We start from the raw sequence: 109928 nt of genomic DNA on the forward strand, positions 1-109928 counted from the left end.
GCCCGGCGGCGTCCTGCTGTCCGTCGCCGACATCAGCTCCCAGCGTGAACTCCAGGCGCGGCTGCGGCACTTGCAGATGCACGACCTGGTGACCCGGCTGCCCAACCGCACCCTGTTCTTCGAACGGCTGACGGCCGCGCTGGAGGTGGAGTCGTACGACGAGAGCGGCACCACCGGCCGAATCGGTCTGTGCTACCTGGACCTTGACGGTTTCAAGGCGATCAACGACACCCTCGGCCACCGGGTCGGCGACAAGCTGCTGGCCGCCGTCGCCGAGCGGCTCACGCACTGCGCCGAGGAGGCGGGACACACCAGGACGATCCCACCGCTGGTGGCCCGGCTCGGCGGTGACGAATTCGCCCTGCTCGTCGAGGACTCCACGGGCACCGAGCAACTGGCCGACCTCGCCGAGTCGGTGCTCGAATCCCTGCGGGCCCCCTTCGACATCTCCGGTCGGCGCCTGTCGGTGTCCGCCTCGATCGGCGTCGTGGAACGCCACGCGGCCGGCACCACCCCGACCGCCCTGATGCAGGCCGCCGACACGACGCTGTACTGGGCGAAGGCCGACGGCAAGGACCGCTGGACGCTCTTCGACCCCGAACGCAACGCCCACCGCATGACCCGCCAGGCCCTCGCCTCCACGCTCCGGCCGGCCATCGAGCGCGGTGAGTTCGCCCTGGAGTACCAGCCGCTGGTGAGCATGGACGACGGCCGGCTGCGCGGTGTCGAGGCGCTTGTCCGCTGGAATCATCCTCAGTTCGGCGTACTGGCGCCGAATCGGTTCATCGGACTGGCCGAGGAGGACGGTTCGATCGTGCCGCTCGGCCGCTGGATCCTGGAGACCGCCTGCCGCCAGGGGCAGTCCTGGCAGCAGGCCCACCCCGACGACCCGCCGATCTTCGTGAGCGTGAACGTGGCCGTCCGCCAGGTCTGGGACTCCGACCTGGTCGCGGACGTGGCCCGGATCCTCGACGAGACGGGACTCGCCCCGCATCTGCTCCAGTTGGAGCTGACCGAGTCGGCTGTCATGGGCTCGGCGGGACGACCGCTCCAGGACCTCCAGGCCCTCAGCGACATGGGCGTACGCATCGCGATCGACGACTTCGGCACGGGCTACTCGAACCTCGCGTACCTCAGCCGGCTGCCGGTCTCCGTCCTGAAGCTGGACGGCTCCTTCGTACGGGGCTTCCAGTACGAGAGCGACAACAGCGCGGCCGTTCCCCCGAACCCGGCCGACGAGGTCGTGGTCGAGGCGATGATCCAACTGGCCCACCGGCTGGGCCTGACGGTCACCGCGGAGTGCGTGGAGACGCTGGCGCAGGCCTCACGACTGCAGCGGATCGGCTGCGACACCGGCCAGGGGTGGCTTTACTCGCGGCCGGTGTCGCCGGATCGTATCTCCGAGTTGCTGGGCGTGCGGGTGTGACGGACCGGGTCAGGCTCCCGGCAACCCGTAGGCATCCGCGATGAGTTCGTACGAGCGCAGGCGTACGTCCATGCCGGGCGCGTTGCTCGTGATCATCAACTCGTCCGCGCCGGTGCGCTTTTGGAGGTCGTCGAGGCCGGAGCGGACCTCGTCGGGGGTGCCGTGGATGACGTTGGCGTTCCAGGAGTCGGCGAACTCGCGCTCCATCGGGGTGAATTCGTAGGCCTCGGCCTCTTCCGGCGCCGGGATGAGGCCGGGGCGGCCGGTGCGCAGGCGGACCATGCCGAGGGCGGCGGCCTCGACCTGGCGGCGGGCCTCCTTCTCCTCGTCGGTGGCGAGCGCGGAGACGCCGATGAGGGCGTACGGGCGGTCGAGTACGGCCGAGGGCCGGAAGGACTCGCGGTACAGGTCCAGGGCCGGGATGGTGTTCCGGGCCGAGAAGTGGTGCGCGAAGGCGAAGGGCAGGCCGAGGACGGCGGCGAGGCGGGCGCTGAAGCCGGAGGAGCCGAGCAGCCAGATCGGGGGGCGGTGCGGGGACTGGACGCCGCCGGGTGACGTCGCCTGGACGGGGCCGGGAACGGCGTGGATGCGGCGGTAGGGGTGGCGGTCCGGGAAGTCGTCGTCGAGGAAGCGGGTGAGCTCCGCGAGCTGCTCGGGGAAGTCGTCGGCGCCCTCGTTCAGGTGGTCCGTGCGGCGCAGGGCGGCCGCCGTGGCGCCGTCCGTGCCGGGGGCCCGGCCCAGGCCGAGGTCGATGCGTCCGGGGGCCAGGGCCTCCAGGGTTCCGAACTGCTCCGCGATGATCAGCGGGGCGTGGTTCGGCAGCATCACGCCGCCTGAGCCGAGGCGGATGCGGGTGGTGTGGGCGGCCAGGTGGGCGAGGATCACCGCGGGGGAGGACGAGGCCACGCCCGGCATGGAGTGGTGTTCGGCGACCCAGTAGCGGTGGAAGCCCCGGGCCTCCGCGAGGCGGGACAGCTCGACGCTGGTGCGGAGGGCTTCGGTGGCCGTGTGGCCGGAGCTGACCGTGACCAGGTCCAGTACGGAGAGGGGTACCGGGGCGGTGCCTTGTGCTGTGCCCCGGATCTCGTCTGCCGGGCCCCGGGTCTCGTCTGCCGCCACGCGTGCCTCCTGCGGTTGTGCCGTGCGGTGTCCGTCCGGCGTTAACAGGAGGGTGACTCCGGTTTATTCCCGGCCCCTGTCCCCCGCCCCTGTTCCCCCGCCCCCGTCCCTGGGGGCGGAACCCCCGGGGACGGTGACCGAAGAGGCGGCGCTATGCCTGGACGATCGGCTCCCTGGTGAACAGCTCGCCCAGGGCCGGGGCGTTCACGCGGCGGTCCGTGAGGCGCAGGGCCTCCCAGACCGTGACCTGGTTGGCGGTGAGCACCGGCTTGGAGAGGTGCTGCTCCAGGGCCGGGATGTGGGAGGCGGTGTGGAGGGCCGTGTCCGGGAGGAGGACCGCCTCGGCGTCCGGGTGGTCGGCCTCCTTCGCCAGGGCGAACACCTCCTTCTCGCCCCAGGTGCCGACCTCCGCAGCCGTGATGATGCCGGACCCTCGGACCGACACCACCTCCACCTCCGCGGCGCGCAGGAAGTCCGAGAAGAGACCCGCCACGTCGTCGGGGTACGTCGCGCCGATCGCCACCCGCCGCACCCCGAGCTCGCGTACCGCGTGCGCGAAGGCGAAGGACGTCGACGACGCCGGCATGCCCGCCGCGACGGCCAGGGTGCGCACCTGCTCGTGGGCGCCCTCCCAGCCGTAGACGAAGCTGCCGCTCGTGCACGCCCACACAACCGCCTCGGCGCCCGTCAGCCGCAGCGCCTCCACGCCCGCCGCGAGCCGCTCGGCCGAGCCCATCCGCAGCAGCGCGTCCACCCGGTGCGCGTCCTCGCCGATGTCGGTGTGCACCAGGTCGAGCCGGATGTCGCTGCCGATCAACTGCTCGATGCGTGGATAGTCGTCCTCGGCGGAATGGCCCGGGTAGAGGAATCCGAGTGCCGTCATGTCAGCCTTCCTGCTGCTTGCTGCTCCTATTGCTGTTCCTGCTCTGGTACATCCGGTACTTCCGGAAGTGCCGCACCGCCACGCGCCGCCGGATCGATCAGCGCCTGATACGGCCCCACCGCTCGGGTACCCAGTCGGCGCAGTGCAGCCCACATGGTCACCTGGTTGGCCGAGAGCACCGGGATGCGCAGCTCCGCCTCCAGCTGGGGGATCACGTCGTACGTCGGGAGGTTGGTGCAGCTGATGAAGAGGGCGTCGGCGGCACGGCGTACGGCCTGGCGGGCCATGTCGGCCACATCGCGGTACGGCACCTTCCAGATGTGCCGGGTCAGGCCCATGAACGCGCACCCCGTGACCACGGTCCCGGCCTCCGCCACGTACTCCTCCAGCGCCCGCGTCACCGACACGGTGTACGGCGTCACGAGCGCCACCCGCCGCACGCCGAGCTCGGACAGTGCCTCCAGGAGCGCGCCGGACGTGGTGATGGCCGGCACCGCGCCCGCCCGGGTCATCGCCTCGCACATCGCCCGCTCGCCCGCGATGCCGCCGACGAAACTGCCGGAGGTGCAGGCGTAGGCGATGACCTCGGGGGCAATCGCGTTCAGGGTGCGCACGCCCTCGTTCAGCGTCTCGTGCTCGCTGACCAGACGGGCCAGGTCGAGACTGACCTCGACCGGGACGAACGGTGTTCGGGTCAGGTGCAGCGAGACCTCGTCCGGCACCCAGCGCCAGAGTTCCCGGTCCAGCGCGAAGTCGAAGGGGGCGACGACTCCGACCCCGCGCTGGGGTCGAGGTCCGCCGAGGAAGGAGATGTCCAGGGAGCTCATTGCAGGCACCGCCCTCACTACGAGAAACAGGTGAGCAACGGACCGTACGCACGCCCGTGTTGACGAAGGTAGGTTCGGGTGCGAGCGTGGTCAAACCTCGCATGTCAGACGGCCATCCGATGCAGCAGAACTCCGAGAATCGCCCCGCAAACCCCGGAGAGACGACCCCGTATGACGGCACCCACCCCCGGTCCGACACCCGCCTCCGACCCCCGCTCCGGCACCCCGCCGACACTTCTCGTCCTCGACGCCGAGCCCCTCCCCCGCCTCGGCCGCCTCACCGGTCGCGCCCGTGTCGAGCACGCGGACGAGTCGACCCTCGCCGAGCGGCTGCCGCACGCCGACGTGCTGCTGGTCTGGGACTTCAGCTCCCACGCCGTACGGCACGCGTGGCCGGGTGAGGGACCCCGGCCGCGCTGGGTGCACACGGCCAGCGCGGGAGTGGACCATCTGATGTGCCCGGAGCTCACCGAGTCCGACACCCTGGTCACCAACGCGCGCGGAATCTTCGACCAGCCGATCGCCGAGTACGTCGCCGCGCTGGTGCTGGCGATGGCGAAGGACCTGCCCAGAACCCTGGAGCTGCAGGCCGCCCGGGAGTGGCGGCACCGGGAGGGGCAGCGGGTCGCCGGCACGCGCGCCTGCGTGGTCGGAACCGGCCCCATCGGCCGTGCGATCGCCCGCACGCTCAAGGCCCTCGACATCACGACCGCGCTGGTCGGCCGGACCCCGCGCACCGGCATCCACGGCCCCGACGACCTCGACCGGCTGATCGCCCGCGCCGACTGGGTGATCGCGGCCGCGCCGCTCACCGACCGAACGCACGGCATGTTCGACGCCCGCCGCTTCGGCGTCATGCAGCCCTCCGCCCGGTTCATCAACGTCGGGCGCGGGCAGCTGGTGGTGGAGGACGCGCTGGCCGAGGCCCTGGCCAAGCGCTGGATCGCGGGGGCCGCGCTCGACGTGTTCGAGCACGAACCCCTCACCCCCGAGAGCCCGTTGTGGCAGGTCCCGAACCTGATCGTCTCGCCGCACATGAGCGGGGACACGATCGGCTGGCGGGATGAACTCGGAGTTCAGTTCGTGGAGTTGTACGAGCGCTGGGAGGCGGGCAGACCGCTGCTGAACGTGGTCGACAAGCAGCGCGGGTACGTACCCGGACGCTGATGTCTACGGCTGGAGGGCGACGCATGACGGATCTCACCGAACTGACCGCCGTACAACTCCTCGACGGCTACCGCAAAGGAGAGTTCAGCCCCGTCGACGCCACCCGCGCGACCCTGGAGCGGGCCGAACGGATCCAGCCGGAGGTCAATGCCTTCGTGCGCCTGACCGCCGAGGAGGCCCTCGCGCAGGCCGGCGCGTCGGCGGACCGCTGGCGGCGCGGCGAACCGGCCGGGCTGCTCGACGGGGTTCCGGTCACCGTGAAGGACATCCTGCTGATGCGCGGCGGACCGACGCTGAAGGGCTCGAAAACCATCTCCGAGACGGGCAGTTGGGACGAGGACGCCCCCTCCGTGGCCCGGCTGCGCGCGCACGGCGCCGTCTTCCTCGGCAAGACGACGACCCCCGAGTTCGGCTGGAAGGGCGTCACCGACTCACCCCGGTCCGGCGTCACCCGCAACCCGTACGACCCGACCCGCACCGCGGGCGGTTCCAGCGGCGGCGCGGCGGCGGCCGTGGCGCTCGGCGCGGGGCCGCTCGCGCTGGGCACGGACGGGGGCGGCAGTGTCCGTATCCCGGCGGCGTTCTGCGGCATCTTCGGCCTGAAACCGACGTACGGCCGCGTTCCGCTGTACCCGGCGAGCGCCTTCGGCACCCTGGCGCACGTCGGCCCGATGACCCGCGACGCGGCCGACGCGGCCCTGCTCCTGGACGTCATCGGCACGCCCGACTCCCGCGACTGGTCGGCCCTGCCGTCGGCGCCGGGTTCGTTCGTGTCGGGCCTGGCCGGCGGTGTGCACGGGCTGCGCGTCGCCTACTCGCCCTCCCTCGGCGGCCAGGTGGCGGTGCGCCCGGCGGTCGCGGCGGCGGTACGGCAGGCGGTGCAGCGGCTGGCGGGGCTGGGCGCGTTCGTCGAGGAGACCGACCCCGACTTCACCGACCCGGTGGACGCCTTCCACACGCTGTGGTTCACCGGGGCCGCCCGGGTGACCCAGCATCTGGGGCCGCACCAGCGGGAGTTGCTCGACCCGGGCCTCCGGGAGGTCTGCGACACGGGCGCCCGCCTGTCCGCGCTCGACTATCTGGCCGCGGTGGACGTCCGTATGGAACTGGGCCGCCGCATGGGCCACTTCCACGACACCTACGACCTCCTCGTCACCCCGACCCTCCCGCTCACGGCCTTCGAGGCGGGCGCCGAGGTCCCGAAAGGCTCGGGGCATCGCAGGTGGACGGGCTGGACGCCGTTCACGTACCCCTTCAACCTGACCCAGCAGCCGGCGGCCACCGTCCCTGTCGGCACCGACGGGGACGGCCTGCCGATCGGCCTGCAACTCGTGGCCGCCCGGCACCGGGACGATCTGGTGCTACGGGCGGCTCACGCGCTGTACGAGACCGGTTGGGCCGGGCTCACACCCTCCGGGAACTGACCGTCGTACCGGTGTCGATCACTTCGAGGGGCGCGCCCGGGCGACGCGTCACTCGAGCCGCCGAAACCTCAGCGACTCTCCGAGCGCTCCCGCCCGCCACAGGTCGTTGCAGCCCTGGGCCAGCTCTTCCAGGCCCTCCACGATCTGGCCCCAGACGATGCCGGGCACCCAGCCCACGTCGCCGTTCAGGAGCAGGTTGTTGCGCTCGTAGAACAGGGCCAGGTCGACCACCGTCGTGCCGGGGCGGACCTCACGGTCGTAGCCGTAGGACTTGGTGCCCAGTTCCGTTCCGGCGAAGGCGAAATAGCACAGATCGCCTGGAATTGGGGTGACGGTCGGGTTTTCCAGCGGCGGCTCCGTTTCCGCGAAGGGCGGGAAGAGGGCGTAGATCTCGTTGCGGGCGTACTTGGCGTGGTAGACGTCCCCGGCCAGGGGCAGGGCGTCCCAGACGGCCGCGCAGGTGAGCGGGGCGCGATCGTCCAGGAGCTTTGCGGTGCAGTGGATGCCCCGCTTGACCAGCGACACCTCGATGAACCGTTCAGTCATGCATTCCAGGGTGCATACATCGCATGGTCTCGGGTAGCCGCGCCGCCATGGCTCCACCTATGGAACATGTCCGAACACAAGTCGAACACAGATCTGGGACCACACGCCGGTCGCTGCTCGCGGGGGTGGCGGCGCTCGGCGCGCTGGGTGCGGCGGGCTGCTCGCGTGTGGCAACGGCCTCCACCAAGGAAGGCGGCGAGCTGCTCGACCGGCTGCGCGCCGCCGGTGTCGTACGGCTCGGAATCGCGGGTGAGATTCCCTTCGGGTACATCGACAAGAACGGTGAACTCACCGGTGAGGCCCCCGAGCTGGCGAGGGTCATATTCAAGCGGCTCGGCGTGGACCGGGTGCAGCCCGTGCCCACCGAGTTCGGGTCGCTGATCCCCGGACTGAACTCCCAGCAGTTCGACGCGGTCGCCGCCGGGATGTACGTCAATCCCGAGCGCTGTGAACAGGTCATCTTCTCCGACCCCGACTATCAGATGCTCGACTCCTTCATCGTGCGCAAGGGCAACCCGAAGGGGCTGCACAACTACAAGGACGTCGTCGAGAAGAAGGCCAAGTTCGCCACCGGGACCGGCTATGCCGAGATCCAGTACGCCGTCGAGGCGGGGTACAAGGAGAGCGACATCCTCATCGTCCCGGACCAGGTCGCGGGGCTGAACGCGGTCGAGGCAGGACGCGTGGACGTCTTCGCCGGTACGGCGCTGACCACCCGTGAGGTCGTCAAGAAGTCGGCCAAGGCGGAGTCCACCAAGGCCTTCGCACCCCTCGTCGGCGGCAAACCGCACGTCGACGGCGGGGCGTTCGCGTTCCGGCAGACCGAGACCGCGCTGCGGGACGCCTTCAACGTCGAGCTGCACAAGCTGAAGAAGAGCGGCGAACTGTTCCGCATCCTCAAGCCCTTCGGCTTCACCGAGGCAGAGATGACCGACCTCACCGCGAAGGAGCTGTGCGGCGGAGGGAAGAGCGGATGACCTCGGGACTCTGGGAACTCGTACTCCAAGGAATCTGGATCACCGTCCAGCTGCTGGTGCTGAGCACACTGGTGGCAACGGCGGTCGCCTTCGGGGTCGGCATGGCCCGCACGCACCGGCTGTGGATAGTCCGCTTCCTCGCGGGCGTCTACACCGAGGTGTTCCGCGGGACCTCCGCCCTGATCATGATCTTCTGGGTGTTCTTCGTGCTGCCGGTCGCGTTCGGCTGGCAGTTGGTGCCCCTGTGGGCGGGCACGCTGGCACTCGGGCTGACCTACGGGGCGTACGGTGCCGAGATCGTGCGCGGCGCCCTCAACTCCGTCGATCCGGCACAGCGTGAGGGCGGCATCGCGCTCAGCTTCACGCCGTGGCAGCGGATGCGGCTGATCCTGCTGCCGCAGGCGGTGCCGGAGATGATCCCCTCGTTCAACAACCTGCTGGTGGAACTGCTCAAGGGCACCGCGCTGGTGTCCGTCATGGGCATGGGCGACCTGGCCTTCAGCGCCAACCTGGTGCGCCTCGCGCTCCAGGAGAGCGCGGAGATCTACACGTATGTCCTGGTGATCTACTTCGTCATCGCCTTCCTGCTCACGCGGGGCATGCGCGGACTGGAGCGCAAGCTCAAGGCCGGTGTCGGCAAGTCCGTCGGGCGCACGCCCGACCAGGAGCTGCACCGTCCTGAAACGACCGGCGTCGGCGCGGGAGGTGCTCTCTGATGACCTGGGACTGGGGCGCTGTCGCCGACTTCATGCCGCGTTTCTGGGACGGACTGCTGCTCACCCTGCAGATCCTGGCCCTCGGCTCGCTGATCTCGTTCGCGCTGGGTCTGGTGTGGGCGCTGCTGATGCGCGCACCGAGCCGCTTTGTGCGCTGGCCGGTCGGGGCGGTCACGGAGTTCATCCGCAACACCCCGCTGCTGGTGCAGCTGTTCTTCCTCTTCTACGTGCTGCCCGAGTGGGGCATCACCGCCTCGGCGCTGACCACCGGCGTCTTCGCGATCGGGCTGCACTACTCGACGTACACGATGCAGGTCTACCGGGCCGGCATCGAGGCGGTGCCCGTCGGCCAGTGGGAGGCCGCGACGGCACTGAACCTGCCGGTGACCAGGACGTGGCGGGTGGTGATCCTCCCGCAGGCGATCCGCCGGGTCGTGCCGGCACTCGGCAACTACGTCATCGCGATGCTCAAGGACACACCCATCCTGATGACGATCACGGTCATGGAGATGCTCGGCCAGGCGCGGCTGTTCGCGCAGGACACCTTCCAGTTCACCGAGCCCCTGACGGTCATCGGTGTGGCCTTCATCTTCATCGCCTACCCGGCCTCCCTTCTCGTACGAGCCCTGGAGCGACGCCTTGTCCGCTGACACCCCTCTGATGAAAGATCCCGACGCGAGCGCCAACCCGCCGGTGGACGGCAGCGAACTGATCCACTTCGACCACGTCACCAAGCGCTTCGGGTCCAACACGGTCCTCGACGGCCTCGACTTCTCGGTCGAGTCCGGCAAGCACGTCACCCTGATCGGCCCGTCCGGCTCCGGCAAGACGACGATCCTGCGGCTGCTGATGACCCTGCTCAAGCCGGACGAGGGCAGCATCACGGTGGCCGGGGACAAGCTCTTCCCGGCGCCGGAGAAGCAGGTCCGCGAGGTCCGCAAGAAGATCGGGATGGTGTTCCAGCAGTTCAACCTCTTCCCGAACATGACCGTGCTGCGGAACATCACCGAGGCTCCGGTCACCGTCCTCGGTCTGCCCAAGGACGAGGCGGAGGCGCGCGCCCGCGAGCTGCTCGACCTGGTCGGCCTCGCCGACAAGTGCGACGCCCGCCCGACCCAGCTGTCCGGCGGCCAGCAGCAGCGGGTGGCGATCGCGCGGGCACTGGCGATGCGGCCGCAGATCCTGCTGCTCGACGAGGTGACCTCCGCGCTGGACCCGGAGCTGGTCGCAGGCGTCCTCGACGTGCTGCGGGACATCGCCCGCACCACCGACATCACCATGCTCTGCGTGACCCACGAGATGAATTTCGCCCGGGACATCTCGGACCAGGTCCTGATGTTCGACTCCGGCCGGGTGATCGAGTCCGGTAGCCCGGAGAAGATCTTCAACGACCCGGAGAACGACCGCACGAGGGAGTTCCTCAGCGCTGTGCTGTGACTTCGGGACCTGCCCATGACGTGGGCATATGTCAGAGTGCTGGTACCGCAGTTGAGGGCGTCGCAATCTCGTCAACAACCGCTCACTACAAGCCTCTTGCCCGTTATCGTGAAGGAGATTGGCTGACACGAACCCGGCCCAATGAGAAGCGACGTGCGACCGCAGGGGGAACCGTGGCGCTGCAGCACGAGCCGACGACGCCGTACCACTCGGCCCAGGACGCCCTGCGCGTCCTGGAGACCGTGGCGCGGCACAGCACCGGAGTCACCGACGTCGAGCTCGCGCGGCACACGGGCATCGACCCCGAGCGCCTGCCCGGCCTCCTGCTGATGCTGCGCCGCGAGGGCTACGTCGAGCAGGTCGCCGACGGGGCGTACGTCACGGGCGAGGCCCTGGCCCGCCTCGGCGCCGCGCAGGGCCGCGAGCAGGCCCTGCGCGAGAACCTCCAGCGCACCCTCGACCGGCTGCGCGACTCCGTCGGCGCCGCCGTCTACATCAGCCGGTACGTCGACGGCGAGATCAAGATCGACCAGTACGCGGCGGGGCCGGCCACCCCCGTGGTCAACGAGTGGGTCGACTTCCGCTTCTCCGCCCACGCCACCGCGATCGGCAAGAGCCTGCTCGGACAGCTCGACCACAACGGCCGGCGCGATCACCTCTCCCGCCACAAGATGGCCCGTCTCACCTCGCGCACCATCACCAGCGACCGGGTCCTGCTCTCCCGCCTGGAGTCCCAGCCGCCGACGGTCCCCCACCTCGACCTCCAGGAGTACGCGGTGGGCACGGTGTGCGCGGCGGTCCCGATCACGGCCGGATCGTCGGTGGGCTGCCTGGCCCTGTCGCTCCCGCTCGAGCACGCCCACCGACTGCGCCAGGCGGCGGACGCGCTGAACCGGAACGCGGCGCCGGTGCTGCTCTCCCTGGCGATCTAGGCCTCGCGGGCCCGGTGATCCGGGGGCGCTCAGGGTGGTCAGAAGCACCCCCGCGGACCGGGTAGTATTTTCTCCGTCGCCAGCCGCGAGAGCACAGTGAACGCGGTCGGCGCGAGTCATGCGCCGCTAGCTCAGTTGGTTAGAGCAGCTGACTCTTAATCAGCGGGTCCGGGGTTCGAGTCCCTGGCGGCGCACCGGTGAAGGGCCTCTCGTGGGAGCGGGAGGCCCTTCGGCGTCTTCCAGTCTGCGATACGTCTGCTCTCCGGTCGGCCGCCACCACACCGGGTCGGCGCACCGTACGCCTTCCCTCCGCAGCCCCGCCCGGTGAATCTTGTTCGTGGCCGTGACCGGCATCCGCTCCACCACCCGCACGAACCGGGGCGCCATCTTGGTCCCGAGATCGGGCTGAGCGGCCAGGAAGTCCGCGAAGGCCTCCGGATCGAAGGTCCCGGCGATCGTCGCCATCACCTGGTCCCCGGTCACCGGATCGGGCACGGCGTACACGGCGACGGCCACCGCCCCCTCGTACCGCGCGAGGATGTCCTCGATCATCGCGGCGGCCAGGTTCTCGCCGTCGACGCGGATCCGGTCGTCCGTGCGGCCGGCGAAGTAGAGATAGCCGTCACGGTCCCGGTAGAAGAGATCACCGGTCCAGTACCAGCCGTCCCGCCGCCGCTCGGCCTCCGCCTCGGGATTGCGCCAGTACCCCTCGAAGGGGTTCGGCCCCCGGTTCACCAGCTCCCCTATCGCATCCTCGCCGTTCAGCAGCCGCCCGGCCGGATCGAAGACCGCGGGCGGGCACTCCTTCCGCGTCTCCGAGTCCAGTACGACGAGTCCGGGCCCCGCCCGACCCACCGACCCCCGGGGAGTCCCGGGCGCCCACGGGATCGCGGCCCCGCCCTCGGAGGAGCCGTAGCCCTCGACCAGCCGCACCCCGAATCGCCGCTCGAAAGCCACCGCGTCCTGCGCCCCCGCCTCCGTCCCGAAGCCGAGCCGCAGCGGATTGTCCCGGTCGTCGGGGTGCGGCTCGGTGGCGAGGAGGTACTGGATCGCCCGGCCGACGTAGGTGAAGTACGTCGCCCCGTACGCCCGTACGTCCGCCAGGAACCCGGACGCCGAGAACCGCCGGCGCAGCGCCACGCCGGCGCCGGCCGCGAGGGCGGGCGCCCAGTCGGCGATCACCGCGTTGCCGTGGAACATCGGCATGCAGACGTAGTGCACGTCGTCGGGCCGGACGCGGAACTGCTCGGCCAGTGAACGTCCGGCGGCGGCCAGCCGTCCCTGGCTGCAGATCGCGGCCTTGGGGGCGCCGGTCGATCCGGACGTGAAGTAGAGCAGGAGCCGGTCGTGCGGGGCGGCACGGGAGGCGTCGGGCCGCGCGTCGGCGTACGGGGCGAGCAGGGCCTCGTACTCCGCCGAGTCGGTCAGCAGCAGGCGCAGGCCGGGCAGGTCGAGGCCGGTCAGGAGGGGCAGGTGGGCCCGCTCGGTGATCAGTACCCGGCACTCCGTGTGCAGGATGTCGCGGGCGAGCTCGGCGCCGCGGCGGGTGGGGTTGATCCCGGCGACGGCGGCCCCCGCGAGCGCGGCCGCGCTCAGCCACAGGGGGTACTCGGGGGTGTTGTCGAGCAGCACCCCGATGTGCGGCTCGACTCCGGGCGGCAGCAGGTCGGCCAGCAGTGCCGCCCGGACGGCGGCCCCGGCCGCCATCTCGTGCTGCGTGAGCATCCCGCCCTCGAACCACAGCCCCGGCCGGTGGTCGCCCCACCGCGCCGCCACGAGCTCCGCGACCGTGCGTCCCGTAGTGGACTCCATGGCCGCGCACGATAGTTGATGGATCGTCAGATATGGAGCATCAGAAGGCGCCCATCGGGTCCATGCCCGAGGACATGTCCGAGTAGGAGGACATGAAACCGACGCAGAACAGCACGACCACCCCGAGGAACACGAGGATGCCGACGGTGGCCGCCGCCTGCCTGGCGTGCCCCGGCGCATGGGCCGTGGCCACCACCTGCTCGCCCTCGGCGTAGTGGACGGTGACGAGGTCGCCCTCGACCCGCGTGCCCGGCCCGCCCTCCTCCTCGAACCGGACGAGGCGGCCGTCGCGTGCGACGAACTCGTACACGTGGTGCAGGGTGGTGCGCACGGACGTGCTGCCGTGGCCGCCGCTCACGGTCGTGTACGACCGCAGACAGCGTGCCTGCGCGGTCAGTCCGCTGTTCCACGCACTGCGCATCTGCAGTGAGCGGTGGACCACCCGGTAGGCCACGAAGAAGGCCACGGCCATGACGAGGCCGGGTATGACGTAGAAGATCGCGTCCATGGTTCGTCCCCCCGAGATCGGCGCGCCGACCCCGATCGGCCGGCGTGGGAGTGATCTACCCACGCCGGCCGGGGCGCTGACTCAAGAGAACCTCAGAACGTGACGTCCGAGCAGGCGTAGAACGCGTTGCTCGTGTCGGCGATCGTCCACACCGCGAGGATGACGTGGTGGCCGCTCAGCCCGGACGGCAGCCTGCCACTGTGCGAGAGCGTGGACGGCGGCCGCTGCCCGTTGTACGGGACCGTGAAGAACGGCGTGAGGTTGAGGTCGGAGCGGGACAGGTTGTGGTTCTGGTTCCAGCCCGGCTTGGTGACGTAGTACCGGAAGTCGGTCGTGGCATGCATGGCCGTGAACTGCCAGCGGAAGGTGTAGTTCTGACCGCCGGTCACCTTGGTGGTGGGCCAGGCGCCGCCCGACGGCGTCTTCGGCGCACTGAGCTGACTGAACTGGCCCAGCCCGCCGTTGCATATCGACCCGTCGGCCGGACCGGAGCCCGGGAAGCCCTTGGGGCCCTCGACGCTCTGCGGCTCCCACTGGATGGAGCCGCAGTTGGTCACGGTGCCGTTCTGACAGAGCTTCTGACGGCTGATGGGGAGGTCGGTGTAGCCGTGGCCGGACGCGCCCCCGGCGGAGAGCACGAGGGCTCCGGCCGTGGTGAGTCCGAGTACGGCGGCGGACAGCTTGGTCTTTCTGCGCATGCTGCTGCTCCTGGGAACGTGGGGGAAGTTCGGCGAGCTTGCAGGTCTAGACCAAGTCTCAGATTATTGCTGACTGTTGAACATGTCCATACCAATCGACGAACATGTTCGACGTGCCGTCAGGTGCACGCCGTGGGAATCGCGCCGTCAGACGGCCGTCTCCCCCCGCCCCGAACAGAACGCCACCGTCAAGTCCTTGACCAGCGCCTTGCGTTCGTAGTCGTCGAGGTCCACCAGGCCCCGCATGGTCAGCGTCGTCACCGTGTCCTCCACCGAGTCGACGACCGAGGTGAGCATGGTCGCCCGGGCCTGCGCGTCCAGGGCGGCGATACGGCGGCGGTGCATGGCGGCGGCGACCTCGGGGGCGTACTCCACCCGCACCGGCCGCACCGAGAACACCTCCAGCCCGACCATGCCCGCGTCCCGCGCGACCGTCCGGGTCAACGCGTCCGCGGTCATCTCGGCGGACCCCCGCGTGGCACCCGGCATCTCCACCGGCACCCGGGCGAGCGCCGCCTCGACGCACTCGCGCAAGTAGAGCTCGTGGTCCTCCACCCCGAGCGCCGCCTTCGCAGTGTCCTTCACCCGCCACACCACCAGGACGACCACCCGCAGCGCCACCCCGTTGCCGTCCGCCGCCTGCATCGCCTCACTGCGCCAGTGCCGCAGCCGTACGTCGACCCGGCGGCGCAGCAGCAGCGGGTTGACCCACAGCAGGCCGGTGCGCCGGACCGTCCCCTGATAGCGGCCGAACAACCCGAGCACCCAGGCCCGCCCGGTACGCCCCCGCGCGAGCCCGCCCAGGCCTACGCACCCAAGAGCTCCGGCCCCCGCGTACGCCGCCCACTGCGCCGGCCCCAGCCCCGCTCCCGCGGACGCCGGCAACCGCAGCGCCTCCACCGCCAGCTGCGGCAGCACTCCGGCCCACCACGAGGTGGCCAGGCACCCGGCCGCCCCGAAGGCACCGGCGAGCACCCCCGCCGCCCCGGGCAGCACCCGCGCGGGCCGCTCCACCAGGTCGGGGTCGACCTCCGGAGCGGGACGCGGCTTCGACTGCATCGGGCGGCGCAGCCGCGGCTGCTCCCCCGTGCCCTGCCGGCGCGCCACGACCGTCGGTCTCAGCGGCACCGACACCGGGCCCGCCTCGTCGCGGAACAGCAGATGGACGGGGATCTCGGTGGTCACCTCGTTGTGGATCAACCGCGCGGGCCGGGCGGGTACGTCGGCCGGCCCCTCGAGCCCCGCGAGCCCCTCGGGTTCGGGCGTATGAGAAGTGGTCGTGGCCATGGGTGCCTCCAGCCTCCGCGCCAGATGCGTCACAACAGTGGTTGTCGGATTGCGGCGTTACGAGAAGAGCCGCCGCCAGGTCTCCGGCCCCGGAAGGCCGTCCGCCGCGCCGCCCCGCCAGCCCTGAGCACGCTGGAAGGCCTCGACGCCCCGCCGGTCCGCCTCGCCCCAGCGCGGTCCCGGCCCGTTCTTGTAGTGCTTGCCGAACCCCTTCTTCACCAGCTGTCTGCCGAGCCGGGTTACGTACTCGTTGTCGGCGCCCGGCCGGAACATCGCCCGCCCGGGATAGCCCGGCACCCCGTGCGACGCCGGCTGCGCGGGCCCGGCCGCGCCCACCGCCCCGCCCGGCACGTCCTTGCCCTTGCCCGTCACCAGCAGCAGCCACGTCCGCGGCCCCGGCAGCCCGTCCGCTTCCTGGCCCCGCCAGCCCTGCGCCTGCTGGAAGGCCTGCGTGGCCCTGCGGTCCGCGTCCGTCCAGCGCGAACGGGGACCGGAGGGGTGGTGCCGGCCGGCGCCGCGCTCGACGAGGAGGCGGCCCAGCCGGTCGACGTGCTTGTTGTTGGCCCCTGGGCCGAAATACGCCCGCCCCGGGTACGCCGTCGCGCTCCGCGGGGCTCCGGGGTTGGGGGTGGCCGGCTTGGGGGTGGCCGGCTTGGGGGTGGTGTCCGGCTCGGGGGTGGTGGGCTCAGCCATGGCCGGCTCGGTGGTGTCCTGCTTCCCGGTGGCCGGCTCGGTGGTGGTGGCCGGCTTCGCGGTCTCCTGCTTCCCGATGGCCGGCTCGGTGGTGGTAGCCGGCTTCGCGGTCTCCTGCTTCCCGATGGCCGGCTCGGTGGTGGTAGCCGGCTTCGCAGTCTCCTGCTTCCCGATGGCCGGCTCGGTGGTGGTAGCCGGCTTCGCGGTCTCCTGCTTCCCGATGGCCGGCTCGGTGGTGGTAGCCGGCTTCGCGGTCTCCTGCTTCCCGATGGCCGGCTCGGTGGTGGTGGCCGGCTTCGCGGTCTCCTGCTTCCCGGTGGCCGGTTCCGTAGCCGTCGTGGCGCTCTTGAGCCCCTTGTAGCGGTAGGGCACATAGCGGTCGGAATGGCTCGAGTAGGCGTACGGGGTGGTCTTCCGGCGGGCGTGCGGCGGTGTCGACTCGTAGGCGACGTAGTAGGTGTGGGTGTGGTCCGTCCAGCCGCCGAAAATGACGACGTGCGAGCCTTTCTCAGGGTTCGCCGGATTGTGGAACAGCAGAATGTCGCCGGGCTGCAGGTCCTTCTTGGTGATGCGTACGCCGTACTCGTGGAGGCTGCCGGTCCATTCGTTTCCGGGCAGGTTCCAGGCCATCGAGACGAAGCCCGAGCAGTCCTGCCGGTATCCGTCCGACCAGTACTTGGACATGCTGTACGGAACCTTCGCGGCGACCCATTTCTTGGCCCGCGTGATGATCTCCGCGCGGGTGGTCGCGGGCGTCTTGACCGGGCCGGCCGGTGTGACCGGCTGCCCGCCCGGGCCGTGCAGCGGGGCCCGGCCTCCTTGGGGGGTATTGGGCTCGTCACCTGCGGGAACGCCCGGACGATCGGTGACGTGGGGGGCGGCGAGGGCCGGGGCCGTATGGCCTACGGCGAGGGTCGTGGAGGCGGCTGCGGCGAGGATCAGCGCCCGGTGGGCGGCCGGGTGGCGGCCGGTCGTGGAATGTGGCAGAACGCGTCTCCAGTGAACGCATCCCGGGCAGTCGCAGTCACTCGCAGGGTCGAATTCCTCGAATACCGGAGTCCGAGTCTCCATGCGATTCCCCTCACACTCCAGGTGGATATCTCCGCGGCAGTACACCCCGCCAGTCTCACAACTGTCTTCCGGACTCGCATGTTGACGGTCCGAATGGTTTACGCCCGCCCCGGAGCCCCCCGGCCACCCCGCGCCCGGGGTCAGGACCACCCCCGCAGGTCATGTAGAGTTACGCCGTCAGCAAGCGCCGCTAGCTCAGTTGGTTAGAGCAGCTGACTCTTAATCAGCGGGTCCGGGGTTCGAGTCCCTGGCGGCGCACAGACAGTGAAGGCCCCTCGCAACTGCGGGGGGCCTTCGCACGTGGGGTTGCCCCTTCTGGGCCCTGCAGGTGCGGCTGGGGGTCCGGGGGTCATCCCCCGGGATAATGCAGCATCAGCGGGTCCGGGGTTCGAGTCCCTGGCGGCGCACGCTGACGATGGGGAGCCATGATCGCGCTTTCTGCGATCATGGCTCGCCATCGTCGTTCCTGCGCGGCTGCCCCGCGCGTCGTGGGGGCTCCGCCACCCACACCCCCTTCGGACTGGAAGCCCCTCGTGCAAGCGGGGGGCTTTTCGCGGGTTTGGCCGGATACTCTCTGGCCATGGCAGCGCGTGACCTCCAGGAGCGGATCAAGAAGCTCATCATCGACCGCCGGCTGGCCTCCGGGGCCCCGCTGCCGACGGAGCCCGAGCTGATGGCTCATCTGGGCGCCAGCCGCAACTCCGTGCGCGAGGCGCTCAAGGGGTTGCAGGCGATGGGCATCGTCGAGATCCGGCACGGCTTCGGCACCTACGTCGGCACGATGTCCCTGGCCCCGATGATCGAGGGCCTCGCCTTCCGCACGGTCGCCGGACACTACCGGGGCGAGGACACCCTGCTCCAGCTGGTGCAGCTGCGGGAGGCCGTGGAGACGGGGCTGGTGTCCCGGCTCGCGGGGCGGATCCCGGATGCCGACCTCATTGAACTGGATGCGCTCGTCGACCGTATGGAAGAGCAGGCCGCGCGCGGCGGTGACGGCATCGCCGAGACCGACCGGGCGTTTCACGCCACCCTCTACCGGGGGCTGGACAACGCGCTGCTGGGCGAGGTCATGGAGGCGTTCTGGGACGCCTTCCACCGCGTCCACACAGATCTCGGGGGTGCTCCGCAGGATCCGCTGGTCACCTGCCGGCAGCACCGGGAGATCGTGGACGCGGTGCGGTCGGGTGATGCGATACGAGCAGAGGGGGCCATACGGGAGCACTTCGGCAACATCCGTGCACGGGTATCCACGGCGGGTACACAACACCCCCACAGGTGCCACAATGAGCGCGTATGACCGGTAAACACCTCGTTTCGCATCTTGCGATCATGCGGAACGGCGTAGAACTCTGGTGATTGGTTTTTCAAGATGCTGCGGATACGCGGCAGTTGGGGGGCAAGGAGCCGGTTGCCGGTTTTCGCCGGGGAGTAGGGGCCCCGTTCATGACCGCATGCCGAGGGGGGCATGATGCAACCGGAAGGTCGCTGTTCCATGTCTAAGGTGTGGAAGACGTGGTGACTGCGGCCCACCACTGATACGTCTGTGAAGGTCGAGGGGGACCGGAGCAGTCGTCAAGGAACCGACAGACACGTGGGGTTACCCGCGTGTGGGGGGATGACTCATGACGTCGACGCCGACGGGCGCCCGGCAGAACTTCGACCCGTCTCAGACCACCCAGCTAAGGGTGCCGTCACATACCCGGACCGGCGCGTTCCGCCGGATCAAGAAGACGCTGCCGAAGTACGACTACGAGCACTACAGCCGGCTGGCCGGTCCCCTCACCCAGCCCGACCCGAACAAGCCGTACCGGGTCGAGTACCGCTCACTGATCTCGCAGGAGCCGCACCGGATCAGAGTCGCGCTGATGCTGGCGGCCGCTCCGCTGCTGTCGCTGGTCCTGCTGTTCTGGCTGCTGCAGCCCGAGCACTGGACCGAACGCGACTATCCCGCCTTCGACTTCCTGCCCGCGCTCGACATCGTGATGCTCGTCTCGATCGGTCTGATCGAGTTCTTCCGCTGCATGAACGTGCTGTCGAACGCGCACGCCACGCTGGTCGCCCGCGACCCGATCCCGGTGGTTCCCGAGACCGGCACGAGAGTGGCCTTCCTGACCTCCTTCGTGCCCGGCAAGGAGCCGCTGGAGATGGTGACGAAGACCCTGGAGGCGGCCGTCAAGCTGCGCCACCGGGGCCTTCTGCACATCTGGCTGCTCGACGAGGGCGACGACCCGGAGGTCAAGGAGGTCTGCAAGCGGCTCGGCGTGCACCACTTCTCCCGCAAGGGCGTCGCCAAGTGGAACCAGGCCAAGGGCCCGCACCGCGCCAAGACCAAGCACGGCAACTACAACGCCTGGCTCGACGCCCACGGCGACGACTACGACTTCTTCGCCTCGGTCGACACCGACCACGTGCCGCTGCCGAACTACCTGGAGCGGATGCTCGGCTTCTTCCGCGACCCGAACGTCGGCTTCGTCATCGGCCCGCAGGTGTACGGCAACTACGACAACTTCGTCACCAAGGCCGCCGAGTCGCAGCAGTTCCTCTTCCACGCCCTCATCCAGCGCGCCGGCAACCGCTACGGCGCCCCGATGTTCGTGGGTACGTCGAACGCCGTACGCATCAAGGCGCTCAAGCAGATCGGCGGTCTGTACGACTCGATCACCGAGGACATGGCGACCGGCTTCGAGATCCACCGCCACAAGAACCCGGCGACGGGCAAGAAGTGGCGCTCGGTCTACACGCCGGACGTGCTCGCCGTCGGTGAGGGCCCCAGCGCCTGGACGGACTTCTTCACCCAGCAGATGCGCTGGTCGCGAGGGACGTACGAGACGATCCTCAAGCAGTACTGGAAGGGCTGGTACTCGCTGCCGCCGAGCAAGCTCTTCAACTACACGATGATGATCATCTTCTACCCGATGTCGGCCCTGAACTGGATCCTGGCGGCGCTGAGCTGTGCGCTGTTCCTGGGCCTGGGCGCCTCGGGTGTGAACATCGACCCGACGATCTGGCTGATGCTCTACGGCAACGCCTCCGCGCTCCAGATCGGCCTGTACGTCTGGAACCGCCGCCACAACGTCTCGCCGCACGAGCCCGAGGGCTCCGGCGGTGTGGCCGGCATGGTGATGTCCGCACTGTCGGCGCCGCTGTACGCGAAGGCGCTGATCGATTCCGCGCTGCGCAAGAAGAGCAAGTTCGTGGTCACTCCCAAGGGCGATTCCGCGAGCCCCGACCGGTGGTTCGGAACCTTCCGGTACCACTGGTACTTCATCGGGATCTTCGGCGCCTCGATCACCGCCGGTTTCGTGTACGGCCACTCGCACCCGGCGATGATCATCTGGGCGACGTTCGCCATGCTGATCACCGCGACGCCGATCTTCGCCTGGCGCTACATGCTGCGGCAGGAGAAGAAGAAGCCCGCCGCGGCGGCCCCGGCGCAGCCTGTGCCGGCGCAGCCCGCGCCGTATCAGCCGGAGACGCAACCGCTGCCCGCGCAGCACGCGTCCCATGCCCCGCACGCGGCGCACGCGCCGCAGCACAAACCGAGTTGGGCCGCCTCCGGCAGCGGCACCGACCAGACCATGCAGATCGCCCTTGGTGGACTTGGGGGACGTAAGGAATGAACGACCGTGCAGGCCGCCGCCGCGCCCGTCGACTCGCGATAGGTACGGCGGTGGTGCTCGCGCTGGCCGGAATGAACGGGCCGTGGCTGTATCGCGTCGGCACCGAGAAATACCACCAGTACCAGATCAACAGACCCGAGTACAAAGCCGAGAACGGCAAGTGGGAGATCGTCGACTTCCCCGAGGAGTACCGCCAGAACACCATCCACGCGGCGCTCCTGCACACCGGCAAGGTGCTGCTGATCGCGGGCTCGGGCAACAACCAGGACAACTTCGACGCGAAGAAGTACGACACCCGGATCTGGGACCCGGTCAAGGGCACGATCAAGAAGGTGCCGACGCCGAACGACCTGTTCTGCACCGGCCACACCCAGTTGTCCAACGGCAACCTGCTGATCGCGGGCGGTACGAAGCGGTACGAGAAGCTCAAGGGTGACGTCACCAAGGCCGGCGGCCTGATGATCGTCCACAACGAGAACCCGGACGAGCCGATCACGCTGCCCGCGGGCACCAAGTTCACCGGCAAGGAGAACGGCAAGACGTTCGTCTCCAAGGACCCGGTGCTGGTGCCGCGCGCGAAGAAGGTCTTCGACAAGGCGACCGGCGAGTTCCTGCGCAACGACCCCGGTCTCGGCCGGATCTACGTCGAGGCGCAGAAGAAGGGCGCCAAGTACGAGACCGGCACCCAGGACAACTACCGCGTCCAGGGCCTGACCGGCACGGACGCGCGTAACACGTACGGCATCGCGCAGAAGCTCGCCCTGGACAAGAAGGACTTCCAGGGGATCCGGGACGCCTATGAGTTCGACCCGGTCGCCGAGAAGTACATCAAGGTCGACCCGATGCACGAGGCCCGCTGGTACCCGACGCTCACCACCCTGAGCGACGGCAAGATCCTCAGCGTCTCCGGCCTCGACGACATCGGCCAGCTGGTGCCGGGCAAGAACGAGGTGTACGACCCGAAGACCAAGAAGTGGACGTACCTGACGAAGGTGCGGCAGTTCCCGACGTACCCGGCGCTGTTTCCGCTGGAGAACGGCAAGATCTTCTACTCGGGTTCGAACGCCGGCTACGGTCCCGACGACGTGGGCCGCGACCCCGGCATCTGGGACGTCGACACCAACAAGTTCAGCAAGCTGCCCGGGCTGAGCGACCCCAAGCTGCTGGAGACCTCCGGCACGGTGCTGCTGCCGCCCGCGCAGGACGAGAAGTACATGGTGATCGGCGGCGGTGGCGTCGGTGAGTCCAAGGAGGCGAGCGAGAAGACGCGGCTGATCGACCTGCAGGCCGACAGCCCGAAGTTCGTGGACGGACCTTCGCTGGAGAAGGGCACGCGGTATCCGCAGGCCTCGGTGCTGCCGGACGACACCGTGCTGGTGTCGGGCGGCTCCGAGGACTACCGGGGCCGCGGCGACTCCAACATCCTCCAGGCGCACCTCTACCGCCCCGGGGCGAAGTCCCTCGACCGGGTCGCCGACCCGCTGGTGGGCCGGAACTACCACTCGGGGTCGATCCTGCTGCCCGACGGCCGTGTGATGTTCTTCGGCTCCGACTCGCTCTACGCCGACAAGGCCAACACCAAGCCCGGCGAGTTCGAGCAGCGGATCGAGATCTACACGCCGCCGTATCTGTACCGGGACGCGCAGCCGACGCTGTCGGGTGGTCCGCAGACCATCAAGCGGGGCGGGACGGGCACGTTCACCTCGCAGCACGCCTCGTCCATCGAGAACGTACGGCTGATGCGGCCGAGCGCCTCCACGCACGTCACGGATGTCGACCAGCGGTCGGTGAAGCTGGACTTCAAGAAGTCCGGTGACAAGGTCACGGTGACTGTGCCGACGAACCGGAACCTGGTTCCGTCGGGCTGGTACATGCTGTTCGTGACGGACGACCAGGGCACGCCGAGCAAGGCGCAGTGGGTCAAGGTCCCGTAGCGGAACCGTAATTGGGGCGCCATCCGCGACGGAGGGCGCCCCAATTTCATTCAGGAGCTACTTGCTGGCCTTCGCGAGCTTCAGGGCGTAATCCCCCCACCACTCGCCCGCCTTCGGTCCGCCCTTGCACTCGCCGTCCGACTCGCCCGGGCGCTTGACCCACACGAACGCGTCGACCAGCGGGTCGGTGGTCTTGGTCGTGGGCGTCTCCCCCAGCGCACGGCCCGGCGGGTTGCACCAGCGCTCGTCCGGGTTGCCTTCGGTGTAGGGGCCGTTGCCGTTGCGGCTGGTGTCGATCACGAACGGCTTGTTGCCCACCTTGGTGGAGAGCTCCTTGCCGTACTTGATCGAGTCCTCGGTCGTGTAGAAGTTGGAGACGTTGACGGAGAAACCGTCGGCCTGGTCGATGCCCGCCCGCTTCAGCGGCTCGAAGATCTGGTCGGGGTGTCCCCAGCCGGCGTTGCCGGCGTCGACGTAGACCTTGGTGTTCTTCAGGGACTTGAGCTTGGTGATGGCGCCCTTGAGGAGGTCGTAGCGCTCCTCGTGGAACTCGCCGGGGGTGCAGCCGTCGACCAGGTGCAGTACCGCGTCCGGCTCCAGGATCACCGTCGTGTCCCGGTCCCCGATGCCCTTGGCCACGCCGTCGATCCAGCTCCGGTAGGCGTTGCCGTCGGCGGCGCCGCCCTGCGAGTACTGGCCGCAGTCGCGGTGCGGGATGTTGTAGAGGACCAGCAGGGCCGTACGGCCCGCCTTGTCGGCGGCCTCGGTGAAGCCGCGTGCCTCTTCCTCCGGGCTCTCCGGGCCGATCCACTCGCCCGTCGGCTGCTCCGCTATCTTGCGGATCTCCTCGGCGTCCTCCTTCTTGCCGGCCTTCACATAGGCCGCCACCTGCTCGGCCGCGTTCCCGTCCGGGTTCACCCAGAACGGGTCGGTCTCCTTGGGCTGTTGAGTGATTCCGGCGCCGGCGTTGTCGTCGGGGTCGTCGCCGTCCCCGGAGGACGAACAGCCCGCCACCAGCAGTGCCGCCCCCAGCACCACCGCGGACGTCCGCGCGCGAGCCCCCCGCCAGGCCCCCCTGTTCAGGTACATCCAGCTCCCCCTCGGGTGCACTGTTCCAAGTCTCAATCCTGACATACGTGTCGTGGGGCACACGAGTTCGCCGAACCTTGTCGGGGAGCTGTTACAGCCACTGTGACGGCTGCCACGACGACTGGGGAAAAGGGCGCCAGGGGAAGGGGAGGGTGCGGTCATGCACCGGAGCACCCGGGAGATCCGGCTGGCCAAGGCGTTGGTGGAGTCGGTCGGACACGCTCGTCGACGGCTTCGAGGCCGCGCACTGCTTGTCGGGCGTCGCCGACCACTGCGTGGGGGTGCTGGGGCGCGGGGTTCATGCTGATCGACGACGGCCGCGCGGTGTCGCTGGCGGCGGGCGGCGCGGACCGCGAGGTCGCCTAGGAGCTGCTGCGGGCCCAGTACGGCGGCGGGCCCTGTCTGGACAGTTACAGCTCCGGGCGAGCGGTGCCGGTCTCGATCAGGACGGCCCGGACGGACTCCCGCCGGCCCGGGTTCACGGAGCGGACGCTCGCCCACGATACCGCCACGACGTACGCGGTCCCGCTGCGCCGCCGGACCGGCTGCTCGGCGCGCTCAACGTCTTCGGCGCCGACCGCACCGGCGGCTCCCCGTCCGAGCACGGTACGACGCTGCGGCTGGCCCGGCTCCTCGCCGACTGCGCGGCCCTGGGCCTGGAGAACAACACGACGTACGTCCAGTGCCGCACCCTCGCCGGTCAGTTGCAGCAGGCGCAGTCCAGCAGGGTGCGCATCGAACAGGCCAAGGGCATGCTCGCCGAGCGCCGGCACACTCCCGCCGATCACGCCTTCGTGGCGATGCGGCAGTACGCGCGCCGGCGCAGGCTGCCGCTGGACCGGATCGCGCAGGAGGTCATGGAACGGGTCGCGGACGGCGCCGGGCGGCGGAGGGCGCGGACGGCGAAGGACGCGCGTAGTACCCCCGCGAACTTTCTCTAGGCCCCGGCCGCCATCCGCTCTAGAGTCATTGCCGGACGACCTCAGCCCCCGGTCGGACGAGCCCCCCAACTCTGGTCACACAAAGCCTCCCGCGCCGGTCGCCGGGTTACTCCCGCAGCCCGTGCGCGCGCGGTCGAGGACCGGCCCGGTCGGCGACTTCGGGGGAGCGGTCGTCGGCCGGGCCAGGTGAACGGCCGCGCCCGTCACAGCCCCGACCCCGTGAGGTACGCCGACACGATCACGTTCGCCGTGTAGGTGCGGGTCGTTCGGTCGAAGGTGCCGCCGCAGGTGAGCAGGCGCAGTTCGGCGCGGCCCCGGTGGTGGGCGCCGTAGGCCTGGTGGGCGTCGAAGTGGTCGCGGGGGACGACGTCGACGTCGTCCACGGTGAACTCGGCGACCTTGCCGTCGTCGCGGAGCACCCGGACCGTCGCGCCCGGCTTCAGCGCGCGGAGGCGGTGGAACACGGCCGGGCGGCTCTCGGTGTCGACGTGGCCCACCATCAGCGCGGCCCCGACGGCTCCCGGCTTCACCCCCGCCGCGTACCAGCCGACGTCGCCGGCCTGGGCGTAGGGCGGTGGATCGATGGCGCCGTGGCGGTCGAGGCCCCGGGCGACCACCGGGGCCTGGATCCCGAGTCCGGGGACGTCGAGGCGTTGCGGCAGCGCGTCGCCCAAAGGACGTGCGGCGGGCGGCAGGTCCACCTGCGGCGGCCGGCCGACCGCGGCGACGTCGCCGGCCACGGGCGCGGAGATGCCGTGCTGTACGTCGGTGACCTCGCGCCCCCACAGCCACAGTCCGAGGAGCAGCACGGTCCAGGCCACGCCCATGAGAAGGCGGCCCCCGTAGCCGGGGCCTTCGTGCTCGGCCATGGTCAGCGCGGCCTGCGCTGCTCGCGGCTGCGGCGGGCGCTGCGCAGCGCCACGGCGGTCGCGGCGACGCCGGCGAGGACCAGTCCGGTCACGGTGTGCGCCGTGCCGGGACCGGCCTCACGGGCGTCCACGACGGCGAGCCGGGCGGTGCCACCGCCGCCGGCGGGGACGGGTGCCACGGGAGAGGCGGGGCCCGACGGCTCCGCCCCGTGCCGCGCGCCCTGCGGTCCGGCGACCGTGACCGCGCCCGTGCGGGACAGCTCCCCGCAGGCGATCTTTACGTCGTACGTGCCCGCCTTGAGGGTGGAGCGGATGCGGCTCTCGCCGGTGAGGGTGCCGTCGGCGCCGACGGTGAGGCGGGCGTCGGCGACGAACGCCTCGGAGACGGCCTCGGCGGCCCGCTCCGGGCATCCGCTCACTCGCAGCGCGATGTCCGCGCCCGGGCGGGGGGACGACGGGCTGACCGAGACACCCCCGTCCGCCGCGTATGCCGCCGGAGCGACGGCGGCCGCGCCCAGGGCGGCCATCGCACAGAGAGTGACCCGCAGTGATCCCATCGTGAACCTCCAGTTACCTGGAGACTCCCCCCGGGGCACCGGCCACGCATCCTCAGCGGGGCCGCACTGCTCCGTACGGGTCGTGTTGCGCCCCGTTTCCCCGTCCCCGGGTTTCAGATCCGGTCGACGAGGTCCGCGATGGAGTCCACGACCTTGGACGGCCGGTACGGGAAGTTCTCCACGTGTTCGGGCCTGGTCAGCCCGGTGAGCACCAGGAACGTCTGCATCCCGGCCTCCATGCCGGCCAGCACGTCGGTGTCCATGCGGTCGCCGATCATGGCGCTGGACTCGGAGTGCGCCCCGATGGCGTTCAGGCCGGTCCGCATCATCAGCGGGTTCGGCTTGCCCGCGAAGTACGGCTGCTTGCCGGTCGCCTTGGTGATCAGCGCGGCGACGGCGCCGGTCGCGGGCAGCGGACCCTCGGTCGACGGACCCGTCTCGTCGGGGTTGGTGCAGATGAAACGGGCGCCGGCGTTGATCAGCCGGACGGCCTTGGTCATGGCCTCGAAGGAGTAGGTGCGGGTCTCACCGAGGACGACGTAGTCCGGGTCGTGGTCGGTGAGGATGTACCCGATGTCGTGCAGCGCGGTGGTCAGGCCGGCCTCGCCGATGACGTACGCCGAGCCGCCCGGGCGCTGGACGTCGAGGAACTTGGCGGTGGCCAGCGCCGAGGTCCAGATGTTCTCGATCGGCACCTCCAGGCCCATGCGCTTCAGCCGGGCGTGCAGGTCACGCGGGGTGTACATCGAGTTGTTGGTGAGGACGAGGAAGGGCTTGCCGGACTCGCGCAGCCTCTTGATGAAGGCGTCGGCGCCGGGAATCGGAACGCCCTCGTGGATGAGCACGCCGTCCATGTCGGTGAGCCAAGAATCGATGGGCTTGCGGTCTGCCATGTTGCTGTGCTCCTGGCCTGCGTACGGGATGAGCTGGGGCGCCGGAACCACGGCGTACCGACGCCCCCAGAGTAGTCAGGAGTGGCTGATCCTGACCCCGTCGATCACCCAGTACCAGTTGTTGGACCCGGTGTAGCGGAACCGGAAGCTCACGCTGGAGGCCCCGGAGGGGACGTCGACGGAAACGGACTGCGGCTGCGAGACGACGTCGGAGTTGTAGCTCTTGACGACGGTGGGCGTGCCGCCGTTGAAGGACGCGAGGATCTGGGCCGTCTGGGAGCCCTCCTGCCGGTAGAGGGTCGTGAAGTCCAGCCGCACCCTGGTCTGCCCGGTGACGTCGTACGCCGGGGTCACCAGCGTCGAGTCGTACGTGCCGGAGAAGCTCTTGTCGGCCCACTCGTCGGAGTCGGCGACCGCGAAGACGCCGCGGGCGCGGACGTTGAGCTCACGCCACTGGTCGCGCTGCGTGCGGGACCAGAACTCGTCGGTGGCGAACGCCCAGCCGCGCCACTCGGTCATGCCGCCGGTGCCCATGGCGTTGTTGATGACGGACCAGCCGCTGGGCGGCGTGTGCGTGTAGCCGCGGACGGTCGACGGGATGCCCGTCTCGTCCGTTCGGGTGGACAGGGTGAGCGCGTCGAAGGGGTCGCCGGAGCGCTCCTGGACCGGCTTGCCGTCCAGGCCCCAGGCGGGGTCGACGGGGATGCCGAGCTGCTTGAGGACGGTCGGTACGACGTCGACGAGCCGGGTGTCGATCGGGCGGGCGCTCGCGGCGATGCCGGGGCCGGTGGCGAGGACGAACGTGCGGCGCTCCTCGATCGAGGACCCGCCGTGGCCGCCCGGGTCCGTGTGGCCGTGGTCGGTGGCGACGATGACCGTCCAGCGCTCGGTGCCATGGCTGGGCCGGGCCTTGATCGCGGCTCGCAGCCGGCCGACGAACGCGTCCTGGACCGCGATCTGGTCGAGGTAGGCCTGGCTGCCCGCGCCCTGGTTGTGGCCCACGATGTCGGACTGGCCGAAGTAGACGAACAGGACGTCCGGGTTCTGGTCGCGCAGCAGCGCCTCGGTCTCGGCGGCGATGGTGGCGTCGTGCCCGGTGTAGCCGTCGGCGTCGCCGTCGAGGACCAGCTTCGCGTCCGCGCCGGGGGTGATGGTGCCCTGGGTGTCCAGGGGCTTCCAGTCGACGGCTGCGTACGTGGACAGGGCGGGCCGGACCTGGGCGAGGCGGGCGAGGAAGCCGGGGTAGCGGGCGTAGTTCTTGCCGATGAAGGTGTTGTCCTTCACGCCGTGTTTGTCGGGCCACACGCCGGTGGCGATGGTGGACCAGCCGGGGCCGGAGGAGGTGGCGGCCATCGGCCCCGAGTACAGCAGCGAGGTGCCGTACGTGCCCTCGCTCATCATGGCCTTCAGGTGCGGGGCGTTGGCCGCGTCGATGCGGTCGTGCCGCAGGCCGTCCATGCCGATGACGAGCACCTTGTCCTTGCTGGTGCCGTTCGGGAGCGTGGGCAGGGCGTGGGCGCCGGGCGCGGTGGAGGCGCCGAGCGCCAGGGTGGCGGCGGTCGCCGTGGTGGTGGTGAGGACGGTGCGGCGGGACAGGTGTGACGTCACGTGATCCTCCTGAGCGGGTGCGAGCGGGCATGGCGACGCCCCCGGTGTGGTGCCAGGGGCGTTGCGTGGAGCGGTCCGTACGGGGTGGGTCAGCTGTCGGTGGCCGACTTCCAGGCGTCTACGTACGAGGTCAGGTTCTTGTCGATGTCGTCCCAGTCGGGCTCGAAGACCTCGACACCGTCGATGATCTCGGCGAGCGCGGTGGCGTTGGCGTCGGTGGCCTTGACGTCCTGGCGGGCGCTGAAGCCGCCGCCGATCTCGCTGACCTGCTTCTGGGCTTCCTGGCTCAGCATGAAGTCGAGGAGCTTCCTGCCGTTCTCGGTGTGGGGGGCGTCGGTGACGAGACCGGCGGCGTAGGGCAGGGCGAAGGTGGTGGGCTTGCCGCCGTCCTTCGCAGGGAACCAGATGCCGAGGTTCGGCATGGTCTTGGACTGGGCGAAGTTCATCTGGACGTCACCGTTGGCGACGAGCAGTTCACCCTTGTCGACCTTGGGCGCCAGCTTGCCGGTGGAGGCGGAGGGTCCGACGTTGTTGGACTGGAGCTTGCGCAGGTAGTCCATGGCGGCCTTCTCGCCGCCGAAGTCGTGCATGGCCTTGATGAGCACGGCCGTTCCGTCGCCGGCGACGCCCGGGGTGGAGTACTGGAGCTTGTTCTTGTACTTGCCCTCCAGCAGCTCCTCCCACGTGGTGGGCGCCTGCTTCAGCTCGTTCTTGTTGTAGATGAACCCGAAGTAGTTGTTCACGACCGAGGTCCAGGTCGCGTCGGCGGCCTTGTCGGCGGCACTGACCTGGTCGGAGCCCTTCGGGGCGTACTTCTGCAGCAGGCCCTTGCCGTCGGCCTGCTGGATGAAGGGCGGGAGCGTGACGATCACGTCGGCCTGCGGGTTGCCCTTCTCGCGGGCGGCGCGCTGCACCATCTCGCCCGAGCCGCCCTCGACGTACTCGACCTTGATGCCGGTCTGCTTCTCGAAGTCCTTGAAGATCCGGTCGTACCAGCCGTCGCCCTTCTCGCCCTTGAGGCCGTCGGCGCTGTAGACGGTGACGACCTTCTCGTCGGCGGCGGCGGAGTTGCCGCCGCAGGCGGTGAGCAGCGGGGTGGCGGCGAGCGACACCGCGAGGGCGGTCCTGATCGTGTTTCTGGGCATGACGAGGTGAACTCCTTGCACTGAAAGGGGGTTTGCCAAAGAGGCGCTGATCAGCGGTACGAGGCTCGGGTGCGGATGCGGGAGACGGCGAACAGCGCGAGCAGCGTCGCCGCCATCAGGACCACCGCCAGGGCGGAGCCGGCGAACAGGGCACCGCGGTCGGTGGCCGCGTAGATCAGGACGGGAAGCGGGGTCCAGTCGGGCGGGTAGAGCATCATCGTGGCGCTCAACTCGCCCATGGACAGGGCGAAGCAGAGGCCGGCGGCAGCGGTGAGGGACGGCAGCAGGAGGGGGAGCCTGACCCGCCACAGCACGTACGCGGGCCGGGCGCCGAGGGAGGCGGCGGCCTGTTCGTACGCCGGGTCGAGGCGGGCGAGGGCGGCGGACACGGACTGGTGGGCGAAGGCGGTGACCAGGACGGTGTGGGCGAGGATCACGATCTGGCGGGTGCCGTTGAGCAGGAGCGGCGGCTGGGAGAACGCCACCAGGATCGCGAGGCCGACGACCACCGAGGGCACCGCGACCGGCAGGACGAACAGCGCGTCCAGGACCCTGCGGTACCGCCTCTTCAGCCCGGCCGCCGCGAGGGCCGCCCAGGTCCCGGCGGCCAGGGCGAGCAGGCTCGCGGCGGCGGCCGTGACCAGGCTGGTGGTGAGGGCCTGGAGGGCCTCGCCGCGGGTGGCCGCGCTGTAGTGGCCGGTCGTGAAGCCGGAGGGCAGCACGCTGGACCAGCTGGTGGCGAAGGAGGCGCCGAGGACGACGAGGAGCGGAAGGGCGAACAGGGGCAGGAACAGGACGAGGAACAGGGCCCATACGGCCCACTTGGCCCCGCGGCTATGCACGAGCACGGCGGCTCACCACCCGGTAGAGGCCGTAGAGGCCCACGGAGATCAGGGCGTTGACGACGGCGACCACGCACGCGCCCGGGTAGTCGGACTCCAGGATCGCCTTGCTGTAGACGAGCATCGGCAGGGTCGTGACGCCTTTGGCGCCGGTGAACAGGACGATGCCGAACTCGTTGAGGCACAGGACCAGCACGAGGCTCCCGCCCGCGGCGAGGGCGGGCAGCGCCTCGGGGAGGATCACCCGGCGGATGATGCGCAGCGGGCGCGCGCCGAGCGAACCGGCCGCCTCCAGCTGGGCGGTGTCCAGCTGGGAGAAGGCCGCGAGCAAGGGTCGTACGACGAACGGCGTGAAGTACGTGATCTCGGCGAGCAGGACCCCCCAGGGCGTGGCGAGGAACTGGAAGGGGCCGTCCTGGGCGCCGGTGACGTCGGTCCACAGGCCGTTGGCCATGCCGACCGTGCCGTAGATGAACAGCAGGGCCAGCGTGATCAGGAAGGACGGGAAGGAAAGGAAGACGTCGATGAAGCGGGCCACCGCCCGTGCCCCGGGGAAGGGCACGAAGGCGATGACGAGCGCGATGACGAACCCGAGGACCAGACACCCGACGGTTGAGCCGACCGCCAGCCACACCGTGGTCCACAGCGCCTCACGGAAGGCGTCGGAGGCGAAGACGTCGGCGTACGGCTCGAGGGAGGTGCCGCCGGTGTCCGGCTGGAGGGACTGCTGGACGACGAGGGCGAGCGGGTAGAGGAAGACGAGGGCGAGGAGGGCGACGGGTGGGGCGGCCCACAGCAGCGCTCTGGACGACCGTGGCGATGTCGGCTGCGGTCCGGCGGCGCCCCTGAGGGGCGCGGGGAACTGCGCGACCAGCCACGACCGGCCCGCGGACACTCGCCGACCGATCGCGGCACTTCCCGCGGAGCGCTCAGTCATGGGTGACTCCGGCGGTCAGGAGTACCGCGTCGTCCGGGGAGAAGTGCAGGGTCACCTCGTCGCCGTGGGCGGGCGGCTCCTTGAGCTCGCGCAGGTCCGCGATGACCGGGTGGCCGTCGACCTCGACGTACAGCCGGTGGGTGGCGCCGCGCCACTGGATCTCCTTCACGGTCCCGGAGAGCCGGTTGGGCCCGTCGCCGAGGCCGACGAGGTGGGGCCGTACACAGAGCGTCGCCTTCGCGCCGGGCGTCGCGCCCGCCGTGCCGACCTCGATCTCGCCGCCCCCGAAGGCCACCCCGCCTCCCGAACCCACCGTCACCGGCAGCAGGTTGGCGTTCCCGACGAAGGAAGCGGTGAACTCGTTGGCCGGCGCCCGGTACAGCTCCCGCGGGATGCCGCAGGCCTGGAGGCGGGCGCTGTCCATCACCGCGATCCGGTCGGCGAGGGTGAGGGCCTCGACCTGGTCGTGGGTGACGTACAGGATCGTGACGTCGGGCAACTCGCGGTGCAGACGGGCCAGTTCGGCGAGCATGCCGGAGCGCAGGCGGGCGTCGAGGGCGGAGAGCGGTTCGTCGAGGAGGAGGACGCCTGGACGGATGGCGAGCGCGCGGGCGATGGCGACGCGCTGCTGCTGGCCGCCGGACAGCTCACGCGGGTAGCGGCGGGCGTAGGCCGCCATGCCGGTCATCTCCAGGGCCTCGGCGGCGCGGGTGCGGATCTCGGCCTTGGAGACCTTGGGGGCCTTCTGCGCCTTCAGTCCGAAGGCGACGTTCTCCTCGACCCGCATGTGCGGGAACAGCGCGTACTGCTGGACGACCATCCCGATGCCCCGCAGGTACGGCGGCAGGTCCGTCACGTCCCGTCCGCCGAGGAACACCCGCCCGGAGGCGGGCCGTACGAACCCGGCGACCGCCCGCAGCGCGGTGGTCTTGCCGGATCCGGAGGGCCCGAGCAGCGCCATGACCTCGCCGGGCTCGACGGTGAGGTCGAGGGAGTCGAGGACGACGTTGCCGTCGTAGGCGACGCTGACGGAGTCGAAGCGGATGCCGCTCATGTCAGCACTCCTGGCAACTCCGCGACGGAGCCGAGCACATGGGTGGCGCCGGCCGCCCGCAGCGCGTCCGCGTCGTGCGCGCCGGTCAGGACACCGGCGACCAGGCCCGCGCCCGCGCGGACGCCGCTGAGCATGTCGTAGGAGGTGTCGCCGACCACGGCGAGCTCCCGGACGTCTTCGGCGGCCGCCGTCCGCAGGAGCGCGGTGAGGACCATGTCGGGGTACGGCCGCCCCCGGCCCCCGGCGTCGGCCGGGCACAGGGTGAGGGGGACGAGGTCCTGCCAGCCGAGCGCGTCGAGGATCGCGTCCTGGGTGACCCGGGCGAAACCGGTGGTGAGGACGACGGTACGGCCGCCGGCCTGGAGCTCCTCGATGGCCTCGCGGGCGCCGCGGACTGGTGCGACGAGCCCGCCGTCGACGAGTTCGCCGTACGCCTTCTCGAAGGCCGCGTTGGCGCGCTGAGCCCGCTCCTCGTCGCCGAACAGATGGCGGAAGACGGAGATCTTGGACTCGCCCATGGTGGCGCGCACGTAGGCGAGCTTGTCGGCGTGGTCCGGGGAGCCGGGCTCGACGCCCAGTTCCGCGGCGGCCGCCGCGAAGGCCCGCTCGACGAGGCCGCCGTCGGCGACGGTCGTTCCGGCCATGTCGAGCACGACCAGCCGCGTCTGCTGATGGTTCGTCAATTTCCTCACCAACCCAGTTCGTTCGCGGTCGTCTCGGCTATCGCGGGCGAGCAGGTCATCCCGCGCCCGCCGGGCCCGGTCACCAGCCACACCCCGTCGCGCACCTGCTGCCGGTGCACGACCCGGGAGGTGTCCGTGCACTGCGCGTACACCCCGGCCCAGCGGCGCCGGATCTTCGGCAGCGGGCGGCCCAGGAGGGACTCGACGACCTCGGTGAGGTGGTCGTAGGGGTCCTCCAGGGTGTCGAAGGCGAAGGGGTGCTCGTACTCGTGGGTGTCACCGATGGTCAGCCCGCCGTCGGCGCGCTGCACCATCAGCAGCTGCATCCGGTGGGCCGCGGCGGTCTCCGCCTGCGCCTGACCGGCGTTGAGGGCGTCGAGCGCTGCGGAGGCGTACGCCGGGTAGTAGCGGAAGCTGTCCGAGTCGGCGACCGAGGTGGTCAGCGGCTCGCCCAGCGGGTCGGTCTGCATCATCTGCAGGCGGACGCGGCGCACGGGCAGGTCGGGGCCGGCCAGCTCGCGGACCAGGCCGCCGAGCCAGGCACCCGTACACAGGACGACGACGTCGCCGCTGTGCACGTCCCCGTGGTCGTCGCGGACGGCACTGCCGCCGATGACCTCGCGGACCTCCCGGCCGGGCCTGAAGGTGTAGTTCGGGGACTTCAGCAGTTCCTCGCGCAGGGCGAGCTGTGCGGTGCGCGGCTCGACGGCGGCGTCCCGTTCGCAGTACAGGGCGGCGGTGAAGTCGCCGCGCAGGGCGGGGTTCACGGCGCGCGCCTCGTCGGGCGTCAGCAGCTTGTGTCCGCGGGCGGCGGCGTCCTCGCGCGCCACGGCGGCCTCGGCGACGGCGAGCTCCAGGTCGCCGCGGACGGGGGTCAGGGAGCCGTTCGGCCGGAAGCCGAGGCCCGGCACGCGGGCTCCGATCTCCTCCCACATCTCCCGGGCCCTGAGCGCGGTCCGCAGCTCCTCGCCGCCCGCGCGTCCGCTGACCCAGATCTGTCCGAAGTTGCGCAACGACGCGCCGCGAGCCTCCGCCTCGCGCTCGATCTGTACGACCTCGTGGCCGTGCTCCACTGCTTGCCAGGCGTGCATGGTGCCCACCACGCCGGCTCCGACGACTATCACTCTCACGACGGCCACGCTCCTCGGGATCGGGTAACCGGAAGGGTCCGGCTGACAACGAGAGCGTGAACTGGCCATCACGTTTGGGCTAGACCCGTTATCTCTTCGTGACACTCGACAGCATGGCGAACAGGTCGAATTCCGGACTCTTCAGCCGCGCAGATGAGTGGTGAACGAGAACCGGTCCCCCCGGAACAGCGTCCGCACCCGCTCCAGCGCCTCCCCGTCGGTGTCCCGTGAGACCCGGTGGATCAGCAGCATCGGGAGGGCGGGCGGCGTCCCGATGAGCAGGGCCTCGCGCGGGGTCGCCAGCACGGTCTCCAGGCGCTCGTCGGCGTCGCCGAAGACGATGCCCTGTCCGTGCAGGAAGGCGTAGAAGGAGGAGTCGGGGTCGAAGTCGGCGTCCAGCCGGGGCACCCGGGCGACGGCGACGTACGTGCTCTCCAGGCCGACCCGCTCGTCGTCGGCGAGCAGGACGCGCTCCATGTGCCAGACGGGCTCGCCGCGCACGAGGCCGGTCTCGGCGGCGAGGGCGGCGGGGCACGGGAAGCGGTCGAGGGTGACGAGGCTACGGCCGGGGGTGCGGCCCTGCCGCCGTACGCCCTCGGTGTAGCTGGCGAGGGAGAGGGGCTGTTCGAGCTTGGGCCCGGCGACGACCGTACCCCGCCCCCGCCGCCGCAGCTTGCCCTCCAGCACCAGTTCGCGGATCGCCTGCCGGACGGTCTCGCGGGCGACCTCGTACTCCTCGGAGAGGTCGCGCTCGGTGGGGAGGGGGTCGCCCTCGCCGAGTTCGCCGACGAGGAGGTCGAGCCGGGCCTTCACCGCGTAGTACTTCGGGATCCGGCCGTGCTCCGGGATGCCCTGGCGCACGGGGGCGCCGGGGGCCTGGTTGTTCGGGTAGTCCACGCAGGGATCGTCGCAGACGGGGCGGGCGTCCTCAGCGGCGCCTCCGCGCGACCAGCAGCGTGATCCCGGCCAGGACGAGGGCCGCGGTGGTGGCGAAGGTGGCGCCGGGGGGTGTGAGGCCGGTGCGGGCCAGTTCGTCGGCCAGGGTGAGATGGCTGCGGGGGTTGTCGGCGCCGGGGGTCGCCGAGGGGTTCGCGGCGGCGGAGGCGGCCGGGGAGGCCGAGGACTCGCGGTCGGCCGGGTCGCTGGGGGCGGCCGTGGCGGCCGGCTCGGCCTCACCGGTCCGGCGGGCCGGGTCGGCAGGGTCGGCAGGGTCGGCGTCGATGGTGAAGCGGTAGTCGTTGGACTGGCCGACCCAGTCGCCGTCGCCCTCGTGACGCTGGACGACGGCCGCGTTGGCCGTGACCTTGTTCGGTACGGCGTCCGAGGTGACGGCGAGCCGGACCTTCACGGTGACCGTCTTGCGGGGGCCGACGGTGAAGCCGGGGAAGTCGCCGGACCCGCCGAAGGCGCCGACGAGTTCGTCCTCGTCGGTGGTCTCGAAGCGGACGGGGTGGGGGCGGGCGCTGTCCGCGCCGCCGTCCGCCCCACCCTTCGGACTGCTGCTCGGACCGCTGTCCGGGCTGCCGCTCGGGCTCCCGTAGAACTCCAGGCGGGGCTGGGACGGCTTGAGGGCCCGCTCGGCGTCGATGAGGACGACGACGGGGTGGATGCCGGTGCAGGTCCGGCCGGTCTTGTTGGTGAGGTCCAGGTACCAGGTGCCGAATCCGCCGCCGGCCACGTAGGAGTCGGGGCCGCCGTGGAGGCGGGTCGTGAGGGGGAAGGCCCGGTCGTCGGTGGCGCAGCTGGGCAGCTCGGCCGAGGACTCCGCGCGCACCGGGGGCGCCACGGCGAGGAGGGCGGCTGCTGCGAGGCAGAGGGAGGCGGGTGAGTGCAGTCGCATGAACACATGACCATGCCGGGTGGGGGCGGGTTCCCGGCGCTGCCATTCCGTACGGCTTCGCAAATCCGCTCGATCAGCGGACGCCCGCCGTGGGGACCGAGGGCACGGCCACTCGCCTCAGCGCCGCCGCTTCACCCCTCGGCCCGCCCGAACAACGGCGCCAGCAGCAACTGGGCCGCCCCCTCGGCGACCCCGCGCTCCCCGCCGGCGGCGACCCGCACCGGCACGGCGTCCTCGCCCGCGCGCCGGGCACGCTCGTCGAGAACGGCGGCGACACCGCGCACGAAGGTCTCCGGCGCGGCGGCGACGGTACGGCCGCCCAGCAGCACGAGGTCGACGTCGAGCAGCGCGACCAGGTTGCCCGCGGCCGTGCCGAGCACCCGGGCCGCCTCCGCCAGGTCACCACGCGCCACGGCGGCCAGGCACAACGCCTCGACACAGCCACGGTTGCCGCACCCGCAGGGCGGACCGTCCAGCTGAACGACCTGATGCCCGAACTCCCCCGCTCCGGTACGGGTCCCGCGGTGCACCGCTCCCCCGATGACCAGCCCGCCGCCGAGTCCTGCGCCGAAGTGGAGATAGGCGAAGGAGGCGGCGGAGGGGGTGGGGGCGGGTGAGGTGGTGACGGGAGTGGCGCCGGGCGCGGCGGCCCTGGGCGCGCTCGTGCCGGAGGCGCTCATACCGGACCCGATCGTGCCTGCCCCGGCAATGACGGGCACGGCGCCGCCGGACCTCGCCGTCGCGGGCACGGCTGTGCCGGACCCCGCCCCACCCCCGACCGCACCCCCCACGGCAAGCCCGAGCGCCGCCGCGTTGGTGTCCTTGTCGACCACGACCGGCAGCGAGAGGCGCCGGGCGAGCACGTCGCGCAGCGGGAAGCCGTTCCACTCCGGGAACCCGGTGACCCGGTGCAGCACACCGCGCCGGTGGTCGAGCGGTCCGGGCAGCGCCACGCCGACGCCGAGCACGGCACCCGGTCGGCCGCCCCCGGCCACCAGCTCCCCCACCTCCCGCACAGCGCGCTCGACGACCGTCTCCGCACCGGCCCCCAGGTCCAGCGGGGTCCGGCGCCGGGCGATCACGGCACCGGTCAGGTCGCAGAGCACGGCCGTCAGCTCGTCCCGGTCCAGATGCACGCCGACCGCATGCCCGGCTTCCGGTACCAGCCGCAGCACCGTGCGCGGCTTGCCTCCCGTCGACGCCCGGCGCCCGGCCTCCGCCACGAGCCCGTCCTCCCGCAGCCGGGCGGTGATCTTGCTGACCGCCTGCGGGGTGAGGCCGGTGCGCTCGGCGAGCTCGAGCCGGCTGATGCCCTCGGGACCGGCCGTGCGCAGCAGGTCGAGCACGAGCGCGGTGTTGTGACTGCGCAGGGCGCCCAGATTCACGCCACCAACCACGCCACCGTTCAGGCCACTGTCCACACCATGCTTCACGCACCCCATTGTCCCCGGCGCTTGCACTTTGGCAACAGCGTTGCGAAAGTGGGATTCATGAGTGCTACTCCCCTCCGCGTCGGCCTGGTCGGCTACGGCCTCGCAGGCTCCGTCTTCCACGCCCCGCTGATCGCCACCACCGAGGGGCTCGCCCTGGACACGGTGGTCACGTCGAACCCCGAGCGGCAGAAGCAGGCCCGCACCGAGCACCCGGACGTACGCGTCGCCGCCACGCCCGACGAGTTGCTCGCCCGCGCCGACGACCTCGACCTGGTCGTCATCGCGTCCCCCAACAAGACGCACGTCCCGCTGGCGACCGCCGCCCTGAAGGCGGGCCTCCCCGTCGTCGTCGACAAGCCGATCGCCGGAACCGCGGCCGAGGCGCGCGAGCTGGCGGCACTGGCCGAGGAGCGCGGCCTGCTCCTGTCGGTCTTCCAGAACCGCCGCTGGGACAACGACTTCCTGACGCTGCGCCGGCTGCTGGCCGAGGGCGAACTGGGCGACGTATGGCGCTTCGAGTCCCGCTTCGAACGCTGGCGTCCGCAGCCCAAGGGCGGCTGGCGGGAGTCCGGCGACCCGGCAGAGATCGGAGGTCTGCTGTACGACCTCGGCAGCCATGTCGTCGACCAGGCCCTGGTGCTCTTCGGCCCGGTCACGCAGGTGTACGCCGAGGCGGTCGTCCGCCGCGCCGGCGCGGAGACGGACGACGACACGTTCATCGCGCTCACCCACGCGAACGGCGTCCGCTCCCACCTGTACGCCTCCGCGACGACAGCCCAACTGGGCCCGCGTTTCCGGGTGCTGGGCTCGAAGGCCGGCTACGTCAAGTACGGCTTGGACCCGCAGGAGGCGGCACTGCGCGAGGGGCAGCGCCCGGACACGACTTCCGGCTGGGGCACGGAACCCGAGTCGCTGTGGGGCCGGGTCGGCTCCGGCGAATCCCCCCTGACGGGCGGCGGCCGCGTCGAACCCACCCTCCCCGGCGACTACCCCGCCTACTATGCGGCCGTGGCAAAGGCCCTGCTGGACGGCGGCCCCAACCCGGTGACCGCCCTGGAGGCGGCATCCGCCCTCGACGTACTGGAAGCGGCACGCCGTTCGGCACGCGACGCAGTGGTGGTGAAGCTGTGATGACCAACAAGAAGCACAACCCGGAGATCACCCCGAAGTTCCACCCGGAGATCACCCCCTCCCTGGAGGAGCTGGAGACCCAGGAACGCGGCCTGGTCTTCCGACAGTTCACCTACGAGGACGCGTGGGCGCTCGGCTCCCTGCTGGTCGAGATGGCCCGCGAACGCCAGGCCCCGGTCGCCATCGACATCCACCGGGCCGGCCAGCAGCTCTTCCACGCGGCCCTGCCCGGCTCCACCCCCGACAACGACGCCTGGATCGCCCGCAAGCGCCGGGTGGTGGAGCGCTACGGCACGTCGTCCTACGTCGTAGGCGCCCGGTTCCGCGCCAAGGGCACGACCTTCGAGGACTCCTCCCGCCTGGACCCCGACACCTACGCGGCCCACGGCGGCTCCTTCCCCATCACCGTCGAGGGGGTCGGCGTGATCGGCTCGGTGACGGTGAGCGGGCTGCCCCAACTGGAGGACCACCGCTTCGTGACGGAGGCGCTGGCGCACTTCCTGGCGAAGCAGTAAGGGCAACGCCCTGCCTTCAGGGGCGCGGGGAACTGCGCGACCAGCCACGGACGGCCGGCAGCCGCCGTACCACGCGCAGTCCCCACCCCTCAGGCGTCTTTGAGTTCCTGCCGCTGCCGACCGAGCCCCTGGATCTCCAGCTCAACAACATCCCCGGCCCGCAGGAACGGCTTCGGCTCGGGCTGCCCCAGCGCAACCCCCGCCGGCGTACCCGTGTTGATGACGTCACCGGGATACAGCGTCATGAACTGGCTGACGTACCGCACGACTTCGGCGACCGGAAAGATCTGCTCGGCCGTGGTGCCGTCCTGCTTCAGCTCGCCGTTGACCCACAGCCTCAGCGCGAGGTTCTGCGGGTCCGGCACCTCGTCCGCCGTCACCAGCCAGGGCCCCAGCGGATTGAACGTCTCGCAGTTCTTGCCCTTGTCCCAGGTCCCGCCCCGCTCGATCTGGAACTCCCGCTCGGACACGTCGTGCGCCACCGCGTACCCGGCGACATGCGCGAGCGCCTCCTCGGCCGACTCCAGATACCGGGCCGTACGTCCGATGACGACCGCGAGCTCGACCTCCCAGTCGGTCTTCGTCGACCGGCGAGGTACCAGCACCGTGTCGTTCGGCCCGACGACCGTGTCCGCGGCCTTGAAGAAGATCACCGGCTCGGCGGGCGGCTCGGCGCCGGTCTCGCGGGCGTGGTCGTGATAGTTCAGCCCGATGCACACGACCTTGCCGATGCGCCCGAGGGGCGGTCCGACCCGCAGCCCGGTCGCGTCCAGCTCGGGCAGCTCACCGGCGTCCGCCGCGGCGCGGATCCGGCCGAGCGCGGCGTCGTCGGCGAGCAGCGGTCCGTCGATGTCCGGCACGACGCCCGAGAGGTCCCGCAGGGTCCCCTCGGCGTCGAGCAGCGCGGGTCGCTCCGCTCCTGCTGTACCGACTCGCAGCAGCTTCATGATCACAATCTCCCTCGATCGCGGGCGCCCGCCGACGGGTGCAGCCATCGGAGGACTGGTCGATCCTCCAAGGTCCACGGCCAGTCCGCAATACCCGGTTCACGTACTGGACCGTAGGCTCGGAGGACGGCGGGCCGCGAGACGCGAGGCACGAGGCGCCAGCCGCGACGGGGCCACGCGATCAGCGGTAGAGCGCGGCCCGCTCCACCGCGCTCCACGTCGTACTGGTCACGACGTACAGCGCGGCCGCCAGCGGCACCACCGCCACGGTGAAGAGCGTGAAGAAGGACATGAACGGCATGACCTTGCTCACGGCCCCCATCCCCGGCACCGGCTCCCCGTCGACCACCGGCACCGCCCGATTCGCGGCCATCATCCGCTTCGTACGGCCGTAGTTGAACGCGGCGACGCAGGCGACGACCACGAACAGCCCGACGTACACGAGCCCAGCGCCCCCGAATGCCCCACCGTCGCCGAGCGCGTCCGCCCACCGGTCCCCGAGGGGCGCCGCGAACAGCTGGTGCGACAGCAGTTCGTTCGCCTGCCCGCCGATCGTCGTGTTCGAGAACAGGTGGTAGAGGAGGAAGAAGGCGGGTAGCTGGAACAGGCTCGGCAGGCACCCGGACAGCGGCGACACCTTCTCCTTGGTGTGCAGCTCCATCACGGCCTGCTGGAGCCGCTCCGGGTTCTTTGCATGCTTCTTGCGCAGCTCGGCGATCTTCGGCTGGAGCTCGGCCCGCGCCTTCTGCCCGCGCGCGGAAGCCCGGGACAGCGGATGCACGAGCAGCCGTACGAACGCGGTGAACAGGACGATCGCGGCGGCGGCCGCGGAGGCGCCGAACAGCGGTTGGAGCAGGTCGGCGAGTTGCTGAACAAGGTCGGCGAAAACGGACATGGGTGAGCCCTCCGGGGGTCTCGTCGTGCCGGTGGAGTGAGAGAAATGCCGGAAATCGGCATGGCGGCATGACGACCCGCGCGGGGTCACACGTGGAGCTGTCTCGGGTGCGTGCCCTACGCGGCGGTCGCCGGGAGGGCGTGTCCGGGTGCCCTGGGCCGGGGCCGGCCCGAGGCGTCGGGGTCGCGTTGCGGCAGGAATGCCGTACGGCGGGCCCGGTCGCGGATGGCGGTGCGCACGCGCGTGGGCGCCACCGCGGGCGCGGCGCGCGAGGCGAGAAGCGAGCAGACGGCGAACGCGGAACCGGCGGCGGCGGTCGCGGCCAGCGCGACGGTCGCGGAGAGGCTGCCGGTGTCGAGCAGGGCGATCTCAAGGAAGAGCAGCACCAGCACGGCGGCGGGACGCAGACGCGTCCAGCTGCGGATCATCGACGGCCCTCCCCTCGCGAGCACTTGCCCTGACGAACGCGTCCTGTCGAACTTGTCGTGACGAACGCGTCCTGACGTTCGTTATACAGGATGCCCAGGATCCGTCACGCCGGCCGGTTCGGCCTCGATGGGCTGCAGCAGGCGCTTGGGCCCGAGCAGGGCCCGGCTGACCGGATCCGCCGGGTCCGGATCGAGTCCGGGGCCCGGCACCATCTCGACGTCCGGAACGGGTACGACGGTTCCACAGGCCGGGCATTCGCCGTACGGGCCGAGTTCCGTGCCGCAGTCGGCGTGCCGGAAGACGCGCAGCTTCTCCTCGCCGAAATGCTCGCGGCCCCACAGGCCGAGCGAGCGCAGGGTGGGCCACAGCGCGATGCCGCGGTCGGTGAGGACGTACTCGTCGCGCGGCGGCGACTGCTGGTACCGGCGCTTGTCGAGGATGCCCTCCGCGGTGAGCGCCTGGAGGCGGGCCGCCAGGACGGCACGCGGGATGCCGAGGTGGACGAGGAAGTCGTTGTAGCGACGGACGCCGTACAAGGCGTCGCGGACGACGAGCAGCGTCCAGCGTTCGCCGACGATCTCCAGTGCCCGGGCGATCGAGCACTCCTGCGTCGCGTAGTCCTTGCCCAGTGCCATGGCGCCCACTGTAACGCCTTTCCACCTTCTTGGTTCAATGAACGAACCTACGGTGTTACGGTGGGGGCCATGCCCCGGTTCAATGAACGAACTCTCACTGCGGCGGCCGCCGACACACAGGCCGCGCCCTCCCCCGCCCCCGCCGCGGAGCAGCCCGCGAACCCGCGCGCCACCCTCGCCCTCACCAGCGCCGCCACCGCCGTGGCCCTGATGACGTACACCGCGCCGATGGTCACGCTCCCCCAGACCGCCGCCGCCCTGCACACCCCGCTCTCCGCCCAGGCCTGGCTCCTGAACGGCACCCCGCTCGGTCTCGCCGCGCTCCTCCTGGTGGCCGGCAGCCTCGCCGACGACTACGGCCGCCGCCGGATCTTCGTCGCCGGCACCTTCGCCCTGGGCATCACCACGGCCCTGGGCGCCCTGACGACCACCACCTGGCTCTTCACGCTGGCCCGCGTCGCCCAGGGCGCGGCGAGCGCGGCCCTCCTCGCCAGCAGCCTCGGCCTGATCGTCCACGCCTTCCCGACCGCGCGCGGCCGCCTGCACGCGACCGGTGTCTGGGGCGCCTTCGTGAGCGGCGGCATCGCGCTGGGACCGGTCGTCGCCGGCGCGATGCCGAACTGGCGGATCGCGTACGGCGTCCTGGGCGCCGCCGCGCTGATCGTGGCGGCCCTGTCCGGGCGCACGCTGACCGAGTCCCGCGCCCCGCGCGGCGGCCGCCCCGACCTCGCGGGGGCCGTCACCTTCGGACTGGCCCTGGTCTCTCTGGTGGCGGCGCTGACCCTGGGCCGGGACGGCTGGCTGCGGGCACCCGTGGGCCTGCTGCTCCTGGCGAGCGTGGCCCTGCTGGGTCTCTTCGTCGCGGTGGAGCGCCGCACGGCGACCCCGATGATCGACCTGTCCCTGCTCCGCCGCCCCCGCTTCCTCGCGTCCTCCGCCGGCGGCCTGTTCACGGGGCTCGCGGTGATCGGCCTGTTCAGCTTCCTGCCGGCACTGCTCCAGCAGACGCTCGGCCTGTCCGCGATGGACACGGCGTGGCTGTTCCTTCTCTGGTCCGGCCTGTCCTTCGCGGTCGCCCTCCAGGCCCGCAGACTGTCCGGCCGGGTGTCACCGCGGTGGCAGCTGGCGATCGGTTTCGTCCTCCACGCGGGCGGCGCCCTGGCGATGCTGGGCGCGCTCGACGCGGGTTCCTGGCCCCGGCTGCTGCCCGGCCTGCTGCTGGCCGGCATCGGCAGCGGCCTGCTGAACGCCGCGCTGCCGCTGCTCGCGGTGGAGTCCGTACCGGCCCAGCGCGCCGCGATGGGCTCGGGCGCCCAGCAGACCTTCCGCTACATCGGCTCCTGCGCCGGAGTGGCCCTGACCATCGCCCTCGCCACGTCCGCCGGGGGCGGCCTGGCACGGGGCGCGGACATCGCGATGGTGGTGTCGGCGGGGCTGGCGCTGGTGGCGGCGGTGAGTGTGGGGGTGCTGCGGGAGCGGGCGGCGTGAGGCCCGCTCGGCGCGACCGCGTCGAGACGCGGCGGTGAGCGGCCGCCTAACGCGGCCGCATCGAGACGAGCTTGGCCCACACCACCAGCCGGTACCTCGACGTGTACTCCGGGGTACAGGTGGTGAGCGTGAGGTAGTAGCCGGGATCCTCATACCCGTAACCAGGCTTGACGCCGGAGCGCGGGATGGGCCGGATGACGCTGCCGTCATGGGCGGCGGTCCGCGGCAGGGTCTGGTCGACGGCGTACGTGTACGTCGCGCTCCGCGTCTCGACGCGCACGATGTCCTTGCGCGCGAGCCGGTTGATGTACCGGAAGGGCTCACCGTGGGTGTTGCGGTGCCCGGCGACGGCGAAGTTGCCGGCCTGGCCCGGCTGCCCGGTGCCGGGATAGTGGCCCACGTAGCCCTTGTTGAGCACACCCGTTTTGCTGACGCCCTCGGCGACGGGCACGCGGAGGCCGAGGCGCGGGACGCTGAGGATGGCGTAGGCCTGGGACCAGTCGGGGGCGGGCGGGGCCGCGGTACGGCGCGGGGTGTCGGCGGTGGGCTCGGACGCCCCGGTGCCCGCGGGGACGCCCGCGAGCGAGGGTTCGGCCGTGACCGACGGCGCCGATACGGCCGTACGGGAGTCGCCGCCCGCGCCGTCCCAGGCCCGCTCCAGGGCACGGACCTCACGCCCGGCGCCCTCCTTCGCCTCCCGGTTGGTCCACCACATCTGGTGAACGACCAGCAGCAGAAGCACCACCCCGACGGTGACGAGCACCTCCCCGCCACTCCACAGCACGCGGCGCCGAAGGGCCCGCCGCCGAAGCCCGCTGTGCTGCACGACGCGAACCCGCACCATCCGTGAGCCTCCTTCGCCGGGGCCGCCCGCACGATAAGGGGCGGGGCGCGAGGTCTCCAGAGCCGTACACACACCAGTCGCGGCGCCTGCCCGAAACGTTGGTCCCCGCGCCCGTCTCAACACCCGCCCGTGGCCGCGGCGTCCGACCCTCCGAACACTTTCCCCGCCCCTTCCTCCACAGGTTTGAGAAAGGGCTGTCGGAACCCTCGACAACCTCACACGCCACACCCGATGCTTCCTGACGGCATGAACGGGACAAGCCACTGAGCCGGTTCGACGACGACAGCGCCGACACCGGCCGTTGAGCGAAGCGGAGAAGTCATGATCCGACGTAGAACTCTGCTGGCGGCATCGGGCGGCGCCCTCCTCGGCAGCGCCCTGGCGACGGGCACCGCCCACGCGGACGCCACCATCGCCGTCAACCCCGGCACGTCGTACGGCACCTGGGAGGGCTGGGGCACGTCCCTGGCCTGGTGGGCGAACGTCTTCGGCAACCGGAACGACTTCGCCGACCTGTTCTTCACCACCAGCTCGGTGACGTACAACGGCACGACCCTCCCCGGCCTCGGCCTCAACATCGCCCGCTACAACCTCGGCGCATGCAGTTGGAACAGCGTGAACGGCGAGACGATGGTCGAGTCGCCGAACATCCCCGGCTTCAAGCAGATCGAGGGCTTCTGGCAGGACTGGAACAACGAGGACCCCGCCTCCTCGGCCTGGGACTGGAGCGCGGACGCCAACCAGCGCGCGATGCTGGTGAAGGCGACGGCTCGCGGCGCGACCACGGAACTCTTCGCCAACTCCCCCATGTGGTGGATGTGTTCCAACCACAACCCGTCCGGCGCGGCTGACGGCGGCAACAACCTCCAGACCTGGAACTACCGCCAGCACGCCTCCCACTTGGCGGCCACGGCCCTGTACGCGAGGAACAACTGGGGCGTGAACTTCGCCACGGTCGACCCCTTCAACGAGCCGGCGTCGAGCTGGTGGACGGCGACCGGCACCCAGGAGGGCTGCCACCTGGACCCGGCGGTCCAGGCGGCCGTACTCCCGTACATGCGAAGCGAGTTGGACAACCGGGGCCTTACGGGCATCCGCATCGCGGCCTCGGACGAGACGAACTACGACACGGCCCGCTCGACGTGGGCATCCTTCGGTACGTCGACGAAGGCCCTGGTGTCGCAGGTCAACGTGCACGGCTACCAGGGCTCGGGCGGCCGCAGGGACCTCCTCCACACGGACGTGGTGACGACGTCCGGCAAGAAACTCTGGAACTCGGAGACGGGCGACAGCGACGGCACCGGCCTCACCATGGCTTCCAACCTCTGCTACGACTTCCGCTGGCTGCACCCGACCGCCTGGTGCTACTGGCAGGTCATGGACCCCTCGACGGGCTGGGCGATGATCGCGTACGACGCGAACACCCTCCAACCCACCACAATCCAGACCAAGTACTACGTAATGGCCCAGTTCAGCCGCCACATCCGCCCCGGCATGCGGATCCTCGACACGGGCGTGAGCTACGCGGCGGCGGCCTACGACGCGTCGGCGCGCCGCTTGGTGATCGTGGCGGTGAACACGTCGACGTCGGCCCAGACGCTGACCTTCGACCTGTCCCGCTTCACGGCGGTGAGCGGCGGCTCGGGCGGCCTGGTCCCGCGCTGGAACACGGTGACGACGGGCGGGGACCAGTACCGGGCGTACTCGAACACGTACCTGAGCGGAAAGTCGGTGGCGGTGCCGTTCGCGGCGAAGGCGGTGCAGACGTTGCAGATCGACGGGGTGGTGATCTGACGCCGTGCGGCAACCGCGGGGGCATCCGGAACGTCGTGTGTCACGTGACGAAAGCAGCCACGCAAGCGAAGGATGACGAGCGCGGGCGCCGGTCCCGAGCCGACCGCCGTTTCGGCCTGTTGGCGCCCGCACTGGCGAACCTGGCCCTCGGCGTACCCGCGATCATCCCGCTCCACCTGACGTACTGGCTGCTGACCGACTACCTCCCCTCGGACTGCGACGCCTTCGCGACCGGTCCGGAGCTGAGGGAGATGTCGAACTGCGACTACCACACGCTCGATCACGCCCCCGTGGTGGTGTTCCTGCTGGTGGTGACCGGAACGATGCTGCTGATCGCGCTGCCGGCTGTGAACGTACGCGGCCCCCGGCGCCGCAAGGACACCCGCCCGGCCCACTGGCCGGCCATGGCGCCCTTGATCACGGTGCCCTTCCTCGTGCTCCTGTGCATGGCAAAGGCATAAGGCATGGCAAAGGCATGAGAGCCGAGGCCCCTCGACCAGGCAATATCTGTCCCCTCTTCCACCCTCTCCCCTCCGCTCCGTCATCCACGGGCAGTACGGTGTCCCCCATGCGCCCCGACACGCCTGCCGAAAACGTCGACCACACCGCCGAGGCGGCACGCCTGGAGCGAACCGCCGGCCTCTACCCCGAGGACGCCGAGGCCCTGCTCCTCCAGGCCGCGGCCCACCTGGAACTGTCCGGCGACCGCCCCGCCGCGACCGCGCTCTACGACCGTCTGCTGTCGTCGCCGACCACCCTGGACAACCCCCACCTGGTACGAGCCCTGAAGGCATCGAACCTGTGGGAGTACGGCCACGAGGCAGAGGCCCGCGCGATCATCGAGGGCGTGCGCTCGTCCTCCCCCCGGGACCCGGCAGCATGGGTGATCGTCGCCGAGGCCCTGGAGTCCCACGACGAGTTGGAACAGGCGCAGGAAACCTTCACGGAGGGAGCCCGCCTCCTCCTGACGGACGTCCCGGAGCCCCCGTACGCCACGCATCCGCTCCTGTTCGGCCGGCACCGGGTCCGGCGCATGCTGGGCGTGTCCCACGACGAGTGGGACACCCTGGCGGACACCCTCCACTCGATGCCGATCTCCCTCGACGAACTCCACGACCCGAAGCGCGTCTGGTCCCTCGGCTCGGACAACCCGGCGGAGCTGGAGGCGGAGATCTCGCGGCTGCGGGCGGAGCTGGGTGCGTACCGGGAGGCGTTGTCCCGCCCGTTCCCGGTGGCGGTGCTGCACTGGACGGCGGACGAGCTGACCGAGCTGCTCTCCGCGTATCCCTCACTCTCGGCCGAGTACCCCTCCCACGAGGAGCACCTGGCGACGATAGAGGGCTCCCTGAGGGAACTGTCGGCCTCCGGCACCCCGAACCTGGGCATCGTCACGGGCACGGTCCCGTCCTACGAAGCCTTCGCCGCCTCCGAGCTCTCGTCCCCGGAGGACACGACCCTGCTTCCGCAGTACGCGACGACGCTGGCGGCACGGGGGCGGGCGGTGGCTTGGCCGCCGCAGCGGGGGGCTGCGTGCTGGTGTGGGGCGGGGCGGGTTTATGGGGAGTGCCATGGCGCGGGGCTGCAGGCCTGAGGCCTCCACAACCCCACGGCCTTGGCCAACGCGCGTCTACGTCCACGTAGCCCTCAACAGCACGACGGAACCCCACTTGGCTACGGCGCCCTTGATCCGCGCGCCGTACCTGCCAGCGCCCTCAGGTCTCCCCCAGGCTCTAAAGGGTGTTGCACAAGGCCGTGATCAGGGCATCTCCGTTGTATGGCTGGGGTGTTGAGGGCTGAACGGGTGTGGGTGGAGACGTTCACGGGGCTGCGCTTGACGCAGTTTTCGCGGTTGCTCAAGGCAGTGCGGGAGCGCGGTGGCAACGGCACGATGCAGGGCCGGCCGTGGAGCCTGCCGCTGGCGGAGCGGGTGCTGCTGGTCGCGGTGTACTACCGGACGAACCTGACCATGCGGCAACTAGGACCGCTGTTCGGAGTGTCCTCGTCCACCGTGTGCCGGGTGATCCAACGTCTCGGTCCGCTGCTCGCACTGGAACCCGTCTCCCGCCCTGCCGACGCCGCGGACCGGTTGTGGATCGTGGACGGCACCCTGATCCCGGTCCGCGACCGCAAGGTCGGCGCGTCCAGCCGCAACTACCGCTTCTCCGCGAACGTGCAGGTCATCGTCGACGCCGACACCCGCCTCGTGATCGCAGCGGCCCGACCGGCACCGGGCACCACGGCAGACGCCCACGCCTGGCGCGCTTCCGGCCTGGCCCAGCACTGCCAGGGCGTGACCGTCCTGGGCGACGGCGCCTACCTCAACTGTGGGATGGTCGTGCCGCACCGCAAACGCCCGCGCCGGCCCCTGCTGGCAGGCGAGGAAGCGGACAACGCCGCCCACCGCAAGGTGCGTGCCCGGGTGGAGCATGTGATCGGACGCATGAAGAACCACAAGATCCTCCGCGACTGCCGACAGCACGGCGACGGCCTCCACCACGCCGTCCAAGCCGTCGCCCACATGCACAACCTCGCCCTCGCATCATGACCAGAAGACCGCAGTCACACGCCCTGACCTGCCCAAACACGGCCTTGTGCAACACCCTTTAGGGTCTGTTGCGAAAGTGCTGGTCACAGCCACTCGTTGAGGACTGCGATCAGCACGGTTGCTTCGTAGCGGACGGCGAGTTTGTCGTACCTCGTGGCTACAGCCCGGTGGCGCTTGAGGCGGTTGATCCCGCACTCGACCGCGTGCCGCTGCTTGTAGTCGTCCTTGTCGAACTTGGGCGGCCGTCCGCCTCGCGATCCGCGCTTGAGCCGGTTGCGGACGCGGTCCGTCGGGACCGGGATCGTGGCCTTGATCCCACGTCTGCGCAGGTAGGCGCGATTGCTGCGGGAGTCGTACGCCTTGTCGGCCCGGACCCGGTCCGGCCGTTTGCGCGGTCTGCCGAGTCCGGCTCAAACTGAGGCGAATCACCGCGCTGTCCGGCGGTGATCACCACCGACAACGGCTTCTGACCCTGCTCGACGGCGAGGTGGATCTTGCTGGTCAGGCCACCCCGGGAGCGTCCGAGCCCGTGGTCGGCCGGCTCGACGGTGATCCCGCCGGGCGGTTCCTTTTGGAGATCCCCTTTTTCGCCGCCCCGGCCGCGTGCTGGTGGGCCCGGCAGACGGTGGAGTCGACATTCACATCCCAGGCGATCAGGCCCTTGGCATCCGCCTCGGCCTGCAGCTGAGTGACGATCCGGGCCCAAGTGCCATCGCGCTGCCAGCGCCGGAACAGGTCATAGACCCGGTCCCACGGACCGTAGCGTTCCGGCACATCTCGCCAGGGAGCACCGGTCCGGGTCCGCCACCGTATGCCGTCTATCAGCTGCCGCCGCGTCCATACCGGCGGACGGCCCGACTTGGTGCCTTGAGGCAACAGCGGTTCAAGTCGGGCCCACTGGCCGTTCGTCAGATCCCCACGTCCCACAGGACATGATCATCAACGATTAAGATCAACTTTCACAACAGGCCCTAGAGCAGCAGACCGAGCTCCTCGTGCCCGATCCCCGGCGCACTGAGCGCGAGCCACCCATGCCCGCGCACACGGGTCCCGCCGCCGATCTCTGCGGGGTCGACGGAGAGCGCACCGCAAGCCTCCTCGGCTCCTGCGGTCCCCTCGACATTGGTCCCGTCCCCGTCGAAATCCTCCCCGTCGGTGCCTAGTTCCTCCCAGGGCAAGGGCGCGCCGATCCACTCCGGGTCGCTCTCGGTCGCATACCGCCGACGGATTTTTCCCTGCTCGGCTACCACCCAGACGTCCGACCCGCCAGCGCCGTCCACGAAGAACATCTGGGCCCGGCCGCAGCGTGCACTGAGGCGTTCCACGGTCCCCATCCAGTCGTCCCAGTCCACTCCCACGACGCTGTCGAGATTCCCGAACACGAGTCGCCACCCGTCCAGTTCGGGGGTGATGAACACGGGCATCGCGCCCCGCCGGTGCGGCATGTCCTCCACATCGGCGCCTTCTGCCAGGGTGCAGGGGAAGCGGTCATACAGCCCCAACACCTCGAAGACGCCCTCGTATGCGTCCGCGGGCACCGCGTACCACCAGCCGCGGGGATCTACCGGTGAGGCCTCCTCGTCCGCACCGGCGAGGTCAGCGCGCCGCTCAAGGACTCTCTTGTCGCGAGCGTCGAGCTGGTCCATGAGTCCGGTGGCGAGGAGGGCGCGAAGGCGGGTGCCGTGGATCATGGGGCAAGCCTAGGGCGTGCCGGGCGTCGCGCGGCAGGCGGGACTTTCGCAACACGCCCTAAAGGGTGTTGCACAAGGCCGTGTTTGGGCAGGTCAGGGCGTGTGACTGCGGTCTTCTGGTCATGATGCGAGGGCGAGGTTGTGCATGTGGGCGACGGCTTGGACGGCGTGGTGGAGGCCGTCGCCGTGCTGTCGGCAGTCGCGGAGGATCTTGTGGTTCTTCATGCGTCCGATCACATGCTCCACCCGGGCACGCACCTTGCGGTGGGCGGCGTTGTCCGCTTCCTCGCCTGCCAGCAGGGGCCGGCGCGGGCGTTTGCGGTGCGGCACGACCATCCCACAGTTGAGGTAGGCGCCGTCGCCCAGGACGGTCACGCCCTGGCAGTGCTGGGCCAGGCCGGAAGCGCGCCAGGCGTGGGCGTCTGCCGTGGTGCCCGGTGCCGGTCGGGCCGCTGCGATCACGAGGCGGGTGTCGGCGTCGACGATGACCTGCACGTTCGCGGAGAAGCGGTAGTTGCGGCTGGACGCGCCGACCTTGCGGTCGCGGACCGGGATCAGGGTGCCGTCCACGATCCACAACCGGTCCGCGGCGTCGGCAGGGCGGGAGACGGGTTCCAGTGCGAGCAGCGGACCGAGACGTTGGATCACCCGGCACACGGTGGACGAGGACACTCCGAACAGCGGTCCTAGTTGCCGCATGGTCAGGTTCGTCCGGTAGTACACCGCGACCAGCAGCACCCGCTCCGCCAGCGGCAGGCTCCACGGCCGGCCCTGCATCGTGCCGTTGCCACCGCGCTCCCGCACTGCCTTGAGCAACCGCGAAAACTGCGTCAAGCGCAGCCCCGTGAACGTCTCCACCCACACCCGTTCAGCCCTCAACACCCCAGCCATACAACGGAGATGCCCTGATCACGGCCTTGTGCAACACCCTTTAGGGCCATGCAGACCCGCACCTCACCCTCGCCCGCCCCCTCATAGGCTCGGTGCCGACTCCGAGCCACTATCAGCAAATCCTTCTGAAGGCCCTTTCGGTTCTGCCCCCGCGTCTTGAGTGCATGACAGTTGGGGCAGAGGGCGATCATGAATTCAGGCGTATCTTGCCCGGTGTGGGCCAGACCATTGACGTGGTCGACCTCGAGTATGGGCTGATTAGAATCGGTGCGCTCCAGCGGATGCCCCGTACACGAAGGGTTCTCACAGCGACCCTCGCTGCGGATTACCACGGCATCCCGAGCAGCGGCCGAGCGCAAGTACCGCTCGACCTTCGTCATGGAGGAGCGCCGAGTTCGACGGCTTGCCGTCCGACGGGCAGCCGCTGATAGCTTCCGGTACCTCTCCTTGGGAGTGAGAGGCTCGGAAAGTCCCGGCTCTGGCACAAGTTCCACATCTATAGGCACAACATCGATCGAGTCATCGTGGACTCGCCCGTCATCCTCTGCGAGAGCCTCAATCACCTCCGATGGCCACGTCTCCCGCAACGGCGACGGGACAGGTGCCAGCACCCAAACGTACTCTCGTCGCTGGTCACCGTCCTCCCCCTTCCCCCAACGTCGGCGGCACTGGACGATGACCGCCCAGGTCTCGAAGGTCCATTGCCCCTTGAACGGCTTATGCCAGTAGCGCAGGGCTTTTCGCTGCTCCTGATAGGCCTGCATGGAACGGTTGCCAGCAGTCAGCGTCTGGTCGCCGGATAGCCCATCACCTGTGTAAGCAATCCATCCCGTCTCCGGGATGTGATGATCGCCGTAGGGCCCCTTCTCATCGGAATAAACCGTGAGGATTCCATCCGCGAGCGGAGTGATCCCTAGAACACGGTTACCTCCGTAGACCTCGGCTATCACTGTGCGATTCGCACGAGGCTCGCCAACTAGAGGCAGCAAGTACGCATCTATTCGCCCCGGTACGTCGCCTCGTATACCTAGAGAGTCCAGCAAAGGCTCGTAGGTCGAGGCGAAGAAGCGCACTAGCAGAGTACTGACAGCGCGTATCGCCAACTCCCGGTCCTCGATGAGGAGGTCGTAATCTTTCTGCGGCAGCCCGGCAAGAGGGTTCGCCCCATCAAGAGCAGATAGCGTCGGTCGTCGTCCCTGGCTCGTCAGACTCAGGTCGGCGGCCCCCACCACTTCCCACAAGTTGTCGCTCTGAAGGTGCCAGAAGGGATAGAGCGCGCTCTGCTCACCCTGGGTTGGTCCGCAGAACTCGGCGATACGGGATCCAACCTCCTCCTTCACCACCGACCAGGACTGCTCCCGCGGGCGTCCCTGTATGGCCTGAGCGAGGGCCCACAGGAGCAACAGCGGACGGTGCAGATGCTGCCCCGTACTCCGCTGAGCAGGCCGCAGCTTCCCAATTCGCTCAAGCAAGTCCCGCCCGTCAGCCATACCTTCTCCACCCTCTAGCACCACCAGTAGGACTATCTGATCAGACGGCACTGACAGGGCGCCCCTGAAGCTCGTCCCGTGAAAGCCCCAGGTGCCTAGAGGCAGGGGCACGCAGGCCGAAGGGTCAGGCTCGTCGAGCTGCCACAGCGTCCGTGTAGGTCTCCCGAGTCAGATCCTCGAGGTCAACGCCGAGCTCAGAGATGACCGAGCCGATATCGCCCAACGCGGCGCTCAACTCGCTTTCTTCGACGAGCGTCTCGACCTCGAGGAACGTCCCGTCGAGCTCAGGTACCCGCACAAGAGTGGCGAGCATTCGCCGGCCGCGCGCCTCGAAGTCGTAGTTCCGACATTGCTTCTCGAAGGCGATGACTTCCACATGTCCAAGGCCGAGCAAGATGGCATGTGCCGCTTCCGCATCTGCGACTGCAGTCTCGTACTCAGGTTTTGAGCCGGAGTCCTCATCGACGGAGGCTTCCTTGAAGGTGAGCACTGTTCGTGCACTACTCGCACCGAGAACCGTCCGGACGCGCAACTCCTGATCCGCCTTCTCCAGCGAGCCGTCCGGCCGGTCATAGTACGTGTCCCGGTACACCTCAACACGAGCCTCAGCGCGCTGGTCAAGCAGCTGCTTGACAGCTTCGGGTGTGCGAACCCGAGCCTTCAGTTCTGCCTCGATCACGACTCGTTTCCCCCTCTTTGAATCAGACTGCGCGCTGCGCAGCGTCGATGATTGCCTCGAACATCCTCCGGAACCCTCGAAACAGAGGCCCATGCGGCGTCTCCACGACCTTGTACATCGCCGACTCGTGGCCTTCCCACCCTGCGTCGAAGGCGCCGACAAACAGGGTGGAGTCCGTACGCATGAGCCGCCAGGTGGGCAACATGCGGTAGCGCCATACGCCGATGTCACACGAGTCTGCTAGCTCCCGCAGCCTCGCCTCGGTCAAGCGCACACCGTCGGCTAGAGACGCTGCGGACTCTCCGATCTCGGCCGCGCGTTGGACCAGAGTCTCGCTGTTGGGATCGAGGAGCAACACCCGGACTCGCAGTCCCTTCCCGCTTTGCTCTCGAGGCAGAAAGGCTCGTAACAGACTGTCGTTCAGCCCGATCAGGCCAAGGCCACGTACGGCCAGGACATCCAACTCCGATGCTTCGCGTACCTGTTGTTGGATCTCCTCGGCCGCCGAGCTCTGGGTCGCGTAGACACGAACGACTTCTGGGAACGCAGCGAGATCGAAGGCAGCACCGCCCGAGCGTTTCTCCCTGCTGGCAGCGAGGCCGAGCAGATGACGCGCATCGTCGGGCATGCGAAAACCGTCCGCGATGCGTTCATACACGTCGAGTCGCGAGACCTCGCGACGCCCGTTGATGATCTCGTTGACGCGTGCCTGCGTCATTCCCACCGCTGCGGCGATACGTGACTGACTGGCACCCGCGTACTGCTGTGCGAGCCGGAATACGGCTCCCATGTCTCGTGTACGCAGGGCCCTCCTGACTTCGGCGCGCTCCCACGCCCAGCCCGGTAGTTCGATCGGCCCAAGCACCGCCGCCATGGCTCAACCTTCGGTATCCGCAGATGAGATGGAAATGCATCTCACGGTGAGATTACCGGTCGGGTATCGAATCAAGCCCTCCCGTCACCCGATGGTGTCTGCATGAACACTCTCTCTGGCGACTGGATGCCTTCCTGCCGCTCCGTATCGCTTCTGCCCGCAGGCAAGTGGTGGGACGCGGTCAAGGTCCCTCAAGCAATCGGCCTGGAGGCACTCGAGCAACTCCGCGACGAGACAGGGGCTGTCATCGAGGACCCCTGGTCCTGCACTTTCTACTGGCTGGTGCCTGCGGGGAGGGCGACCGCTTGGCAGTTGTTGGAGGCCGCGCAGATCAAGGTTCTCGGCGACACAGCCCACATCGCCGTGCCCGGGCCTGAGTGCACGGTTGGCCCTCAGTGGCGTGTCCCACCTACCGGGTCTAATGCCCTTACAGATTCCAAGAGGCTGCACGACGCACTGGCTCGCGCAGTCGCCGTCGTCAGTCGGCAATCGCCGGACACGGCGTACAGGTTGCTTCTTGCCCACTACGGCGCGTGCGCTGGCTGCGCCCACGACGGCAAACCGTGTGGCGCGGAGTGCACGCACGAGACGACACCGTGCGCACGCGGACGGCAACTGCGTCAGGCCGGGGTGGGTGTCCGATGGTCGTGAACGTCTGGTCCAAGGAGCCGGAAGGCCGCCGCGGGGTGGCAGTGCCTGAACGGGTGTCAGCCGCCAGGTGACCGCGCCCGGCTGATTGAGCCTCACCCCTGCGTGGCCCATATGGCAGCCCCAATGAGCGCCACGGCGCATATCGGATTAGCCTCCCAAATGAGCGCAATGTGGATCTTTAGGTGTGCGCTCTACTCGACCCAAGGAGGAGACATGCGCAAGCTTCAGAAGGCCGCTGTTGCGGCCGCGATGGTCGGGACCCTCAGCCTCATAGCCACCGGCACCGCCACCGCACTGCCCGCCGACGGCCATGGTCATGGGCATGGGCACTGCAAGTCCCACGACCTGAACGTCGACATTCTCGGTCAGGTCGGGGTGCTTCCCGGTTTGCTGGGCAATGCGGTCAACGGTGAGGGCAACCCGGGCGCGATGTACAACGACGTCGGCTCCGATTGCCACCACTGAGCGACGGCTTTCCGTCGCGCAGATATGCGAAAAAGGGCCACGGTGCCCGGGCCGCAAGCCCGGGCGCCGGGCCCTACGTCTTGTTATCACCGGGCGACCCTCTCCGGACAGACGGACCAACGGCCAACGGGCCAACGGGCTATCGCAGGCAACCAAAGTCGCAGCGCCGTAGACCATCGGACGATGACAGGACATACGGGCTGTCATCAGACTCGCCGCTACGCCGTGCCGGTTATCGGATCGGACGCGGGAGATCAGTGGCAGCAGCGGATACACGGACGGACGGGGGACATGGAGGTTACGGGGGATGCGGGGCACGCGGGGATGGGGCGGCCTGCCGTCGGCAAGGGCACTGTGCTCGCCGAGTCGGCCTGGCTTCTGACGCTTTTCTGTGTCGCGTGCGGGGCCGGTGTCGGATGGCTGGTCACTCTTCTGGCGAAGTGGCTTGTGACGTTGGCCTGGGCGCCGTTGCAGGGGCCGGCCAAGCTCGTGACCTCCGTTCCGGAGCCGTGGCTCAGCGTCGGGGGCGTTGGGGTGGGGGCGCTGGTGGGGCTGGTGGTGGGGTTCATCGCCGTGCATGAGTCGTTGGCGGTGAGGGTCTCCGCCGGTCATGTCGTCCTCAGTGTCAGGGACTCTTCGCAGGAGTTCGGGCGGGATGAGATCGCCCTGGTGGTGCGGGACGGTAAGCAGCTCGTGCTGCTGGGGGCGGACGGCATGGAGATCGCTCGGGAGGAGTGCGGGCTGTCCTGGCAGCGGGTCGCCGATGCCTTCGCCGAGCACGGTTACCGGTGGGCCGATGAGGATCCGCACCGGGAGGAGTTCCGGCGATGGGTTCCAGGGATGCCCGGGCTGCCCGAGGGGGCGGACGCGCTGCTCAGGGCTCGTGCGGCTGCGCGGGAGAAGGACGAGGACGCCGACGACGCCCGGGAGCTGCGTGGCGAGCTGCTGCGGCTCGGCGTGGTCGTACGGGACGAGAAGCGGCGGCAGTACTGGCGTATGCCCCCTACGCCCCAGACGCCTCAGACTCCTCAACAGTCCTGAAGCGTCGGCGCATCTGGGCCGCCCTGCAGGTGCTGAGCGTCGGCTGGGAGTATTGCGCGGACCACAGAGGAAGAAGGGGGATGAGCATGATCGTGCTCGTCTTGGTCGGCGTTCTGCTGCTCGCCGTCGCGGGGTGCGTGTGTGTCGTGTGGGCGTCTCGGGGCGGACCACGCTGGGTGCGTGGGGTGGCCGCCGTGACCCTGGGACTGGGCGAGGTGGTGCGGGTGTTGGGGCGTTCCGGAAGTGGGTCGAGGTCCGGCTCGAACTCCGGCTCGGACGACTGAGGCCGTACGGCCGCGAGGCGAGCGCGGGCCGCGCCGACGTGGGTGACGGTCGGCGCGGCCCGCGCGACGTCAGCCGGTCGCCCTTGTCGACGGCGGGCCGGTCGTCGCCTCGCCCTTGCCCTCCGTCAGGAGCCACTCACGGTTCAGGGCCCCCAGCGGGATCTTCTTCTGGAAGATGGGCGTGCCGAAAATAGTCAGTTGCAGCTGGAGGGAGCCGGTGAGGTCCACGCCGCCGTAGAGGGCGTAGGAGCCGGCTGCCGAACCCGTGCCGTCGGAGGAGCCCTCCGCCGATGCCTCGGCGTGGGCGCGGACGTACGGGGCCACGTCGGCGGTAACGCCTACGGTGCCGTAGAGACCCACGGTGGCCTCGGCGCCGAGCGCGGCCTTGACGTCGCCGGCCGCGGTGACCGTGGCCTTGAGGGGCTTGCCCGTCATCTCGGACTCGCTGACCGGTGTCCAGCCCTCGGCCCAGGAGAAGGTGCCGCCGACGCGGAAGTCGCCCTTGATGTCCTGTTCGACGTCGACCGTGACGCGGCCGTCCGCGTTCACCTGGATGTAGCAGGTGAGGTCCAGGTTGACGACCACGGGGATCGGGCCGACCTGGATCACCGGGTCGGAGTGGAGCTCGGCGAAGGGGATACGGATCGGCTGCCCGTTGGTCGAGCCGGCCGCGCGGCCCTTCAGGGACCACTTCGAGGCCCAGTCACCGGACAGGCCCAGGAAGGCACCGCCGGGCGAGGCACCCGTGCCGTCGCCGGAACCGTCGTACGAGAACGCGACCTCGGGCGCGAGCTGGACGAAGCCCTCCACGGACGCCGCCGCCGACGCCGGGGCGCCCTCGGCCGTGGCGACCGCCGCACCCACGTCGATACGGAGGCTGCCCAGCGGGAGTTTCGCGCCCTCGGGGCCGAAGTGGAGGTCGCCGGTCTTCGCCCAGGAGACCTTCACGCCCTTCAGGAGGGGCTCGACCTCCATGGCCGACGGGTCCACCGGGACCGTGCCCTTGGCCTTGCTCTCGCCGAGCACGGAGTTGAGCTTCGCCGGTTCCGTGTCGACCGTCGTGTCGCCGTCCTCCGTGGCGCCCACGACCTGCGTGACCTCGGCCAGCACACCGTCCGGCGCGCCGGGGGCGGGGGCGCTGGCGATGAAGTCGCCGACGGATACCGCGGGTTGACCGGAGGCGGACGGGCTGGTCGAGGGCTTCGCGGGCGCGGTGGACGCGGTCGGCGAAGGGCTGGTGCTGGTCGACGGGTCTGCCGTCGGGTCGGTCGACGCGTCGGCGGGCGGCTTCGTGACGGACGGCGACGAGATGACGGCCCGTCCCGACTTCCTGTCGTACGAGGCGACCTTGAGGGACGACTTCTTCGCCGTGCCTGCTTCACCTCCGTCGGCGACGGCGGTGGGAGTGGCCGTACCGGACGGGGCCGACACAACGGCGAGTTGTTCCTGGACCGCGGCGGGGTCGGGGGTCTCGGCCGCCGACCTGGGCGCCGGGTCGGCAGTGGTCGGGGAGCTGGACGAGCAGCCCGTGATGAGCACGGCCGCGATGGTGGCAGCCGTCAGTAAGGCATGGCTCTTGAGCTTGGGTCTGTGCACGCGTGTTCCTCGGGAGCGGAGTATGGGGGTGCGCTTCAGGAGGTGACACATGGGGAGCGGGCACTCCGGTCATCCAGGCGTGCCCGTACGGCCGTTGCTGCGCTGTGCGCAGACGGTGGTTACCCCCCAGTAGTCACGCATGAGCATGCCAGCACCGCGGGGGCAGCACCCGCTTTCTTTTCCGGGGGTGGCGGTGACGTGAGTCACAGCCGATTGCTGATCGGCTCCTGTAGTCGTTGCCGAGGTTCTGGGTGCGAGACGAGTGAGGGCCGGCGGTGTGCGGACGGTCGTATGCGGACGCGTCTGCTCACGGCCGGCCCCCTCCCCTCCTGGTGCCCCGGCGAGGTCAGGACTCGTACCAGAACACCCCGTTGAGGCCCTGCTTCGCGATGGTCTGCGCCATGACGTTGCCGTCCAGGGCGTAGCGCCTGTGCTTGTCCGTGAGGAAGAAGTCGAGGGCGGCCACGGGCGTCGTGGCGTCGCACGCCAGGTCACCGCGGATGCAGAAGCGGGCGACCGGGACGCCCGGGAACTCGTCGGGGCCGGGGCCCGTGGAGGTGAAGCCGAGGGCGCCCAGGCCCTTGGGGACCTTGGCCCACATGCCGGTGCCGGGCTGCTTCGGGTCGGCGTACAGCTTGCCGTCGACCAGCTCGCGCGGGATGGCGGTGCCGCCGTTCGCGATCGTCTCCAGTACGGCGTCGGCGGCCTGTGCGCCCTGGGAGTAGCCGACCGCACAGGGCAAGGCCTGGACGGCAGGGCTCCCCGGCGGAGCGGCACCGATCCCCGCCGTACCCAGGCAGGTGCGGCGTGAGCTACGAGAGTCACCGGGACGCTTCCGCCGACCGCCCGGGCGATCGCTCCGCCAGCTGCGGGGATGACCGCTCCGCCGACCGCGCGAGTGACCGCTCCGCCGCAGGCAGGCAACCCCTCCACCGCCGACCCAGACGACCGCTCCACCGACCGCACGAGTGACCGCTCCACCACCGACCCAGGCAACCCCTCCACCGCCGACCCAGACGACCGCTCCACCGCCCGCGCCGACCAGTTGCTGTTGGCCAGGGTCTCCGAAGCCGCAGGTCGGGCCCGGCTCGGCAGGCGGTACGCCACCTATGGGGCGCCGTTGGCCGGGCCCGGGGTCCGGGGAGCCGCAGCTGTGGCCGCGCGTCGACTGCTTCGGGGCGGCGGCCCGGCGGGGGCCAGGGCACGCGCTCGGCTGGACTTGTACGAGCGCGGGCTGACGGTCGCCGGCGCCGGGCGGATTCATGTCGTGCGGTACGACAGCACGGTGGTGCGGCGGCGCCGGGTGGTGTCCCGGCAGGGCCTCGCCCGCGCCTACGTGCTCGTCGACGTCGACGGTGAGCGGATCGTGCTGCGCTGCGGCGACTTCGGTGACCCGGAGGTGTGGGGGCCGGAGATCCGCCGGGCCGTGACCGATGCCCAGCTGCCGCGGGCCCTGGCCGCGCCGGCCGAGGGGGCGCGGCTCGTCTTCGGCCCCGTGTGGATCACCAGGGACGGGGTCGGCTCCCGGGGGGCGTTCCTGGGCGGGGAGCAGGTCCGGCGGGTCGAGGTCCGCAACGGATCCTTCGCCGTCCGCACCGCCGCCGGACGGTGGCAGGTGTGGGGAGCCGTCGCCTCCGGAATCCCGAACCTCTGCGTCCTCCAGGCACTCGCCGAACACCTCGCCGCGACCGCGCCGCACCAGCGGGACGACGACCGGCACGACGACGACCAGCGGAACTGAGCCCAACCCACCGAGCACACAAGGAGACCGACATGGCCGTCAGCTACCGCTACCGATGCGGCGAATGCGGGCACCGCACCCCCTGGGGCAGTGAGTCCCAGGGCGAGCACGCGATGGAGAGCCACTACGCCCGACGCCATCCGCACATTGCCCCCGGAGGGATGGTCGAGTTCCGCAAGGGCTCCTCCGGCGGCGGCGCCGGGTGTCTGATCGCCCTGGGGATCGTGGTCCTGCTCCTGATCATCGCTTCCCGCCAGTGAAACGATCTGCCCTGCGCAAATGGTTTGTCCCGCGAAACCGGCCCGTTCTACAGTGAGTTCACTTCGAAGAGACGTTCCCCTGGAAGCAAGCCGCAGAGCGGGAACGTCCCACCTCACCGAGCCACTGAGCCACACCGAGGTGCCGAAGGGGCGGCAGTCGTCTTTGTCGACCCCTCTTTCGGAGGCCCCTTCATGAACGTCGGTACGAACGTGGGCATCGGCCTGCCCATCGGCGACCCGGCCGCCCTGCTCACCTGGGCCCGGCGCGCGGACGCCGGTCCCTTCAGCACGATCGGCCTGCTGGACCGGCTCGTCCACGACAACCCCGAACCGCTGGTCGCCCTCGCCGTCCTGGCCGGCGCCACCACCCGCATCCGCGTGCAGACCGAGGTGCTGCTCGCCCCGCTGCGCGACACCGCCCTGCTGGCCAAGCAGGCCGCCACCCTGGACCGGATGACCGGGGGCCGTCTCGTCCTCGGTCTGGGCGTCGGCGGCCGGGAGGACGACCACCGGGCCGCGGGCACCGACCTGCGCACCCGGGGCCGGCGTATGGACGCGCAGATGGCCACGATGTGCCGCCTGTGGTGGGGCGACCCGTACGGCGACGGCGTCGGCCCCATCGGTCCGTCGCCCGCTCGCCCCGGCGGCCCGGAGATGCTGTTCGGCGGCTTCCAACCGGCCGCGCTGGAACGCGTCGCACGCTGGGGCGACGGCTTCCTCGGGGCCGCGCCGCCCTCCTGGGCGGGCGGCCTCTTCGACACCGTCCGCGAGTTCTGGAAGGAGTACGGCCGCGACGGCGAGCCCCGCCTCGTCGCTCAGGTCAACGTCGCTCTCGGCCCACCGGACGTGCTCGACGACGCCCGCGCCCGCATGCACGAGTACTACGCCTTCACCGGCATGGCCGACCGCATGGTCGCCGGCCTCCTCACCACGCCCGCCGAGATCCGCGCCGCACTCACCGCTTTCGCCGACCTGGGCGCCGACGAGGTCATGCTCTACTGCTACGGCCTGGACCCGGACCAGGTGGACCGGCTGGCGGATGTGCTGTGATCCCGGACCTGTGACGCCGTGTCACCGAGCCCGTGAGACCACTGTCTGGAGGACATGTGTTCCTGCTGTTCCTGCTGTTCGTCGTCATCGCGGTGATCACCGCGTTCGGGCTCTGCGGCTACGGCGCCCGCACCCTGGCCGACCGGCGCGCACAACGCACGGGCGCCCCCGGCTTGCTGCGCGGACTCGCGGCCCTCGCGGGCGCCGGTGCGTTGGCCATGTACGCCTGGGGGCTGCTCGCCGTCACAGGCGCGGTGATGACGGCGGAGGACGGCGGAACCGACTCGTCGCCGCCTCGGTCCTGCCGTACAGGGGGCTGGTGGGAACGGCATCAGCAGGGCATCGAGATCGTCGACTACACGGTCACGTACGTCCCTCTCGGCTTCGTCTGCGAGACCAGCGACGGCGGGAGTTACGACAACGGCGACGTGCCCGGCTACGTCAACCCGGGCGTCCTGGCCCTCGCCCTCACCGCCGCAGGGTGCGCCATCGGGGCGGGGTACGTGTCGGAGCTGCGTGCCCGGGCCGAGCTGCGGAAGGGGGAGGCCGGTTAGCCTCGGTCCATCGAGGCCGGCAGGAGTTGCCGGCTGAAGTGGTGGGAGGCAGACATGGCGAAGATCCCCAGCGCGGCGGTCGCCGCAGGCGGACTCGTCGGCGGCTACGGCGTGGCCCGCTGGACCAGGAAGCGGCAGCTCGGCGGGGCCGTACTGGCCGTCGCCGGGGCCGCGGCCGCGCAGCAGTGGCGGCAGCAGGCGGGCGGGAAGGCCGCGGGCGCACTGACCGCCGCGTACGTCGCCGCCTTCGCCGGTTCGCACCCGCTGGCCAAGAAGGTGGGCGCCTGGCCCGCCGTGTTCGGGGTCGCGGGAGCGGTGGCCCTGGCGTCGTGGGCGGTGGCGGACCGGCGGGGCTGACCCGAGCCGCCCCCGGCCCGACGCGGCCGGGCGCGGGACCTCGGCACGATTCACCTCCGGCCGCCCGACGCCGCTAGGAACGGTGGCTCAGCACATTCACCACCCGCCCATTCGGGTCCCGTACGAAGAACCGCCGTACGCCCCACTCCTCGTCCCGCAGCTCCCGTACGATCTCCGCGCCCGACGCCAGCACCTGGGCGTACACGGCGTCGACGTCCTCGACCTCCACGCTCAGGTCGGGGACGACCGGAGCCGTGCGTTCCTCGGTGAAGAAGCTGATCTGGGCGGTGGGGTTGGCGGGGGACGCCAGGGTCATCACCCAGCCCATGTGCATCACCTCCTCGAAGCCGAGCAGGCCGTAGAAGTCCCGGCTGGTCTCCATCTGTTCCTCGGACCCGACCTGGAAGTCGGGCATGATCCTGCGGATCGTCATCGAATGCGGCTCCTGATCGGTGGCCGGAGTCATCGGTGGCCGGAGTTTCTGTTATCCCCGGCAGTGTCTCCCCGTCTCCTCACCGTCCCCAGCCCCAGGCACGCGAGGAATGAGCCACGTGACACGACAGATCAGCCGCCGGAGCATGCTCAAGGCCACGGGTGCGACCGCCGGAGCCGTCGGAGCCGCGACGGGCGCCGGGATCGGCATCGGTACGACCGCTCTCGTGTCCCCGGCAGCCGCGGCCGGCGCCTCGTTCGCGCACCCCGGCCTCCTGCACACCCGCGCCGACCTGGACCGGATGGCCGCCAAGGTGAAGGCCGGCGCCGCTGTCCACACCGCCGGGTTCGCCAAGCTGACCGCCAACCGGCACGCCCAGCGCGGCTGGGCGGCCAACCCGCAGGCGACCGTGGTCCGGGGAGGCGCCGGCCAGAACTACGCGATCCTCTACAACGACGTCCACGCCGCCTACCAGAACGCCCTGCGCGGCCACGTCAGCGGCGACAGCGCGCACCTCGACACCGCCGTGGCGATCCTCAACGCCTGGTCGGCCGAGCTGACCACGCTGGCCGGCAACGCAGACCGCTTCCTTGCGGCCGGGATCTACGGGTACCAGATCGCCAACGCCGCCGAACTCGTCCGCGACCACCCCGACTTCGAGCTCGGCCGGTTCCAGGAGATGCTGACCTCCGTCTTCGCGCCGCTCAGCGACGGTTTCCTGGTCAAGCACAACGACGCCGTCGTCTCCAACTACTGGACCAACTGGGACCTCACCGCCATGTGCTGCGTCCTGGCGACCGGCATCCTCTGCGACGACAAGGCCCAAGTCGCCCGCGCCGTCGAGTACTTCAAGCACGGCGAGGGGCTCGGCTCGATCCGCAACGCCATTCCCGTCGTACGCGACGACGGCCTCGCCGAGTGGCTGGAGGCCGGCCGCGACCAGGGGCACGCGCTGCTCGGCGTCGGCCTGATGGGCACCTTCTGCGAGATGGCCTGGAACCAGGGCATCGACCTGTACGGCTACGACGACAGCCGCTTCCTCAAGGGCGCCCAGTACGTCGCCAAGTGGGCGATGGGCGAGGAGGTGCCCTTCACCGCGAACACCCGCAGGAAGGGCGCGATCAACGGCTGGTCGGGCTCGGAGACCGTGACCGAGGCCGCACCCGTGGACCCGGCGATGACCCGCCCCATCTGGGCGATGATCGCCAACCACTACACCAAGCGCCGGGGCCGGCCGGCGTCGTACCTCACCCGCATCGCCGCGAAGGCCTCGCCGGAGGGCGGCGGCGGGGACTACGGGCCCAACAGCGGGGGGTACGACCAACTGGGCTTCGGCACGCTGGCGTTCACGCGCGACAAGGCCGCCGGGGCAGGGCCGGGCACGGGCGGATCCCGTCCTGCGGCGTCGGGGGCGGCGTCCCCGGCAGCCGGGGCGGGGGCAGGGGCGGGGTCGGACGCCCGGCCGCAGACGGGGGCGGCCACGGCATCCCCCTCCGCGTCCGCCGCCCCCTCCACCACCGGCGACCTCGCCGCCACCGGCTCGAACGACGTCCTCGGCTGGACCGCCGCCACCGGCGTCACCGCCCTCGCCGGCGGCCTGCTCCTCCTGCGCCGCAGGGAGCGGGTCCGGCGCGCATCCCGGTAGGGCTACGCCCCTTGTCCCACCTCGCCCGCCCGAGCGGGCTTCGTCACCGCCGTGAGCGGCCGGGCGATGTCCTCCAGCGACCGGCGTTCCGCGCGGACCGCGAGGAAGGCCGCCACCAGGCCCGCCAGGCACATCAGGGCCGCGCCGATCTGGAAGGCGAGGACCGTGTCGCCGACCTTGCCCGTCTCGGTGAGGTCGGCGAAGAGCAGGGGGCCGCTGATACCGCCGGCGGCGGTGCCGAGGGCGTAGAAGAAGGCGATGGACATCGCGCGGGTCTCCATCGGGAAGACCTCGGAGACCGTGAGGTACGCGCTCGACGCGCCGGCCGACGCGAAGAACAGCACCGCGCACCAGCAGGCCGTCAGCGTGCTCGCGCTGAGCGTGCCCTGGTCGAACAGCCAGGCCGTGCCGAACAGCAGGATGCCCGAGAGCAGGTACGTCGACGAGATCATGATGCGGCGGCCGACGGTGTCGAACAGCCTGCCCAGCAGCAGCGGGCCCATGAAGTTGCCGACCGCGATGACCGCGAAGTAGTAGCCGGTGCTGCCGCTCGGGACGTCGTAGAACGTGGTCAGGATCGCGCCGAAGCCGAAGGTGATGGCGTTGTAGAGGAACGCCTGGCCGATGAACAGGGAGAAACCGAGGATCGCCCGCCTGCGGTACTTCGAGAAGACCGTGCGGCCGATCTCCATGAACGTCACGCTGCGGCGCTGGCGGATGGTGAGCTCGCCCTCGGCGGGCGGCAGCGGCTCGCCCCGCTCGGCCTCCACCCGTTCCTCGATGGAGGACACGATCCGTTCCGCCTCGTCGTCGCGGCCGTGGATCAGCAGCCAGCGTGGGCTCTCCGGGACGTGCCGCCGGACCAGGAGGATCACCAGGGCGAGGACGGCGCCGAGCGCGAACGTCAGCCGCCAGCCGACGTCCGCCGGGAAGATCGCCGTGTTCAGCGCGACGATCGACAGCAGCGAACCGCCGACCGCGCCCAGCCAGAAGCTGCCGTTGATCATCAGGTCGACGCGGCCGCGGTACTGCGCGGGGATCAGCTCGTCGATCGCGGAGTTGATCGCCGCGTACTCGCCGCCGATGCCGAAGCCGGTCAGGAAGCGGAACAGGAAGAACCACCAGGTGTGGAAGGAGATCGCGGTCAGGGCCGTCGCCGCCAGGTAGACCGCCAGCGTGATCATGAACAGCTTCTTGCGGCCCCACCGGTCGGTCAGGCGGCCCCAGAACAGGGCGCCCAGGCAGGCACCGGCCACGTACAGCGCGGCGGCCAGGCCGGTGACCTGGCCGGAGGTGATCGGCAGTCCGCTGCCGGGCTCGGACAGGCGCGGCGCGATGTTGCCGACGACCGTGACCTCCAGCCCGTCCAGGATCCACACGGTGCCGAGACCGATCACGATCGTCCAGTGCCAGCGCGACCACGGGAGGCGGTCCAGGCGGGCGGGGATGTCGGTCGTGACGGTACGGCCGGTCTCGGCTTCTGCGGTGGTCATGGGCTCCCTCCCCATCGAGCGGAACCCGTGACGAGTGCCCTGAGGGGGGCGGTTCCACGCCCCCGGCGCTTGTGGGGGCGCCGCTAGGCCCCCAGCGCCCGCGACACCGTGTAGATCACCAACCCGGCGAGCGACCCGACCACCGTGCCGTTGATCCGGATGAACTGCAGATCGCGTCCGATGTGCGCCTCGATCTTCTTCGTCGTGTGCTCGGCGTCCCAGCTCGCCACGGTGTCCGTGATCAGGGAGGTGATCTCCTTGCGGTAGGTGGTGACGACGTACACGGCGGCGCCCTCCACCCAGCCGTCGACCTTGGCCTGCAGCCGCGGCTCGACCGCCATCCGCGCGCCCAGCGACAGCAGCGAGGCACGCACGCGCAGGCGCAGCTCGCTGCGCTCGTCCTCGGCCGCCGAGACGATCATCGACCGGACGGCGGTCCACGCCGAGGCGATCAGGTCCTGGACCTCGCCGCGCCCCAGCACCTCGCCCTTGAGCCGCTCGACACGCGCGCGGGTGTCCGTGTCGGACTGGAGGTCGGAGGCGAAGTCGGTGAGGAAGCGGTCGAGGGCGCCGCGGGCCGGGTGGGAGGGCATGTCGCGCATCTCGGTGACGAAGCGGAGCAGCTCCTTGTAGACGCGCTCGCCGACCCTCTTGTCGACGAACTTCGGGGTCCAGCCCGGGGCGCCGCCCTGGACCGCGTGCATGATCTCCTCGTCGTGCAGGATCAACCAGTGCTGGGCCCGCGCGACGATCAGGTCGACGGCCCGCTTGTGGCCGCCGTCCGCGACGATCTTGTCCAGCATCTTCCCTATGCCGGGCGCGATCTCCTGGGCGTCGGCCCGACGGGTGATGGCCTCCCCCACGACCGCCTGGACGTCCGCGTCGCGCATGACCGCGAGGGCGCCTCTGAGCGCCGCCGACAGCTCGGCCGTCACGCGGTCCGCGTGCTCCGGGTCCGCCAGCCACACCCCCAGCCGGCTGCCGATGCCGACGGCGCGCAGGCGCTGGCGTACGACGTCCTCGGAGAGGAAGTTCTCCCCGACGAACTCGCCCAGTGAGACCCCCAGCTGGTCCTTCTTGTTGGGGATGATCGCGGTGTGCGGAATGGGGATGCCCAGCGGGTACCGGAACAGGGCCGTGACCGCGAACCAGTCGGCGAGCGCGCCGACCATGCCGGCCTCGGCGGCCGCCGCGACATAGTCCGCCCAGTCTCCGGCGCCCTGGTTCGACGCCACCTTGGCGAGGACGTACACCAGGGCCACGAACAGCAGCAGTCCGGTCGCGGTGAGCTTCATCCGCCGTACGCCGCGCTGTTTCTCCTCGTCGGCGGCGGTGAACGTCGTCATCGCACGTACGGCCGATGCGGGGACGCGCCGGTTACCGGCAGCGCCCGGCCGGGCATGCTGCTCTACGTCACGCGTTCCCGTTTCTTCCGGATTCGTACGTTCCATTCCGCTCCACCCGTCCAGGATCCCCCGTACTCATTGTCCCTACCTGACCGACTCCTGGAACGAAACAAGAGTTCCCGGCGTCTGTTCGGTGGGGGGAGGTCGATGACGAACTCCGGATGAACGCCGGCGGCCCAATGGGGGGTCCGTGCAACTCCCCTCCGCCTTATGACGCATCATGAGGTGATCACATCGGAGCCTCGGGCTCCCATCCGCCCGAGGAGACACGCACCGCATGACCAGGCGTAACGGTTATGCCTTGCTCGCCGCGATCGTCACCCTGATCGTCACGCTTTCCGCGGCCATATACGTCGGAGTCGCCTCCGACGACGGCAGCGCCACCAGCAAGAGCACCCCCACCAACGAAGGCGCCCACCGGGGCCCCGCCGCCCCGGCCTCCACCGGCATCTGGGTCGGCGCCTGGTCGACCTCCCCGGTCGGCTCCGAGCCCGGCACCGAGATAGAGGGCCTCGCGGGCCGCTCGGTGCGCAACGTCGTGCACACCAGCGTCGGCGGTACGAGTGCCCGGATCACGCTGTCCAACCTCTACGGCCAGTCCGCGCTGACCATCACGCACGCGTCGGTCGCCGTGGCCGCCGGCACCGGGACCGCGGCGGCGATCGTGGACACCATGCGCAGGCTGACCTTCGGCGGCAACACCACGGTCGTCATCCCGCCCGGGCAGCAGGTGCTGAGCGACGCCGTGCGCATCGCCGTACCGGCGGACACCGACATCCTTGTCACCACCTACTCCCCCACCCCGTCCGGCCCGGTCACCTACCACCCGCACGCGCGCCAGATCAGCTACGTCGCCGAGGGCGACGTCACCGAGGACGCGACCGGCGTGGCGTACACCGGGCAGGTCAGTTCCTGGCGCTACCTGACCGCGCTGGACGTCCTCAGCAACGAGTCCCACGGCACCGTCGTGGTCTTCGGCGACTCGCTGACCGACGGCATCACGTCCACCGAGAACGCCAACCGGCGCTGGACGGACGCCCTCTCGCGCCGGCTGCGCGCGGCGATCACGGCCCGTCAGGACGTGCCGCGCTACAGCGTCGTCAACCAGGGCATCAGCGGCAACCAGATCCTCGTCAGCGGCACCGGGCGCCCCGCGAACAACGAGGCCGGCCTCACCCGCTTCGGCCGCGACGTCCTCGCCCGTACGAACGTCAAGGTCGTCGTCATCGACCTCGGCGTCAACGACATCCTGCGCAACCCCAGGCTCGCCGATCCCGACCGCATCCTCGACGGCCTGCGCGCCCTGGTCCGCCAGGCCCACGCCCGCGGCATCAAGGTCGTCGGCGCCACCCTGATGCCCTTCCAGGGCCACCGCGGCTACACCGACGCCCGCGAGAACGTACGCCAGCAGATCAACGCCGAGATCCGCAGCGGCCGGGTCTTCGACGCGGTCGCCGACTTCGACGAGGCCCTGCGGGACCCGTACAACCCCCGCAAGTTCCGCCCCGACTACGACTCCGGCGACCACCTCCACCCCAGCGACAAGGGCTACGACCGGATGGGGGAAGCCTTCAACCTGGAGGACCTGAGGGGCGCGGCCCCGGCGAAGCTGTAGGCCGGCCGCCGGCGCCGAGGCCACGCCGCCTGCGGCCATCGCATCGCCGACGCGGGCTGAGGGCGGCAGCATCCGCCCCAGCAGCAGCCACCCCGGCCTGGAGGCCGCATATCCCCGGAGCCTGCGTGCAGTCGTCCCGCTAGCCGCAGCTCCCGTCCCGAAGAAGCGCGGGCCCCCGCAAGTCGCGGGCGGGCATCCCCACCGCCGCCTCAGCCCAGACGCCGGGCGCCACGCGGCGGACGGCGCTCAGTCCTCGTCCCGCGCCCTTCGCTTCCCGTGCCGGTCATGGGCGTTCCGCCACATCTCCCGGTGCTCCTCGAGCATGTCCCGATGCGCCTCGTACTGCTCGTCGCGGCCCGAAGCCCGCAGCTCCCGCCGCTCGGCCCGTCGCTCCAGCTTCTCCCGCCGCCGCTCCTCCCGAAGGGCCTGCCGCTGCGCGCGGGTCTGCTTCCGCTCCACCCCCACGCCACCCCAGAAGGCGAACCCGGTCACGATCACGCGAGGGGCGCCCGGATCCCCCGGCACGCCCTCCTCCCGTTGGTCGAACCCGCCCATGATCCCGACCCCCCGCACCACGACCTCGACCCCGGGCGGCACGGTCACCTGCATTCCGCCCATGATCGCGACGCAGTTGATCACGACCTCGCGGTCCGCGAAGTCGGCGTCGCGCAGATCGATCTCCCCGCCGCCCCAGAACGCGAACGCGTTGAACCGCCGGGGCACGGTCCACCGCCCCTTGCGCTGGAACCCCGACATCACGGCGACACCCCCCGTCGACGACCCCTCGCCGCCGACGATCCGATCCGCCCAACTCCCGTCCGGCACCTCGGACTTCTTGACCATGTCGACCTTGGGCACGGCCACGGCGCCGACAGGCAGATCCCGGGTCAGCGGCGCCAGTTCCCCGTACGTACGAGCCTTGTATGCGGCGTCCAGGCGTTCCCCGAACTCCTCCATGTCGAGACGCCCCTCCGCAACGGCGTCCCGCAGGACCTCGGCGACTCGTTCACGATCTGCGTCGGAGGCACGAAGCTCCGGGACGTCGTCGGTCATGCAAGCAGCCTACGAGCAACCCCGCCCGTGGGCTACGAGATCGCTCGCTCGGCCTGTTCCGGCGGGGGCTTGGGGGTGTCCCCCAACGAGTGCAGCATCTTGGCGATCACAGCCTCGATGTCCGGCTCTCGCACCGACAGGTCCACCAGCGGATACTCCGCCGCGATCCGCGCCACCAGCACCGCCGCCGACTCGGCCGCCGGGAACGCCAGCCACTGCCGGGGCCCCTCCACCTTCACCACCCGCGCGGGCGGCGCCTCGATCGGCGGCAGCTCCCGCTCCAGGTCGACGACCAGCGTGCGCTCGCTCTCCCCCACCTCGTGCAGCCCGGTGAGCGGACCGTCGTACATCAGCCGCCCGTGGTCGATGACCATCACCCGCGAGCACAACTGCTCGATGTCCTGGAGATCGTGCGTGGTCAGCAGCACCGTCGTGCCGCGCTCCCCGTTCAACTCCCGTAGGAACGCCCTGACCTTCGCCTTCGAGATCACGTCGAGTCCGATCGTCGGCTCGTCCAGGTACACCACCTCGGGATCGTGCAGCAGCGCCGCCGCGATGTCGCCGCGCATCCGCTGGCCGAGGGAGAGCTGACGCACCGGGACGTCCAACAGCGCGCCCAGGTCGAGCAGTTCGACGAGCCGGTCGAGGTTCTCCCGGTAACGGCCGTCCGGGATGCGGTACATGCGGCGCATCAGCTTGTACGAGTCGATCAGCGGCAGGTCCCACCACAGCGTCGTACGCTGCCCGAACACCACCCCGATCCGGTGCGCGAGCCGCATCCGCTCGCGGGACGGGTCGATGCCGGCGACCCGGAGCCGGCCTCCGCTCGGGGTCAGGATGCCGGTCAGCATCTTGATCGTCGTCGACTTGCCGGCGCCGTTCGGCCCGATGTAGCCCACCATCTCGCCGCGCGCCACACGGAAGGAGATCGAGTCGACGGCCCTTACCTGGCGCCGCTCCCGCTTCAGGAAACCGGTCTTCTTGCGTACGTCGAAGACCTTCTCGACGCCGTCGAGTTCGATGAACCCGTCCGTCATGCCGTCCATGCCATCCACCGCTGCCCCTAACTCCCCGTACTCCGATACGACCGCAGCCCGGCCCGCCACGCCAGACCGGCCAGTGCACAGCACACCGCCGCCACCAACGGCGACGCGAAGGCCGCCCATGGAGGCAGGCCGAGCGGATACGGGCGCTCCAGCACATAGGAGGCCGGCACCCAGTTGACGAAGGCGAGCGGCAGCACGAACGTCACCCCGCGCACGAAGTCCGTCCCGAACACCGTCGGCGGGTACTGCAACAGCGTGGTGCCGCCGTACGTGAACGCGTTCTGCACCTCGGCGGCGTCCTGCGCCAGGAACTGGAAGGACGCGCCCGCCACGAACAGGGCACAGAAGATCACCCCGCCGCAGACCAGCATCACCGGCACCAGCAGCACCTTCGCCGCGGTCCAGTCGACGTCGACGGCCAGCAGCCCCCAGCCCAGCACCAGCGCGCCCTGGGTGATCCGGCCGAGGCGGCGCAGCGCGAAGTGGTCCGCGGCGACCTGGGCCAGCACCGGGACGGGCCGCACGAGCAGCGTGTCGAACGAGCCGTCGCGCATCCGGCCGCCGAGGACGTCCATCGAGCCGAAGGTCAGATCGGCGATCCCGAACGCCGTCGCGGACAGCCCGTACAGGAAGGCGACCTCGGACAGCGACCAGCCGCCCAGCGAGTCGACCTGCGAGAACATCAGCAGGATCGCCACGAAGTCCAGGCCGGTCACCAGCAGGTTGCCGAAGACCGTGACGACGAAGGAGGCGCGGTAGGTCATGGCGGACCGGATCCACATCCCGGCGATCAGCCGGTAGGCCCGCAGCCCCTCACCGGCCCGGGACACCCTGGTGGCCCCGGGGATCTCACCCACCCTGCACCACCACCCGCCGCGTGGCCGCCGACTGCACCAGCCGCCCGGCCGCCAGCAGCACCACCGCCCAGGCCGCCTGGAAGGCGTACGCCCGCAGCGGATCGGTCTCCCCCATGAGCACGTCCGCCGGCATCTGGAGCTGCGCCGCCCAGGGCAGCACCCGCACGATCTCGCCGAGGACGCCCGGGAAGGCGTTCAGCGGCAGCACCATGCCCGAGAAGAAGATCCCCGTGATCATCAGGGCCTGGTTGACGCCCATGCCGTCCATCAGCCAGAACACGCTCAGGGCCGCCAGATAGCGGATCGCGAAGCTGACGAGCGTGGCGAGCAGGAGTGTGACCGTGAAGGCCGCCCAACGGGTGACGTCCGTCGGCAGTGCCATCGGGAAGAAGAGCGCGCCGAACGCGAACGGAATCACGCCCCGCCCGAGCATCTGGAAGAGCGCCCGCCCCACGTCGCCCGCCAGCCACCACAGCTGCAGATCGGCCGGCCGGTACAGGTCGACGGCGATCTCACCGGTGCGGATGCGCTGCATCAGGTCCTTCTCGGCGCCGCCGCCCTGGATGGCCAGCGTCGCGTACAGGCACTGGCCCAGCCACACATAGGTGACGGCCTGGGTCTGGTCGTAGCCGCCGAGATGCGGCTTCTCGTCCCACAGGGCCAGATAGGTGTGGACGAGGATCACGCCGAAGACCGTGTTGGTGAACACCCCGGCCGCCGTCGCCGCCCGATAGGTCGCGTACCTTCTGAACCCGCCCACCGCGACGGCTAAGTACAACCGCCCCGATCCCACATCCACAGCCCTCCTCGCCCGCGCCCGGCACCGAAGCGCAGGAGCCTAGTGCGCGCGCGGCGGGGGCTGCCAGCCGATTTCCGGGCCCCGCCCGGCGCGAGAGTCTGCTCACTTTCCGCAGACACGCGCCGGTTTCCGGGAACGGAACGCCCGGTGCGAGAGTCTTCAGCAATGGGGGCGCATTAGGCGTACGAGGCGTACGGGAACGTACGACGCGAAACAGGAGTCCGTGCACGAGATGAGTGACGAGCCGCAGCCGCAGCCGCAGGGGCAGGCCCAGCAGCCGAACGAGAAGCCCAAGCGGCCGAAGAGGACGGGCTGGCGGCGGATCGTCCCGACCTGGCGGATGGTCCTCGGCACCTTCGTCATCGGCACGCTGCTGCTGTTCGGGCTGTTCTTCCTGGGCTACTCCCTGGTCAAGATCCCGCCGGCCAACGCGCTCGCGACCAAGCAGGCCAACGTGTACATGTACGCGGACGGATCGGTGATCGCCCGCGACGGCCAGGTCAACCGGGAGAACGTCACCTTGGCGCAGATGTCCAAGGACGCCCAGCACGCGATCCTGGCCGCCGAGGACCGCGACTTCTACACCGAGTCCGCGATCGACCCCAAGGCGATGCTGCGCGCCGGCTGGAACACGGCGACCGGCAAGGGCAAGCAGTCCGGCTCCACGATCACCCAGCAGTACGTGAAGAACTACTACCTGCGTCAGGAGCAGACCGTCACCCGCAAGGTGAAGGAGTTCTTCATCTCGGTCAAGCTGGACCGCGAGAAGACCAAGAACGAGATCCTCGAGGGCTATCTCAACACCAGCTTCTTCGGCCGCAACGCCTACGGCATCCAGGCCGCCGCCCAGGCCTACTACGGCATGGACGCCAAGGACCTCGACCCGGGCCGCGCCGCCTATCTGGCCGCGCTGGTCAACGCGCCCAGCGAGTACGACGTCGTCGCCCACCCGGAGAACAAGTCCGCGGCCCTGGCCCGCTGGAACTACGTCCTGGACGGCATGGTCACCAAGGGCTGGCTCAGCGAGTCGAAGCGGGCGGGCATCAAGTTCCCGATGCCGAAGGAGGCGACGGCCTCCACGAGCCTGTCCGGGCAGCGCGGTTACATCGTGCAGATCGTCAAGGACTATCTGACCCAGAACAAGATCGTCAGCGCGGAGGAGCTGCAGGCGGGCGGCTACCGCGTCACGACCACCCTCCAGAAGAACCGGCAGGACGCCTTCGTCGACGCCGTCAACGACAAGCTGATGTCGAAGCTGGACAAGAAGAACAACAAGGTCGACAACTACGTCCGCGCGGGCGGCGCCTCCGTCGACCCGAAGACCGGCAAGGTCGTCGCGATGTACAACGGCATCGACTACGTCAAGCAGTACACCCCGAACGCCACCCGCCGGGACTTCCAGGTCGGCTCCACCTTCAAGCCGTTCGTGTTCACCTCGGCCGTGGAGAACGGCTCGACGACGCAGGACGGCCGCCGGATCACCCCGAACACGATCTACGACGGCACCAACAAGCGCCCGGTGCAGGGCTGGACGGGCAGCTACGACCCCGCGAACGAGGACGACGTCTCCTACGGCGACATCAGCGTCCGCGAGGCCACCGACAAGTCCGTCAACTCGGTGTACGCCCAGATGGCCGTCGACGTGGGCCCCGAGAGGGTGAAGGACACCGCGGTCGAGCTGGGCCTGCCCGCGGGCACCCCCGACCTCCAGCCGTACCCGTCGATCGCGCTCGGCACGGCCACCGCCAGCGTGCTGGACATGGCGGAGGCCTACGCGACGCTCGCCAACCACGGCAAGCACGGCACGTACACCATGATCGAGAAGGTCACCAAGGACGGCGCCGACGTCATCGAGCTGCCGGAGCGCAAGACCTCCCAGGTCGTCAGCCGCGAGGCGGCCGACACCACGACGTCCGTCCTGCAGAGCGTCGTCGACAACGGCACCGCCACCGCCGCGCAGGCCGCCGGCCGACCGGCGGCGGGCAAGACCGGTACCGCGGAGGAGGACACCGCGGCCTGGTTCGCCGGGTACACCCCCGACCTGGCCACCGTCGTCGCCGTGATGGGTCAGGACCCGGTCACGGCCAAGCACAAGTCGCTGTACGGCGCGATGGGCCTGGACCGCATCAACGGCGGTGGGGCGCCCACCGAGATCTGGGCCCAGTACACCGAGGAGGCGCTGAAGGGGAAGCCGGTCAGCGACTTCGACCTGGAGCTCCAGGAGGGCTCTGACGTGCCCCAGTACCCGACGACCGACCCCACCGGGGGCGACGAGGGCATCGGCGGCCAGGACAACGGCGGCACCACCGGGGAGCCGACCACCGGCGGCCAGGACACCGAGGGCCAGACCGGCGGTGAGACGCCGGGTGAGACGGACGGCGGCACGACCGGCGACACGACCGGCGGCACCACCGACGGCGGCACCACGGACGGCGGCACGACCGGCGGGACCGACACCGGCGGCACCACCGACGGCGGCACCACGGACGGCGGCACCACGGGCGGGACCGACACCGGCGGCACCACCGACGGCGGCACCACGGACGGCGGCACCTCCACCGGCGGTACCGACACCGGCGGAGGCGGAGGCACATCCGGGAACACCGGCGGCCCCGATCAGTGACCGCTGGTCGCCTTGAGCCCCACCACGGCGACCAGCAGCAGACAGACGAAGAAGATCCGCGCGGCGGTGACCGGCTCCCCCAGCACCACCATGCCCACCACCGCCGCGCCGGCCGCCCCGATGCCCACCCAGACGCCGTAGGCGGTACCGATGGGCAGGGACTTGGCGGCGTACGACAGCAGCACCATGCTGGCAACGATGCCGGCGCCGGTGAACAGGCTGGGGACGAGCCGGGTGAAACCGTCGGTGTACTTCATGCCGATCGACCAGCCGACCTCGAGCAGACCGGCGACGACGAGCAGGACCCAGGCCATGGGGACGCACCTTTCGCAAGGACGGAAACCATTCGGTGCGTCGTCTTTGCGTTCACCCGGTACGGCGCGTCTCGTCGGGGTCCCTTCAAAGATAGCAAAAAGGACAACGAAAAGGGCTGGTGACAAAGGCCACCAGCCCTTTGGAGCCGTTGAATCAGAGGTACAGCCCCGTCGAGTCCTCCGACCCCTCGAACCGGTCCGCGGCCACGGCGTGCAGATCACGCTCGCGCATCAGCACGTACGCGACCCCGCGCACCTCGACCTCGGCACGGTCCTCCGGGTCGTACAGGACCCGGTCGCCGGGCTCCACGGTCCGTACGTTCTGCCCCACCGCGACGACCTCGGCCCAGGCCAGCCGACGGCCGACGGCCGCGGTGGCGGGGATCAGGATGCCGCCCCCGGAACGCCGCTCGCCCTCGCTGGTGTCCTGCCGCACGAGCACCCGGTCGTGCAGCATCCGGATGGGCAGCTTGTCGTCGTGGGTGCTGTGCTCGTTTCTGTTGGCGCTCACACCATTGAACCTACCTGCCTTTGCCGCCTGGGTACGCCGCCGGGTCCGCCGCCGCTCAGCCCCTGCGGCGCCGGGTGCCGAGGGCCAGCAGGCCCACGAGACCGACGGCGACGAGCGCGACGGGGACGATGCGCTCCAGCCGGGGCGCGCCCTCCTCGTCGGTGAACTTTGCCCGCACATCGGTCACGGCCCGGTTGACCCCGACGTAGGCCCGTCCGAGCGTGTGATCGATGTTCGAGACGACCTTGGCCTTGGCGTCGCCGACGATCGTCTTCGGGTGCACCCGCACCCCGATCTCGTCGAGCGTCTCGGCCAGCACAGCGCGGCGGGCCTTGATGTCCGCCTCGATCTGCGCGGGGGTTCTGGTGTCCGACGTGTCCGCCACCGTACGGCCTCCGAAGTGAAGCTGATGCTGTTTCCGGACAGTCTGTCAGTTCCACGCCGGACCGCACTGTCAGGCTCCCCGGTTACGCTGGTTCGATGAGCGAGCGACTCCAGCCGGGGGACGTGGCCCCCGCCTTCACCCTGCCCGACGCCGACGGCACCGAGGTGTCCCTGTCGGACCACAAGGGCCGCAAGGTCATCGTCTACTTCTACCCGGCCGCCCTGACCCCCGGCTGCACCAAGCAGGCCTGTGACTTCACGGACAACCTGGAGCTGCTGGCCGGCGCCGGCTACGACGTCATCGGTGTCTCCCCCGACAAGCCGGAGAAGCTCGCCAAGTTCCGCGAGCAGGAGTCGCTGAAGGTCACGCTGCTGGCCGACCCCGAGAAGGCGGTCACCGAGTCCTACGGCGCCTACGGCGAGAAGAAGAACTACGGCAAGACCTACATGGGCGTCATCCGCTCCACCATCGTCGTGGACGAGGAGGGCAAGGTCGAGCGGGCCCTGTACAACGTGCGGGCGACGGGACACGTGGCGAAGATCATCAAGGACTTGGGTATCTGAACGAAACCCAGAGGTCAGGAGCCAGGTCAGGCCGCCCGGGCACGGGCCTGCGCTCCTCTTTCCATACTCCCGGCGCCATTTCCTCCGCCACACGCCTCCAGAAAAGGCCGGCGCCCCTGTTGGCGTCCTGAAAGGCGATCTCCCAACGCCCCGGGTGCAGGGCGACGACGTCCCGAACGGCTTGCAGCCCGATTCCCGTACGCCGGATTCCGCGCACGACGAAGAAGCTGTTCAGCACCCGTGTGGGCCCGGTGAGACCCCGCACGAACGCAAACCCGGCAGCACTCTCGCCACTGCCGACGAAGTACGGCGCCCAGTCGGCGGAGCCACTGAAGGCGGCCTCCAGCCGCTCACTGCGGAACGTCCCGTCCGGGTTGGGCAGGTGCCCGCCGAACTCCGACATGTCGTGCCTGAACATCAGCCAGAGCCGTTCGACGGCGGGGCGGTCGGCGGGAGCGGCTGGACGGACCGTGATGTCGCCGGGTGGGGTACGCCTGCTGGGCTGCGCTGGGTGAATGGTCATGAAAAAAGCCTCCCGGGGCGCTCGGTTGCCCGAGCCCGGAAGGCTTGCCTGGTGATCCACACCATATCAGCCCGGCCATGACCGTCCGATAAGCGGTTCGTTGCTCCGTGCGAGCCATGAACATGTGGGCGAGGACGGAGACGGGCTTTGGGGGCCGGTGTGTACACGAAGGAGCGGTTGGAGGAGGCGGCTCGGGGGGGCTCGGACGTTGTCGGAGGCGTGCGGGAGGCTGGGGGTGGACCCGAAGAGCTGGAAGCGGCGGTACATCCACGAGCGGCGGAACAATCAGCGCCGCCGGACGCCCGAGGAGATCCTCGTCGAGGACACCTCGACAGGGGCAACGCGCGTTCCGAGCAGCCGACCCAAGCGAGCCATGCGCGCGCTGGGCGTCGCGGAGTGCTGCGCTCCGTGCTCGATCGAATCGGTATGGCTCGGCGAGCCGCTTCCTCTTGAGGTCGACCACATCGACGGCAACTGGCGCAACAACCGAATCGGAAACCTGAGGCTACTGTGCCCCAACTGCCACTCGACAACCGACAGTTACCGTGGGCGAGGCAAGCGGGGCGCCAAGGGCCGGGCCTCATGACCAGCGGCACCCAGTACACCCGTGAGGGACTGATCCAAGCAGCCCGCGCGTGTCACGACATCGACGAGGTCATCGTCTACTTCGGCACCCGACCGTACGGTAATCTCCGTCGCTACCTCGCCGGCCGTTTCGCTCACTTCGGTATCGACATCTCGCACTTCCGCCCGTGCGGCAGGCGCCCGCGCCCGACAGAGTGCGAACTACGCGCAGCGGTACACGAGTCGACCTCCATCGCAGAAGTACTGCGCCGCCTGAACCACCCGGGCAACGGCACCCAGCGCACCCAGCTGCACAAGTGGATCGCCGAGCACGAGATCTCGACCGCGCACTTCCTGGGGCAGGCCCATCAACGGGGCAAAACGCCAGTAAACGCCAAGCCCTCGCACGAGGTGCCGGTCCAGCACAGCGGCACACATCGGACAACGACCAAGCGGCTGCGTCGTGCGCTTCTCGAAGTCGGTATTGCCGAGGAGTGCGCCCGGTGCGGGCTGGGCCCCGAGTGGCTCGGCAAGCCCATGACGCTGGAGGTCGATCACATCAACGGGGACCGGAGCGACGACCGGCGCGAAAACCTGCGGCTCCTCTGCCCGAACTGTCATGCCGTCACGAGTACCTGGTGCAGAGGAGGGAAGAGACATCAAGCACCTCCCGGTACGATGGCAGGCAACGAGCGGCGGTGGTGCAACGGTTGACACAGCAGGTTTAGGTCCTGTGGCCCTGATAGGGCTTGAGGGTTCGAATCCCTTCCGCCGCACATGAACGGCCTGCGAATCGAAGGATCGATGCGCAGGCCGTTGCCGTGTGGGCCTCAGCCCAACAACTCCCGAACCACCGGCACCAGCGCCCGGAACGCCTTCCCCCGGTGGCTGATCGCGTTCTTCTCCTCGGGGCTCAGCTCGGCGCAGGTCCGGGTCTCGCCGTCCGGCTGGAGGATCGGGTCGTAGCCGAAGCCGTGCGTGCCGACCGGCGTCTGGCGCAGGACGCCCCGCAACTGCCCTTCGACGACCCGCTCCGTGCCGTCCGGCAGGGCGAGCGCCGCCGCGCAGGCGAAGTGGGCGCCGCGGTGGGCGTCGTCGATGTCGCCCAGCTGGGCGAGGAGCAGCTCCAGGTTGGCCCTGTCGTCACCGTGCCGGCCTGCCCAGCGGGCCGAGAAGATGCCGGGGGCGCCGTTCAGGACGTCGACGCACAGCCCCGAGTCGTCGGCGACCGCCGGCAGACCGGTGGCCTGTGCCAGGGCGTGGGCCTTCAGCAGAGCGTTCTCGGCGAAGGTGACACCGGTTTCCTTGACGTCGGGGATCTCCGGGTACGCGTCCGCGCCGACGAGGTCGTGCAGCAGGCCTGCGTCGGCGAGGATCGCCCTGAGCTCGGTGATCTTTCCGGCGTTACGGGTGGCGAGGATGAGGCGGGTCATGGCGACCAGTATCGCGCCGGGGCCCACGCCTCTTGACGCCCCCCTCGCCCGCACCCCGCAAGGGGCGCGGGGCTGTGACATGTGCGGCTCCGCCGGGTGGGCGCGACCAGCCACACTGAACCCGCAGCCGCCCACCGGCAGAACCCGGCAGACGAGATGCACCGCCCAGCCGGCGCAGCGTTACGGCGTGCAGACCTTGGTCAGCTCGCCCGCCGCGTCGGTGACCGGGCTGATGTCCGGGGTCTCGTCGCCGTTCTTGACGGAGTCGCGGACGTTGGTGACGGCCTCCTGGAGGTCGTCCACCGCCTTGTTGACGTCGGCGTTGTCCGTCTTGTCGCCGATCTTGTCGAGGTTCTTGTCGATGGAGGTCAGCGACTCCTCGAGCTGCGTCGGGTCGTTCGCGGCGCTCTCCACGGCCTGCTGGAGTTCCGTCACGCTGTCGGCGATGGCGTCGGCGGTGCTGACGCAGTCCAGCGCCTTGTTGACGGCATCGCAGCCGGTGGTCAGCCCGGCCGTCAGCCCGACAGCCGCAATGGCTGCGGCGGCTATGGCGATTCGGCTCCGGCGGCGTCGGCTCGTGGCCATGCTTGACGTTCCCTCCCTGCTCAGGCCTCGCAGGCCCCCGTTGTGCATTGGCCGGGCGCACAGCGGTGTGCCGTACGCCCGTACCCCTACTGACGCCAGGAATGGCAGCACGGTTGCCCGAAGCCGCAACTGCTCTTGGTGCGCCCTTTACTTTTCGAGGACCGTATCAAGAGCCTTGCGCTGCAGGTCCGCCAGCTCACCGCAGCCCGAAACCGCCAGGTCCAGCAGGGAGTTGAGCTCCTCCCGGGCGAAGGGCTCGGCCTCGGCGGTGCCCTGGACCTCGACGAAGCGGCCGTCGCCGGTGCAGACGACGTTCATGTCGGTGTCGGCCTTCACGTCCTCCTCGTAGCGCAGGTCGAGCAGCGGCACGCCGCCGACGATACCGACCGAGACGGCGCTGACGGTGCCGGTGAGGGGCTTGCGGCCGGGCTTGATCAGCTTCTTGCCCTGGGCCCAGGAGATGGCGTCGGCGAGGGCGACATAGGCGCCGGTGATGGCCGCGGTGCGGGTGCCGCCGTCGGCCTGGAGGACGTCGCAGTCGAGGACGATCGTGTTCTCGCCGAGCGCCTTGTAGTCGATGACCGCGCGCAGGGAGCGGCCGATGAGGCGGCTGATCTCGTGCGTACGGCCGCCGATCTTGCCCCGGACGGATTCGCGGTCGCCGCGGGTGTTGGTGGCGCGGGGCAGCATGGCGTACTCCGCGGTGACCCAGCCCTCGCCACTGCCCTTGCGCCAGCGCGGGACACCTTCGGTGAAGGAGGCGGTGCACAGGACCTTCGTGTCGCCGAAGGAGACGAGGACGGAGCCCTCTGCGTGCTTGCTCCAGGCGCGTTCGATGGTGACCGGGCGGAGCTGTTCGGGAGTGCGGCCGTCGATTCGAGGCATTGAGGACATGGCGTTGAGCCTAGCCGCACCGATGGAAGGGCCCCTCCCGTGGTGGGAAGGGGCCCTCAGTGGTGACGCGGAGGGTCCGTCAGGGGCTGAAGCCCGGGACGATGCCCGCGCTTCACATCATGTCTTCGATCTCCGCCGCGATCGGGTCGGCGTCGGTGCCGATGACGACCTGGATGGCGGTGCCCATCTTCACGACACCGTGGGCGCCGGCGGCCTTCAGGGCGGTCTCGTTCACCAGCGAGGGGTCGCTGACCTCGGTGCGGAGCCGGGTGATGCAGCCCTCGATCTCCTCGATGTTGTCGATGCCACCGAGCCCGGCGACGATCTTCTCAGCCTTGCTGGCCATGTTCCTTCTCCCTGATCCGAACCGCTTTGTCGCAGTAACCCACAGTTGGCCCATCTTTGCGAGCGGTCATGCCGTACGTGCCGAAGGATGGCGTTCACGACAGCGGAACCGTCCGACAACTGGTCTACACCACCTTACCGAGGGGCGTCCATGAGTGCCGACAGCTCCGCCATCAGCCCCGCGCGCGCCCGCTGGAACACAGCCTTCCAGGGCCTGCAGAAGATGGGCCGCAGCCTTCAGCTCCCGATCGCCGTCCTGCCCGCCGCCGGCATCCTCAACCGGCTCGGACAGCCGGACGTGTTCGGCGACGAGGGGCTGGGCTGGGACAACGTTTCGAAGGTGATGGACGGCGCGGGCAGCGCGCTGCTCGACGGTTCGCTCGGCCTGCCGCTGCTGTTCTGCGTGGGCGTGGCCATCGGCATGGCGAAGAAGGCCGACGGCTCGACGGCGCTGGCGGCGGTCGTGGGGTTCCTCGTCTACTACACCGTGCTGCGCGAGTTCCCGGAGGACTGCCCGGGGGGCTCGACGGCGGTCCCGAACGTCGGCTGCCAGGTGGAGGACGGGACGGTGACCGTCTTCGAGTACCAGAACCCCGGCGTCTTCGGCGGCATCGTCATCGGCCTGCTGGCCGCGTTCTTCTGGGCCCGCTATCACCGTACGAAGCTGGTGGACTGGCTCGGCTTCTTCAACGGGCGGCGCCTCGTCCCGATCATCATGGCGTTCGTCGCGATCGTGTTCGCGGTGCTGTGCCTGTGGGTCTGGCCGCCGATCGGTGACGCGCTGGAGAGCTTCAGCGACTGGATGAGCGACCTGGACGCATGGGGCGCGGGAGTGTTCGGCATCGCGAACCGTGCACTGCTGGTGGTGGGTCTGCACCAGTTCCTCAACGTGCCCATCTGGTTCCAGTTCGGCACCTACACCACGCCCGACGGCGAGGTCGTGCACGGCGACATCAACATGTTCCTCGCGGGCGACCCGGACGCCGGCCAGTTCACCTCGGGCTTCTTCCCGATCATGATGTTCGCCCTGCCGGCCGCCGCCCTGGCCATGACCCACTGCGCCAGGCCGAGCCGCCGCAAGGAGGTCGGCGGCCTGATGACCTCCGTGGCCCTGACGTCCTTCGTCACCGGTATCACGGAACCGATCGAGTACTCGTTCCTCTTCATCGCGCCCCTGCTGTACGCGGTGCACGCGTTGCTGACGGGTGTGTCGATGGCGGTGACGTGGGCGCTAGGGGTCCATGACGGGTTCAGCTTCTCGGCCGGGCTGATCGACTACATCATCAACTGGAACCTGGCCACGAGACCCTGGGCGATCATTCCCATCGGTCTGTGTTTCGCCGTCGTCTATTACGCGATCTTCCGGTTCGCGATCACGAAGTTCGATCTCAAGACTCCGGGTAGGGAGCCGGACGAGGAGGTCGAGGACGCGACGAAGGCGTAGCCGGTTCGCCGGGGGCGGCGTAGCCGATTCGTCACAGAAATCGCGGGTTCCTTATCCGCCCTTCACCGTGCTACAACAGGTCTACACCACTAAGTGGTGTAGACCATGCGGCGTTTCCGCATGGCGATGAGACGCCGCCGTCCCCAGCCTTGTTCCCCGGGCGGCGCCATGCCCTCTGGAGGAAGTTGTGACCACGGCCAGCGCCGCTCCCGCGGCCGACAAGAAGAAGGGCGCCGGCGCGATGGCTGTCCTGCAGCGCATCGGCCGCAGCCTGATGCTGCCGGTGGCTGTGCTGCCCGCCGCCGCGCTGCTGGTCCGCTTCGGCAACGCCGACATGCTCGGCGACCCGGAGTACCCCGCCTTCCTGACGAAGATCGCGGGCTTCATGACCGCCGGCGGCAACGCCATCCTCGACAACATGGCCCTGCTCTTCGCGGTGGGCATCGCGATCGGCTTCGCGAAGAAGTCGGACGGCTCGACCGCGCTCGCGGCGGTCGTCGGCTACCTGGTCTTCAAGAACGTGCTGGGCACGTTCACCGACGGCAGCCTGCCCAAGAAGGAGGCCATAGTCGACGGCAAGATCGTCATGGTCGAGCAGGCGGTGGACGCCAAGGTCCTCGGCGGCGTGGTCATGGGCATCGTCGTCGCCCTCCTCTACCAGCGCTTCTACCGCACCAAGCTGCCGGACTGGGCGGGCTTCTTCGGCGGCCGCCGGCTGGTCCCGATCCTGTCGGCCTTCGCGGGCCTGATCATCGGCATCGTCTTCGGCTACATCTGGCCCGTCCTCGGCACCGGTCTGCACAACTTCGGTGAGTGGCTGGTCGGTTCGGGCGCGGTCGGCGCCGGCATCTTCGGTGTCGCCAACCGTGCGCTGATCCCGATCGGCATGCACCACCTGCTGAACTCCTTCCCCTGGTTCCAGGCGGGCGAGTACGAGGGCAAGAGCGGCGACATCGCCCGCTTCCTGGCCGGTGACCCGACGGCCGGACAGTTCATGACCGGCTTCTTCCCGATCATGATGTTCGCCCTGCCGGCCGCCTGTCTGGCGATCGTGCACTGTGCCCGCCCCGAGCGCCGCAAGGTCGTCGGCGGCATGATGTTCTCCCTCGCGCTGACCTCGTTCGTCACCGGCGTGACCGAGCCCATCGAGTTCACGTTCATGTTCATCGCGCCGGTCCTGTACGCCATCCACGCGGTGCTGACCGGTGTCTCCATGGCGCTGACCTGGGCACTCGGTATGAAGGACGGCTTCGGTTTCTCGGCCGGCGCGGTCGACTTCTTCCTGAACCTCGGCATCGCCACCAACCCGTGGGGCCTGGCCCTGGTGGGCCTGTGCTTCGCCGCGGTCTACTACGTGGTCTTCCGCTTCGCGATCACGAAGTTCAACCTGCCGACGCCGGGCCGCGAGTCCGACGAGGAGCTCGCCGAACTCCAGAAGGCCGAGGCGAAGTAGCCGGACGGCTCGTAACCACGGCGAAGGCCCCGGAACCCAAAGGTTCCGGGGCCTTCGGGCGCATACGGGCCTGAACCCCGTACGGGCCGGTGCTCGACCGGGCTAGATCTCGTACGCCTGCCTCGGCGCCGCCAGTTCCACCGGACCGTCGTAGACCTCACGCGCGTCGGCCAGGTTGACCTGGGGGTCGGTCCACGGCGGGATGTGGGTGAGGACCAGGCGGCGGGCACCCGCGCGGGCCGCCGACTCACCCGCCTCGCGGCCGTTGAGGTGCAGGTCGGGGATGTTCTCCTTGCCGTGCGTGAACGCGGCCTCGCACAGGAACAGGTCGGCGTCGCGGGCCAGTTCGTCCAGGGCCGCGCTGACGCCGGTGTCGCCGGAGTAGGTCAGCGTCCTTCCACCGTGTTCGATCCGGATGCCGTACGCCTCGACGGGATGGGCCACGCGTTCCGTGTGCACCGTGAACGGGCCGATCTCGAAGGTGGACGGCTTGACCGTGTGGAAGTCGAAGACCTCGCTCATGGACGAGGCGGTGGGGGTGTCGGCGTAGGCGGTGGTCAGGCGATGCTCCGTGCCCTCGGGTCCGTAGACCGGGAGCGGGTCGCAGCGGCCGCCGTCGTGCCGGTAGTAGCGCGCCACGAAGTACGCGCACATGTCGATGCAGTGGTCGGCGTGCAGATGGCTGAGGAAGATCGCGTCGAGGTCGTAGAGACCGCAGTGGCGCTGCAGCTCGCCCAGGGCGCCGTTGCCCATGTCGAGAAGCAACCGGAAGCCGTCGGCCTCGACGAGGTAGCTCGAGCAGGCCGATTCCGCGGACGGGAACGACCCCGAGCAGCCGACGACGGTGAGCTTCATGAAACAGAAACCTCCGCTGGCGGAAAATGAGAAGATCGAGAAGTTTGGGCGTCGGGGGTCGTGCGGTTTGTCGAGCGTAAGGCGCAAAACCTTTGGTCGCTCCTCCGCCAAGGGCTGTTGTGGGCGAACTCACCTGTGGTGTCACGCGTTCGGCTGGATGCGGGGCGTATGAGGCGGGAGTGACGGCGCGCGGGGTGGGCGCGCGCCGGTACCTTCGTGCGTATGGACACGTCCTGGTGGCTCGCCCTCGCGGCGGTGGTACTGCTCGCGCTCGTCGCCACGCTCGTGGACGGGTGGGGGCGCAGACGGCGGCCCGAGGGGCGGCGGACCCGGCCGCCGGGGCGGCCGGGGGGACGTACGCGGGGGCTCGCCACCGCTCGTCCCGAGCCCGCGGAGATCTGGTGGGCGAACGTGCCCTACGAGGACGGGCCGGGCGCCAAGGACCGGCCCTGTCTGGTGCTCGCGGTGCGCGGGAAGCGGGTCACGGTCGCGAAGATCACCAGCAAGTACCGCGACGAGCGGTACGGCGTCATTCCGCTGCCGCCGGGCTCCGTCGGGGACGCGCGCGGGCGGGCGAGCTTCCTGGAGACGGACGAGCTGCGGGACGTCCCGGTGTCGGACTTCCGGCGGCGGGTGGGGGTGATGGACCCGGTCGTCTGGGACCAGGTCCGTCACCTCGCCACATAGGGCGCCGTCACTCGCCCCGTCAGGGCCTCGCGGACCCCGAGCCGGCAGGTCGTGCGCACCGGCTCACGCCCAGAGCTGCCCCTGGAGCGTCTCGATGGCCTCTTCGGTCGTCGCCGCGGTGTAGACGCCGGTCGAGAGGTACTTCCAACCGCCGTCGGCGACGACGAACACGATGTCCGCGCTCTCGCCCGCCTTCAGCGCCTTGTTGCCCACGCCGATCGCCGCGTGCAGGGCGGCACCGGTGGAGACGCCCGCGAAGATGCCCTCCTGCTGGAGCAGCTCGCGGGTGCGGGTGACCGCGTCGGCCGAACCGACCGAGAAGCGGGTGGTCAGGACCGAGGCGTCGTACAGCTCGGGCACGAAGCCCTCGTCGAGGTTGCGCAGGCCGTAGACGAGGTCGTCGTAGCGGGGTTCCGCGGCGACGATCTTCACGCCCGGCTTGTGCTCGCGCAGATAGCGGCCGACGCCCATCAGGGTGCCGGTGGTGCCGAGGCCGGCGACGAAGTGGGTGACTGAGGGGAGGTCGGCGAGGATCTCCGGGCCGGTCGTGGCGTAGTGGGCGCCCGCGTTGTCCGGGTTGCCGTACTGGTAGAGCATCACCCAGTCGGGGTGCTCGGCGGACAGCTCCTTGGCCACCCGTACGGCGGTGTTGGAGCCGCCCGCGGCGGGGCTGGAGATGATCTCCGCGCCCCACATGGCGAGCAGGTCCCGGCGCTCCTGCGAGGTGTTCTCCGGCATCACGCACACGATCCGGTAGCCCTTGAGCTTCGCCGCCATCGCCAGGGAGATGCCGGTGTTGCCGCTGGTCGGCTCCAGGATCGTGCAGCCCGGGGTGAGGCGGCCGTCCTTCTCCGCCTGCTCGATCATGTGCAGGGCCGGGCGGTCCTTGACCGAGCCGGTGGGGTTGCGGTCCTCCAGCTTGGCCCAGATGCGGACGTCCTCGGACGGCGACAACCGCGGCAGGCACACCAGAGGGGTGTTGCCCACCGCGGCGAGCGGGGAGTCGTAGCGCATGTGGATCAGGCCATACCGCCGGCCACGGCCGGCAGGATCGTGACGTTGTCGCCGTCGGCGAGCTTGGTGTTGATGCCGTCGAGGAAGCGGACGTCCTCGTCGTTCAGGTAGACGTTGACGAAGCGGCGCAGCTGGCCGCCGTCGACGATGCGTGCCTGGATGCCCGCGTGCCGGCTCTCGAGGTCGGTGAACAGCTCGGCGAGGGTGTCACCGCTGCCCTCCACCGCCTTCTGACCGTCGGTGTAGGTGCGGAGGATGGTGGGGATGCGGACCTCGATGGCCATGGCTCAGGGCTCCTGTCGGGAGTTAGTCAGTCGGGGGCGCGCGGCAGCGCAAGTACAGCGGGGGTGGTGCGTGTGAGGCGCCGCGGCTCACGGCCGTACGGCGGCAGGGGCAGCGTCAACAGATGGCGCTGGCGAGCCTGCACAGGTCGACGTGCAGCCGCGCCACGAGCAGCATGCCCGGCGTCTTTTCGCTCACGTCGTGGAAAACCATGGGGTCATCGTATCGATTCCCGGTCCGGCTTTTGGAATGTGATCCCACATCGCGGACGCTTTGCGGCCGGAGAGTGAGACCGCGCTGTTCAGACCGGCTCGGTCCGCCGGTCAGTACGCCTCGACAACCTTGACCTCCTCCTCCGTCACCTCGCCGTCGACGATCCGGTAGGAGCGGAACTGGAACTCGCCGAGGCCGTCGGTGTCGGCCGTGGAGACCAGGACGTAGTGCGCGCCGGGCTCGTTGGCGTAGGAGATGTCGGTGCGCGAGGGGTAGGCCTCGGTGGCCGTGTGCGAGTGGTAGATGACCACCGGCTCCTCGTCGCGGTCGTCCATCTCGCGGTAGAGCTTGAGCAGGTCGCCCGAGTCGAACTCGTAGAAGGTGGGCGACATCGCCGCGTTCAGCATCGGGATGAAGCGCTCGGGGCGGTCCGAGCCGGCCGGGCCCGCGACGACGCCGCACGCCTCGTCGGGGTGGTCCTTGCGCGCGTGGGCGACGATCTGGTCGACGAGGGCCTGGGTGATGGTCAGCATGCTCGTCAGGATAAACAGAGGGGCCGCTCCGTACCGAGGGATGGTACGGAGCGGCCCATATACCGGACGCCCTGAGCGGCAGCCGTCGGGAGCGCCACGAGTGCTCCCGACGGCGGGACGTCCTGGACAAGCAGCTCGGCAACGCCCTAAAGGGGCGCGGGGAACTGCGCGACCAGCCACAGCGGCGCCGCAGACAACGGACGGCCTTCCGCGGCGATCACCTCACGGGCTCTTTCAGCGAAGCGTCCAGCTCGGGCTCGTCGCCACCGCGAGCGGTGAGCTGCGGGTTGCGCTTCTTGAGGATCGACCAGCCGACCCCCAGGGCGACGGCCCAGCCTGCCGCGACGTACAGGCAGATCCGCGCGTCCTTGTCGTACGCGATCATGAAGGTCACGCCGATGAGGAAGAGCAGCGCGACCCAGCTGAACAGCGCCCCGCCGGGAGCGGGGAAGGACGAGGCACGCAGCCGGCCCGCGTCGACCGCCGCGCGGTAGCGGATGTGGCTGACGAGGATCATCATCCAGGTCCAGATGCCTGCCGCGGTGGCGACGGAGGTGACGTAGAGGAACGCCTTCTCCGGGACGACGTAGTTCAGGACCACGCCGATGCCCATGAGCGCCACGGAGACCGAGATGCCGACGGCGGGCGTCTTGCGGGCGTTGAGCTTGCCGAAGGCCTGCGGGGCCTCGCTGTTGGACGCGAGGTCGCGCAGCATCCGGCCGGTCGAGTACATGCCGGAGTTGCAGGACGACAGGGCCGCGGTGAGCACCACGAAGTTGACGATGCCCGCGGCGAGCGGGATGCCGATCTTGCCGAACGCGTGGACGAACGGGCTCTCGCCCGCGGAGAACTCGGTCCACTTGACGACGGAGAGGATCACCAGCAGCGCACCGACGTAGAAGACGATGATGCGCCAGGGCAGCGTGTTGATGGCCTTGGGCAGGGTCTTCTCGGGGTTCTCGGACTCGCCCGCGGTGACGCCGACGAGCTCGACGGCGAGGTAGGCGAACATGACGCCCTGGAGCGTCATCAGGCTGGAGCCGATGCCGTTCGGGAAGAAGCCGTCGTGCGACCAGAGGTTGGAGACGGTGGCGGTGTCACCGGCGTCGGAGAAGCCGAGGGTGAGCACGCCGAGGCCGATGACGATCATGCCGATGATGGCCGTGACCTTGATCATCGAGAACCAGAACTCGACCTCGCCGAAGATCTTGACGGAGATCAGGTTGACGCCGAAGAGCACCACCAGGAACACCAGGGCGCTGACCCACTGCGGGATCTCGGGGAACCAGAAGTGGATGTAGATCGCGGCGGCCGTGAGCTCGGCCATGCCGGTGACCACCCACATGAGCCAGTACGTCCAGCCCGTGACGAACCCGAAGAACGGGCCGAGGAACTCGCGGGCGTACTCGGCGAAGGAGCCGGAGACAGGCCGGTAGAGGAGCAGTTCGCCCAGGGCCCGCATGATGAAGAAGATGACGACGCCCGCGAGGGCGTACATGAGGATGATGCTGGGGCCGGCCTTGGCGATGTTCGCCCCGGCACCCATGAACAGGCCGACGCCGATGGCGCCGCCGATCGCGATCATCTGGACCTGACGGCTGCCGAGTCCTCGCTCGTACCCCTCTTCCGGGGCACCCGTGGCCTTCTCGTCAGTGACCTTCGCAGAGGTCATGTGTAGTGCGCCTTTCTCCATGCCGACCCGGGCCTTCGTCGGCCTCGGATCGGGTCTCGATCCCCCCGGATTGCTGGAGCTGTGCCCGGCCGACGATCCGTCGGCTTCGTGGCGCACCCGGCCGAACATTCGGGTGGTGCTCGTCGGGCGTCGTGAAGATTTATCACGGCCGTCACACTGATCGACTAAAGGACATGTGGCGCATCGCACAAGAAGAACCGGACAAAAGGAACGCCGCCCCCCAAGGCGGGTGGCGGCGGTGACGCGATCGTTATCCGGATTTGAGCGTCCGCTGAGCGAACACAGAACCGTCACATATCGCTACAGAAGCGTCGCAATCTAAGGCATCAGCGTGGCGACCAGCGTCTCCTGGAGACCGCCCAGCCACAGATACGCCATCACCATCGGCTTGCGCGGGTCCTCGTCCGGGAGCCGGTAGAGCAGGTCGGTGTCGTCCTCGTCGGCGATGTCCAGGCGGGAGCCGATGGCCAGACGCAGGTCGTTGAGGGCGCCGAGCCACTGCTGGGACTCCTCGACGGAGAGCTTGAGCACCGCGCCCCCCTCACCGGCGGAGGCGGAGCTGAGCCCGTCCAGGGAGCGGACCACCATGAGTGCGTTGTCGCGCTTGCCGGCGCGCAGGTCGTTCTCGGTGTAGCGGCGGAACTCCGCGGAGTACGCCCGCTGCTCCTCGGCCTCCTCGGCCTGCGGGGTGCCCTCGGGGTCACCGTAGGCGTCCGGGAAGAGGCGCTTGAGGACCGGATCGGCGGGCGGTTCGCTCGGCCCGTCGCTGAACAGTTCGGCGAGCGGGTCGTCGGGGGCGTCCTCGGCGGGGCCGGGGCCGATGAGCTCCAGGAGCTGGACGGCCAGCGACCGGATGATGGAGATCTCGACGTCGTCGAGGGCGACGGCCGCACCGCCGCCGGGGAGCGGTTCGAAGGTTCCTGGCATGGAGGAGATTCGCTACTTCCGGTCCTGTCGGTGGTTCCGGGGCTGCGGGCGAGCGGTCATTTGCGGTCCTGCTGGAGGGTGGCCCACAGCCCGTAGCCGTGCATGGCCTGCACGTCGCGTTCCATCTCCTCGCGGCTGCCGCTGGAGACGACCGCCCGGCCCTTGTGGTGGACGTCGAGCATGAGCTTGGTGGCCTTGTCCTTGGTGTAGCCGAAGTACGACTGGAAGACGTAGGTCACGTAGCTCATCAGGTTGACCGGGTCGTTGTGGACGATGGTGACCCAGGGGACGTCCGGCTCGGGGACGGCGAAGACCTCCTCCGCCGACTCGGTGCGTTCGATCTCTAGGGGAGCGGGTGACGTCACAGTGCCCATGCTGCCACCGCAGGGGGGTGGTCGCACAAACGGGCTGCGCAGGCGCGCCCGTTGTGACGTCCACCCCACAAATCGTCAAACTGACGAGATGGGGGTACCATCGGTTGCCATGAACACAGCGGACCTTGGGCTGCCGGTGGACGTTCCCTCGACGGCGCTCTTCACGGATCAGTACGAGTTCACGATGCTGCAGGCCGCCATGAAGTCGGGCACGGCCGAGCGGCGGAGCGTGTTCGAGGTCTTCACCCGGCGGCTGCCCGAGGGGCGGCGCTACGGCGTCGTGGCCGGCACCGGCCGGGTGCTGGACGCCGTCGAGAACTTCCGCTTCGACCCGGACGTCCTCGCCTTCCTGCGCGAGCGGAAGATCGTCGACGAGGAGACCCTGGACTGGCTCGCGGACTACCGCTTCTCCGGTGACATCTGGGGCTACCCCGAGGGCGAGGTCTACTTCCCGGGCTCGCCGATCATGCGGGTCGAGGGCACCTTCGCCGAGTGCGTGCTGCTGGAGACGGTGATCCTGTCCATCCTCAACCACGACTCCGCGATCGCCGCGGCCGCCTCCAGGATGTCGTCGGCCGCCGGTGAGCGCCCGATCATCGAGATGGGCGCCCGGCGCACCCACGAGCTTGCCGCGGTGGCCGCCTCGCGTGCCGCGTACCTCGGCGGCTTCACCTCCACCTCCGACCTCGCCGCGGGCTTCCGCTACGGCATCCCCACCGTCGGCACCAGCGCCCACGCCTTCACACTGCTGCACGACCGGGAGCGGGACGCCTTCCGGGCCCAGGTGAAGTCCATGGGCCGGGGCACCACGCTGCTCGTGGACACCTACGACGTCGCCGAGGCGGTCCGTACGGCCGTGGAGGTCGCCGGGCCCGAGCTGGGCGCCGTCCGGATCGACTCGGGCGACCTGCTGCTGGTCGCGCACCGGGTCCGGCAGCAGCTGGACGAGCTGGGCGCGACGGACACCAGGATCATCGTGACCTCCGACCTGGACGAGTACGCCATCGCCTCACTGGCCGCGGCACCGGTGGACGCGTACGGCGTCGGCACCCAGCTGGTGACCGGGTCCGGGCATCCGACCTGCTCGATGGTCTACAAGCTGGTCGCCCGCGCCGAGTCCGCCGACCCCACGGCACCGCTGGTGCCGGTCGCGAAGAAGTCCAGCGGCGGCAAGACCTCCATCGGCGGCCGCAAGTGGGCGGCCCGGCGCCTCGACGAGTACGGCGCCGCCGAGGCCGAGGTCATCGGCACCGGGCCGGTTCCGGACGCTCTCGCCGACCGGCAGCTGCTGGTCGAGCTGGTCAAGGGCGGTGACGTGGTGGCCCGCGAGTCGCTGGATGTCGTACGGGACCGGCACACCGCCGCTCGCGCGAACCTGCCGCTGTCCGCGACGCAGCTCTCGCGCGGGGAACCCGTCATCCCGACGGAATATGTCAACGGGCGCTCGGGGGGCCTGACGGGGTCGTGAAGCGAGTGCGCCCGGCGCGCTCACTCCATGCCCCCTCCCGCAGTGCACCCGAAGTCTCTAGGCTCGGAGGTTCACGGCCGGGCCCGCACGCTTTCACCGTCCCGACCTCAGCGTCCATAACCGAAGGACACCGACCATGCGCCGCGCCTTGATCGTCGTAGATGTGCAGAACGACTTCTGCGAGGGAGGCAGCCTCGCGGTGGCCGGCGGTGCCGACGTGGCCGCCGCCGTCACCGAGCTGATCGGGCAGGCGGCCGGGTCGGGCTACCAGCACGTCGTGGCGACCCGCGATCACCACATCGCTCCCGGCGGCCACTTCTCCACCAACCCCGACTTCGCCCACTCCTGGCCGGCGCACTGCGTCGCCGGCACGGAGGGTGTCGGCTTTCACCCGAACTTCGCCCCCGCCGTCGCGTCCGGCGCGATCGACGCCGTGTTCGACAAGGGGGCGTACGCGGCGGCGTACAGCGGGTTCGAGGGGGCCGACGAGAACGGGGTGCGGCTGGCGGACTGGCTGCGGGCCAGGGAGGTCGTGGAGGTGGACGTGGTGGGCATCGCCACGGACCACTGTGTGCGCGCGACCGCGCTGGACGCGGCGCGGGAGGGCTTCCGTACGCAGGTGCTGCTGGATCTGACCGCCGGGGTGGCCTCGGAGACCACGGACCGGGCGCTCGAGGAGATGCGCGAGGCGGGCGTCGAGCTGACGGGCAAGCCGGTCGTCGCCTAGCGGCTCACACCGACCCTGGCCCACCGGCTCGCACGGGACCTCCTCCAGCGGCTCACGCCGGTGCCGCCGGGCGCCTCAGCAGTGCCCGGATCGGGTGCCACAGCTCCTGGGCGAGTTCAGGGCCCATGACGACACCGTTGTCAGGTGCCGTTCGCCATATCAGGCCGTCGGGGTGGTGCAGGACCGCCGTGATCTCGTCGGGGGTCGGCGGGGCGGCGTTGCCCCGCAGATAGACGGCGCGCATGCCCAGGTTGCGGAGCCTGGTCAGGGCTCGGGCGCGGTTCTGGGCGTGGACGAGGACACGGACGCAGCCCGTGCCGTCGGTGGTGGGTCTGGGCAGGTTCAGCGCCACCACGACACTGCCGGTCGGCAGCTTGCAGAAACCTCCTGCGGCCATGCGGTCACACCCCCGTGCGAGTCGGTGTCAGGGTCGATGTCAGTTCCGGTGTCAATAACGGAAGCACAGGGTGCACCTAAACACGATCGGCGGCAACCCGCCAGGGGGTTGCCGCCGATCACGCCTTGACCTGCATATATGCGGTCTACTTCACCGCGGGACCGACCTCGACCGTGATCGTCGAGCCGTCCTTGGGCTCCTTGATGATCTTGATCTTGGTGTTGGTGTCAGTGATCTTGACACCCGCGGTCGGGGTCTCCGCGCTGTAGTACGTGCTGGTGTGGTCGTTGAAGACCGGCACCCCCGCACGCGACGGGATCCGGGTCGCGACGTCCGCGTTGTGCAGCGTCATGCCGTCCGTGCGGTACGTGCTGAACGGCGCGTCGTAGGACTGGATGCGGTTGCGCATCAGCGTGCCGTCGGACCACTTCAGCGGAGCCGGGTGGGAGTCGACCGGGAGGACGAGGCCGACACCGGGGTGCTTGCTGGTGTTGTTGTCCGCCTGGGAGGTGTCCCACTTCCAGATCAACAGACCGTTCTGGTACGCGTAGTGCTCCACCCAGTCCGGGCGGGTCGTCGAGAAGCCGAAGTTGTACGGGCCCGTCTTCAGGGTCTTGTCGTACGACACGTACTGACGGTTCTCGGCGATGTAGTACTGCGCGTAGTCGTCCGTGATGGACGCGCCGATGCGCGAGAAGCCCTTCGTCTTCCAAGCGGCGTCCGCGGTCTCGGCGTTGTCCGAGAACACGGCCGTGCCGTCGGCGGTCACGGTGATCTGGTCGGCCGCGAAGCCCTTCTGGGCCACGCCGCCGTCCGTCTGGTAGCGGAAGCGCAGGTCGAACTTCTTGCCCGCGTAGGCGTCGAGCGGGAAGACCAGCTTCTTGTACGCGTCCACCGTGCCCGTGATCGCCGGCTTGCCGCTGGCGTCCTTCGGGATGGCCGCGCCGTCGACGGTGCCGTCGATCGCGGTCCAGTTGGCGCCGCCGTCGGTCGAGACCTCGGTGTAGAGGTAGTCGTACTCGGCCTCGATGTCGTACCAGCCGTCCAGCGTCAGGGATGCCGCCGACTTGCCGGTGAGGTCCACCGAACGGGTCAGCGTGTTGGCGAGGTTGTCGCCGCTGCCGCTCCACCACTGGTTCGCGCCCTGCGCCGGGGCGACGATCTCGGTGGTGACCTTCTTCTTGGGAAGCTCGACCACGAGGGCCTGCTTGTGCCGGGTGTTGTACTCGGCGAGGCCCAGCTTGTGCTCGGACGTCGTCGCGGCCTTGGCCGTGTCGTACTTCAGCCAGCCCAGCTGCAGCTTGTCCCAGCCGGTCATGTCGCCGGGCAGGTCACCGATCTCCTTCTTGCCGGTGCCGAGCCAGGAACCGGAGGACATCAGGGTCCAGAAGCCGGTGGAGTTCTCGCCGCCCTGGGTGTCGTAGTGGTCCGGCAGACCGAGGTCGTGGCCGTACTCGTGGGCGAAGACGCCGAGTCCGCCGTTCTCCGGCTGGACGGTGTAGTCGCCGACCCAGACGCCGGTGGAGCCGATCTGCGCGCCGCCCAGCTTGTTGCCGTCGGGGCCGGTGGCACCCGCGTCGGTGCCGAACGCGTACCAGCGGTGGGCCCAGATCGCGTCGGTGCCCTGCGCGCCGCCGCCCGCGGACTCGTCCTCACCGGCGTGCACGATCTGGAAGTGGTCGATGTAGCCGTCGGCCTCGTTGAAGTCGCCGTCGCCATCGAAGTCGTAGCGGTCCCACTGGTCGAACTGCGCGACGTCCGCCTTGATCTCGGCGTCGGTCTTCCCAGCTGCCTTCTGCTGGGCGACCCACGAGCTCAGACCGTCGCTGACGACGTTCCAGACGCTGGAGCAGTTGGTCTGGCCGCAGGCGTTGTTGCCGTAACGGGCCTCGTTGTAGGGGACCTTGACCCAGTCGGTGACCTCACCCTCGACCGAGTAGCGGCCCGAGGACTGCTTCTCGTAGTACTTCTTCAGCGACTCGGTCTTCTTGCCGGTGCCGAAGTAGAGGTCCTCGTAGTGCTTCTTGTTGTAGTCCGCCTGCCAGGCGGTCGAGTTGTCCTTCTTGCGCTCGGGCTCGGCTATCTGGTTGTGGGCCGGGCCGGGCGTGCCGCCGAACTCGCTGATCTTGTCGCCGAACTCGACCAGGATCGTGAAGATCTTGTCGGTCTTCTCGCGGCCCAGCTCGACGTACTTGCTGTCGCCCTTCTTGCTCTTGAGCTCGACGACCTGCGAGCCGTCACGCTTCTTGGCCTTGGCCCGCCCGGATATGAGCTGGTTCAGGGCCTCCTCGCGCTGCGCCTCCTGAGTCTTGCTCATCGGGCCGTCGAGGTTGTGGTCGGCGTGAGTGTGCTCCGCCGGGTCGTGCCGCTCGACGGACGCCGCCGGCGCGCCTTCGTCGGCCTGAGCCACCGCGAAGGTCGAGAACGTCGCCGCTGCGGTCGCGAGCGCGACGGCGGTTGCCGCCGTTCGGAACGTCCAGGGTCTGCTGGTCACTTGCTTCCTCCCCCGCGTCCGGGCACGCGGAAGGAAGGGTCCTGGTCGTGGAGTTCCGCGGGCGCCTGATCAACGCGTGTAGTCAAGTGACGACATTTGACTAGAGGTTAAGCAGAAAAAACAGACCTTGACTTGCACAGGTCAATTGCATTATGCGGAGTTGATGTTCGTTTAGCGGACAACGACCTTTCCGGCAATGGGCGCGTGTCGCTGTCCACTTGGTGGACGAGATGACTCCGTGCGCCCCCCGTGCACCGGCACTGTTGGTCAGGTCACGCTTACGGTTTGTTCCACTCGGGCATGCACGCCGTTAGAGTCGGATGGCGGAACGCCCGGACGTCGGCGGAAAGCCAGGCCGAGACCCCCGTGCACCCCTGATTCCGAGGACACGATGATCATGCCTCGTCCGACTGCCGCACAGCTCGCCTACGGCTCGTGCACCGTGATCTTTTCGACGCTCGCCATGCTGCTGCTGTCACAGACCAGTTCGGGCGTGGGGATCGCGGTCATCGCCGTATCGGCGCTTCTGCTCGGGCTGCTGGTCGCCATGACGGTGCCCATGCCCAAGAGGCCCCGCGTGGTGGTTGTGCGCAAGCCCGCCCGCACTGAACGGGAGCAGGCTGAGGAGCCTGTCCTGACCCAGTCCTGACGTACGCCGGCCGTCGGCACCGACTCCGGTCGCCGGCGCCGACGTCAGCTGGTGCTGACCACCACAGTCTTCGCCGACTTGTCGTGCAGGCCCTGCTTGTAGGGCCGGTCGAAGTAGCTCCAGCCACCGCAGATCAGGGTCCAGATGCAGGCGCAGCAGAACGCGAACGGGATCCACAGCACCGCCGCACGGATCAGCGAGGTCTGCACGGACGGCGTGGCCCCGTTGTCGAGGTTGGCCACCCGCATGTTGAGCAGCTTCTTGCCGAGCGTCTGCCCCGTTCTGGCGGTCAGGTAGGTGTCGTAGCCGATGAAGAGCACGGCGGCGACCAGTGACTGCAGGAACGACTTGCCGTACTCGACCTTGTCGGTGTCCACGTCGTACTCGGTGACGCCGAATCCCCACGTGAGCAGCCAGACGACGACGCCCACCAGGATCATGTCGATGATGCGGGCCAGCGTGCGCTTGCCGCTGTCGGCGAGCGGCGGCATCCCTGCGAGCGGGTCGGCGGGCTGACCGCCGCCGCCATAGGGGTCGCCTCCGTACGGGCCGCCGCCGCCGTAGGGGGGCGGGGGCTGGCCGCCGGGGGGAGGCGGAGGCTGGCCGCCATACGGTGGCTGATCACCGTACGGCGAACCCGAGCCCCCGTCCGGCGGGGGCTGCTTCTTGAACGGATCGTCTTCCGGGGGCTGCTGACCGGGGCCGGGAGGCGGTTCGCTGCTCATGGCCCGAGTCGATCGCGAACCGGGCGGCTCCGCATCCGGCGCGGGGCCGTCCGGGGGTACGGAATCTTCCGGGCCGTTTGCCGTATGCGGTCAGCCCGCAACGAACGTACGCGCCGCCTTGTCGTGCCAGCACTGGTGCCAGGGCCGGTCGAACAGGCACCACAGGACGCCGACGACGCCGACGACGAGCAGGCCGGGGATGCTGTAGACGAGCCAACGGCGCAGGGCCGCGCCGAACACCGGGGGTTCGTGGGCCTCGATGTCCCGCACCTCCAGCCCGAGCAGCTTCTTGCCCAGCGTGCGACCCCACTTGGCGGTGGGCAGGACCTCGTAGACCACGCCGAACAGGAGCAGCACGGCCAGGATGACGCCGAGATACGCCGAGGTCGTGCCGTCCAGGAGCCAGACGGTGACCGTCTCGCCGGAGAGCTTGGCGGCGTCGATCTTTTCGTTGACGTGGTCGAGGGCCTTGGTGCCGAGCGGCACGGCGGCCACGGCGGTGACGGCGGCCAGCACGACGGTGTCCAGCAGCCGGGCGGCCAGCCGCTTGCCGAGGCCCGCGGGGCGGGCGGCGGCCTGACGCATGGCGGCCGCCTGGAACGGGTCCAGGGTCGGCGGCTTCCACGGGGCGACCGGCTGGTCGTCGCCGGGGCCGGCGAGCCGGTGCACCTGCTGCGCCCAGGAGGACTGGCCGCCGCCGGAGCCCGACGTCAAGGGCGTGCCGGACGCGGCCGCCGCCGGCTGCGATCCGCCGGACTGCTGGGGGATGCTCGGGGAGGCCTGCTGCGGGCCGGAGAAGGCCGCGGGGGCGCCGGTGGCGGCCTGGGCGGCAGCCGCGGCCCCGGCGGCCGTCTGAGCCTGTCCCTGGGCCACTGCGGCCCGTTCGGCGGCGGCCTTCCCGGCGCCGAAGCCGGGGCCCTGCGGGGCGCCGGCCGCGGAGGGGCGGTCAACGTCCGGACGTGCGGCGCCCGAACCGGCGGACGCGCCCGTGCTTCCGGACTGCGCCCCGGCCGCCCTGCCCTGCTGCCCCGTGCGCGGGGACACCGCGCGGATGGCCATGGTGCCGTCGACGGGGGCGGGGGCGCCGGACTCCGCCACGGGCCTGCGCATCATGAACGTGTCATTGGAGGCGACGCCCCCGGCGGGCGCGTCCGGCTCGGCGGGCGGGATCGGGGCGGCGCCGTCCGTGCGGGCGGTGCCGCCCGTGGCCGCCGCCGCGCGCGGGTCCCTCGGGTCGGGCTCCTGCGGGTTGCCCCAGGAGACGCGGTGGTCCTGCTCGCCGCCGAAGCCGGCCTGGTGGGCCGGGTCGGCGCCCCACGCGGACGCCGGCTCGGGCCGGCTGCCGTGCTGGGCGTCGGCAGGCGAGGGCCCCTGCACCGGCTCCTCGTCGAAGAAGTGCGGGCCGGTCTCCTCGACCGAACCGGCCGAGGGCACGTCGGGGTTCGCGCCCGGCGGAGGTGCGAGCGATTCGCCGTCCGTCGGTGCCGGACGGCTGGTGCCCGGCACCCAGGAGGCGCCGTTCCAGTACCGGACATATCCAGGAATGGACGGGTCCGGGTAATACCCTTCGCGGGGCCTGTCGTCACCCGGGGCCGGGGTTGGGGCGCTCATGTCCGTCGTCCGGTATCTGCTCGTGGGTCAAATAGGGGCCTCCACATCTATCAGACCGGCGCAACAACCACCGCCAGTCCCGTAGGACCCACCCCTTTCCGGGCAACCTCGTACACCTGCTTCACATGTGCGGTACGGCCGTGGGAGCTGGGCCGGGAAAAAGTTCTGTGAACCCGCGTAATGGTCCACCCCTCGCCCCCCTCTCCACTCGTACGGGCCCGCCCGCAGAGGGCCGTACGCGTCACGAGAGAGGAACGCACGCCATGGAGCACACCGTCGTCGAGCGTGAGCTGGAGCTCAGGCTCATCCTGTCGCCCGAGCGCAGCGTCTGCGTGCCGGCGCTGTTGAGCTATCACAGCGACGATCCGTTCGCCGTCCACATCGCCTTCCACATCAACTCCGAGCACCCGGTGCACTGGACCTTCTCCCGCGAACTGCTCGTGGAGGGGGTGTTCCGGCCGTGCGGGCACGGGGACGTGCGGGTGTGGCCGACGAAGGTCGAGGGCCGCAGTGTGGTGCTGATGGCGCTGAGCTCGCCGGACGGGGACGCGCTGCTGGAGGCACCCGCGGCGCAGGTGTCGGCCTGGCTGGAGCGGACCTTGCGGGTGGTGCCCCCGGGGACTGAAGGCGGGCAGCTGGGGATCGACGACGCGCTCGACCAGCTGCTCGCCCAGTGAGCAGTGCCCGACGGACGTATCAGAACAGCTTGCCCGGGTTCAGGAGGTCCAGCGGGTCGAAGACCTGCTTGATGCCCCGCTGCATCTCGATCCCGACGGGACCGATCTCGCGCGCCAGCCACTCCTTCTTCAGGACTCCCACGCCGTGCTCGCCGGTGATCGTGCCGCCGAGTTCCAGGCCGAGGGCCATGATCTCGTCGAAGGACTCGCGGGCGCGCCGGGACTCGTCGGGGTCGGTCGCGTCGAAGCACACGGTCGGGTGGGTGTTGCCGTCCCCGGCGTGGGCGACGACCCCGATGGTGAGCTGGTGCTTCTCGGCGATCCGCTCGACACCCTCGATCAGGTCGCCGAGCCGCGAGCGGGGCACGCACACGTCGTCGATCATCGTCACGCCGCGCACCGCCTCCAGCGCGGTGAGGGACAACCGCCGTGCCTGGAGGAGGAGTTCGGACTCGGCCGCGTCGTCCGCCGGGACCACCTGGGTGGCGCCGGCGGCCTCGCACAGGGCGCCCACGGCGGCGAGGTCGGAGGCGGGGTCCGGGGTGTCGAAGGCGGCCAGGAGCAGGGCCTCGGTCGTCTCCGGCAGCCCCATGTGCGCGAGGTCGTTGACGGCCTTGACCGTCGTACGGTCCATGATCTCCAGCAGCGACGGCACATGCCCGCCGGCCATGATCCGGCACACCGCGTCACAGGCGGCCGCCGCCGACGCGAACTCGGCGGCGAGGACCAGCTGCTGCGGCGGCTGCGGCCGCAGCGCCAGGACGGCCCGTACGACGATGCCGAGCGAGCCCTCGGAGCCGACGAAGAGGCGGGTCAGGTCGTATCCCGCGACGCCCTTGGCGGTACGGCGGCCCGTGGACATCAGCCGCCCGTCGGCGAGGACGACCTCCAGGCCGAGCACGTACTCGGCGGTCACCCCGTACTTCACGCAGCACAGGCCGCCGGAGGCCGTGCCGATGTTGCCGCCGATCGTGCACATCTCCCAGCTGGAGGGGTCCGGCGGGTAGTACAGGCCGTGTTCGCCCACCGCGCGCGAGAGGGCGGCGTTGATGACGCCGGGCTCGACGACGGCGATGCGGTCGACGGGGTTGATCTCCAGGATGCGGTCCATCTTGGTCAGGGACAGCACGATGCAGCCGTCGGAGGCGTTGGCCCCGCCCGACAGGCCCGTGCGGGCGCCCTGCGGGACGACAGGGACGCGCAGGGCGGTGGCGGTGCGCATGACGTGCTGGACCTCTTCGACGGTCCGCGGCAGGACGACGACGGCTGGGGCGCCGGCCGGGCAGAAGCTGGCCATGTCGTTGGCGTAGGCGGCCGTGACGTCGGGGTCGGTGAGGACGGCCTCGGCAGGCAGACCCGCGAGCAGCCGCTCGGTGAGGTCACCCCGGGCCTGGTCGGGTGCGGCTTCGGTACGGCTCATGATCACAGCGTCGCACTCGGGGCCATCGGTGTGAACCCCGTGTACGGCGGTCGGGTTCGAACGGGTGTGGTCGTCGTATTGACGCATGGCTTGACGCACAGTGAGCGCCATGGAGAACAGCGCCACGGGGAACAGCGCCACGCGGACCGACGCCTCGGATGACGCATCGAATGACCCCTCGAAGAACACAGCGAAAGACGCTGCGAAGAACGGACCGGGCACGCCGGCCCGCCGGCCGCGCATCCGGGGGCGGGTGCTGATCGCCTCGGTGGCGGGGTGTGCCGTGCTCGGCGGGGTGCTGGTGCTGCTGCCGTGGGGTCAGGGCGGGACGCGGGCGCCCGGACCGGCACCGGGAGCGCAGGCGCTCGCCGCGGTCACCACGGGCGTGCCGGCCGCGCTGCCCGATCTCGCGGTGCTGATCGACGAGCGGGAGAGGCATCTGCGGGCCCATCCGGAGGACGCCCGTTCGTGGGCGGTGCTGGGCGCGGCGTACGTGGAGCAGGGGCGGCGCACCGCCGAGCCGGAGTACTACCCGAAGGCCGAGAAGGCGCTGCGTACGTCGCTGAAGGTGCGGGACCCGAATGCCGAGGCGCTGGCCGGCATGGCGACACTGGCGAACGCGCGGCGGGACTTCGGAGCGGCGCGGACCTGGGGCGAGGCGGCGCTGAAGACGGACCGCAAGCGGTGGACGACGTATCCGCCGCTGATCGACGCCTACACGGGGCTGGGTGACCACAAGGCGGCCAAGCGGACGCTGGACCGGCTGCTGGAGCTGCGCTCCGGCCCGGCGGTGCAGGCCCGGGCGGCTGCCGTCTACCGGGACCGCGGCTGGCGGGAGGACGCGGCGGTGGCGCTGTCCGACGCGGCGGCGGGCGCGCAGGCCCCGGCCGAGCGGGCCGCGTATCTCGAACGGGCCGGGCAACTCGCCTGGGAACGCGGCGACCTGGACGTGGCCCTGCGGCACTTCAAGGAGGCCGTACGCCTCGACCCCGACCAGCGGGCCGCGCTCGCCGGGCAGGGGCGGACGCTGGCGGCACTGGGCCGCACGACGGAGGCGCTGAACGCGTACCGGGCCGCCCTCGCCAAGCAGCCGCTCCCCGAGTACGCGCTGGAACTGGGCGAGTTGTACGAGTCGCTGGGCCTGGGGCAGGCGGCGCGCGTGCAGTACGACCTGCTGCGGGAGCGGACGGCACGGGCCGCGGCCGGCGGGGTGGACGACGAACTGGTGCTGGGCCACTTCGAGGCGGATCACGGAGACCCGGAGTCCGCCGTGCAGCGGCTGCGGACCGAGTGGCGGCGGCAGCCGGGGGTCGCGGTGGCCGACGCGCTGGGGTGGGCGCTGCACCGGTCCGGGCAGGACAAGGAGGCGCTGAGGTTCGCGAGGCTGGCGAACGACAAGAAGCGCGGGGGTGGGGTGCGCAGCGCGCTGTACGTCTATCACCAGGGGATGATCGAGCGGGAACTGCAGATGCCGGGGGCCGCGCGGCGGCATCTGCAGGAGGCGTTGCGGATCAATCCGCACTTCTCACCGACGCGGGTGCCGCTGGCCGAGGCGGCGTTGGAGGAGTTGGGCGAGCCGTCGGTGGAGGACGTACCGGACATGGACGCCAAGCCGAAGCGGCGGTGACCCGCCCCTAGAGCACTGCCGTGCCGATCAGCGCGTTGCGGCTGACCAGCCCCGCCAGTTCCGCCTCCGGGATCCCCTCCGTGCCCTCCGGCCGGCGCGGCAGCACCATGTAGCGGGTCTCCGCGCTGGAGTCCCACACCGTGATCCGGGTGTCGGCCGGCAGGTCGAGGCCGAACTCGGCGAGGACCGCACGGGGTTCGCGGACCACGCGGGAGCGGTACGCCTCGGACTTGTACCAGCTGGGGGACGGGCCGAGCAGGCGGATGGGGTAGCAGGAGCAGAGGGTGCAGACGATGACGTTGTGCGTCGACGCCGTGTTCTCGACGACGCGCAGGCGCTGGTAGCCGCCCTCCATGAAGCCCAGCTCGCGCACGGCCGCCGTACCGTCCGTCAGCAGACGGGACTTGAAGTCCTCGTCGGTCCAGGCCCGCGCGACGACCCGCGCCCCGCTCGCCGGTGAGGCGCCCGCGAGGAACGCGTCGATCGCCTCGTCCAGTTCCCCGCCCGTGAGCACGCCCTTGTCCTCCAGGAGGGTCTCCAGGCGCCGCACCCGGCGGGCGATCGTCGCGTCGGAGTGGTCACCGCTCATCGCCACGGTCCTCTTCCAAGTAGCTTTCCCACAGATCCAGTACGACGTGATGGTCGCCCTCGCCCCACAGGTCACGCGCCTGGAACCGCACCGCGTACACCTGCTCCACCGGCACGTCCGCACGCCCCTGCGCGCTGATGTCGGCCAGTTCGGCGGGCCCCTCCGGCTCGATCACGACGCCCCGCTTGCCGCGTGCGTAGCGGGGCAGGCGGGTGTGGTGGGCCGGGTCGTGGAGGTACGTCACCACTCGCGACCCCGGGGCGAAACGGTCAGCCATCGAGCTCGTCCCGATCCAGCTCGCCGGGCTCCAGGACGCCCTTGCGTTCGAGGAGGTCGCTGATCGCGATGAACCAGCGTTCGTAGTACGACGCCGCCAGGTAATCGCGCGGCGGGATCGACTCGATCGCGTCCCGGAACTCGTTCAGATTGAAGATCTCCTGCGCGCGCAGGGCGTTCCAGATCCCGAAGACGCGCGCCTCCCAGTCGGCGTGGAAGGGCTCGGAGTCGTCCGTGGTGTCGACGGGACCGAATCCCTCGACGCCGCCGACGTCGTTGATCCTGGCCATGGGTTCAGCGTACGGCGCGCTCGGGCACCGCGCGGGCGGGCGGCAGGCGCCCCGGCGTGCGGGTCCCCCCGTGGAACCCGCACGCCGAAAGAGGATCAGCCGGCCGTCAGAGGTTTCCGCGCTTGGCCTGCTCCCGCTCGATCGCCTCGAACAGGGCCTTGAAGTTGCCCTTGCCGAAGCCCATGGAGCCGTGGCGTTCGATGATCTCGAAGAAGACCGTCGGGCGGTCCTGGACCGGCTTGGTGAAGATCTGCAGCAGATAGCCGTCCTCGTCGCGGTCCGCGAGGATCTTCAGCTCACGCAGGGTCTCGACGGGGACGCGGGTGTCGCCGACCCACTCGCCGAGGGTGTCGTAGTACGAGTCCGGGGTGTCGAGGAACTGAACCCCGGCCGCGCGCATGGTGCGTACCGTCTCGACGATGTCGTTCGTGTTGAGCGCGATGTGCTGGACGCCCGCGCCGCCGTAGAACTCCAGGTACTCGTCGATCTGGGACTTCTTCTTGGCGATGGCGGGCTCGTTGATCGGGAACTTGACCTTGAGCGTGCCGTCGGCCACGACCTTCGACATCAGCGCGCTGTACTCGGTCGCGATGTCGTCGCCCACGAACTCCTTCATGTTCGTGAAGCCCATGACCTTGTTGTAGAAGCCGACCCACTCGTTCATGCGGCCGAGCTCGACGTTGCCGACACAGTGGTCGATCGCCTGGAAGGTGCGCTGGGCGGGCGGCTCGACCATGGGGCTCGCCGCCACATAGCCGGGGAGGTACGGGCCGTCGTAGCCGGTGCGCTCGACGAGGGTGTGGCGGGTCTCGCCGTACGTCGCGATGGCTGCCAGGACGACGGTGCCGTGCTCGTCCTTCAGCTCGTAGGGCTCGGTCACGGACGTGGCGCCGTGCTCGAGCGCGTACGCGTACGCCCGCCGCGCGTCCGGCACCTCGATGGCGAGGTCGACGACGCCGTCGCCGTGCTCGGCCACGTGCTGGGCGAGGAAGTGGCCCCAGGTGGTGGCGGGCTTGATGACGGAGGTGAGGACGAAGCGGGCGGAGCCGTTCTCCAGCACGTAGCTCGCGGTCTCGCGGCTGCCGTTCTCCGGTCCGGAGTAGGCCACGAGGCGCATGCCGAACGCGGTCGAGTAGTAGTGCGCCGCCTGCTTGGCGTTGCCCACGGCGAAGACGACCGCGTCCATTCCCTTGACCGGGAAGGGGTCGGCCTGCCGGGCGGTGTCGGGAGTGTGGTGTGTGGTCTGCGTCATAAGCGCAGCCTCGTGCCATGCGGCAAGGTGCGCAATAGTTTGGTTCTCAGCTGGGCAATCTGCTCAGTAGGGAGCCCGTCTTACCGGGCTTTCTGTACAGGATGACCACCACCACTGGCGAGAAGAGGCGGGCTGTCGTGGCGATCGATCATCTGGATGGACGGATCATCGTGCTGTTGGCTCGGGAGCCGCGGATCGGGGTGCTGGAGATGTCCCGGCGGCTGGGGGTGGCCCGCGGGACCGTGCAGGCGCGGCTGGACCGGCTTCAGTCGAACGGAGTCATCCGCGGGTTCGGTCCCGAGGTCGATCCGGCGGCACTCGGATATCCGGTCACCGCCTTCGCGACGCTGCAGATCCGGCAGGGGCAAGGGGCGGACGTACGGGCGCACTTGGCGACCGTGCCGGAGGTGCTGGAGCTGCACACGACCACCGGGACCGGGGACATGCTGTGCCGCCTGGTGGCACGCTCCAACGCCGATCTTCAGCGTGTGATCGACCGGGTTGTCGGTTTCGATGGGATCGTCCGGGCCTCCACGGCGATCGTGATGGAGAACCCCGTTCCCCTACGGACCATCCCGTTGGTGGAGCAGGCGGCGGAGGACCGGGCGCGCAGCTAGCCCGCGACCTGGTGGGGTGAGTCCGTGTGAATTTCTGGGAGTACGTGGGCAACCGCCACCAGCAGCTGCTCACCGACGCCTACCAGCACGCCAGCGCCGTCTTCCAGTGCATGGTCGTGGCGACCCTGCTCGGGGTGCTGATCGGCGTGGCCACGTACCGCAGCGAGTGGGCCGGCAACTTCGCCACGCTGACCACCGCGGGCATCCTGACCATTCCGTCGCTCGCCATGATCGGTCTGCTCATCCCGATCGTGGGGCTGGGCGTGCCGCCCACGGTGATCACGCTGACGCTGTACGGCCTGCTGCCGATCGTGCGCAACTCGATCGTCGGGCTGCGCGGCGTCGATCCGTCCCTGGTGGAGGCGGCCCAGGGCATCGGCATGTCCCGGCTCACCCAGCTGCTGAAGGTGGAGCTGCCGCTCGCCTGGCCGCCGATCCTGACCGGGATCCGGGTCGCGACGCAGATGCTGATGGGCATCGCGGCGATCGCGGCGTACGCCTCCGGCCCCGGCCTCGGCAATGTGATCTTCCGCGGGCTCGCCTCGCTGGGCAGCGCGAACGCGCTCAACCAGGTGCTCGCGGGCACGGTCGGGATCATCATCCTGGCGCTGCTGTTCGACGCCGCGTACGTCCTGATCGGACGGCTGACCATCCCCAGGGGGATCCGTGTCTGAGCACGAGTCCGACAGCGGCCACCACGGAGCCTCCATCGAGCTGGAGAACCTGACCAAGCGTTATCCCGGCAGCCCGCAGCCGGCCGTGGACAGCGTGAACATGGAGATCAAGGCGGGCGAGGTGGTCATTCTCGTCGGCCCCTCGGGGTGCGGGAAGTCCACGACGCTCAAGATGATCAACCGGCTGATCGAGCCGACCGGTGGCCGTATCCGCATCGGCGGCGAGGACGTCACCGACATCGACCCGGTGAAGCTGCGCCGCAAGGTCGGTTACGCCATCCAGTCCGCCGGCCTGTTCCCGCACATGACGGTCGCGCAGAACATCGGACTCGTACCGAAGATGATCGGCTGGTCGAAGACGCGGATCGGCTCGCGGGTCGAGGAGCTGCTCGACCTCGTCGGACTCGACCCGGGCGAATTCCACGGCCGCTATCCGCGCCAGCTCTCCGGCGGGCAGCAGCAGCGCGTGGGCGTGGCGCGGGCGCTGGCCGCCGATCCGCCGGTGCTGCTGATGGACGAGCCGTTCGGCGCGGTCGACCCGATCACCCGTGATCACCTCCAGGACGAGCTGATCAGGCTGCAGCACGAGCTGCACAAGACGATCGTCTTCGTCACACACGACTTCGACGAGGCGATCAAGATCGGTGACCGTATCGCCGTTCTGCGCGAACAGTCGCACATCGCTCAGTTCGACACCCCGGAGGCGATCCTCACCAACCCCACCGACGACTTCGTGTCCGGGTTCGTCGGAGCCGGTGCGGCGCTGAAGCGGCTGAACCTGACCCGGGTGCGGGACGTGGAGATCACCGACTACCCGACGGTGACCTTCGACGATCCGCTCCAGGAGATCTTCAACCGGCTGCGCTCCAGCGGCACCAACGAGATCCTGCTGCTCGACAAGCGGGGCCGGCCCTACAAGTGGCTGCGGCGCGGCGATCTGATGCGGGCCAGGGGTTCGCTCGCGCGGGCCGGGACGCTGGTGACCGACACCGTGACGCGGGACGGCACGCTGCGGGACGCCCTGGAGGCGGTCCTCACCGACAACGCGGGGCGGGTGGTGGTGACCGGGCGGCGCGGTGAGTACACAGGCGTCGTCGACATGGAGACGCTGATGAACTCGGTGCACGAGCTGCTGGAGGCGGACCGGCTGGAGGCGCTGGAGGCCCAGCACGAGCTGGAGGGTTCCCGGGCCGGGCGCACGCACGCCGAGCAGGAGGGCGACGGAGGGGAGAACAAGGCGTGAGCGCTCCCGAGACCCCGAGGTCGTCCCGGGTTCCGGAGACGTCCGAGTTCGCCGAGGCGCCCGAGAACAGCGGGCCGGACGGGAGCGACGAGGCCCCCTCGCGCGTCACCTCGAAGCGCCCGGCCCGGAAGCTGAGTTGGCAGCGGCTCACCATCGTGCCGGCGATGCTGGTGGTGCTGCTGCTCGCGACCTGGCTGTGGTTCCAGCAGGCCGACCTCGACCCGGTCTCCGAGAACGCGCTGTCGAACGGTCAGGTCTCGCAGGCCCTGCGGGAGCAGATCGAACTCACGGTGATCTCCACCTTCTTCGTGCTGATCATCGCGATCCCGTTGGGCATCCTGCTCACCCGGCGGGCGTTCAGGAAGGCGACACCGGTGGCCATGGCCCTCGCCAACATGGGCCAGGCGACCCCCGCGATCGGTCTTCTCGCTCTGCTGGTGATCTGGCTGGGCATCGGCCGGAAGGCGGCCCTGATCGGCATGATCGCCTACGCCGTCCTGCCCGTGCTGTCCAACACCATCGCCGGCCTCAAGGCGAACGACCCGACCCTGCTGGAGGCGGCGCGCGGTATCGGCATGTCCGCGACGGGAGTGCTGACGCGGGTGGAGTTGCCGCTGGCGGTCCCGCTGATCCTGGCGGGCGTGCGCACCGCCCTTGTCCTCAACGTCGGTACGGCGACCCTGGCGGTCTTCGGCGGAGGCGGCGGGCTGGGCGTGCTGATCACGGCCGGCATCACCAACCAGCGCATGCCGGTCCTGGTCCTCGGCTCGATCCTCACGGTCGCCCTCGCCCTGCTGGTGGACTGGCTGGCATCGCTGGTGGAAGTGCTGTTGCGGCCACGGGGGCTGGACCTATGAGGCGGCGGACGGTCCTGCTCGCGGCCGGGGTGCTGGTGGCGGCCGCCGGGTGCGGTCTGACCAGCGGCTCCCCCATGGTCGACGACGTACGGCCCGGAAGCATCGGACAGGGCGAGCCGCTGAAGGGCGCCCAACTGACGGTGACGTCGAAGTCGTTCACCGAGCAGCTCATCCTCGGCGCGATCATGGGCATCGCCTTCGAGGCGGCGGGCGCGGACGTCCTCGACCGCACCGGCATCCAGGGATCCATCGGCAGCCGCGAGGCGGTGCGCAAGGGCGACGCCGACGCCGGGTACGAGTACACGGGCACGGCCTGGATCACCTACCTGGGGCACAGCGAGCCCATCACCGACCCGCACGAGCAGTGGGAGGCGGTGCGCAAGGAGGACGCGAAGAACGGGCTGACCTGGCTCCCGCCGTCCGCGCTGGACAACACGTACGCCCTGGCGATGAACCAGGCGAACCACAAGAAGTACCGCACGAACGACCTCTCCGAGGTCGCCGCGCTGTCCAAGTCCGACCCGTCCGCGGTGACGCTGTGCGTGGAGGTCGAGTTCGCCAACCGGGCGGACGGGCTGCCGGGGATGCAGAAGGCGTACGGCATGAACGTACCGGCGAAGAACATCACCCAGATGGACACCGGGATCATCTACACCCAGGCCGCGAAGGGGAACTGCACGTACGGCGAGGTCTACACGACGGACGGCCGCATCAAGTCCATGAACCTCGTGGTGATGGACGACGACAAGCACTTCTTCCCCAACTACAACGCCGCCCCGGTGATCAACACCAAGACCCTGAAGAAATGGCCGGCCATCCCCGACGTCC

At 70.0% G+C, this 109928-nt stretch carries 112 protein-coding genes, 3 tRNA genes, 2 pseudogenes and 1 riboswitch (2 of these 118 only partly in view); of the genes and pseudogenes, 49 read left to right on the forward strand and 68 right to left on the reverse strand.

The window, feature by feature from the left end; translation table 11 throughout:
- Positions 1-1426, forward strand: partial view of a putative bifunctional diguanylate cyclase/phosphodiesterase gene (locus AB5J55_RS15540; protein WP_369271255.1) — the 3' portion only. It extends 446 nt beyond the left edge of the window; the window shows 1426 of its 1872 coding nt (coding positions 447-1872); the start codon falls outside the window, past its left edge; it ends in the stop codon at positions 1424-1426.
- A gap of 9 nt (positions 1427-1435) precedes the next feature.
- On the opposite strand, the gene AB5J55_RS15545 is transcribed toward AB5J55_RS15540, so the two are convergent.
- The 3 genes from AB5J55_RS15545 to AB5J55_RS15555 all read right to left on the reverse strand — a co-directional run bounded on the left by AB5J55_RS15545 (position 1436) and on the right by AB5J55_RS15555 (position 4246).
- Positions 1436-2545: an LLM class flavin-dependent oxidoreductase gene (locus AB5J55_RS15545; protein ID WP_369271256.1), complete on the reverse strand. Its 1110-nt coding sequence runs from the start codon at positions 2543-2545 to the stop codon at positions 1436-1438.
- 151 nt (positions 2546-2696) lie between these two features.
- The gene (locus AB5J55_RS15550) at positions 2697-3428 is read right to left on the reverse strand and encodes a decarboxylase (protein WP_369271257.1); all 732 of its coding nucleotides are present in this window, start codon (positions 3426-3428) and stop codon (positions 2697-2699) included.
- Between the two features lie 26 nt (positions 3429-3454).
- The gene (locus AB5J55_RS15555; protein WP_369276193.1) at positions 3455-4246 is read right to left on the reverse strand and encodes an aspartate/glutamate racemase family protein; all 792 of its coding nucleotides are present in this window, start codon (positions 4244-4246) and stop codon (positions 3455-3457) included.
- A 180-nt stretch (positions 4247-4426) separates the two neighbouring features.
- Between AB5J55_RS15555 and AB5J55_RS15560 the strand changes: the two genes are divergently transcribed.
- The gene (locus AB5J55_RS15560) at positions 4427-5422 is read left to right on the forward strand and encodes a D-2-hydroxyacid dehydrogenase (protein ID WP_369271258.1); all 996 of its coding nucleotides are present in this window, start codon (positions 4427-4429) and stop codon (positions 5420-5422) included.
- 23 nt (positions 5423-5445) lie between these two features.
- The gene (locus AB5J55_RS15565; protein ID WP_369271259.1) at positions 5446-6846 is read left to right on the forward strand and encodes an amidase; all 1401 of its coding nucleotides are present in this window, start codon (positions 5446-5448) and stop codon (positions 6844-6846) included.
- Between the two features lie 48 nt (positions 6847-6894).
- Here AB5J55_RS15565 and AB5J55_RS15570 read toward each other — a convergent pair whose 3' ends face one another.
- Positions 6895-7392 carry a DUF3830 family protein gene (locus tag AB5J55_RS15570; RefSeq protein ID WP_369271260.1) on the reverse strand — a complete coding sequence of 166 codons (498 nt, stop codon included), beginning with the start codon at positions 7390-7392 and terminating at the stop codon, positions 6895-6897.
- Between the two features lie 47 nt (positions 7393-7439).
- On the opposite strand from AB5J55_RS15570, the gene ehuB reads away from it, so the two are divergent.
- The 6 genes from ehuB (at position 7440) to AB5J55_RS15600 (ending at position 11648) form a co-directional block, all read left to right on the forward strand.
- Entirely contained in the window at positions 7440-8369 is a 930-nt protein-coding gene (gene ehuB / locus AB5J55_RS15575) for an ectoine/hydroxyectoine ABC transporter substrate-binding protein EhuB (protein WP_369271261.1), read from the forward strand.
- Positions 8366-9085, forward strand: a complete 720-nt coding sequence (ehuC, locus tag AB5J55_RS15580) for an ectoine/hydroxyectoine ABC transporter permease subunit EhuC (protein WP_369271262.1) — start codon at positions 8366-8368, stop codon at positions 9083-9085. Before ehuB ends, ehuC begins: the two co-directional genes overlap by 4 nt.
- Positions 9085-9735 carry an ectoine/hydroxyectoine ABC transporter permease subunit EhuD gene (gene ehuD, locus AB5J55_RS15585; RefSeq protein WP_328881433.1) on the forward strand — a complete coding sequence of 217 codons (651 nt, stop codon included), beginning with the start codon at positions 9085-9087 and terminating at the stop codon, positions 9733-9735. Before ehuC ends, ehuD begins: the two co-directional genes overlap by 1 nt.
- A 10-nt stretch (positions 9736-9745) precedes the next feature.
- Positions 9746-10522: an ectoine/hydroxyectoine ABC transporter ATP-binding protein EhuA gene (gene ehuA, locus AB5J55_RS15590; protein WP_369271263.1), complete on the forward strand. Its 777-nt coding sequence runs from the start codon at positions 9746-9748 to the stop codon at positions 10520-10522.
- Positions 10523-10695: 173 nt separating this feature from the next.
- Entirely contained in the window at positions 10696-11454 is a 759-nt protein-coding gene (locus AB5J55_RS15595; protein WP_369271264.1) for an IclR family transcriptional regulator, read from the forward strand.
- A gap of 120 nt (positions 11455-11574) precedes the next feature.
- Positions 11575-11648: transfer RNA gene (locus tag AB5J55_RS15600), tRNA-Lys, on the forward strand.
- On the opposite strand, the gene AB5J55_RS15605 is transcribed toward AB5J55_RS15600, so the two are convergent.
- From AB5J55_RS15605 to AB5J55_RS15625, 5 genes are all read right to left on the reverse strand, one after another.
- The gene (locus tag AB5J55_RS15605) at positions 11614-13266 is read right to left on the reverse strand and encodes an AMP-binding protein (protein WP_369271265.1); all 1653 of its coding nucleotides are present in this window, start codon (positions 13264-13266) and stop codon (positions 11614-11616) included. The genes AB5J55_RS15600 and AB5J55_RS15605 overlap by 35 nt on opposite strands.
- A gap of 40 nt (positions 13267-13306) precedes the next feature.
- A complete protein-coding gene (locus tag AB5J55_RS15610; RefSeq protein ID WP_369271266.1) occupies positions 13307-13774 on the reverse strand; it encodes a hypothetical protein in 468 nt (155 codons plus the stop codon).
- A 92-nt stretch (positions 13775-13866) separates the two neighbouring features.
- Positions 13867-14472, reverse strand: coding sequence for a lytic polysaccharide monooxygenase (locus tag AB5J55_RS15615; protein WP_369271267.1), 606 nt, complete (start codon positions 14470-14472; stop codon positions 13867-13869).
- Between the two features lie 147 nt (positions 14473-14619).
- Entirely contained in the window at positions 14620-15759 is a 1140-nt protein-coding gene (locus tag AB5J55_RS15620) for an SPFH domain-containing protein (protein WP_369271268.1), read from the reverse strand.
- Positions 15760-15816: 57 nt separating this feature from the next.
- Positions 15817-17523, reverse strand: coding sequence for a peptidoglycan-binding protein (locus tag AB5J55_RS15625; protein ID WP_369271269.1), 1707 nt, complete (start codon positions 17521-17523; stop codon positions 15817-15819).
- Positions 17524-17707: 184 nt separating this feature from the next.
- On the opposite strand from AB5J55_RS15625, the gene AB5J55_RS15630 reads away from it, so the two are divergent.
- From AB5J55_RS15630 to AB5J55_RS15645, 4 genes are all read left to right on the forward strand, one after another.
- Positions 17708-17781, forward strand: a tRNA-Lys gene (locus tag AB5J55_RS15630).
- Between the two features lie 322 nt (positions 17782-18103).
- Positions 18104-18820, forward strand: a complete 717-nt coding sequence (locus AB5J55_RS15635) for a FadR/GntR family transcriptional regulator (RefSeq protein WP_369271270.1) — start codon at positions 18104-18106, stop codon at positions 18818-18820.
- A gap of 325 nt (positions 18821-19145) precedes the next feature.
- Positions 19146-21143: a glycosyltransferase family 2 protein gene (locus AB5J55_RS15640; protein ID WP_369271271.1), complete on the forward strand. Its 1998-nt coding sequence runs from the start codon at positions 19146-19148 to the stop codon at positions 21141-21143.
- A complete protein-coding gene (locus AB5J55_RS15645; protein WP_369271272.1) occupies positions 21140-23077 on the forward strand; it encodes a galactose oxidase-like domain-containing protein in 1938 nt (645 codons plus the stop codon). The genes AB5J55_RS15640 and AB5J55_RS15645 overlap by 4 nt, the downstream gene beginning before the upstream one ends.
- Positions 23078-23134: 57 nt before the next feature.
- On the opposite strand, the gene AB5J55_RS15650 is transcribed toward AB5J55_RS15645, so the two are convergent.
- Positions 23135-24166, reverse strand: coding sequence for a glycoside hydrolase family 6 protein (locus AB5J55_RS15650; protein ID WP_369271273.1), 1032 nt, complete (start codon positions 24164-24166; stop codon positions 23135-23137).
- A 251-nt stretch (positions 24167-24417) separates the two neighbouring features.
- On the opposite strand from AB5J55_RS15650, the gene AB5J55_RS15655 reads away from it, so the two are divergent.
- Complete coding sequence (locus AB5J55_RS15655; RefSeq protein WP_369271274.1) at positions 24418-25107, forward strand: ANTAR domain-containing protein; 690 nt, start codon at positions 24418-24420, stop codon at positions 25105-25107.
- Positions 25108-25310: 203 nt separating this feature from the next.
- On the opposite strand, the gene AB5J55_RS15660 is transcribed toward AB5J55_RS15655, so the two are convergent.
- The 13 genes from AB5J55_RS15660 to AB5J55_RS15720 all read right to left on the reverse strand — a co-directional run bounded on the left by AB5J55_RS15660 (position 25311) and on the right by AB5J55_RS15720 (position 38098).
- Positions 25311-25976: a class F sortase gene (locus AB5J55_RS15660; RefSeq protein ID WP_369271275.1), complete on the reverse strand. Its 666-nt coding sequence runs from the start codon at positions 25974-25976 to the stop codon at positions 25311-25313.
- 2 nt (positions 25977-25978) lie between these two features.
- A complete protein-coding gene (locus AB5J55_RS15665) occupies positions 25979-26533 on the reverse strand; it encodes a hypothetical protein (RefSeq protein ID WP_369271276.1) in 555 nt (184 codons plus the stop codon).
- A gap of 113 nt (positions 26534-26646) precedes the next feature.
- Entirely contained in the window at positions 26647-27426 is a 780-nt protein-coding gene (locus AB5J55_RS15670; RefSeq protein WP_369271277.1) for an HAD-IIA family hydrolase, read from the reverse strand.
- Between the two features lie 75 nt (positions 27427-27501).
- A complete protein-coding gene (locus tag AB5J55_RS15675) occupies positions 27502-29034 on the reverse strand; it encodes an alkaline phosphatase family protein (protein WP_369271278.1) in 1533 nt (510 codons plus the stop codon).
- 89 nt (positions 29035-29123) lie between these two features.
- Entirely contained in the window at positions 29124-30179 is a 1056-nt protein-coding gene (locus tag AB5J55_RS15680) for a 2-aminoethylphosphonate ABC transporter substrate-binding protein (protein ID WP_369271279.1), read from the reverse strand.
- Positions 30180-30229: 50 nt separating this feature from the next.
- Entirely contained in the window at positions 30230-31027 is a 798-nt protein-coding gene (locus AB5J55_RS15685; protein ID WP_369271280.1) for an ABC transporter permease, read from the reverse strand.
- A complete protein-coding gene (locus AB5J55_RS15690) occupies positions 31014-31958 on the reverse strand; it encodes a 2-aminoethylphosphonate ABC transporter permease subunit (protein ID WP_369271281.1) in 945 nt (314 codons plus the stop codon). Before AB5J55_RS15690 ends, AB5J55_RS15685 begins: the two co-directional genes overlap by 14 nt.
- Positions 31951-33012 carry an ABC transporter ATP-binding protein gene (locus AB5J55_RS15695; RefSeq protein ID WP_369271282.1) on the reverse strand — a complete coding sequence of 354 codons (1062 nt, stop codon included), beginning with the start codon at positions 33010-33012 and terminating at the stop codon, positions 31951-31953. Before AB5J55_RS15695 ends, AB5J55_RS15690 begins: the two co-directional genes overlap by 8 nt.
- Positions 33009-33695, reverse strand: a complete 687-nt coding sequence (locus AB5J55_RS15700) for a phosphonatase-like hydrolase (protein WP_369271283.1) — start codon at positions 33693-33695, stop codon at positions 33009-33011. Before AB5J55_RS15700 ends, AB5J55_RS15695 begins: the two co-directional genes overlap by 4 nt.
- A 5-nt stretch (positions 33696-33700) precedes the next feature.
- Positions 33701-34825 (reverse strand): TIGR03364 family FAD-dependent oxidoreductase, encoded by a 1125-nt coding sequence (locus AB5J55_RS15705; protein ID WP_369271284.1) that lies wholly within the window; start codon positions 34823-34825, stop codon positions 33701-33703.
- A 141-nt stretch (positions 34826-34966) separates the two neighbouring features.
- Positions 34967-35722: a GntR family transcriptional regulator gene (locus tag AB5J55_RS15710; protein ID WP_369271285.1), complete on the reverse strand. Its 756-nt coding sequence runs from the start codon at positions 35720-35722 to the stop codon at positions 34967-34969.
- A gap of 31 nt (positions 35723-35753) precedes the next feature.
- Positions 35754-36665, reverse strand: a complete 912-nt coding sequence (locus AB5J55_RS15715; protein ID WP_369271286.1) for a hypothetical protein — start codon at positions 36663-36665, stop codon at positions 35754-35756.
- Between the two features lie 131 nt (positions 36666-36796).
- On the reverse strand, positions 36797-38098 hold the full coding sequence (locus tag AB5J55_RS15720) for an ROK family protein (protein WP_369271287.1): 1302 nt from the start codon (positions 38096-38098) through the stop codon (positions 36797-36799).
- A 57-nt stretch (positions 38099-38155) separates the two neighbouring features.
- On the opposite strand from AB5J55_RS15720, the gene AB5J55_RS15725 reads away from it, so the two are divergent.
- Both AB5J55_RS15725 and AB5J55_RS15730 read left to right on the forward strand, forming a co-directional pair.
- Entirely contained in the window at positions 38156-39229 is a 1074-nt protein-coding gene (locus AB5J55_RS15725; RefSeq protein ID WP_369271288.1) for a Gfo/Idh/MocA family oxidoreductase, read from the forward strand.
- On the forward strand, positions 39229-39744 hold the full coding sequence (locus AB5J55_RS15730; protein WP_369271289.1) for a heme-degrading domain-containing protein: 516 nt from the start codon (positions 39229-39231) through the stop codon (positions 39742-39744). The genes AB5J55_RS15725 and AB5J55_RS15730 overlap by 1 nt, the downstream gene beginning before the upstream one ends.
- An 89-nt stretch (positions 39745-39833) precedes the next feature.
- On the opposite strand, the gene AB5J55_RS15735 is transcribed toward AB5J55_RS15730, so the two are convergent.
- From AB5J55_RS15735 to AB5J55_RS15750, 4 genes are all read right to left on the reverse strand, one after another.
- The gene (locus AB5J55_RS15735) at positions 39834-40691 is read right to left on the reverse strand and encodes a fumarylacetoacetate hydrolase family protein (protein ID WP_369271290.1); all 858 of its coding nucleotides are present in this window, start codon (positions 40689-40691) and stop codon (positions 39834-39836) included.
- Between the two features lie 181 nt (positions 40692-40872).
- On the reverse strand, positions 40873-41586 hold the full coding sequence (locus AB5J55_RS15740; RefSeq protein ID WP_369271291.1) for a YidC/Oxa1 family membrane protein insertase: 714 nt from the start codon (positions 41584-41586) through the stop codon (positions 40873-40875).
- A 116-nt stretch (positions 41587-41702) separates the two neighbouring features.
- Complete coding sequence (locus AB5J55_RS15745; protein ID WP_369271292.1) at positions 41703-42014, reverse strand: DUF6412 domain-containing protein; 312 nt, start codon at positions 42012-42014, stop codon at positions 41703-41705.
- Positions 42015-42095: 81 nt separating this feature from the next.
- The gene (locus tag AB5J55_RS15750; protein ID WP_369271293.1) at positions 42096-42650 is read right to left on the reverse strand and encodes a winged helix-turn-helix transcriptional regulator; all 555 of its coding nucleotides are present in this window, start codon (positions 42648-42650) and stop codon (positions 42096-42098) included.
- Positions 42651-42719: 69 nt separating this feature from the next.
- On the opposite strand from AB5J55_RS15750, the gene AB5J55_RS15755 reads away from it, so the two are divergent.
- Positions 42720-44138: an MFS transporter gene (locus AB5J55_RS15755; RefSeq protein WP_369271294.1), complete on the forward strand. Its 1419-nt coding sequence runs from the start codon at positions 42720-42722 to the stop codon at positions 44136-44138.
- 46 nt (positions 44139-44184) lie between these two features.
- Here the strand turns inward: AB5J55_RS15755 and AB5J55_RS15760 are convergent, their stop codons facing one another.
- Complete coding sequence (locus AB5J55_RS15760) at positions 44185-44982, reverse strand: class E sortase (protein WP_369271295.1); 798 nt, start codon at positions 44980-44982, stop codon at positions 44185-44187.
- A 321-nt stretch (positions 44983-45303) separates the two neighbouring features.
- Here AB5J55_RS15760 and AB5J55_RS15765 point away from each other — a divergent pair, with 321 nt between their 5' ends.
- The 4 genes from AB5J55_RS15765 to AB5J55_RS15780 all read left to right on the forward strand — a co-directional run bounded on the left by AB5J55_RS15765 (position 45304) and on the right by AB5J55_RS15780 (position 49321).
- Complete coding sequence (locus AB5J55_RS15765; RefSeq protein WP_369271296.1) at positions 45304-46776, forward strand: beta-1,6-galactanase; 1473 nt, start codon at positions 45304-45306, stop codon at positions 46774-46776.
- A 44-nt stretch (positions 46777-46820) separates the two neighbouring features.
- Positions 46821-47237: a hypothetical protein gene (locus AB5J55_RS15770; protein ID WP_369271297.1), complete on the forward strand. Its 417-nt coding sequence runs from the start codon at positions 46821-46823 to the stop codon at positions 47235-47237.
- Positions 47238-47344: 107 nt separating this feature from the next.
- A complete protein-coding gene (locus AB5J55_RS15775) occupies positions 47345-48367 on the forward strand; it encodes an SEC-C metal-binding domain-containing protein (protein ID WP_369271298.1) in 1023 nt (340 codons plus the stop codon).
- Between the two features lie 183 nt (positions 48368-48550).
- Positions 48551-49321, forward strand: coding sequence for a transposase family protein (locus tag AB5J55_RS15780; protein WP_369268656.1), 771 nt, complete (start codon positions 48551-48553; stop codon positions 49319-49321).
- Positions 49322-49404: 83 nt separating this feature from the next.
- Here AB5J55_RS15780 and AB5J55_RS15785 read toward each other — a convergent pair.
- From AB5J55_RS15785 to AB5J55_RS15810, 6 genes and pseudogenes are all read right to left on the reverse strand, one after another.
- A pseudogene (locus AB5J55_RS15785) lies at positions 49405-50248 on the reverse strand (IS5 family transposase).
- 44 nt (positions 50249-50292) lie between these two features.
- A complete protein-coding gene (locus tag AB5J55_RS15790) occupies positions 50293-51012 on the reverse strand; it encodes a hypothetical protein (protein ID WP_369268657.1) in 720 nt (239 codons plus the stop codon).
- 120 nt (positions 51013-51132) lie between these two features.
- Positions 51133-51903 carry a transposase family protein gene (locus tag AB5J55_RS15795; RefSeq protein ID WP_369268656.1) on the reverse strand — a complete coding sequence of 257 codons (771 nt, stop codon included), beginning with the start codon at positions 51901-51903 and terminating at the stop codon, positions 51133-51135.
- Positions 51888-53246 (reverse strand): HNH endonuclease, encoded by a 1359-nt coding sequence (locus AB5J55_RS15800; protein ID WP_369271299.1) that lies wholly within the window; start codon positions 53244-53246, stop codon positions 51888-51890. Before AB5J55_RS15800 ends, AB5J55_RS15795 begins: the two co-directional genes overlap by 16 nt.
- Before the next feature lie 271 nt (positions 53247-53517).
- On the reverse strand, positions 53518-54072 hold the full coding sequence (gene cyaB / locus AB5J55_RS15805) for a class IV adenylate cyclase (RefSeq protein WP_369271300.1): 555 nt from the start codon (positions 54070-54072) through the stop codon (positions 53518-53520).
- Positions 54073-54094: 22 nt separating this feature from the next.
- The gene (locus AB5J55_RS15810; RefSeq protein WP_369271301.1) at positions 54095-54946 is read right to left on the reverse strand and encodes a helix-turn-helix domain-containing protein; all 852 of its coding nucleotides are present in this window, start codon (positions 54944-54946) and stop codon (positions 54095-54097) included.
- Positions 54947-55810: 864 nt separating this feature from the next.
- Between AB5J55_RS15810 and AB5J55_RS15815 the strand changes: the two genes are divergently transcribed.
- The 3 genes from AB5J55_RS15815 to AB5J55_RS15825 all read left to right on the forward strand — a co-directional run bounded on the left by AB5J55_RS15815 (position 55811) and on the right by AB5J55_RS15825 (position 57387).
- Positions 55811-56062: a hypothetical protein gene (locus AB5J55_RS15815; RefSeq protein WP_369271302.1), complete on the forward strand. Its 252-nt coding sequence runs from the start codon at positions 55811-55813 to the stop codon at positions 56060-56062.
- Between the two features lie 291 nt (positions 56063-56353).
- The gene (locus tag AB5J55_RS15820) at positions 56354-57103 is read left to right on the forward strand and encodes a hypothetical protein (protein WP_369271303.1); all 750 of its coding nucleotides are present in this window, start codon (positions 56354-56356) and stop codon (positions 57101-57103) included.
- An 86-nt stretch (positions 57104-57189) separates the two neighbouring features.
- Positions 57190-57387 carry a hypothetical protein gene (locus tag AB5J55_RS15825; protein WP_365059341.1) on the forward strand — a complete coding sequence of 66 codons (198 nt, stop codon included), beginning with the start codon at positions 57190-57192 and terminating at the stop codon, positions 57385-57387.
- A gap of 69 nt (positions 57388-57456) precedes the next feature.
- On the opposite strand, the gene AB5J55_RS15830 is transcribed toward AB5J55_RS15825, so the two are convergent.
- The gene (locus AB5J55_RS15830) at positions 57457-58983 is read right to left on the reverse strand and encodes a hypothetical protein (RefSeq protein WP_369271304.1); all 1527 of its coding nucleotides are present in this window, start codon (positions 58981-58983) and stop codon (positions 57457-57459) included.
- Between the two features lie 346 nt (positions 58984-59329).
- Entirely contained in the window at positions 59330-59725 is a 396-nt protein-coding gene (locus tag AB5J55_RS15835; RefSeq protein ID WP_369271305.1) for a PE-PPE domain-containing protein, read from the reverse strand.
- Between the two features lie 132 nt (positions 59726-59857).
- Here AB5J55_RS15835 and AB5J55_RS15840 point away from each other — a divergent pair, with 132 nt between their 5' ends.
- From AB5J55_RS15840 to AB5J55_RS15860, 5 genes are all read left to right on the forward strand, one after another.
- On the forward strand, positions 59858-60724 hold the full coding sequence (locus AB5J55_RS15840; RefSeq protein WP_369271306.1) for a DUF6585 family protein: 867 nt from the start codon (positions 59858-59860) through the stop codon (positions 60722-60724).
- Between the two features lie 32 nt (positions 60725-60756).
- Positions 60757-60984 carry a hypothetical protein gene (locus AB5J55_RS15845; protein WP_369271307.1) on the forward strand — a complete coding sequence of 76 codons (228 nt, stop codon included), beginning with the start codon at positions 60757-60759 and terminating at the stop codon, positions 60982-60984.
- Between the two features lie 192 nt (positions 60985-61176).
- The gene (locus AB5J55_RS15850; protein WP_369271308.1) at positions 61177-62034 is read left to right on the forward strand and encodes an LLM class flavin-dependent oxidoreductase; all 858 of its coding nucleotides are present in this window, start codon (positions 61177-61179) and stop codon (positions 62032-62034) included.
- Positions 62035-62090: 56 nt separating this feature from the next.
- Complete coding sequence (locus tag AB5J55_RS15855; protein WP_369271309.1) at positions 62091-62588, forward strand: hypothetical protein; 498 nt, start codon at positions 62091-62093, stop codon at positions 62586-62588.
- A gap of 54 nt (positions 62589-62642) precedes the next feature.
- Positions 62643-62945 (forward strand): hypothetical protein, encoded by a 303-nt coding sequence (locus AB5J55_RS15860; RefSeq protein WP_362382965.1) that lies wholly within the window; start codon positions 62643-62645, stop codon positions 62943-62945.
- 73 nt (positions 62946-63018) lie between these two features.
- On the opposite strand, the gene AB5J55_RS15865 is transcribed toward AB5J55_RS15860, so the two are convergent.
- A complete protein-coding gene (locus AB5J55_RS15865) occupies positions 63019-63378 on the reverse strand; it encodes a VOC family protein (RefSeq protein ID WP_369271310.1) in 360 nt (119 codons plus the stop codon).
- Between the two features lie 109 nt (positions 63379-63487).
- On the opposite strand from AB5J55_RS15865, the gene AB5J55_RS15870 reads away from it, so the two are divergent.
- Complete coding sequence (locus tag AB5J55_RS15870) at positions 63488-65023, forward strand: alginate lyase family protein (RefSeq protein ID WP_369271311.1); 1536 nt, start codon at positions 63488-63490, stop codon at positions 65021-65023.
- A gap of 2 nt (positions 65024-65025) precedes the next feature.
- Here the strand turns inward: AB5J55_RS15870 and AB5J55_RS15875 are convergent, their stop codons facing one another.
- Positions 65026-66516: an MFS transporter gene (locus AB5J55_RS15875; RefSeq protein WP_369271312.1), complete on the reverse strand. Its 1491-nt coding sequence runs from the start codon at positions 66514-66516 to the stop codon at positions 65026-65028.
- 83 nt (positions 66517-66599) lie between these two features.
- A complete protein-coding gene (locus tag AB5J55_RS15880; protein ID WP_369271313.1) occupies positions 66600-67967 on the reverse strand; it encodes a DUF445 domain-containing protein in 1368 nt (455 codons plus the stop codon).
- A 232-nt stretch (positions 67968-68199) separates the two neighbouring features.
- On the opposite strand from AB5J55_RS15880, the gene AB5J55_RS15885 reads away from it, so the two are divergent.
- Complete coding sequence (locus tag AB5J55_RS15885; RefSeq protein WP_369271314.1) at positions 68200-69537, forward strand: SGNH/GDSL hydrolase family protein; 1338 nt, start codon at positions 68200-68202, stop codon at positions 69535-69537.
- 246 nt (positions 69538-69783) lie between these two features.
- Here the strand turns inward: AB5J55_RS15885 and AB5J55_RS15890 are convergent, their stop codons facing one another.
- From AB5J55_RS15890 to AB5J55_RS15905, 4 genes are all read right to left on the reverse strand, one after another.
- Complete coding sequence (locus tag AB5J55_RS15890) at positions 69784-70590, reverse strand: DUF1707 domain-containing protein (protein WP_369271315.1); 807 nt, start codon at positions 70588-70590, stop codon at positions 69784-69786.
- Between the two features lie 32 nt (positions 70591-70622).
- Positions 70623-71627: an ATP-binding cassette domain-containing protein gene (locus tag AB5J55_RS15895; RefSeq protein ID WP_369276194.1), complete on the reverse strand. Its 1005-nt coding sequence runs from the start codon at positions 71625-71627 to the stop codon at positions 70623-70625.
- Positions 71628-71653: 26 nt separating this feature from the next.
- Positions 71654-72418, reverse strand: a complete 765-nt coding sequence (locus tag AB5J55_RS15900) for an ABC transporter permease (RefSeq protein WP_369276195.1) — start codon at positions 72416-72418, stop codon at positions 71654-71656.
- A gap of 67 nt (positions 72419-72485) precedes the next feature.
- Positions 72486-73286 (reverse strand): ABC transporter permease, encoded by an 801-nt coding sequence (locus tag AB5J55_RS15905; RefSeq protein WP_369276196.1) that lies wholly within the window; start codon positions 73284-73286, stop codon positions 72486-72488.
- Between the two features lie 238 nt (positions 73287-73524).
- Between AB5J55_RS15905 and AB5J55_RS15910 the strand changes: the two genes are divergently transcribed.
- Positions 73525-75915 (forward strand): transglycosylase domain-containing protein, encoded by a 2391-nt coding sequence (locus AB5J55_RS15910; protein ID WP_369271316.1) that lies wholly within the window; start codon positions 73525-73527, stop codon positions 75913-75915.
- Here the strand turns inward: AB5J55_RS15910 and AB5J55_RS15915 are convergent.
- The 3 genes from AB5J55_RS15915 to AB5J55_RS15925 form a co-directional block, all read right to left on the reverse strand.
- On the reverse strand, positions 75909-76229 hold the full coding sequence (locus AB5J55_RS15915; RefSeq protein WP_328427388.1) for a multidrug efflux SMR transporter: 321 nt from the start codon (positions 76227-76229) through the stop codon (positions 75909-75911). The two genes, AB5J55_RS15910 and AB5J55_RS15915, sit on opposite strands and share 7 nt — an antisense overlap.
- A 34-nt stretch (positions 76230-76263) precedes the next feature.
- Positions 76264-76337, reverse strand: a riboswitch (guanidine-III (ykkC-III) riboswitch).
- A gap of 46 nt (positions 76338-76383) precedes the next feature.
- Positions 76384-76740 (reverse strand): co-chaperone GroES, encoded by a 357-nt coding sequence (locus tag AB5J55_RS15920; protein WP_328881377.1) that lies wholly within the window; start codon positions 76738-76740, stop codon positions 76384-76386.
- A gap of 55 nt (positions 76741-76795) precedes the next feature.
- A complete protein-coding gene (locus tag AB5J55_RS15925; protein WP_369271317.1) occupies positions 76796-77125 on the reverse strand; it encodes a DUF3618 domain-containing protein in 330 nt (109 codons plus the stop codon).
- Between the two features lie 95 nt (positions 77126-77220).
- Between AB5J55_RS15925 and bcp the strand changes: the two genes are divergently transcribed.
- Entirely contained in the window at positions 77221-77688 is a 468-nt protein-coding gene (bcp, locus tag AB5J55_RS15930; protein WP_369271318.1) for a thioredoxin-dependent thiol peroxidase, read from the forward strand.
- Here bcp and AB5J55_RS15935 read toward each other — a convergent pair.
- Positions 77669-78211: a GNAT family N-acetyltransferase gene (locus AB5J55_RS15935; RefSeq protein WP_369271319.1), complete on the reverse strand. Its 543-nt coding sequence runs from the start codon at positions 78209-78211 to the stop codon at positions 77669-77671. The genes bcp and AB5J55_RS15935 overlap by 20 nt on opposite strands.
- A 147-nt stretch (positions 78212-78358) precedes the next feature.
- Between AB5J55_RS15935 and AB5J55_RS15940 the strand changes: the two are divergent.
- The 3 genes and pseudogenes from AB5J55_RS15940 to AB5J55_RS15950 all read left to right on the forward strand — a co-directional run bounded on the left by AB5J55_RS15940 (position 78359) and on the right by AB5J55_RS15950 (position 79551).
- Positions 78359-78797 (forward strand): annotated as a pseudogene (locus tag AB5J55_RS15940) (HNH endonuclease signature motif containing protein).
- Positions 78794-79489, forward strand: coding sequence for an HNH endonuclease (locus AB5J55_RS15945; RefSeq protein ID WP_369271320.1), 696 nt, complete (start codon positions 78794-78796; stop codon positions 79487-79489). The pseudogene AB5J55_RS15940 and the gene AB5J55_RS15945 overlap by 4 nt, the downstream one beginning before the upstream one ends.
- A tRNA-Leu gene (locus AB5J55_RS15950) sits at positions 79468-79551 on the forward strand. The genes AB5J55_RS15945 and AB5J55_RS15950 overlap by 22 nt, the downstream gene beginning before the upstream one ends.
- A gap of 54 nt (positions 79552-79605) precedes the next feature.
- Here AB5J55_RS15950 and rdgB read toward each other — a convergent pair.
- From rdgB to AB5J55_RS15970, 4 genes are all read right to left on the reverse strand, one after another.
- The gene (rdgB, locus tag AB5J55_RS15955; protein WP_369271321.1) at positions 79606-80208 is read right to left on the reverse strand and encodes an RdgB/HAM1 family non-canonical purine NTP pyrophosphatase; all 603 of its coding nucleotides are present in this window, start codon (positions 80206-80208) and stop codon (positions 79606-79608) included.
- Positions 80209-80388: 180 nt separating this feature from the next.
- The gene (locus AB5J55_RS15960; protein ID WP_369271322.1) at positions 80389-80793 is read right to left on the reverse strand and encodes a hypothetical protein; all 405 of its coding nucleotides are present in this window, start codon (positions 80791-80793) and stop codon (positions 80389-80391) included.
- Positions 80794-80940: 147 nt separating this feature from the next.
- The gene (gene rph, locus AB5J55_RS15965) at positions 80941-81678 is read right to left on the reverse strand and encodes a ribonuclease PH (RefSeq protein WP_369276197.1); all 738 of its coding nucleotides are present in this window, start codon (positions 81676-81678) and stop codon (positions 80941-80943) included.
- A 121-nt stretch (positions 81679-81799) separates the two neighbouring features.
- Positions 81800-82033 carry a PTS glucose/sucrose transporter subunit IIB gene (locus AB5J55_RS15970; protein WP_328427381.1) on the reverse strand — a complete coding sequence of 78 codons (234 nt, stop codon included), beginning with the start codon at positions 82031-82033 and terminating at the stop codon, positions 81800-81802.
- 150 nt (positions 82034-82183) lie between these two features.
- Between AB5J55_RS15970 and AB5J55_RS15975 the strand changes: the two genes are divergently transcribed.
- Both AB5J55_RS15975 and AB5J55_RS15980 read left to right on the forward strand, forming a co-directional pair.
- Positions 82184-83476, forward strand: coding sequence for a PTS transporter subunit EIIC (locus AB5J55_RS15975; protein ID WP_369271323.1), 1293 nt, complete (start codon positions 82184-82186; stop codon positions 83474-83476).
- Positions 83477-83663: 187 nt separating this feature from the next.
- On the forward strand, positions 83664-84929 hold the full coding sequence (locus AB5J55_RS15980; RefSeq protein WP_369271324.1) for a PTS transporter subunit EIIC: 1266 nt from the start codon (positions 83664-83666) through the stop codon (positions 84927-84929).
- A 102-nt stretch (positions 84930-85031) separates the two neighbouring features.
- Here AB5J55_RS15980 and AB5J55_RS15985 read toward each other — a convergent pair whose 3' ends face one another.
- Positions 85032-85784 carry an MBL fold metallo-hydrolase gene (locus tag AB5J55_RS15985; RefSeq protein WP_369271325.1) on the reverse strand — a complete coding sequence of 251 codons (753 nt, stop codon included), beginning with the start codon at positions 85782-85784 and terminating at the stop codon, positions 85032-85034.
- A gap of 222 nt (positions 85785-86006) precedes the next feature.
- On the opposite strand from AB5J55_RS15985, the gene AB5J55_RS15990 reads away from it, so the two are divergent.
- Positions 86007-86471 carry a type II toxin-antitoxin system PemK/MazF family toxin gene (locus AB5J55_RS15990; protein ID WP_369271326.1) on the forward strand — a complete coding sequence of 155 codons (465 nt, stop codon included), beginning with the start codon at positions 86007-86009 and terminating at the stop codon, positions 86469-86471.
- A gap of 63 nt (positions 86472-86534) precedes the next feature.
- On the opposite strand, the gene AB5J55_RS15995 is transcribed toward AB5J55_RS15990, so the two are convergent.
- The 7 genes from AB5J55_RS15995 to clpS form a co-directional block, all read right to left on the reverse strand.
- Positions 86535-87485 carry a cysteine synthase gene (locus AB5J55_RS15995; protein ID WP_362383002.1) on the reverse strand — a complete coding sequence of 317 codons (951 nt, stop codon included), beginning with the start codon at positions 87483-87485 and terminating at the stop codon, positions 86535-86537.
- 5 nt (positions 87486-87490) lie between these two features.
- Positions 87491-87769: a MoaD/ThiS family protein gene (locus AB5J55_RS16000; protein ID WP_369271327.1), complete on the reverse strand. Its 279-nt coding sequence runs from the start codon at positions 87767-87769 to the stop codon at positions 87491-87493.
- Positions 87770-87884: 115 nt separating this feature from the next.
- Positions 87885-87980, reverse strand: coding sequence for a putative leader peptide (locus AB5J55_RS16005; protein ID WP_316959376.1), 96 nt, complete (start codon positions 87978-87980; stop codon positions 87885-87887).
- Positions 87981-88090: 110 nt separating this feature from the next.
- A complete protein-coding gene (locus AB5J55_RS16010; protein WP_234763256.1) occupies positions 88091-88513 on the reverse strand; it encodes a Mov34/MPN/PAD-1 family protein in 423 nt (140 codons plus the stop codon).
- Between the two features lie 217 nt (positions 88514-88730).
- On the reverse strand, positions 88731-90185 hold the full coding sequence (locus tag AB5J55_RS16015; protein WP_369271328.1) for an amino acid permease: 1455 nt from the start codon (positions 90183-90185) through the stop codon (positions 88731-88733).
- A 339-nt stretch (positions 90186-90524) separates the two neighbouring features.
- Positions 90525-91133, reverse strand: coding sequence for a DUF2017 domain-containing protein (locus AB5J55_RS16020; RefSeq protein ID WP_369271329.1), 609 nt, complete (start codon positions 91131-91133; stop codon positions 90525-90527).
- Between the two features lie 56 nt (positions 91134-91189).
- Entirely contained in the window at positions 91190-91507 is a 318-nt protein-coding gene (gene clpS / locus AB5J55_RS16025; protein WP_328427371.1) for an ATP-dependent Clp protease adapter ClpS, read from the reverse strand.
- Between the two features lie 109 nt (positions 91508-91616).
- On the opposite strand from clpS, the gene AB5J55_RS16030 reads away from it, so the two are divergent.
- Both AB5J55_RS16030 and AB5J55_RS16035 read left to right on the forward strand, forming a co-directional pair.
- Positions 91617-92975, forward strand: coding sequence for a nicotinate phosphoribosyltransferase (locus AB5J55_RS16030; protein ID WP_369271330.1), 1359 nt, complete (start codon positions 91617-91619; stop codon positions 92973-92975).
- Between the two features lie 136 nt (positions 92976-93111).
- Positions 93112-93702: an isochorismatase family protein gene (locus AB5J55_RS16035; protein WP_328881359.1), complete on the forward strand. Its 591-nt coding sequence runs from the start codon at positions 93112-93114 to the stop codon at positions 93700-93702.
- Between the two features lie 52 nt (positions 93703-93754).
- On the opposite strand, the gene AB5J55_RS16040 is transcribed toward AB5J55_RS16035, so the two are convergent.
- Both AB5J55_RS16040 and AB5J55_RS16045 read right to left on the reverse strand, forming a co-directional pair.
- Positions 93755-94099: a hypothetical protein gene (locus tag AB5J55_RS16040; protein ID WP_369271331.1), complete on the reverse strand. Its 345-nt coding sequence runs from the start codon at positions 94097-94099 to the stop codon at positions 93755-93757.
- A gap of 145 nt (positions 94100-94244) precedes the next feature.
- Entirely contained in the window at positions 94245-96593 is a 2349-nt protein-coding gene (locus tag AB5J55_RS16045) for an immune inhibitor A domain-containing protein (RefSeq protein ID WP_369271332.1), read from the reverse strand.
- A gap of 391 nt (positions 96594-96984) precedes the next feature.
- Between AB5J55_RS16045 and AB5J55_RS16050 the strand changes: the two genes are divergently transcribed.
- Positions 96985-97242, forward strand: a complete 258-nt coding sequence (locus AB5J55_RS16050) for a hypothetical protein (RefSeq protein ID WP_369271333.1) — start codon at positions 96985-96987, stop codon at positions 97240-97242.
- Positions 97243-97286: 44 nt separating this feature from the next.
- Here AB5J55_RS16050 and AB5J55_RS16055 read toward each other — a convergent pair whose 3' ends face one another.
- Together AB5J55_RS16055 and AB5J55_RS16060 are read right to left on the reverse strand one after the other, a co-directional pair.
- Positions 97287-97967, reverse strand: a complete 681-nt coding sequence (locus AB5J55_RS16055; RefSeq protein ID WP_369271334.1) for an RDD family protein — start codon at positions 97965-97967, stop codon at positions 97287-97289.
- A gap of 90 nt (positions 97968-98057) precedes the next feature.
- Positions 98058-99578, reverse strand: coding sequence for an RDD family protein (locus tag AB5J55_RS16060; protein WP_369271335.1), 1521 nt, complete (start codon positions 99576-99578; stop codon positions 98058-98060).
- 263 nt (positions 99579-99841) lie between these two features.
- Here AB5J55_RS16060 and AB5J55_RS16065 point away from each other — a divergent pair, with 263 nt between their 5' ends.
- Positions 99842-100255 carry an SsgA family sporulation/cell division regulator gene (locus AB5J55_RS16065; RefSeq protein ID WP_369271336.1) on the forward strand — a complete coding sequence of 138 codons (414 nt, stop codon included), beginning with the start codon at positions 99842-99844 and terminating at the stop codon, positions 100253-100255.
- 19 nt (positions 100256-100274) lie between these two features.
- Here the strand turns inward: AB5J55_RS16065 and AB5J55_RS16070 are convergent, their stop codons facing one another.
- Positions 100275-101681 carry an FAD-binding oxidoreductase gene (locus AB5J55_RS16070; RefSeq protein ID WP_369276198.1) on the reverse strand — a complete coding sequence of 469 codons (1407 nt, stop codon included), beginning with the start codon at positions 101679-101681 and terminating at the stop codon, positions 100275-100277.
- Positions 101682-101784: 103 nt separating this feature from the next.
- On the opposite strand from AB5J55_RS16070, the gene AB5J55_RS16075 reads away from it, so the two are divergent.
- The gene (locus AB5J55_RS16075; protein ID WP_369271337.1) at positions 101785-103302 is read left to right on the forward strand and encodes a tetratricopeptide repeat protein; all 1518 of its coding nucleotides are present in this window, start codon (positions 101785-101787) and stop codon (positions 103300-103302) included.
- A gap of 7 nt (positions 103303-103309) precedes the next feature.
- Here the strand turns inward: AB5J55_RS16075 and nthA are convergent, their stop codons facing one another.
- The 4 genes from nthA to hppD form a co-directional block, all read right to left on the reverse strand.
- Positions 103310-103891 (reverse strand): nitrile hydratase subunit alpha, encoded by a 582-nt coding sequence (gene nthA / locus AB5J55_RS16080; protein WP_369271338.1) that lies wholly within the window; start codon positions 103889-103891, stop codon positions 103310-103312.
- Positions 103881-104168 carry an SH3-like domain-containing protein gene (locus AB5J55_RS16085; RefSeq protein WP_369271339.1) on the reverse strand — a complete coding sequence of 96 codons (288 nt, stop codon included), beginning with the start codon at positions 104166-104168 and terminating at the stop codon, positions 103881-103883. Before AB5J55_RS16085 ends, nthA begins: the two co-directional genes overlap by 11 nt.
- Entirely contained in the window at positions 104161-104457 is a 297-nt protein-coding gene (locus tag AB5J55_RS16090; protein WP_369271340.1) for a hypothetical protein, read from the reverse strand. Before AB5J55_RS16090 ends, AB5J55_RS16085 begins: the two co-directional genes overlap by 8 nt.
- Positions 104458-104563: 106 nt before the next feature.
- Entirely contained in the window at positions 104564-105709 is a 1146-nt protein-coding gene (gene hppD / locus AB5J55_RS16095) for a 4-hydroxyphenylpyruvate dioxygenase (protein WP_369271341.1), read from the reverse strand.
- Between the two features lie 137 nt (positions 105710-105846).
- Here hppD and AB5J55_RS16100 point away from each other — a divergent pair, with 137 nt between their 5' ends.
- The 5 genes in view from AB5J55_RS16100 to AB5J55_RS16120 are tightly spaced (at most 26 nt apart) and all read left to right on the forward strand, a layout consistent with a single transcriptional unit that may run on beyond the window.
- Entirely contained in the window at positions 105847-106326 is a 480-nt protein-coding gene (locus AB5J55_RS16100; protein WP_369276199.1) for an Lrp/AsnC family transcriptional regulator, read from the forward strand.
- 26 nt (positions 106327-106352) lie between these two features.
- The gene (locus AB5J55_RS16105) at positions 106353-107000 is read left to right on the forward strand and encodes an ABC transporter permease (protein ID WP_369271342.1); all 648 of its coding nucleotides are present in this window, start codon (positions 106353-106355) and stop codon (positions 106998-107000) included.
- Complete coding sequence (locus AB5J55_RS16110; RefSeq protein WP_369271343.1) at positions 106993-108243, forward strand: betaine/proline/choline family ABC transporter ATP-binding protein; 1251 nt, start codon at positions 106993-106995, stop codon at positions 108241-108243. Before AB5J55_RS16105 ends, AB5J55_RS16110 begins: the two co-directional genes overlap by 8 nt.
- Entirely contained in the window at positions 108240-109100 is an 861-nt protein-coding gene (locus tag AB5J55_RS16115) for an ABC transporter permease (protein ID WP_369271344.1), read from the forward strand. Before AB5J55_RS16110 ends, AB5J55_RS16115 begins: the two co-directional genes overlap by 4 nt.
- Positions 109097-109928, forward strand: partial view of a glycine betaine ABC transporter substrate-binding protein gene (locus AB5J55_RS16120; RefSeq protein WP_369271345.1) — the 5' portion only. It continues 128 nt past the right edge of the window; 832 of the gene's 960 nt are visible here — the first part of the coding sequence; the start codon lies at positions 109097-109099; its stop codon lies beyond the right edge, outside the window. Before AB5J55_RS16115 ends, AB5J55_RS16120 begins: the two co-directional genes overlap by 4 nt.

Source organism: Streptomyces sp. R11 (genome assembly GCF_041051905.1).
In the GTDB taxonomy this organism is placed as follows: Bacteria; Actinomycetota; Actinomycetes; order Streptomycetales; family Streptomycetaceae; genus Streptomyces.

What these genes read in the sequence shown, in the direction of transcription:
- AB5J55_RS15615 (WP_369271267.1), bottom strand. Translation starts at nt 14,472, where the DNA reads ATGCGCAGAAAGACCAAGCTGTCCGCCGCCGTACTCGGACTCACCACG.
- nthA (WP_369271338.1), bottom strand. Translation starts at nt 103,891, where the DNA reads ATGAGCGGTGACCACTCCGACGCGACGATCGCCCGCCGGGTGCGGCGC.
- AB5J55_RS16035 (WP_328881359.1), top strand. Translation starts at nt 93,112, where the DNA reads ATGCGCCGCGCCTTGATCGTCGTAGATGTGCAGAACGACTTCTGCGAG.
- AB5J55_RS15975 (WP_369271323.1), top strand. Translation starts at nt 82,184, where the DNA reads ATGAGTGCCGACAGCTCCGCCATCAGCCCCGCGCGCGCCCGCTGGAAC.
- AB5J55_RS15625 (WP_369271269.1), bottom strand. Translation starts at nt 17,523, where the DNA reads ATGGAGACTCGGACTCCGGTATTCGAGGAATTCGACCCTGCGAGTGAC.
- AB5J55_RS15850 (WP_369271308.1), top strand. Translation starts at nt 61,177, where the DNA reads ATGAACGTCGGTACGAACGTGGGCATCGGCCTGCCCATCGGCGACCCG.
- AB5J55_RS15635 (WP_369271270.1), top strand. Translation starts at nt 18,104, where the DNA reads ATGGCAGCGCGTGACCTCCAGGAGCGGATCAAGAAGCTCATCATCGAC.
- AB5J55_RS15745 (WP_369271292.1), bottom strand. Translation starts at nt 42,014, where the DNA reads ATGATCCGCAGCTGGACGCGTCTGCGTCCCGCCGCCGTGCTGGTGCTG.
- AB5J55_RS15960 (WP_369271322.1), bottom strand. Translation starts at nt 80,793, where the DNA reads ATGGCCACGAGCCGACGCCGCCGGAGCCGAATCGCCATAGCCGCCGCA.
- AB5J55_RS16090 (WP_369271340.1), bottom strand. Translation starts at nt 104,457, where the DNA reads ATGGCCAGGATCAACGACGTCGGCGGCGTCGAGGGATTCGGTCCCGTC.
- AB5J55_RS15900 (WP_369276195.1), bottom strand. Translation starts at nt 72,418, where the DNA reads ATGTGGATCCGGTCCGCCATGACCTACCGCGCCTCCTTCGTCGTCACG.
- AB5J55_RS15815 (WP_369271302.1), top strand. Translation starts at nt 55,811, where the DNA reads ATGCGCAAGCTTCAGAAGGCCGCTGTTGCGGCCGCGATGGTCGGGACC.
- AB5J55_RS15875 (WP_369271312.1), bottom strand. Translation starts at nt 66,516, where the DNA reads ATGACCACCGCAGAAGCCGAGACCGGCCGTACCGTCACGACCGACATC.
- AB5J55_RS15810 (WP_369271301.1), bottom strand. Translation starts at nt 54,946, where the DNA reads ATGGCGGCGGTGCTTGGGCCGATCGAACTACCGGGCTGGGCGTGGGAG.
- ehuC (WP_369271262.1), top strand. Translation starts at nt 8,366, where the DNA reads ATGACCTCGGGACTCTGGGAACTCGTACTCCAAGGAATCTGGATCACC.
- AB5J55_RS16055 (WP_369271334.1), bottom strand. Translation starts at nt 97,967, where the DNA reads ATGAGCAGCGAACCGCCTCCCGGCCCCGGTCAGCAGCCCCCGGAAGAC.
- AB5J55_RS16010 (WP_234763256.1), bottom strand. Translation starts at nt 88,513, where the DNA reads ATGCTGACCATCACCCAGGCCCTCGTCGACCAGATCGTCGCCCACGCG.
- AB5J55_RS15610 (WP_369271266.1), bottom strand. Translation starts at nt 13,774, where the DNA reads ATGGACGCGATCTTCTACGTCATACCCGGCCTCGTCATGGCCGTGGCC.
- AB5J55_RS15760 (WP_369271295.1), bottom strand. Translation starts at nt 44,982, where the DNA reads ATGGTGCGGGTTCGCGTCGTGCAGCACAGCGGGCTTCGGCGGCGGGCC.
- AB5J55_RS16060 (WP_369271335.1), bottom strand. Translation starts at nt 99,578, where the DNA reads ATGAGCGCCCCAACCCCGGCCCCGGGTGACGACAGGCCCCGCGAAGGG.
- AB5J55_RS15560 (WP_369271258.1), top strand. Translation starts at nt 4,427, where the DNA reads ATGACGGCACCCACCCCCGGTCCGACACCCGCCTCCGACCCCCGCTCC.
- AB5J55_RS15870 (WP_369271311.1), top strand. Translation starts at nt 63,488, where the DNA reads ATGAGCCACGTGACACGACAGATCAGCCGCCGGAGCATGCTCAAGGCC.
- AB5J55_RS15620 (WP_369271268.1), bottom strand. Translation starts at nt 15,759, where the DNA reads ATGGCCACGACCACTTCTCATACGCCCGAACCCGAGGGGCTCGCGGGG.
- AB5J55_RS15665 (WP_369271276.1), bottom strand. Translation starts at nt 26,533, where the DNA reads ATGGGATCACTGCGGGTCACTCTCTGTGCGATGGCCGCCCTGGGCGCG.
- AB5J55_RS15910 (WP_369271316.1), top strand. Translation starts at nt 73,525, where the DNA reads ATGAGTGACGAGCCGCAGCCGCAGCCGCAGGGGCAGGCCCAGCAGCCG.
- bcp (WP_369271318.1), top strand. Translation starts at nt 77,221, where the DNA reads ATGAGCGAGCGACTCCAGCCGGGGGACGTGGCCCCCGCCTTCACCCTG.
- AB5J55_RS15650 (WP_369271273.1), bottom strand. Translation starts at nt 24,166, where the DNA reads ATGTACCTGAACAGGGGGGCCTGGCGGGGGGCTCGCGCGCGGACGTCC.
- AB5J55_RS16065 (WP_369271336.1), top strand. Translation starts at nt 99,842, where the DNA reads ATGGAGCACACCGTCGTCGAGCGTGAGCTGGAGCTCAGGCTCATCCTG.
- AB5J55_RS15935 (WP_369271319.1), bottom strand. Translation starts at nt 78,211, where the DNA reads ATGACCATTCACCCAGCGCAGCCCAGCAGGCGTACCCCACCCGGCGAC.
- AB5J55_RS15740 (WP_369271291.1), bottom strand. Translation starts at nt 41,586, where the DNA reads ATGTCCGTTTTCGCCGACCTTGTTCAGCAACTCGCCGACCTGCTCCAA.
- clpS (WP_328427371.1), bottom strand. Translation starts at nt 91,507, where the DNA reads ATGGGCACTGTGACGTCACCCGCTCCCCTAGAGATCGAACGCACCGAG.
- AB5J55_RS16030 (WP_369271330.1), top strand. Translation starts at nt 91,617, where the DNA reads ATGAACACAGCGGACCTTGGGCTGCCGGTGGACGTTCCCTCGACGGCG.
- AB5J55_RS15695 (WP_369271282.1), bottom strand. Translation starts at nt 33,012, where the DNA reads ATGAGCGGCATCCGCTTCGACTCCGTCAGCGTCGCCTACGACGGCAAC.
- AB5J55_RS15660 (WP_369271275.1), bottom strand. Translation starts at nt 25,976, where the DNA reads ATGGCCGAGCACGAAGGCCCCGGCTACGGGGGCCGCCTTCTCATGGGC.
- AB5J55_RS15715 (WP_369271286.1), bottom strand. Translation starts at nt 36,665, where the DNA reads ATGCGACTGCACTCACCCGCCTCCCTCTGCCTCGCAGCAGCCGCCCTC.
- AB5J55_RS16040 (WP_369271331.1), bottom strand. Translation starts at nt 94,099, where the DNA reads ATGGCCGCAGGAGGTTTCTGCAAGCTGCCGACCGGCAGTGTCGTGGTG.
- AB5J55_RS16075 (WP_369271337.1), top strand. Translation starts at nt 101,785, where the DNA reads ATGGAGAACAGCGCCACGGGGAACAGCGCCACGCGGACCGACGCCTCG.
- AB5J55_RS15860 (WP_362382965.1), top strand. Translation starts at nt 62,643, where the DNA reads ATGGCGAAGATCCCCAGCGCGGCGGTCGCCGCAGGCGGACTCGTCGGC.
- AB5J55_RS15755 (WP_369271294.1), top strand. Translation starts at nt 42,720, where the DNA reads ATGCCCCGGTTCAATGAACGAACTCTCACTGCGGCGGCCGCCGACACA.
- AB5J55_RS16015 (WP_369271328.1), bottom strand. Translation starts at nt 90,185, where the DNA reads ATGACCTCTGCGAAGGTCACTGACGAGAAGGCCACGGGTGCCCCGGAA.
- AB5J55_RS15825 (WP_365059341.1), top strand. Translation starts at nt 57,190, where the DNA reads ATGATCGTGCTCGTCTTGGTCGGCGTTCTGCTGCTCGCCGTCGCGGGG.
- ehuB (WP_369271261.1), top strand. Translation starts at nt 7,440, where the DNA reads ATGGCTCCACCTATGGAACATGTCCGAACACAAGTCGAACACAGATCT.
- AB5J55_RS16050 (WP_369271333.1), top strand. Translation starts at nt 96,985, where the DNA reads ATGATCATGCCTCGTCCGACTGCCGCACAGCTCGCCTACGGCTCGTGC.
- AB5J55_RS15775 (WP_369271298.1), top strand. Translation starts at nt 47,345, where the DNA reads ATGCGCCCCGACACGCCTGCCGAAAACGTCGACCACACCGCCGAGGCG.
- AB5J55_RS15970 (WP_328427381.1), bottom strand. Translation starts at nt 82,033, where the DNA reads ATGGCCAGCAAGGCTGAGAAGATCGTCGCCGGGCTCGGTGGCATCGAC.
- AB5J55_RS15990 (WP_369271326.1), top strand. Translation starts at nt 86,007, where the DNA reads ATGGACACGTCCTGGTGGCTCGCCCTCGCGGCGGTGGTACTGCTCGCG.
- AB5J55_RS15995 (WP_362383002.1), bottom strand. Translation starts at nt 87,485, where the DNA reads ATGCGCTACGACTCCCCGCTCGCCGCGGTGGGCAACACCCCTCTGGTG.
- AB5J55_RS15895 (WP_369276194.1), bottom strand. Translation starts at nt 71,627, where the DNA reads ATGACGGACGGGTTCATCGAACTCGACGGCGTCGAGAAGGTCTTCGAC.
- AB5J55_RS15985 (WP_369271325.1), bottom strand. Translation starts at nt 85,784, where the DNA reads ATGAAGCTCACCGTCGTCGGCTGCTCGGGGTCGTTCCCGTCCGCGGAA.
- AB5J55_RS15735 (WP_369271290.1), bottom strand. Translation starts at nt 40,691, where the DNA reads ATGAAGCTGCTGCGAGTCGGTACAGCAGGAGCGGAGCGACCCGCGCTG.
- ehuA (WP_369271263.1), top strand. Translation starts at nt 9,746, where the DNA reads ATGAAAGATCCCGACGCGAGCGCCAACCCGCCGGTGGACGGCAGCGAA.
- AB5J55_RS15680 (WP_369271279.1), bottom strand. Translation starts at nt 30,179, where the DNA reads ATGCCCAGAAACACGATCAGGACCGCCCTCGCGGTGTCGCTCGCCGCC.
- AB5J55_RS15845 (WP_369271307.1), top strand. Translation starts at nt 60,757, where the DNA reads ATGGCCGTCAGCTACCGCTACCGATGCGGCGAATGCGGGCACCGCACC.
- AB5J55_RS15730 (WP_369271289.1), top strand. Translation starts at nt 39,229, where the DNA reads ATGACCAACAAGAAGCACAACCCGGAGATCACCCCGAAGTTCCACCCG.
- AB5J55_RS16020 (WP_369271329.1), bottom strand. Translation starts at nt 91,133, where the DNA reads ATGCCAGGAACCTTCGAACCGCTCCCCGGCGGCGGTGCGGCCGTCGCC.
- AB5J55_RS15780 (WP_369268656.1), top strand. Translation starts at nt 48,551, where the DNA reads ATGGCTGGGGTGTTGAGGGCTGAACGGGTGTGGGTGGAGACGTTCACG.
- AB5J55_RS15790 (WP_369268657.1), bottom strand. Translation starts at nt 51,012, where the DNA reads ATGATCCACGGCACCCGCCTTCGCGCCCTCCTCGCCACCGGACTCATG.
- AB5J55_RS15765 (WP_369271296.1), top strand. Translation starts at nt 45,304, where the DNA reads ATGATCCGACGTAGAACTCTGCTGGCGGCATCGGGCGGCGCCCTCCTC.
- AB5J55_RS15865 (WP_369271310.1), bottom strand. Translation starts at nt 63,378, where the DNA reads ATGACGATCCGCAGGATCATGCCCGACTTCCAGGTCGGGTCCGAGGAA.
- hppD (WP_369271341.1), bottom strand. Translation starts at nt 105,709, where the DNA reads ATGACGCAGACCACACACCACACTCCCGACACCGCCCGGCAGGCCGAC.
- ehuD (WP_328881433.1), top strand. Translation starts at nt 9,085, where the DNA reads ATGACCTGGGACTGGGGCGCTGTCGCCGACTTCATGCCGCGTTTCTGG.
- AB5J55_RS15690 (WP_369271281.1), bottom strand. Translation starts at nt 31,958, where the DNA reads ATGACTGAGCGCTCCGCGGGAAGTGCCGCGATCGGTCGGCGAGTGTCC.
- AB5J55_RS15890 (WP_369271315.1), bottom strand. Translation starts at nt 70,590, where the DNA reads ATGACCGACGACGTCCCGGAGCTTCGTGCCTCCGACGCAGATCGTGAA.
- AB5J55_RS15550 (WP_369271257.1), bottom strand. Translation starts at nt 3,428, where the DNA reads ATGACGGCACTCGGATTCCTCTACCCGGGCCATTCCGCCGAGGACGAC.
- AB5J55_RS15840 (WP_369271306.1), top strand. Translation starts at nt 59,858, where the DNA reads ATGACCGCTCCGCCGACCGCGCGAGTGACCGCTCCGCCGCAGGCAGGC.
- AB5J55_RS15885 (WP_369271314.1), top strand. Translation starts at nt 68,200, where the DNA reads ATGACCAGGCGTAACGGTTATGCCTTGCTCGCCGCGATCGTCACCCTG.
- rph (WP_369276197.1), bottom strand. Translation starts at nt 81,678, where the DNA reads ATGCCTCGAATCGACGGCCGCACTCCCGAACAGCTCCGCCCGGTCACC.
- AB5J55_RS16005 (WP_316959376.1), bottom strand. Translation starts at nt 87,980, where the DNA reads ATGGTTTTCCACGACGTGAGCGAAAAGACGCCGGGCATGCTGCTCGTG.
- AB5J55_RS15605 (WP_369271265.1), bottom strand. Translation starts at nt 13,266, where the DNA reads ATGGAGTCCACTACGGGACGCACGGTCGCGGAGCTCGTGGCGGCGCGG.
- AB5J55_RS15645 (WP_369271272.1), top strand. Translation starts at nt 21,140, where the DNA reads ATGAACGACCGTGCAGGCCGCCGCCGCGCCCGTCGACTCGCGATAGGT.
- AB5J55_RS15565 (WP_369271259.1), top strand. Translation starts at nt 5,446, where the DNA reads ATGACGGATCTCACCGAACTGACCGCCGTACAACTCCTCGACGGCTAC.
- AB5J55_RS15795 (WP_369268656.1), bottom strand. Translation starts at nt 51,903, where the DNA reads ATGGCTGGGGTGTTGAGGGCTGAACGGGTGTGGGTGGAGACGTTCACG.
- AB5J55_RS15915 (WP_328427388.1), bottom strand. Translation starts at nt 76,229, where the DNA reads ATGGCCTGGGTCCTGCTCGTCGTCGCCGGTCTGCTCGAGGTCGGCTGG.
- rdgB (WP_369271321.1), bottom strand. Translation starts at nt 80,208, where the DNA reads ATGACCCGCCTCATCCTCGCCACCCGTAACGCCGGAAAGATCACCGAG.
- AB5J55_RS15670 (WP_369271277.1), bottom strand. Translation starts at nt 27,426, where the DNA reads ATGGCAGACCGCAAGCCCATCGATTCTTGGCTCACCGACATGGACGGC.
- AB5J55_RS15570 (WP_369271260.1), bottom strand. Translation starts at nt 7,392, where the DNA reads ATGACTGAACGGTTCATCGAGGTGTCGCTGGTCAAGCGGGGCATCCAC.
- AB5J55_RS15945 (WP_369271320.1), top strand. Translation starts at nt 78,794, where the DNA reads ATGACCAGCGGCACCCAGTACACCCGTGAGGGACTGATCCAAGCAGCC.
- AB5J55_RS15750 (WP_369271293.1), bottom strand. Translation starts at nt 42,650, where the DNA reads ATGGCACTGGGCAAGGACTACGCGACGCAGGAGTGCTCGATCGCCCGG.
- AB5J55_RS15725 (WP_369271288.1), top strand. Translation starts at nt 38,156, where the DNA reads ATGAGTGCTACTCCCCTCCGCGTCGGCCTGGTCGGCTACGGCCTCGCA.
- AB5J55_RS15820 (WP_369271303.1), top strand. Translation starts at nt 56,354, where the DNA reads ATGGAGGTTACGGGGGATGCGGGGCACGCGGGGATGGGGCGGCCTGCC.
- AB5J55_RS15880 (WP_369271313.1), bottom strand. Translation starts at nt 67,967, where the DNA reads ATGGAACGTACGAATCCGGAAGAAACGGGAACGCGTGACGTAGAGCAG.
- AB5J55_RS15640 (WP_369271271.1), top strand. Translation starts at nt 19,146, where the DNA reads ATGACGTCGACGCCGACGGGCGCCCGGCAGAACTTCGACCCGTCTCAG.
- AB5J55_RS16000 (WP_369271327.1), bottom strand. Translation starts at nt 87,769, where the DNA reads ATGGCCATCGAGGTCCGCATCCCCACCATCCTCCGCACCTACACCGAC.
- AB5J55_RS16085 (WP_369271339.1), bottom strand. Translation starts at nt 104,168, where the DNA reads ATGGCTGACCGTTTCGCCCCGGGGTCGCGAGTGGTGACGTACCTCCAC.